We start from the raw sequence: 90,228 nt of genomic DNA, 5'->3' as shown, positions 1-90,228 counted from the left end.
CTTCACACTTCACACTTCACACTTCACACTTCACACTTCACACTTCACACTTCACACTTCACACTTCACACTTCACACTTCACACTTCACACTTCACACTTCACACTTCACACTTCACACTTCACACTTCACACTCCGCCTTGGCGGCCCGGCTGGCCAGCTCGTCGGCGCGTTCGTTCTCCGGGTGCCCGCTGTGGCCCTTGACCCAGTCCCACTGAACTTCATGGCGCTGGCGCGCGCTGTCCAGTCGCTGCCACAGCTCGGCATTTTTCACCGGCTTTCTGGCTGCCGTCTTCCAGCCGTTCTTCTTCCAGTTGGTCATCCACTCGGTTATTCCCTTGCGCACGTACTGGGAATCGGTGGTCAACACGACCGTGCACGGTCGCTTGAGCGACTCCAGCGCCTGGATGGCCGCCATCAGCTCCATGCGATTGTTGGTGGTGGCCGGCTCGCCGCCGGACAGTTCACGTTCGTGGCCATTCCAACGCAGCAGCGCACCCCAGCCGCCGGGGCCGGGGTTGCCCAGGCAGGCGCCATCGGTCCAGATATGCACGGGTCGGCTCATGCGGCGCGACACTGGCTGGGCACGGCCGAACCGCCGCTCATCTGCGCACGGCTGAAACGCAGCGGCTCGATGTGGGCCGGCTCGGCGGGTTTGCGCGCCACCACCACCAGCACCGGCACCAGGCCCGGCACCAGGCCGCGCAGCTGGAGGCTTGCCGAAATCGATAGCTGCAGATCGCAACGGACGTGCATCCACTGAAACTGCGGCCAGCTCGGCAGCTTGAGCGCCGTTCGCCCCAGCTCCCGCCAGGCCAGGCGGTGCCAGGGGTTGGCGGAAACCGAAACCAGCGCGCCGCCGGGCCTGAGTACTCTCGCGGCCTCTTCCAGCAGATCGCCGCAGATGGCCGGCTGCCAGACGTGGCGCAGCAGCACCGCCGGCACACTGTCGTCTTCCAGCGGCCAGCAGTCCAGCCGGGCACGAAACGGCCAGCAACAGGTATGCGCGTCCACCAGCACGCGACGACGACGCAGGCCGGTGCGCGGTGAGGCGCTCGCCGTCGGTGCGACCTCCAGAATCCAGTTCGGGCGCGGCTGCGCGAAACCGGCTTCGACCAGGCGGGTCTCCAGGGCTTGCAGGGCGGCGAACCCGGCCGGCATGGCGCCCACGTTAGAATGCTTCTTGGACACTGTTCAAGGATACCAGACGGAGCCGAAGATGCCGCTGTCGATCGAAGCCATACCTGCCCTGGAAAGCAACTACATCTGGGCCCTGCATGATGGCCGCCACGCCCTTCTCGTCGACCCCGGCGAAGCCGCGGGGCCGCTGCGCTGGCTGGGCGACAAGAACCTGGACTTGACTGCGCTGCTGATCACCCACCACCACTGGGACCACACCGACGGCATTGACGGCATTCTCGGCGAACACGCGGTGCCGGTCTACGGTCCGGAAGACCAGCGTATTCCCCAGGTCGATCACCCGCTCGCGGAGGGCGACCGCGTTGACCTCGACGCGCCCGGGGCGCAGTTCGAGGTGCTGAGCGTGCCCGGGCACACCAGTATCCACCTGGCCTATTTCGGCCATCGCATGGTGTTGTGCGGCGACGCTTTGTTCTCGGCCGGCTGCGGCCGGCTGTTCGAGGGCACGCCCGAGCAGATGCTGGCCTCGCTCGACAAACTGGCAGCGCTGCCAGCCGACACGCGCGTTCTTTGCGCCCACGAATACACCCTGGCCAACTGCCGCTTTGCGCTGGCCGTCGAACCCGACAATGAAGATTTGCAGGCACGCGCCCGCGAAGTGGCCGCGCTGCGCGAGAGCGGCGACATCACGCTGCCCTCGAGAATCGGCGCAGAGCGTCGCTTCAATCCGTTTCTGCGCACGCGCGAACCGACCGTGGTCAAGACGGTTCAGCGACATCAGCCCGGCTGCAGCAGTGACCCAGTCGCGGTCTTTGCCGCCCTGCGGCGCTGGAAGGACAACTTCTGATCATGGTCGACCTGACACCCGTGCCGCAGGTCGATCATGTCGATGCCACCACCTTCCAGCGCGGATACAAGAAACCGGCGCGGCCGCTGATCGTCAAACGGCTGACCGAATCCTGGCCGGCGCGCCGCAAGTGGACCGCCGCGCACATGAAAGAACGCGCCGGCAAGGTGGTGGTGCCGCTCTACGACAGCCGACCATCGCGCGGCCACAAACACCAGCACGCGCCGGCTGCGCGGATGCCGCTGGCCGAATACGTGGAGCTGCTGGAAAGCGGAGAGAACGACCTGCGGCTGTTCTTCTTCAACTTCTTCAACACCATTCCCGACCTGACCGAAGACTTCGAGTATCCGCAGCTGGGGCTGAGGTTCTTCAAAAAGCTGCCGGTGCTGTTCATGGGCGGGAAGGGAGCGCGGGTACAGCTCCACTTCGATATCGATATGGCCGATATCCTGCTGTGCCACTTCGGCGGCCCCAAGCGGGTGTTGCTGTTCTCGCCCGAACAGACACCCTGCCTCTATCGCGTGCCGTTTTCCTTCAGCGCCCTGTTCGACGCCCGCGTCGACCGGCCCGACTACGACAGATATCCGGCGCTGCAACAGGTCGCGGGTCAGGTCGCCGAGCTCGAACACGGTGACGCGCTCTACATTCCGCCGGGCTGGTGGCACTTTGTGGAATACCGCGATATCGGCTTTTCGATGTCGCTGCGAGCCTTTCCGCGAACACCCGGCAACCTCGCGCGCATGCTCTACAACCTGCTGGTGCTGCGCAGCATCGACGGACTGATGCGCAAGACGGTCGGCCAGGCCTGGAACGACCGCAACGAACGCCGTGCCGTGGAGCGAACGCACCGGAGACTGGGGCTAATCGCGTAACCGGCGCAGCCGGATAGCGGGGGCCGATGGCTTTGGCTATCTGGCTCTTGGCTTCAAGACCGGGAAACCACGGAAGACACGGAGAGAAAATTCTTTCGAAGGATCTTCGAGATCCTTTTTCCGTGTATTTCCGTGTTTCCCGTGGTTACAAGGTTCTGGCTTTACTGATTCAGCCCCAGCGCTGCAAGCTCCACGCGAGCAGCTGCGCCGTAGAGCCGGCTGGCCTCACCATCGACGGTCTCGCCCGGGGCCAGCTTTGGCCACAGGTCGGCAAGATCGGCGATGATGGCCTCGACTCGCTCGATTACTTCGGGATCGTGGCGGCGCTGATCGTCCGGCAGCTCATCCAGGCGCGCCTTCGCAACCTGCGTGAATCCCCAGGCGTCCTGGTATTCGTGAACGTTGACCAGGCGACCGTCCTCGACGCCCATGGCGTATTCCTCGCCGGCGGTGCGCAGCAGGCTCATGACGCTGTAGAGCGCTTCGGCCAGCGTCGTGTCGGCGGCGCCTTCGGCCTGGCCGATGGCCTTGACCAGGGCCTGGTAGGCGCTTTCCACCTCGGCCTCGTCGGCATCGTTCTCTACGGCCGTGGCCAGGGCGGTCAACTGTTGGTCGAATGGCTGGCCGCCGCGCGCCTCGATGGCGGGCACGAGCCCGGCATAGAGTTCGTCGCGCGGATGCTTCATGTGCGTGCGGGCCATGTCGGCCCGGCCCTGCGAGTACAGCGCGAAGCCGGCGGCCAGGTGGCCGCGGATCAGACCCAGCCGCGTCAGGTAGGCGGGGTCGTCGGTCTTGATATCGACGGGCGCGGCGCCCTCGCCTTCGCCTTCACCCTCGCCTTCTCCGGCGTAGAGTTGACCGCCCTCGCCTTCGCCGGCACCCTGCGCGCTGGCTTGAGCCACCATGCCGGGGGTCATGTCAGGGTCAGGCACCGGCGCCTGATCGGTGGCCATGGCCGAGGTACCGAACAGAGCGACGCTCATGCCGATCCAGAGTTTTCTGCGCTCGTTCATTGGACTTGCTCCGGGCTGGTTCGGGAAAGACCTCGGAGACTCGCACAGATGCGATTGATTTTCAATACCAATTATTTCAGAATCATCGCCTTCCCCCGACCACCCGAGAGAACATGATCCTTCAGATCGCCGACGCCCTCACCGCAACCGACCGCGAGGCGGCGCTCGAAACCGTCGCCCGAGCCAGGTTCGTTTCCGGCGCCACTACCGCCGGACGCGTGGCCCGGACCGTCAAACACAACCTGCAGGCCGAGGATTCGACCGCCGTTCGCGGCCTGCTGGCATTCATCGAGCGCCGGCTGCGCGCCCACCCGCTCATCCAGTCGGCGGCCCGACCGAAAACCTTCGTCAAGCTGCTGCTCAGCCGCTATGAGCCCGGCATGGCCTACGGCAGCCACGTCGACAACGCCTTGATGCAGGGCGGGCGCTCTGACCTGAGTTTCACCCTGTTTCTGAACGAGCCGGGCAGCTACGAAGGCGGCGAGCTGATCATGGAAGACAGCAGCGGCGAACGCGCCTGGAAGCCGCCCGCCGGCAGCCTGCTGCTGTATCCCGCCAGCACCCTGCACCGCGTCAGCGAAGTCACTCGCGGCGAGCGCCTGGCCGTCGTCGGCTGGATCGAAAGCCGCGTACGCTCGGCCGCGGAGCGGGAAATCCTGTTCGATCTCGAGCGCGCGATGAGCGCTGAGTACGACCAGCGCGGCAAAACCGATCAGTACGATCGCCTCAGCAAATGCTTCAACAACCTGCTGCGGCGGTGGCTGGGCTGACCTTCCCGGGTTCGCACGGCTGAACCGGCGGGGGTGTACAGGGTGTTCTGCCCGGCCCATGCAGTCCGCCCCGGACTCGAATCGGCTTGAATCCAGCGCAGTATCCGGATAGCCTAGATATATCTTTCAATCGCGATACAAGGATATAGTCATCGATCTGGACCGTGTCGGAAGGCACTGTAGCCTGCTGGGAGACGCTACCCGGCTGCGGCTGCTGGCGCTACTCGAGACTCAGGAACTGACGGTTGCCGAGCTGGCGCAGACCGCGCGCCTGGCCCAGCCGCGCGTGTCAACGCACCTGGCGCGCCTGCGCGAGGCGGGCCTGGTGGTTGATCGGCGCGACGGCGTCTCGGTCTACTACCGCCTGAGCAATACTGATGACAACCCGGAGCTGCATCGCCTCTGGGCCCTGTTTCGCGACCAGCTCGATGACGCCGTGGTAGCGGCCGATGCCGAGCGAGTACCGGCGGTCATGGCCGAGCGCGCGACCGGGCGCAGCTGGCCCGACTGGGCCGCCGGCGACATGGAACGACACTATTCACCGGGGCGCACCTGGGAAGCCACGACCCATGCCCTGGTTCAGCTGCTGTCGCTCGGCCGGGTGCTCGATATCGCTTCCGGCGACGGCGTGCTGGGCGAGCTGCTGGCCGGGCATGCCAAGACGATCGACTGCATCGATGTTTCCGAAAAGGTCGTCGTGGCCGGGCGCGAACGGGTCAAGCCTTTTCCCAATGTAAACATCCATCTCGGCGACATGCACAACCTGCCGTTCGATGACAGAACCTTCGACACGGCCTTGCTCATGCATGCCCTGACCTACAGCGAGCAGCCGGGCGCGGCGCTGGCGGAAGCCGCGCGCACCATGCAGCCTGGCGGACGCCTGGTCGGGGCAACGCTGAACAAGCATCGCCACAGCGCCCACGTCAAGAGCTTTGGGCATGTCAACAACGGCTTTACCACCAGCGAGCTGTCCGGCCTGCTCGACGCGGCGGGATTGCGCTGCACGTTTTGCGAGGTCACCTCGATCGAACGCAAAACCCCGAACTTTGAAATCATCACTTTTCTGGCGGAGAAACCATGACTCAACTCAAATGGCACGATCCCGATCGCGTCAGCACGCTCAACGACACGGTCGCAGAGCGCATTCTGCTTCTGGACGGCGCGATGGGCACCATGATCCAGAACGAAAAACTCGACGAGGCGGCATTTCGCGGCGAGCGCTTTGCCGACCACGCCGACGACCTCAAGGGCAACAATGACCTGCTGGTTCTGACCCGGCCCGATCTCATCAGCCGGATCCACCAGGACTTTCTCGAGGTTGGCTGTGACCTGATCAGCACCAACACGTTCAACGCCAACCGCATCAGCCAGGCTGACTATGCGCTGACGGACTTCTCCGAGGAGATCAACCGTGAAGCCGCAAAGCTGGCTCGCGCTGCCTGCGACGCATCGGCCGAAAAGACCGGCCAGCCGCGCTTTGTCGTCGGCGTCATCGGGCCCACGACGCGCACTGCCTCGATTTCGCCGGACGTCAGCGACCCGGGTTTTCGCAACGTCGATTTTGCCACCCTGGCCGAAGCCTACCGCGAATCAGCCCGTGGTCTGCTCGACGGCGGCGCCGATCTGCTGCTGATCGAGACCATCTTCGACACCCTCAACGCCAAGGCGGCCATCTACGGCGTCTACGAAGAGTTCGAGCACCGCGGTGAGCGCTGGCCGCTGATGATCTCCGGCACCATCACCGACGCTTCGGGCCGCACCCTGTCGGGGCAGACACCCGAAGCCTTCTACTACTCCATCGAGCACGGTGAGCCGTTCTCGGTGGGCTTCAATTGCGCGCTCGGGGCCGAGCAGCTCAAACCGCACATGCGGTCGCTCGCGCGCGTGGCCGACCATCTGGTCTCGGCTCACCCCAACGCCGGGCTGCCCAACGAATTCGGCGAATACGATCAATCACCGGAGGTGATGGCCGAAACCATCGAAGCGTTCGCCAGCGAAGGGCTGGTCAACATCATCGGCGGCTGCTGCGGCACCACGCCCGAGCACCTGGCCGCAATTCGCCAGGCGATCGAAGGCCACTCTCCCCGTTCCATTCAGACCAAGAAGGCGGCATGAGCAACACTGAATCCAACAAGCGTTACACGCGACTGAGCGGTCTCGAACCGCTGGTCATCACACCTGAACTGAACTTCATCAACATCGGCGAGCGCACCAACGTCACCGGCTCGGCGCGCTTCAAGCGCCTGATTGCCGAAGACCGCTACGAAGAGGCGGTCGAAGTGGCCCTGCAGCAGGTCGAAAACGGCGCTCAGATCATTGACGTCAACATGGATGAGGGCCTGCTCGATTCCGAGGAGGCGATGACCCACTTCCTCAACATGATTGCCGGCGAGCCGGATATCTCCCGCGTGCCGGTGATGATCGACTCCTCCAAATGGAGCGTGATCGAAGCCGGCCTGCGCTGCCTGCAGGGCAAGGGCATCGTCAACTCGATCAGCCTCAGTGAGGGCGAAGAAGCTTTCCTGGAAGAAGCGCGCAAGATTCGCCGCTACGGCGCAGCGGTCGTCGTCATGGCCTTCAACGAAGAAGGCCAGGCCGATAACGCCGAAGACATGGTCGCCTATCTGTCCCGCGCCCACCGCCTGCTGGTCGAGGAAGCCGGCTTTCCACCGGAAGACATCATCTTCGACCCCAACGTGTTTCCGGTAGCCACCGGTATTCCCGAACATGACAACTATTCGGTCGAGTTCATCGAGGCGGCCAAAGAGCTCAAGAAACGATTCCCCGACTGCCACATTTCCGGCGGCGTATCGAACATGTCGTTCTCCTTCCGCGGCAACAACCCGGTCAGAGAGGCGATGCACTCGGTATTTCTCTACCACGCCACCCGGGCGGGCATGGACATGGGGATTGTCAATGCCGGTCAGCTGGCCGTGTATGACGACATCGACCCGGAGCTGCGCGAGCTGGTCGAAGACGTCGTTCTCAACCGTCGCTCCGACGCCACCGAGCGCCTGCTCGACGCAGCAGAAGAGTACAAGGGCGAAGGCAAGAAGGAAGAGCAGGACGAAGCCTGGCGCGACAAGCCGGTGGCCGAGCGCCTGAGCTACAGCCTGGTCAAGGGAATCGACAAATATGTCGTCGAGGACACCGAAGAAGCGCGCCAGCAGTTCGACAAGGCGCTGGAGGTCATCGAAGGACCACTGATGGACGGCATGAACTACGTCGGCGACCTGTTTGGCGCCGGCAAGATGTTTCTGCCGCAGGTGGTCAAGTCCGCGCGCGTGATGAAAAAGGCGGTGGCTTATCTGGTGCCGTATCTCGAGGCAGAGAAGACCAGCCGCGAGAAGAAGGGCAAGGTGCTGCTCGCCACCGTCAAGGGCGACGTGCACGACATCGGCAAGAACATCGTCGGCGTGGTGCTCGGCTGCAACGGCTTCGACGTGCATGACCTGGGCGTGATGGTACCGGCCGAAAAGATTCTCGAGGAGGCGCGCAAGGAGGAGGTCGACATGATCGGTGTCTCCGGCCTGATCACGCCCTCGCTCGACGAAATGGTCGGCGTTGCCGAAGCCATGAATGAAGCGAAGTTCGAGATGCCGCTGCTGATCGGTGGCGCCACGACCTCACGCGCACACACCGCGCTCAAGATCGATCCGGCCTATCCGGGCCCGGTGTGCTGGGTCAAGGACGCGTCACGCTCGGTGGATGTCGTGCGCAAGCTTGCCAGCAATCAACACCGCGACGGCTACGCCGCCGAGATTCTGGCCGACTACGAGGAATACCGCGAGCGCAGCGCCAAGAAGCGCCGGCGCAAGCCGCTGATCTCCATCGAGGCGGCGCGCGAGAACGCCTTCCGCCCGGACTGGAGTGAACATCGACCCGAAAAGCCGAAACAGCCGGGCGTGCATGTTTACGAGGACTGGCCCATTGCCGACCTGGTCGAATACATCGACTGGACCCCCTTCTTCCAGACCTGGGAAATCAAGGGCCGCTACCCCGATATCCTCGAGGACGAGGATGCCGGCGAGGCCGCGCGCAGCCTGTTTCGCGACGGCAAGGACATGCTTCAGCGCATCATCGACAACAACTGGCTCACGGCGCGCGCCATTTGCCAACTGTGGCCGGCCGCGCGTGATGGTGACGACGTGCTGTTCTATACCGACGAGTCACGCAGCGAGATCGCCGAGCGCATGGTCATGCTGCGCCAGCAGGCCGACAAACCTTCGGCCAACCTGTGTCTGTCGGACTTCGTGGCCGACGCCGACAGCGGTATCGAGGACTGGGTCGGCCTGTTTGCAGTCACCACGGGCATCGGCCTGGAGGAAGCCCTCGAGCAGTTCCCGGAAACCGACGACTACAGTCGGATTCTTCTGCAGTCAATGGCAGATCGCCTCGCCGAAGCGCTGGCCGAGGCGCTGCACGTCAAGGTGCGCCGCGAAATCTGGGGTTACGCCGCCGACGAGGCGCTGGACAACGAGGAGCTGATCCGCGAGAAATACCGCGGCATCCGACCAGCTCCCGGTTACCCGGCCTGCCCCGACCACAGCGAAAAACAGAAGCTGTTCGAGATGCTGGATGTGACCAACAAGATCGGCATGGAGCTGACCGACGGCTTTGCCATGAAACCGATGGCCGCCGTCAGCGGCTATTACTTCGGGCACCCCGAAAGCAAATACTTCGTGGTGGGCAATCTCGGCAAGGATCAGGTGGAAGACTACGCCCGGCGCAACGACCTCAGCGTGGCCGAGGCGGAGAAGTACCTGCGACCAAACCTGGATTACTGATCACGCCGGGCCGGGCCGGGCGCCAATGGTACCGGCCGCGCGCAGGTTTCGCGCAGCGCCACCAGAGGCGTAGCGCCGCAGACTTGATCGGGCCGCATCAGCGGCCCGATCCTTCCTGCCTTCTCCGTATGCTGGTCGCGCTGCGTGCTGCCCTTCGCGATACCGGCATCCACCGGGTGCCGGACACTACCAGATCAGATCATCCGGCACGGGCGGATAGTGGCTGCCGTCATCCTCGGGCTCGTCGCGGCCTTCCAGGTCGGGCACCAGATCCGGGGCAACCTCGCGGTACTTTTCTAGGGTATCGAGCGCGACCAGCAGATAGGATCCGCGCAGGTTGACCACCCCGATGTCGCCGCGGTTGAGCTGCTCGCGCTGCTCGGGCGTGCACAGCACGCGCCGGATGCGGCCGATGTGCTCGAAATAACGCGGCACCTCCGCATCCTTGCGATTGAGGGTGTTGCCCTTGATGATGGAATCCAGCTGGAGGTTGCGGCGACGGCGCGCTTCCTGCTCGGCAACGCGACGCTGCCTGGCGGCCTCTTTTTCCTGTGCCTCGGCCTTGCGACGGGCGTCGTAGGCCCGCGCCAGGTCAGAGCGCCCGGCATCTTTCCTGCCCGCGGTACGCTTTTTCTTTTTCCTGCCGGAACCGCCGCGGCCGCGGGTCTTGCCCGCCCCGGCCTCGGCGGCACCGGGCTTGCCCCGGCGCCGGCGGCTCTTCTCGACCTGTTTTTCGTCAGCCAGCCCTGCCTTGAGCAGGGCGTCCTGCAATGTCCCCATGGCGATTCTCGAGGCTGCCGGTCAGTTTCCGGACTCGCTGTCGGCCACTTCCAGCAGCTCGACTTCGAAGATCAGGGTGGAGTTGGGGCCGATCGGGCCGGGTCGCCCCTGATCGCCATAGGCCAGATCCGAGGGGATGAAGAATTCGTAGGTGGCACCCTCGGACATCAGCTGAAGCCCTTCGGTCCAGCCGGGAATCACCTGATTGAGAGCAAAGGTGGCAGGCTCGCCCCGATCGCGGGAGCTGTCGAACTTGGTGCCGTCGATCAGTGTTCCGGTGTAGTGGACGGTCACGCGATCCTCGGCTGCCGGGCTGGTACCCTCGCCTTCTTCGATCACGCGGTACTGCAGACCCGAGTCGGTCACCATGACCTCATCGCGCTGGGCATTTTCCGCGAGAAAGGCCTCGCCTTCTTCACGGTTGCTGGCAGCCTCTTCCTCGCGCTGCGCTTCCATCTGCTGCTGACGGCGCTGCATGAACGCCTCGCGCTCGGCCAGGGCTTCTTCGCTGGTCATGCGGGTTTCTTCACCGCTGTAGCTGGCCCGCAGGGCTTCAACGAGCAGGTCCAGATCAAGATCCATGTCCTGTTCGGCCAGGGATCCGCCGATATCCATGCCAATGGTGTAGCTGAGGCGTTCTTCAGGCGTCTCGAGTGAGCCGTCTTCGGCCACAGCCGCGGTCGAAATACTCGCGGCCAGCACGGAGCCGGCCAGAATTCGGGCGATTTTCATGGGTTGGAACTCCTTGGATAGGGGAATGGAAATCCTGAATGAGCTTGTGACCCGCGCGAGGCGGACCAGTTCCGTCGCGAAGTCTATCAGATCGGTCAGGCGGGCTCGGTGCCGCTTGCCCCGATTAAAAGGCCTTGACTCCGTAATGGTGTTTTACTAGACTAATACACCAACACGACGGCCATAAGGAGCTGACCATGTTGCCGATTGCAAAACGCCACCGACTCGTCATACCCCACCGCCTGGCGCTGACCGCCGCGGCAGTATGCCTGATCCTGTCCTTTACTGCCGACCGCTCCGATCCCGATGGGCAACTGCAGGCCGAGCACGGCAGCCACATGGAACGAATCGAAACCATCGACAGCAGCGCGGAGGCAATTCGCCAGCACGAGGCCGGCAGCAGCACAAGGCGCAGCGGGCGGCTGCGCCTGCTGCCCTGGTTCTCCGGTTTGATGCGCTGGTGATGGCCCCCAGCTGGGACGACAACCAGCCCATCTACTGGCAGCTGCGGGAAAAAACCGTGGCCGCCATCATCGACGGCACCCTGCCTGAGGGCGAACCGCTGCCGTCGGTACGCCAGGTGGCAGTGGACTTCCAGATCAACCCGCTGACGGTTTCGAAAGCCTATCAATCGCTGGTCGACGACGAGCTGGTCGACAAGCGTCGCGGGGTGGGCCTGTTCGTGCGCGAGGGCGCGCGCAGCCAACTGCTCGAGAGCGAGCGCAACCGCTTTCTCAACGAAGAGTGGCCGCGCCTGGCCCGTCGCATCGAAACCCTGGGGCTGTCGATTGAAGATCTGCTGGCCGCCCGCCAAACCAAGGAGAGCGACTCATGACCCTTAGCATTCACGCGCGCAATCTCAAACGCCACTACGGCAGCAACCGGGCGGTTGACGGTATTGACCTGGCCATTCCCGCCGGCCGGATCGTTGGCCTGATCGGGCCCAACGGCGCCGGCAAGACCACGGCATTGAAAGCCATCCTCGGACTGACGCGCTTCGAGGGCGACCTGCAGGTTCTGGGCCGCCGACCCGACAAGGACCGTGCCCGCTTGATGGAAGAGGTCTGCTTTATCGCCGACGTGGCCGTGCTGCCACGCTGGGCGCGCGTGTGGCAGGTCATCGAAATGAGCGAGCGCCTGCATCCGCGGTTCTCCCGCGAGCGTTGCATGCACTATCTCAACAACACCCGGGTCAGGCTCGACAGCAAGGTCAAGGCCTTGTCAAAAGGCATGGTGGTACAGCTGCACCTGGCGCTGGTCATGGCCATCGACGCCAAGCTGCTGGTACTCGACGAGCCCACCCTGGGCCTGGATATCCTGTTCCGCAAGCGCTTCTATTCCAACCTGCTCAACGAGTACTTCAACGAGCAGCGAACCATTCTGATCACGACGCACCAGGTCGAGGAGGTCGAACACATCCTGACCGACCTGTTGTTCATCAAGGACGGCAAGCTGGTGGTCAACGCCACCATGGACGCGGTGCACGAACGCTATTGCGAAGTCATGGCCAAGCCGGAGCATGTCGAGGCAGCTCGCGCCATGAGCCCGATTCACGAGCGCGTGCTGTTCGGGCGACACATCTTTCTCTTTGACGGCGCCGATCCCGAGCGTCTGAGTGCGATCGGAGAACTGCACCGCCCCAGCATTGCCGACCTGTTCGTGGCTCTGATGGGCGAGGAGTACAACCACGGCCACAGCGCGGGAGAAGCAGCATGAGCACACGGCAAATTTCCACCCTGTGGGCGCTGATGCGGCGCGAGCTCTGGGAAAGCCCGGGCGCGTTCAAATGGGCGCCGATCTCGATCCTGGGCCTGACCCTGTTCTTCATTGTCTTCGGGCTCATCCTCGGTTCGCGTTTCGACAACGAAATGGCTTTCACGCTGGACGCCATCCGGCAGTTTGCCGGCGTGCCGGCCGAGCAGCGGCAGCTGTTTGTCACCGGCGCCCTGTTCACGGTCTCGGCGCTGTTCTTCCAGGTGCTGCTGCTGGTGCTGCTGTTCTACCTTTCCAGCTGCCTCTACGATGAGCGCAAGGATCGCTCGATCCTGTTCTGGAAATCGCTGCCCGTCTCCGACACGATGACGGTGGCCTCGAAAGTGCTGACCGCCTGCCTGCTCGCGCCGGCGATCTACCTGATCGTGGTCATCATCACCCAGCTCATCGTGCTGCTGATTGCCACCGGCTTCGGCCTGATGGCCGGCATCAACCCGTTGACCACTTTCTGGCTGCCGGCCAGCCTGCCGAAGCTGTGGCTCGTGATGGCGCTTGGCCTTCTGATTCAGGGGTTGTGGCTTCTGCCGATTTACGCCTGGCTGGCATTCTGCTCGTCCTGGGCTCCGCGGGTGCCGATTCTCGTGGCCGTGGCCGTACCCGCCGTGCTCGCACTGCTGCAACACGCCTGGAGCCTGCTGTCGAGCTTCAGCCTGCCCGGGATCAATGTCGGCCTGATCCTCCTCAAGCGCCTGGGCAGTGGCATTCTGCCAACCAACATCAGCTGGCGCGTGGAGTCCGGCGGCGACACTGCTGACCTGGCGGATGTCGAGTTCAGCGAAGACTTGTTCATGAGCTTTTCCAACAGCCTGGATTACCTGCTGCGCCCGGACATGTGGATCGGCATCGGCATTGCGCTGGCGCTGCTGGCCGGGGCCGTCTGGTTCCGCCGCCGTGCGACCGACAGTTGAACCGCTGGGCTGTCGTGGTGGCCATTCCGACGTCGATCGCCACGCCGATCCTGGCCGCGCTGCTGGCCGGCGCATTCGTGCCCGCCTGGTCGGACGGCAGCTGGACTGCCACGGCCGGCGCCGCCCTGGCAGCCGCGGCACCCCTGGTTTTTCTGCTCGCCTTCCGCCGGCGGCGGGGGAGCCTCAACGGGCACCCGCTGATCGTGTCCGTCCTCAGCGGCCTGGGCTGTGTTGTGGTGATGGTTGCTGAAACCCGCGCCGGCCCGGCGCCGGGCGGGCCTCTGTTCCTCTCGCTTTTCGCGCTGGCGGTCTGGATGCTCTGGCAGCGTGGACAACGATCGCGGTCCGAACAACGCTGAGCGCAATCATCGGCCGTTGGCTGGCCCGAGCGGCGCAGTCACCGCGTTGCATTCCGTGGCACGATTGGCCGACGATCTGCGTTATCAACAGTTCTGAGGAACACGCCCAACTGACCGGACCGCGGGATACTGCTCATGCAACTCGACTCTCCTTTCATTCGCCTGCCCTATCGCTTCGATGCGGCAACCGTCCGCGCGGAGATCGACGCCGTGGCGCCTACCGACGCCTGGCAGGCCCATCCGCGCGGGCTTGCCGGTCATCACGTGCTTCCGCTCGTCACCGCCGACGGCGGCGACGACGCCGGTCGCCTGGAGGGCAGCATGCAGTCCACCGCCTGGCTCGAAAAGCTGCCGTCACTGAAGACCATGCTCGGGGCGCTGGACACCATCGTGGGGCGTGCGCTCCTGGTTCGGGTGGAGCCATCGCAATCGGCCGAGCGAACGGTTGATGCCGGCGCCTACTGGCACCGCCGCTGTCGCGTGTTCATGGTCATTTCCGGAGGCGACGGCGCCGAATGGCGCTGCGGCAACAGTTCGGCGACCATCCCGAACGGCCAGGCCTGGTTGATGGATGGCTGGCGAGGCTACGACTACACCGCCGCTGAAGATGCCGGGCTGATCTATCTGGCGGTCGATACCGTCGGCTCGGGTACCTTCCGGTCAACGATGAAGTCTGCCGATCGCCCGCTGGATGCCGCCCGGGAAGCAGGCATGAGTCCGCGTCAGATCAACCTCAAATCCACGACCGTGGCGCTCGATACCGAGACCGTGCGCGTCAACCGCGTGATGTCGCCGTGGGAAATGGAAAGCCTGATCGAAGACATCATGGCCGAGCTCAGACCGCTTGTTCCGCCGAATGCAGCCCATCTGCCCAAGCTGGAGGCGGCCCTGGAGCAGTACCTGAACCAGTGGCAGGGCATCCACGCGCGCCACGGCGACGACGACGCCGGCGATCCGGCTTACCGACAGGCGATGGAGCAGCTCGTTGCTCAAGCAGGCATGTTCGCCGGTAACTGGCGCCTGCCCAACGGCCTGGACGTGGCCCAGGCGCTGTATCAGACGGTGGTGGTCGGGGCACTGCGTGACGCCGAGGGCAAGCCGGTCGTTGTCGTTCCGCCCGGAATGAAGGCCGGGAAACCAGACGAGGCGACAGCACCACTGCCCCCGGCACCGCCAGCCGACCTGCAGCAGCCTGAAAACGATCCGCTGGCAGGCGCGCAAGACGTCCCCGGCGCTGCGCACCCGCAACCGGAGCCCGCCATCGGCGCGCCCAGCCGTACGCCACAGCCACCGGCACGAGCCGCTCAATCGCCCGCGCCCGGAACGGCCCACGCCGGTGCCGACCACCCGGCCGGCGCCAACGTCAACGACCCGGAGCACTCGCCCCTGCGCAGCGTGCACACGGCCAGCCTGCCGAAACTGCTGCAGCAGGCTGCAAGCTCATTGCTCGTGAGCACCTATCAGGCCGGCAAATTGGTGATCGTGCGCGAGAACGAAGGCAAGCTCAACACCCACTTTCGCGTCTACAACCGCCCGATGGGCCTGGCCCACGACGGCGGACGCATGGCGCTGGGCACGGCGTTGTCGGTGGAGTACTACCGGAACATGCCGGAGGTGGCCCGCAAACTCGAGCCGCAGGGACGCCACGATGCCGCCTTTCTGCCCCGGCACGGCCACATCACCGGCAATATCGACATCCACGAGATGGCCTGGGCCGGCGACGAGCTGTGGCTGGTCAACACCCGCTTTTCCTGCCTGTGCACGCTCGACAACGAGCACAGCTTCGTGCCGCGGTGGCGGCCGAAATTCATCTCCGGCTACGCCCCGGAGGACCGCTGCCATCTCAACGGCCTGGAGGTTGTCGACGGCCGGCCGAAGTATGTCACCGCCCTGGGCACCTCCGACATCGCCGGCGGATGGCGCGAAAACAAGGCCGGCGGCGGCGTGCTGATCGATATCGAATCCGACGAGATCATCTGCCGCGGCCTGTCGATGCCGCACTCGCCGCGCTGGTATCAGGACAAGCTCTGGGTACTCGAGTCAGGCAACGGCACCCTGGCTACGGTCGACCCGGCCAACGGCCAGCTCGAAACCGTGGCCGAGCTGCCGGGCTTCACCCGCGGGCTCGACTTTCTCGGACCCTATGCCTTCGTCGGTCTGTCACAGGTGCGCGAATCGGCCGTGTTTTCCGGCATTGCACTCACTGAGCGACTCAGCGAACGCAACTGCGGCGTGTGGGTCGTCGATATCCGCTCGGGGCAGACGGTCGGCCTTCTGAAGTTCGAGGATGCGGTGCAGGAAGTCTTCGCGGTCTCGGTTCTCGGCGGCATGCGCTTCCCCGAGGTGCTCGGCGGCAACGACAAGCATCTGGCCCTGAGCTATGCCCTGCCGGACGAAGCGCTCAAGGAAGTTGTGCAAGCACAACCCACCGCGCCCTGAAGCGGCTGAATGCAACCTGCTTTGATGCCGGGTTAGTAACCCGTCGCCTTCTCTTCGGGGTCTTTCAGCTTCGCGCGCCGGAACCAGTGGACGCGACATTCCAGACCGCGCGGGCTGCGCCCGATATAGACGAACTCGATCCGTGGCCACACCGGCATCCGGCCGGTCTCGCCGAAGCGCTTGTTTTCCAGCTCCAGCAACACGCCGATGCAGGGCCAGTCGTGCCTGCGGGCATCCTCCTCCAACAAGCGTACGCTCTTGCGAAGCAGGTTGTAGACGAGTCGGGTATGTCGCCACTGCGGCGCAACGTAGCTTCGATAGTAATAAACCGGCTGCCCCAGTTGATCGGGCCACTGCGGTACGGCCGTGCCCACCGCCGCGATCCTGCCCTCGCCATCGCGCGCGAACATCACCACCTGACTGACGCGCCGGCGCGGGTCCTGGCCACCGGGAAGCGCCTTCTCCCGGCGCCAGAACGCGACGATCTCAGCGGCATCCGAGTTGGTCAGATTCGCCCAACCCTGATGATAGGTGAGCCCGTTCAATCCGCCTCCGATGGCCTGATTCATGGCCCTGCGCTCTTTTTTGACAACAGTAATGCTTTAACGAGATTTCAGCTCCGACTCCGCCAGCCGCCAGGCGGAAACAAACGCGGTTGCTTATGCAAATCATTTTCATTTAGAATTGCGCCGCGCTACTCAAATCCACCCTGAAACCTCGACCAAGAAAGGAGCAACTTCGTGATCAGACCCCTTCTGCTCACCGGCCTGGCCCTGAGCATTGCCGCCCCCGGGTACGCCCGGGATCCCAACGAGACCCCCCAATCACAGGCTCAAGTGCGCCCGGCCGATGAAAGCGCGCCGCTCGCACTCATGCTGCCCGACCGGGTACGCGTGGTCGGCAGCCGCGAAGACGCCCGCCAGACGGCCGGAACCAGCGCCGTCATCGATCCACAGCAGCTGCAAATCGAAGCGCAGACCGACGTCAATCAGCTGCTCAAGACGGTGCCAGGCGTCTATATTCGCGAGGAAGACGGACAGGGCCTGCGGCCCAATATCGGCATTCGTGCCGCCGCCGGCGGCCGCTCGAGCAAGCTCACGCTACTCGAAGACGGGGTACTGATCGCACCGGCGCCCTACTCGAACCCGGCGGCCTATTATTTCCCCCAGGCCTTCCAGATGCACGCCGTCGAAGTGCTCAAGGGCGCACCGCTGCTCAGATACGGCCCGCAGACGACCGGTGGGGTGATCAACCTGGTCAGCACACCGATTCCCACCGACACCAGCGGTCGCATTCTGACCACTCTGGGAGAGAACAGCGAGCACAACACGCACGCCTGGCTGGGCGGGCGCGAAGGCGGTTTTGGCTGGCTGGTCGATACCGTCTATCGCAGCAGCGAGGGCTTCAAGGACATTGATCGCAGCAGCCGCGACACCGGTTTCGACATCCAGAGCTACATGCTCAAGTTCGGCTGGACCGGCGGGCGCCACAGCCTGCTCGCCAAGGCCCAATACTCCGAGGAGACCTCGAACGAAACCTATACCGGCCTGACCGACGCCGATTTCGAACGTAACCCCAACCGGCGCTACGGCCTGTCGGAGCCGGATCAGATGAATAATGACCACCAGGGCTTTTCGCTGACCTGGGACTTCGACCTGAGCGATCAGCTGACGTTGTCGGCACTCGCCTACCACAACGAATTCGCGCGCGACTGGTTCAAGGGCAGCTTCGGCGCTCTCGTCGATGCCGCCAATGCCGGCGACGACCACGCTCTGGGCGTACTTCATGGTGAAATCGATGCCCAGGATCTGACCTACAAGCACAACAGCCGCGAGTACGAGTCTTACGGACTGGAGCTGGAAGTCGACGCCCGGCTGGCCGATCATCGCCTGCTCATCGGCGCACGTGACCACAGCGACCGCATGGACCGTTTCCAGCCCGCAGAAGTATACGACCAGATCAACGGTCAGCTGGTTCTACAGGATCGAATCTCCCCCACCGGCGGCAACAACCGTCTTGAAGGCGCCGACGCCCAGGCCTTCTGGGCGCTCGATCAGTGGCAGCTCACACCCGACTTCCGGCTTGATCTGGCGCTGCGATACGAAGATGCGGAAACCTATCGACGACAATTCGACACGCCGGATCGCTCCGACCTGCCGGCACGACGTCAAAGCAGCGCCCGCGAGTGGCTGCCGGGTGCCTCGCTGACCTGGGACTTCAGCGAGCAGAATCAGCTGCTTGCCGGTGTACACCGTGGCTTTGCACCGCTGGGCGGCGGCGCCAAAGAAACCGACGAGCCGGAAACCAGTCTCAACTACGAGCTCGGCTGGCGCCACTTCCGCAACAACCTGTTTGTGGAGCTGGTCGGCTTTTACAGCGACTTCGAAAACCAGGCAGAGGTCTGCTCCAACGCCAGCCCCTGCAGCAATGGTGCCACCAGCGGCAGCTTTGTGACCGGCGAGGCCGTGGTCAAGGGCGTCGAGTTCCAGCTTGGCAACGAATGGCGCAGCGGTGGCCTGACCATCCCGCTGAGCTTCAACTACACCTACAGCAGCGCAAAGATCAGCGCCGACAACGCGGTCTCCGGCGTCTCCGATGGCGACAAGCTGGCCGATATTCCCGAAAACATCTTCAGCCTGCGCCTTGGCTTCGAGCATGCCTCCGGATGGGACAACCACTTTGTCGCCAAGTACATGGACGAGACCTGCGTCCAGGTCGGCTGCAATCGAACCGGTGACCCCTTCGATCGCACCGAGTCCCTGCTCGTGGTCGACTGGATCTCGCGCTACGCCATCAATGAAAGCGTGACCGCCTTCGTCAAGGTCGACAACGTGCTCGATGAACAGGTCATCATCTCGCGCCTGCCCCACGGTGCTCGCCCCAACAAGCCGCGCACCGGCATGGTCGGCATCGACTATCGCTTCTGACCGCTCGGGCAGCCGTTCTGCGGCGAAGCCCGGCCCGCCGCGCGGCGGGCCGGGCTTCGCCGCTGACCGGGTTGACGCTTGCACTGCAGTGCACCTATCGTGATGCTCCCATGACCCTCCCCGACACAGAAGGCCTTCCAGAATGAAACATGCACTGCTTGTCTGCGGCTCGGTTCTGATGCTGACCTTTGGCTGCAGCTGGGTGGAGCTTGACCCGGGCGCCGATAGCGTGCGCCTGGTTGAAAGCTCCAGAGCCAGCAACTGCGAACGCCTGGGCGTGACCACCACTTCCGTGCGCAGCCGGGTGGCCGGCGTCGAACGCAGCGCGGACAAAGTGGCTGGGGAACTGGCAGACCTGGCGCGCAACAGCGCCCGGGAACTCAATGGCGACACCATCGTCGCCGATGGCCCGCTGCGCGACGGTGAACAGCGGTTCATCATCTACCGCTGCCGCAAGCGCTAGGAAACTGCCGGAGAGCTGCTGCACGAGTGTCTGACGGCGTCCTGCGGTACTCGAAATGCTCATGTATCGATCTGTACACTCCGGCTTCTGCGTTCCGGCGAACACCGTCAGACACTCGCTCGCTACGCTCTCCGTCAGTTTCCTTAGTCCAGGGCGGAGAGGATCGCCTTGCAGAAGGCCGGCAGGTCATCGGGGACGCGGCTGCTGATCAGATTGCCATCGACGACGACTTCTTCGTCGACCCAGTCAGCGCCGGCGTTGACCATATCGTCGCGAATCGAGGCAAACGAAGTAGCCCGTTTGCCGCGGATGATGTCGGCCGAAACAGCCATCCAGCCGCCGTGGCAGATCCAGGCCACCGGCTTGCCGGCCGCGTTCGCGGCGCGTACCAGATCGACCATGCTGCGATGCCGGCGCATTCGATCCGGCGCCATGCCGCCGGGAATTACCACGGCATCAAAATCATCGGCCTTGACCCTTGATGCGTCGGCATCGACCCTGACCGGATAGCCCTTGCCGCTGTGGTATTCATCCTTGCCGGCACCGAGCACCGAAACCTTCGCGCCGGCCTCGATCAGCCGTAGCCGCGGATAATGCAGCTCCAGTTCCTGATAGTCGTCTTCGGCGAGAATCGCGATGTGCTTGTTGCTGATGGTCATTCATGCCTCCTGTCGAGAGTGCTGTATGACAGTAATGCATGCGCATCGGTGAAGAATCAAGGGCGCGAGCAAACGAGATCGCTGCCGGCCCGGGAAATCAAAGCTGGCAGTTCAGCATGGCGTTCAGGGTCTGCTCCTCCTCGCTGAGCGCATCGGCATCGAAGAGCCGGCCTGCGTAGGCGTACTGGCGCCCGAACATCGCCGTCAGCTCGTAGATCTCGCGCGGTTCGAGCTGCGCTTCCAGTTCGTCGTGCCGGAAGCCCATGAGAGCCCCGTCTTCCGCAAAATACATGCTGGCGACAAAGCGCTTGCGGCCCTCGGTCGAAAGCATCGTAAGCGGCGAGCCGGCGCCGGCCGCTAGTTCTGTCAGGTGACGATCAAGGTCTTCGCGCGTGTTGATGGTGGCGTTCGCCCGGATGCGCTCGCGCGCCTCGTCACGCTCGGGGCAGCCGCGTATGTAAGAAGGCTTGTCGGTGTAAGCGAAGACGTCATCGGGCAACTGTGAAGCGTCGAGCAGGCCAAGCTGATCGAATCCCTCGGCGATCGCGTTGAACCCCTCGGGTCCACCCTGCCACCCGACCAGCGTGTGGACGATCTCGCCGTCGCGCACGAAATGAAACTGGGGCGTCGAGCCGAATTCGGCAACCGGCCAGCCGGCCGGATCGTCAGCCAGCACGGTGGGCACATTCGGATAGTGGTCATTCCAGTGCGCGAGGGAATGAAAAGTACCATTCATGGATGGACCTGCCACCCAGACGGAGCGCGAGCGAATCAAAGCGCCCAGCGTCTCGTCGGCCGGCAGCTCCTGAGCCGCCGCCCGAGAAAAGCTGCAGCCGGGGCTTGTGACGACCAGGAGCTTCGGTTCTTCAAGCGTCAGCCACTCGCCGCGCAGCCGGTTGGCCTCGTTCTCCACCCGCCAGATCTTCAGCCCGCTATCGGGGCGCTTTTCGGACGGGGCGACCCGTTCGGGCACGTCCGGCAGCTCGACATCCGGATACTGCGCTCTGATTTCACGCGCCGCCTCGTAGCGACCCGCCGCCTGATAAGCCCTGAGCAGCCGAGCCAATTCCCCGGCATCGGCCAGCTCACGCGAATAGGCCTCATCCACGGCCGCTCGAAGTCGCTCGAGTATCCAGTCTGGACGAGCATAGAATGACGCGTTCCGGACGGCCCGCAGCCGAATCGAGACTTCGCCGTCGCTCGCCTGCGTCAGGTCTGAACCGTAGGCCTTGTCGCACCACAGCGCGCGGAAGCCAGCGGCCAGCTGTTCGGCGAGACCGCCGGTCTCGCCTTCGGAATAATCGTACGCACTGGAGATGGCCATCAGCTCGGTCAGGCGCTCGTCGTCGCTGCGCGTATCGCTCTCGCAAGCCGGCTCACCCGCAAGAACCAAATACGGCGCAAGCAACAGTACAAAAAACCAAAAAACACGCAAAGCCACTACTCTGCCTCCACTGTGAATCAATACCCCTACTTATAGAATGCAGCACACGCCTGGTCGATTTCAAACGCGCTCTGGAACCGCCGGTACTGTGCTTTAGCCGGTCAGCCCGTGCCCGATCATGCCCATCAGAAAGCCGGCCACGGCGCCCAGCGGCGGCGCCCAGTGGCGCTCGAGCCGCGCCTGGGGCGCGATGTCCTGGAAGATCAGGTAGAGGATGCCGCCGGAGGCGAACAACATGATCGCCGCGACGATCGCCTGCTGATCGGCGAGCAGAAAGAACCCGGCCAGCGCGGCGGCCGGGCCGAGCAGCGCGATGGCCGAGAAGGTGACCAGCACGGCTGCCTGCGAGGTGGCCGTGCTGTCGCGAATCTCGCGGTAGGCGTTGAACGCTTCGGGCACGTTCTGGAGCGCGATCAGCACCGCCAGCAAGGGTGCGGTGCTGCGGTCGATGGCGAACACGGCGCCCAGCGCCAGGGCCTCGGGCAGAAAGTCGGCGAGCATGGCCACGAACTGGCTCGCCGAGGTGCGGCGCCGCGCGAGCCCGCGGTCGAGCAGCAGAAAGGCCGCTCCGCCGAGCGAGAACCAGAGCGCGGCGCTGATCAGCGACAGCTCCTCCATGCCGTCGGGCACCAGCACCAGCGCAACCGCCGCCAGCAGGGCGCCGCCGCCGAAGGCGACGATGGAGTGACGCAGCTCCTCCTCGAGCCAGTTGGGCCGGAAGTTCTCGACGGCCGCCAGCGAAGCGCCGGCCGGCACGCTCAGGCCGGCGCCGGTGGCGATCAGGAGCACGATGATCCAGTCAGGCATTGCGCGGCACCTCCGCGTCAGATTCTTGCGCCAGGGGCATCAGGTCGCTACCTTGAAGCCCTGATCGCGCATTCGGTGGATGCGGTCGCGAATCTCGGCCGCCTTCTCGAATTCCAGGTTCTCGGCCGCCTTGAACATGTCTTTTTCGAGCCGGGCAATCTCGCGCGCGGCATCCTCGGGCGAGACCGGCTCGATCGCGTACTCGGAGGCGCGTTCCTCGGCCACCTGGCGCGCCGGCTTCTTCTTGCCCGGCATCTGCTGGGCGTCGGCCATGATGTCGGCGATGTTCTTGCGGATGGTCTGCGGCGTGATGCCGTGTTTTTCGTTATGGGCAATCTGCCGGGCGCGTCGACGCTCGGTTTCTTCGAGCGCGCGCTTCATCGAGTTGGTGGTCTTGTCGGCATAGAGAATCGCCTTGCCGCGCTCGTTGCGAGCCGCGCGGCCAATGGTCTGGATCAGCGAGCCTTCCGAACGCAGGAAACCTTCCTTGTCGGCATCGAGGATGGCGACCAGCGAGACTTCGGGCATGTCCAGGCCTTCGCGCAACAGGTTGATGCCGACGAGCACGTCGAAGGTGCCCAGGCGCAGGTCGCGGATGATCTCGACGCGCTCGACGGTGTCGATGTCGGAGTGGAGATAGCGCACCCGCACGTCGTGCTCGGCCAGGTATTCGGTCAGGTTTTCGGCCATGCGCTTGGTCAGCGTGGTCACCAGCACGCGATCGCCCTGGCTGACGCGATCTCCGATTTCCGACAGCAGATCGTCGACCTGGCTGGCCACCGGCCGCACCTCGACCTCGGGATCGACCAGCCCGGTCGGGCGTACGACCTGCTCGGCCACCGTGGTCGAGTGATCGAATTCCCACTGCCTGGGCGTGGCCGACACCAGCATCATCTGCGGGGCCCGCTCCTCGAACTCCTCGAAGGTCAGCGGCCGATTGTCGATCGCCGAAGGCAGCCGGAAACCGTAATCGACCAGCGTCTCCTTGCGGGCGCGGTCGCCGCGAAACATCCCGCCGACCTGCGGGATGGTCACGTGCGACTCATCGACGATCAGGATCGAGTCCCTGGGCAGATAATCGAACAGGGTCGGCGGCGGATCACCGGGCTGGCGGCCGGTGAGGTGGCGCGAGTAGTTCTCGATGCCCTGGCAATATCCGAGCTCGAGCATCATCTCGATATCGAACTGGGTGCGCTGACCCAGGCGCTGGGCCTCGAGCAGCTTGCCGGCCTTTTCCAGGTGTTCCAGGCGCTCCCTGAGTTCGATCTTGATTGCGTCGACGGCGTCGAGCACGACCTGGCGCGGGGTGACGTAGTGGGTCTTGGGAAAGATCGTCAGCGCGTCGGTTTTCTCGCGCACTTCGCCGGTGAGCGGGTCGAAGAAGCTGATGCGCTCGATCTCGTCGTCGAACAGCTCGACGCGCACCGCCTCCATTTCCGAATCGCCCGGGAACATGTCGATGACGTCGCCCCGCACCCGATAGGTGCCGCGCCTGAGCTCGAAATCGTTGCGCGAGTACTGCATCTCGGCAAGCCGGCGCAGGATCTCGCGCTGGCTCAGCGGCTCGCCCACCTTCAGCGGCAGCGTCATCTTCAGAAACGAACCGGGATCGCCCAGACCGTAGATGCACGACACCGTGGCAACGATCAGCGAATCCGGCCGCTCCAGCAGCGCCTTGGTCGCCGACAGACGCATCTGCTCGATATGCTCGTTGATCGAAGCGTCCTTCTCGATGAAGGTGTCTGATGACGGCACGTAGGCCTCGGGCTGGTAATAGTCGTAGTAGCTGACGAAATACTCGACGGCATTGTCCGGGAAAAAGGCCTTGAATTCGCCGTAGAGCTGCGCGGCCAGGGTCTTGTTGGGTGCCATCACCAGGGCAGGACGCTGAGCGCGTTCGATCACGTTGGCCATCGTGAACGTCTTGCCCGAGCCGGTCACCCCCAGCAGGGTCTGGTGTGACTCGCCCGCTTCCAGCCCCTTGACCAGCGCATCGATCGCGGTCGGCTGGTCGCCGGCCGGCTGATAGCTCGACGCCATGCGAAAACGCCTGCTCATTGGTCCGGCTCACTCGTCAACATCGTCAGGGGCATTATAATGGCAACCATCATCGTGTCCTCGTGGGTGGCCATCATCGGTCGCCGAACAACAGAAATCAGTAGGGAGTTCTATCGTGACTTTTCGATTCGCAGCACGCGTCAGCCAGGTCAAACCTTCCGCCACCCTTGCCATGGCGGCCAAGGCCGGTGAACTCAAGGCCGCCGGCAAGGACGTGATCTCGCTGAGCACGGGCGAGCCCGACTTCGACACCCCGGCCCACATTCGCAAGGCCGCGGCCGAAGCCATCGAGGCCGGCCAGACCCGCTATACGCCGGTTGACGGTACGCCGGAATTGAAGCAGGCGATCATCTCGAAGCTGCAGCGCGACAACGAGCTCAGCTACGAGCCCAACCAGATACTGGCCTCGACCGGCGCCAAGCAGAGCCTGTACAACTTGATGCAGGCACTGGTCGATGAAGGCGATGAAGTCCTGATTCCCGCGCCCTACTGGGTCTCCTACCCGGACATGGCACGACTGGCTGGCGGTGCGCCGGTGATACTCAACACCGACGCCAGGAATGGCTATCTGATCACGCCGTCGCAGCTGGCGGCCTCCATCACCGACCAGACCCGACTGCTGGTGCTCAACTCACCAAGCAACCCCAGCGGTCGCGCCTATACCCGCGAACAGCTTGCAGCCATCGGCGAAGTGTTGCTGGACAACCCGAGAATCGTCATCTGCACCGACGATATCTATGAACACATCTGGTGGGCTGATGAACCTTTTTCGACGCTCGCCCAGGTCGTGCCCGCGCTGCGCGATCGCACGCTGGTGGTCAACGGCGTTTCCAAGGCCTACGCGATGACCGGCTGGCGCATCGGCTATACCGCGGGGCCGGAGCCGATCATCAGAGAGATGAAAAAGATCCAGGGTCAGAGCACCTCCAACCCCAGCTCGATCAGCCAGGCCGCCGCGGTGGCGGCCCTCAACGGTGACCAGAGCTGCGTCGGCGAAATGTGCGCGGCCTTCAAGCAGCGCCACGACTGGCTGATTCCGGCGTTGAATGCGCTCCCGGGAGTGCACTGCGAGCCCGGCGAAGGCGCGTTTTATGCCTTTGCCGACTTCAGCGGCGCAATCGAGAAGCTGGGGCTCAACGATGACATCGAGCTGGCCGAACACTTGCTCGACAAGGCCCTGGTCGCCACCGTGCCCGGCACGGCCTTTGGCACCGCCGGCCACCTTCGCTTGTCGTTCGCCTGCGGTCTCGACACGCTCAAGACCGCGATCGAACGCATCGGCCAGGCGCTTTAGAACCCGCCGCCGGCAACCACAAAAAGGGCAGCTCATGGACGACGAATCGACCGCTCATCATCATGGCGAAACCGAAGAACCGCAAGGCCTTCGCCTCAGCGCCGTTGAGGCACGCGTGCTGGGCTGCCTGGTGGAAAAGGAAGCGACCACCCCGGATGCCTATCCGCTGACGCTCAACGCCACCACCACAGCCTGTAACCAGAAGTCCAGCCGTGACCCGGTGATGAAGCTCGAGCCGGGTCGCGTCGGCCAGGCCCTGCGCGAGCTCGAGCGCAAGGGCCTGGTGCGACATCAGTTTTCCTCGCGCGCCGAACGCTACCGGCACACCGCCGAAAAGGGGCTGGAGCTGACGCGGGGCCAGCTGGCCGTACTGACCCTGCTGATGCTGCGCGGACCCCAGACGATCAACGAGCTGCTTACCCGCAGCGAGCGCATCCATCGCTTTGATGACGCCGACGACGTTGCCTTCACACTCGAGCGGCTGTCGCAGAAGGAGCCGGCCATGGCCACTCGCCTGCCGCGCCGCTCCGGCCAGCGCGAAGACCGCTACATGCACCTGCTGTGCGGTCCGGTGGATATCGCGGCACAAATGCCCCCGGAACCCGCCATGGCGGCCGACGATGACAGGGACCTGGCCGCACGCCTCGAAGCGCTCGAACAACGGGTGGCCGACCTCGAAGCCCGCCTGGCCAGCGACTGATCTCGCGCCAGCGGCCAGCCGGGCCCGCTGAGCACCACGCCGACGGCGCGGCGCGGCGATTTCCTACACCCGCGACCGGCACCGCACCGATGACCACGCCTGCGGCCCCGGGTGATGCTCAAAGCCTCCAATCATGCGATGTCGAGGAGGTTTGTCATGCACCGGCCCGATCACTCCGGATTCACGGTCATCGAAATGATGATCACTTTATCCGTCCTCGCGATTGTTCTGACCCTGGTGGTGTCGGCCTTCGGTCGCCTCGTCATGCAGCAACGCGTGACCGCGACCACGAACCACGTCGTCGCCCAGCTGCAGTTCGCGCGCAGCGAAGCCATCCGCCGCAATGCCCCGGTAGCGGCCTGCCCGAGCAGTGACGGCCTGAGCTGCACCGGCGGCAATCGCTGGGAGGCAGGCTGGATCGTCTATCTCGACGGGGACAAGAGCGGACAACCAACGCAGACCGACGACGTGCTGCGGGTGATCCAGGCGGTTCCGGAGCAGACCATGCACTCCGGCGGCCGCAAGCGCGCCCGCTTCAAGGGCAGCGGTGCCGCCTACGGCAGCAATCTGACCATCCGCGTCTGCGCAAGGGATAATCCACAGGCCGCCCGCGCGGTGATCGTCTCCAACCCGGGCCGAGTGCGCGCAACGCGCGAGGTCGACCCGGCCGAGTGCGAAAGCCGTTGAGCATTTTGTTATTGGCGCCTCTGCGTCTTTGGCGTTATCAGATGGGCTCCTTTCCGGGGTTTCGCGCTCGCCCGCTTGCATGATGTGTCTGTACGGCGTAGCATTAAAACGTTCGTTTTAATCGAGCGTTTCATGCCCGTTTCGACCCGCGATCGCATTCTCGACGCCGCCGAGCGCCTGTTCGCCGAACAGGGGTTTCATCTGACCACGCTCAGGCAGATCACGCAGGCCGCCGGGGCCAATCTGGCCGCGGTCAACTACTACTTCGGCTCCAAGCAGGCGCTGATCCGGGCGATCTTCCGCCGCCGGCTCGACGCCCTCAACGCCGCCCGGCTCGAGCGGCTCGATGCCGTCGAAAGCGGACACGGTCGGCCCGATCTGGAAGCCGTGCTCGACGCCTTCGTGGAACCGGCCCTGGAGTTCACGCAGGGCGGCGATGCCGAAGGACAGCGCTTCATGCAGCTACTGCTGCGGGCCTTCGCCGATCGCGACACGGCGCTGCACGAGGCCATGCGCCAGGAATACGCCCACGTCATGCGGCGCTTTGCCGAGGCCGTGGCCGCAGCTCTGCCCGAGGCTGACCACACGCGCCTTCGCCACCAGCTCGATTTCATCGTCGGCGCATTGACGCTGACCATGGCCGAATCGGCCCTGAAGGACACCCGCACCATCGCCGCGGAGCTGGCGCAGTTCGCTGCCGCCGGCCTGCGCGGAAGTATTGAAAGCCCCGACCCTGAACGGGTTCGACGCACCCTGGAGACAACGTCATGACCTGGTTGTTGATCATCGCGCTCATCATCGGCCTGCTCGCGCTGGCCTGGTTCCGCTCGCCGGCGTGGCTGGCCGCGCTGCTCGCGGCCGCCGCCCTGGCCGGCACGATCTGGCTGCCGGCCGCCTGGCCGGTGATCACACTCTATGCGCTGACCTTTATCGCCCTGGCCGTGGCCGCCATCCGGCCGCTGCGCCGGGTGCTGGTCTCCGACCGCCTGTTCGGCTGGTTCAAGTCCGTGCTGCCCGCGATCTCCGACACCGAGCGCGAGGCGCTGGACGCCGGCACGGTGTGGTGGGATGCCGAACTGTTCTCCGGCCGTCCGCGCTGGAAGAAGCTGTTCGCGGTCGACAAACCGGCCCTTTCGAGCGAGGAACAGGCTTTCGTGGACAGCGAAGTCGAGCAGCTGTGCACCATGCTCGACGAGTGGCAGATCAACGCCGAGCTCAAGGATCTGCCCCTGGAAGCCTGGCAGTTCATCCGCGAGAAGGGCTTTTTGAGCATGATCATCCCGAAGGAATACGGTGGCCTGGGCTTCTCGTCGCAGGGCAACGCCGCGGTGGTGACCAAGATCGCCACGCGCAGCCTCTCGGCCGCGGTGTCGGTGATGGTGCCCAACTCGCTCGGCCCCGGCGAGCTGTTGATGCACTTCGGCACCGACGAGCAGAAGAAGCACTACCTGCCGCGCCTGGCAAAAGGCGAGGACATCCCCTGCTTTGCCCTGACCTCACCGCTGGCCGGCTCCGACGCCGCCGCCATGCCCGACGAAGGCATCGTCTGCAAGGGTCAGCACAACGGCAAAGAAGTGCTCGGTCTGCGCGTGAGCTGGGACAAGCGCTACATCACCCTGGCGCCGGTGGCCACCGTGCTCGGCCTGGCCTTCAAGGCGAAGGATCCCGACGGCCTGCTGGGCGACCGCGAGAGCCTGGGCATTACCTGCGCGCTGATCCCCACCGATACGCCGGGCGTGCAGGTCGGCGATCGCCACCGGCCCGGCGGCAGCATCTTCCTCAACGGCCCCACGCGCGGCGAAGACGTGTTCATACCGCTCGACTGGATCATCGGCGGTGCCGAACGCATAGGCCAGGGCTGGCGCATGCTGATGCACTGCCTGGCCGCCGGTCGGGCCATCTCCCTGCCCGCCCAGAGCGTGGCCAACGGCAAGCTGGCCAGCATGGTCACCGGCGCCTATGCCCGGGTGCGCTACCAGTTCAAGCAGCCCATCGGCCACTTCGAGGGCATCGAAGAGCCGCTGGCGCGAATCGCCGGCGAAACCTACCGCATGGAGGCGACGCACAAGCTGACCTTGAGCGCGCTCGATCAGGGCGAAAAGCCGGTCGTGCTGTCGGCCATCCTCAAGGCCTATCTCACCGAAGCCAATCGCCGCGTGCTCAACGATGCCATGGATGTACACGGCGGCAAGGCCGTGGTCGAGGGGCCCAACAACTACCTGTCGATTCCCTGGCAGTCGATTCCGGTGGCGATCACCGTCGAGGGCGCCAACATCCTGACGCGCTCGATGATCGTCTTCGGCCAGGGCGCGATCCGCTGCCACCCCTGGCTGCTCAAGGAAATGATGTCGGCCGCCGACGACGATCCGAAGGCCTTCGACAGCGCGCTGTTCGGGCACATGGGTTTTGTCATTTCCAACTTCGTGCGCGCCCCGCTGCTGGCTCTGACCGGGGGGCTGTTGAGCCGCTCGCCGGTGTCGGGCTCCACCGCCGGTATGTACCGCAAGCTCAACCGCTTCAGCGCCGCGTTCACGCTCGCCGGCGATCTGTGCCTGCTCATCCTCGGCGGCAAGTTCAAGTTCAAGGAAAAGCTTTCGGGCAGGCTGGCCGACGCGCTGGCCCACCTCTACATGGCCTCGGCCTCACTGCGCCGCTTCGAGGATGACGGTCGGCCCGAGGAGGATCTGCCGCTGCTGCAGTGGGCGGTGGCCGACAGCCTTCAGCAGGTCGAGAACGCGCTCCATGCCGTACTCCAGAATTTCCCGATCGCAGCGCTCGGCGGCCCGCTGCGCGTGCTGCTGTTCCCCTGGGGCCGCAGACAGCGACCGGTCGACGACCGTATAACCCATCGCATCGCCCGGCTGACCATGGAGGCCTCGGCCAGCAGAGAGCGGCTGATCGCCGGCGCCTATCAGTCGCAGGCCGATGACGCCACCGGATTGCTGGCGCAAGCCTTCGAGGCGGCACTTGCCGCTGCGCCCGCCGAGATGGCGGTGCGCAACGCGCTCAAGACGGTGCCGACGCCGGTCAACGTCGACCGAGTCGTCGAAAAGGCCGTCGCGGCAGGCGTGATCACCGAAGAACAGGCCGCGGATCTCCAACGCGCACAGGAGCTGACCGCGAAGGTGATCGCCGTCGACGAGTTCACGCCCGAGCAAATCGGCGGCAAGCAGGCCATGCAGCCGCCGGTGGCCAAGGCGAGCTAAAACCCGAGAAACCACGGAGAGCACGAAACACACGGAATCTTGAGCTTGAAAACCTCCGTGACTTCCGTGCCCTCCGTGGCTCCAGATTTTCATTGAACCCAATTCGGAACATGAAGGAACACAGATGACGAATCACAAGCTTCAGGTACGTCGCGCCGCGGTACTCGGTGCCGGGGTGATGGGTGCGCAGATTGCCGCGCATCTGACCGCCGCCGGCATTCCGGTCGATCTCTACGACCTGCCCAGCGAAGACGGGCCGCGCAACCGGCTGGCCGAAGAAGGCATCAAGCGCCTGGACAAGCTCAAGCCGGCGCCGCTTGCCAGCAAGGACCTGGCCGAGTTCATCCGGCCGCTGAACTTCGCCGACAATCTCGAGCAGCTCGGCGACTGCGACTTCATCATCGAGGCCGTGGCCGAGCGCATGGACATCAAACGCGACCTCTACGGCAAGATTGCCGAGCATATCGCCGACGACGCGATCTTCGCTTCCAACACCTCGGGGCTGTCGATCACCGAGCTGTCCAACGAGCTCCCCGAGCCCCTGCGCGAGCGCTTCTGCGGCGTGCATTTCTTCAACCCGCCGCGCTACATGCACTTAGTCGAGCTGATTCCACACGCCGCCACCGACGCCAGGGTGCCGGATCTGCTCGAGGACTTCCTGACGCGCAATCTGGGCAAGGGCGTGGTTCGCACCCGCGATACCGCCAACTTCATCGCCAACCGCGTGGGCATGTTCACCATGCTCTCGACCATGCATCACGCCGAGCGCCTGGGCCTGGGCTTCGACACCGTCGACGCGCTGACCGGCCCGGCCATCGGCCGCCCCAAGAGCGCGACCTTCCGGCTTGCCGACGTGGTCGGGCTGGACACCATCGGCAACGTCATCAACACGATGGACGACCAGCTCACCAAAGATCCCTGGCACGCTTGGTTCAAGCAGCCGGCCTGGCTGAAGCAGCTCATCGAGGCCGGCGCCGTGGGTCAGAAAGCCGGTGCGGGCGTCTTCCGCAAGGAAGGCAAGACCATCCGCGTGCTGGATCCTGCATCGGGCGACTATCGCGACGCCGACTACGCGCTGCCCGACGAGGTTCAGAAGGTACTTTCGATCCGCGACCCGGGCGAGAAACTGGCCGCGCTGGCCCGCTGCGAGAACCCGCACACCGAACTGCTGTGGTCGATCCATCGCGATCTGTTCCACTACTGCGCCTTCCACCTGGCCGAGATTGCCGACAGCGCGCGCGAAGTCGACCTGGCCATTCGCTGGGGCTATGGCTGGAAGGTCGGACCGTTCGAGATCTGGCAGTCGGCCGGCTGGCGGGCCATGGCCGAGCTGGTCGAAAAGGATATTGCCAAGGGCCGCACCGGCGTCGAGGCAGATTTGCCCGACTGGGTCGGCAAGATCGAGGCCGCGCACACCGCCGAAGGCTCCTGGGCCGCCGATCAGGCGCGCTACCTGCCGCGCCCGGATCTGCCGGTATTCCAGCGCCAGTACCAGCCGGTGCGCCTGCTGGGCGAGAAAACCGAATCCGGCACTACCGTTGACGAGACCGACTCGATCCGGCTGTGGACCCTGTACGACGATGTTCTCATCGCCAGCCTCAAGGGCAAGATGGCGGTGATCGATGACGGCGTGGTCGACGGCCTCAACGCCGCCATCGAGCAGGCCGAATCCGACTTCGAGGGCCTGGTGATCTGGCAGCCCGCCGGCCCCTTCTCGGCCGGCGCCAACCTCAAGGCCGCCGCCGAAGCGATCCAGCAAGGCGACTTCGACAGCGTGCGCGAACTGATTGCCGGCTTCCAGGCGGTCAACCTGCGGCTGCGCTACGCATCCGTGCCTTCGGTCGCGGCGGTTCGCGGCCTGGCCCTGGGCGGCGGCCTGGAACTTGCCATGCACGCGGCCATGCGCGTTGCCCACCTGGAAAGCTACATGGGCCTGGTCGAGGCCGGCGTCGGGCTGGTGCCGGCCGGCGGCGGCCTGGCCACCCTGGCCATGCAGATCGTCGACGACACCAAGGCCGGCGACAGCTACCCCCTGCTGGAGAAGCGCTACAAGCAGATCGCCATGGGCCAGGTCAGCGGCTCGGCGATGGAAGCGCGCGAGATGGGCTATCTGCGCGCGCACGATCGCATCGTGCTGCACGAACACGAGCTGCTGCACGCCGCCCACCACGGCGTGCGCGCGATGGCCGCCGCCGGCTACCGTCCGCCGATGGCCGGGCGCCGCTTCCCGGCCGCCGGCGATATCGGCATCGCCACGCTCAGGACGCTGCTGGTCAACATGCTCGAGGGGCACTTCATCTCCGAGCACGACGAGGAGATCGGCCGGCGCATCGCCACGGCCATCTGCGGCGGCGAGATCGACCGCGACTCGAAGGTCGACGAGGCGTGGATCCATGACCTTGAACGCGAGCATTTCATGGAGCTGTGCGCGATGGAAAAGACCCAGGAGCGCATTGCCCACATGCTCAAGACCGGCAAGCCGCTGCGCAATTGATGCGAACCATCAAACACGAGAAACCACGGAAATCACGGAATGCACGGAAAATCGGTTCAAGACAGTCCGTGAATTCCGTGATCTCCATGGTTCCATGTTGTAAGGAATCAGGCAAAGGAATCGAATCATGAGTGACGCATACGTAGTCTCCGCCGTCAGAACGCCCGTGGCGCGGGCGTTCAAGGGCGCTTTTCGCAACTATCGTCCGGACGACATGCTGGCGCATGTCATTCGCGAATCGCTGGCCGAAGTACCCGATCTCGACCCCGCGCGCGTCGAGGACGTGATCGTCGGCTGCGCCATGCCCGAAGCCGAGCAGGGCATGAACGTCGCCCGCATCGGCGCCCTGCTGGCCGGCCTGCCCGATTCGGTGCCCGGCGTGACCGTCAACCGCTTCTGCTCGTCGGGCCTGCAGACGATTGCCATGGCCGCCGACCGCATTCGCCTCGGCGAGGCCGACGTGATGATCGCCGGCGGCACCGAGTCGATGACCATGGTGCCGATGATGGGCCACAAGGTGGCGATGAACCCGAAGGTCTTTACCGACGACAACCTGGCCATCGCCTACGGCATGGGCATCACCGCCGAGAAAGTGGCGAAGAAGTGGGGCGTCTCGCGCGAGGATCAGGACGAATTCGGCTACCAGTCGCACCAGAAGGCGATCAAGGCGATTGACGCCGGCGAGTTCACCGAAATCCGCCCGGTCACCGTGACCAACCGGATCCCCGGCGCCGACGGCACGGTCCGCGAGATCGAAACGGTTGTCGACACCGACGAGGGCCCACGCCGCGACACCACACCCGAAGTGCTGGGCAAGCTCAGGACGGTGTTCGACGCCAAGGGCACGGTCACCGCCGCGACCAGCTCGCAGATGTCGGATGGTGCCGGCGCTCTGGTGCTGGTCTCTGAACGGGTGATCAAGGAGCTGGGCCTCAAGCCGCTGGCAGTGTTCCGTGGCTTCTCGGTGGCCGGCGTGCCGCCCGAAGTGATGGGCATCGGCCCGATCGAGGCCATCCCGAAAGTACTGAAACAGACAGGTATCGGCAAGGACGAGCTGGACTGGATCGAACTCAACGAGGCCTTCGCCGCTCAGGCTCTGGCGGTGATCCGAAACACCGGGCTCGATCCTGACAAGGTCAACCCGCTCGGCGGCGCCATCGCGCTGGGCCACCCCCTGGGCGCAACCGGCGCGGTTCTGGCCGCCAAGGCCATTCACGGCCTGCAGCGCCGCCAGCAGCGCTACGCAATGATCACGATGTGCATCGGCACCGGCATGGGCGCCGCCGGGATTTTCGAGAAACTCTAGGAGAAGGAAAGCCGCTGGATAACGTAGCTAGCGGGTGTCTGACGGTGGCCGCCGGAGCGCAGAAACCGCAGCGCAGGCGAAAGCACGGTGCGGTTTGCGCGCAGCGCAAAAAGCGCCGGGCTGCAGCCGTGGCGCGTGTATGTGCTGATACGTGAAGATTACGAGCACCGCCGGACGCCGTCAGACGCACGCGCAGTAGTTTTGCAGCGGTTTCGAAAAAAAAGGCGGCGCAGGGGAAATTGCGCCGCCTCAACCCCCAGCGAACCCCGGTCGGGGCTCTCCTGGGTGCGCCCGTACCAGCAACGGGCTGACCTGCCAAGGCCGTTGAAGTACAGTTTCTCAAGATCCCGGCCGTGCCGACAGCGGCAATCCACCCGGCGCAAGGTAGGAAATCCACTCGTCCGCATGTAGGAAATTTCTTACACACCTCTTTCCCCCTGCGCCGCTGGCCGCCTACCCACTCGTAGGCCGCTCGCACCACAAGTGATAACATGAAACGGATCAATTACCAGGAGGTACTCATGGGCAAGCCAACCAAGTACGAGGCCAAGGTTCCGGACGAAAACGGCATCATCCCGTACACGGACGCAGAACATGACGTGTGGCGCGAACTGTATGAACGCCAGATCAAGGTGGTGCAGGGCCGGGTCTGCCAGGAGTTCCTCGACGGCCTGGAGGTTCTGAACCTTCCGGCCGATCGCATTCCCCAGCCGAAGGAAATCTCCGCCATACTGCGCGAGCGCACCGGCTGGGAAGTGGCGCCGGTACCGGCACTGATCAACTTCGACCGCTTTTTCAAGCTGCTTGCCGACAAGAAGTTTCCGGCCGCCTCCTTCATTCGCACGCGCGAATCGATGGATTATCTGCAGGAGCCGGACATCTTCCACGAGATCTTCGGCCACACCACCATGCTGACGCATCAGGCCTTTGCCGACTTCACGCACGCCTACGGCCTGGCCGGCGTAAAAGCCAGCAAGCAGGAACGCGTCTTCCTGGCACGCTTGTATTGGTTCACGGTGGAGTTCGGCCTGATCCAGAACGGCAGTCAGCTGAGCATTTACGGCGGCGGCATCGCCTCATCGCCGGGCGAAACCGTCTACTCGCTCGAAAGCGACGAGCCGATACGTCGGCCGTTCGATCCCATCGACGCGCTTCGCACACCCTATCGAATCGACATCTACCAGACGGTCTATTACGTGCTCGAGCGCATGGACGACCTGTTCGATCTGGCCAATGCCGATCTGCTTGCGCTGATCCGCAAGGCGCGCGCGCTGGGCGAGTTCGAACCCACCTATCCACCCAAGAACAAGGAGGCAGCCTGATCATGTCCGACCCCATGACCGATTCCCTGACCGAGAAGAAGTGTGTTCCCTGTGAAGGCGGCACCGATCCGCTCGAGCGCGATCGTATCGACGAACTGCTGCCGCAGATTCCCGGCTGGCAGGTCGATGCCGACGGCAAGAGAATCTACCGCCGCTTCGAGTTCAAGGGCTTCTACAAGACGATGGCCTTCATCAACGCGATGGCCTGGGTGGCCAATCAGGAAGGCCACCACCCCGACTTCGAGGCCGGCTACAACTTCTGCCTGATCCACTTCACCACCCACGCCATCGAGGGCTTGAGCGAAAACGACTTCATCTGCGCCGCCAAGGTCAACGCACTGCTGGATGAGTAGCCAATCAACCGCCCGATCGACGGTCCCCCTGGCGGAAGATCTGGCCCGGGCACGAGCCACCGTCAACGAGATCATCGTCGACAAGAGCGAGGTCATCGACCTCGCCTTCTCGGCGCTGCTTGCCGGCGGCCACCTGCTGATCGAGGACCTGCCCGGCGTTGGCAAGACCACGCTGGCCCAGGCTCTGTCGCTGGCAGTTGGAGGCAACTGGCAGCGCATCCAGTTCACCAGCGATATGCTGCCGGCCGATATCCTCGGGGTGTCGGTGTTCCGGCGCGAAGGCGAGCGCTTCGAATTCCGACCGGGGCCGATCTTTGCCAATGTCGTGCTTGCCGACGAAATCAATCGGGCCACGCCGCGCACGCAATCAGCGCTGCTCGAAGCCATGGCCGAAGGCCAGGTCACGGTGGACGGCCAGACGCGTGAACTTCCACGTCCGTTCTACGTGATTGCCACGCAGAACCCGCTTGACCTGACCGGAACCTATCCGCTGCCCGATTCCCAGCTGGATCGCTTCTTGCTGCGCACCCGCGTCGGTTACCCCTCGGCAGCCGAAGAAAGGCGACTATTGATCGAACCCGATCGCCGCGACCTGCTCATGGGCGTGCAGCCGGTCCTCGATCCCGGGCGGGTGGTGCAACTGATCGAGCTTGCCGGCGCTGTGCACGTTTCCGAGCCGGTGCTGGACTACATCCAGGCGCTGGTTGCGGCCACGCGCTCCCACCCGGCAGTCAAAGCGGGTCTGTCCCCGCGCGCAGCCCTGGCCCTGATCCAGACGGCACGAGCTCACGCGCTGGTCATGCAACAGGATTTCTGCCTGCCCGACAACGTCCGCGCCATTTTCCCGGCGCTGGCGGCACATCGCCTTCAGCCGGTGGCCGAATCGAACATGAGCGGCGATGCCGTGGCGGCGGAAATCCTGGAGTCGACGCCCGTCCCCTGATGAGCCAGACCAGCGGTGCACGGGCTGGCGCACGGCCCGCGAATCCTGTTGCTCGCTGGTTCAGGCGACGCACACGGCCGAATCTGCCCCTGCGCCTGGCTTATCGGCAGATCTTCATCCTGCCGACCCGGTTCGGCTGGATGCTGGGAATCCTCATGGCCGCGATGCTGATCGGCAGCCTGAACTTCAACAACAACCTCGGTCTGCTGACCACCTTTCTCGTCGCTTCAGCGGCGACCAACTCGATGCTGCTGGCGTATCGCAACTTGCGCGGCCTGAAACTGCTTCAGGGCCTGGCACAACCGGTCCATGTCGGCGACCCTGCCCGCTGGCATCTGGCGGTCATCGAGCCCGGCACGGCTGCACGTGAAGGCCTGGTGTTGAGCGCGTCGAATGCTCGTGCTCAGTTCAGCGTGCCGGCTGGCGGCTCGAGCAAGGTCGTCATCGAACTGCCCACCTCCCGGCGCGGATGGCAGCACGCCGGCAGGCTCCGCATTGCCACCACCCAGCCGCTGGGGCTGTTTCGCGCCTGGTCCTGGTTCGAGCCGACCACCGCTTTTCTGGTGTGGCCCCGGCCGGCCGTCGACGCACCCCCGCTGCCGGAAACAGGCAGTGCGCAGCACGGGCAGCACCGGCCCGCCCGAGAAGAGGGCGATGAATTTCACAGCCTGCGGCGCTGGCGTGAGGGTGACCCGCTGCATCGGATCGCCTGGAAGGCCAGCCAGAGGCACGGGACGCTGCTGTCACGGGAGTTCCGGCAGGAGCGTGCTCGCGACCTCGCCTTCAGCCTGGCAACAACGCCCGGGCGCGACGCTGAGGAACGCATCAGCATCCTCACCGCCTGGATCCTGCGGGCGGAGGGCGACGGTCGCCGCTGGTCGCTCGACACCGGAACCGATCAGCTCGGGCCGGGCCGCGGCGAGAAACACAAGCACGCCGGCCTGCGGGCCCTGGCCGAACTGTGAAGCCAACCCCCATGGCCCTGCCGGCTTTGCCGCTGGCGTGGACGGCAGCGGCTTTTCTGCTGGCCGCCCTGCCCCACCTGCTGTCGATGCCGCCGCTGCTCGGCGTGCTGGCCCTGGCGCTGAGCGGCTGGCGCGTTGTTGCAGCGCTGCGGCACTGGCGGCTGCCGCCGACCTGGCTGCGGCTGCTGTTGACCCTGGGCCTCATCGCCGTGCTGATCATCAGCCTCGGCGGGCTGTGGGGCCGGCGCGGAGCAACCGCGCTGCTGTGCTTGATGCTGGCCGCCAAGATGCTGGAACTCAAACGCCTGCGCGACATGCGAATGGTCGCGTCGGTGTCGCTGTTTCTCATCGCCAGTCAGTTTCTTTTCAGCGAGCGGTTCGTTTACATTGCCTACCTGTTTGGCGGCGTCCTGCTGGTGTTCTGTGCCCTGCTGCAGATCCAGCGCCTCGAGCTCGGTCATGCCGCCAAGCCTTTGCCGCCCCGACCGCTGGCCAAACAGGCAGCGGCCATGATTCTGGCCGCCTTGCCGATGGCGCTCGTCCTGTTTGTCGCCTTCCCCCGGCTGGCCGAGCCGCTCTGGGGCCTGCCCGACCGCGTGATGGACGGCAAGACCGGCCTGTCCGACAGCATGTCGCCCGGCGCCATCGCCAGTCTGTATATCGATGACTCTCCGGCGTTCCGGGCGGAGTTCAACGGTGCGCCGCCAGCACCTCAGCAGCGCTACTGGCGCGGCCCCGTACTCTGGCGCTTCGACGGCGACACCTGGGAGCGCTCGTACCTGCCCACACGCACGCCCGCCAGGGAGGTGGCGCCGGGCGGTGACGACTATCGGTATACGGTCCAGCTCGAGCCACACGAGCGACGCTGGTTGTTTGCCCTCGACTATCCCGTCATTCAGCCGGAAAATGCCAGCATATCGATGGACTTCCAGATCGTCCGCCGCCACCCGGTCACGACGCTGACCGAATACTCGATGCGCAGCAATCCGGATTTCACCGACATGCCGCAGCTGCCTGAAACCATTCGCCGTCTGGCCCTGCAGCTTCCGGAGGGGCGCAACCCACGTACCCGCCGGATGTCCGCTGAGCTGCGCCAGCAGTTCGACAGCGACCGTGCGCTCATCGAGCACGTACTCGCCTGGCTGCGGGAAGAGCCCTTCTTCTACAGCCTGGACACCGCGCCACTCGGCCGCCATGGCGCCGATGAATTTCTTTTCGACTTGCGCGAAGGTTACTGCGAATACTATGCCTCGGCGTTTGCGGTCATGATGCGCGCGGCCAATATTCCGACGCGTGTGGTAACCGGCTACCAGGGCGGCTACTGGCAGGAGGGCGGCGAGTATCTGCTGGTGAGACAGTCCGACGCTCATGCCTGGGTCGAAGTCTGGCTGGCCGGCAGCGGCTGGACTCGCGTTGACCCCACCGCCGCGGTGTCTCCGGACCGCATAGAAAGCGGGGCCGGCAGCGTCGCCGGAGGCAGCGGCAACCGCGACTGGCTTCTGATGCTGCGCAACCGCTACGATCGCCTGCAACACCTGTGGAACTCCTGGGTGCTCGGCTTTGACGCCGCGCGCCAGCAGCGCCTGATGGGGTTCATGGGCCTGCCCGATCTCTCGCGCACGGGGCTGGCGCTGTTCATGGTCGTCGTCATCGGCCTGCTCGTCGGCGGGATCGCCTGGTTCTGGCTGCGCGCGGCCGCGGGTTCAACGGATCCGGTGGTTCGCGCCTGGCAGCGGCTGGGGCAACGCCTGCGCCGGCGCGGGCTGGGGCCACTTACCGGTGAAACACCCCTGGACTGGGCCGGACGCGTGGCCCCCGAGCTGAAATCGGGTGGGCGCCTGCGCGAGCTGGCCAGGCTCTATTGCCTGCTGCATTACGGCGAGCTCAACGACCCCGAGCGCCGCGCGCACTTCATCAGGGCAGTGCGCCGCCTGCCTCTGACAGCAGCGCTTGAACCGTGAGGCGGTCTCGGCGTCTAATACGATCAAAGACGCTCTGAAAATGCCGGAGGAGATCCCCATGAACAAGTTGGTTGCCGGTCTGGCCCTGACCGTTCTGCTCGCCAGCGGGTGCGCAAGCATTCCCCGTCCACTCGAAGGCGAAGTCATCGCTGTCGCCCCCGAGGAATCAAGCGACCACGATGTCGGGCAGACGGTTCGCTGGGGTGGATACATCGTCGACACCCGACCAGGCAAAGCAGAGACCTGCATCGAAGTGCTGTCGCAGCCGCTGGACAAACGTGCCCGACCGCTGGCCGGTGACGGCCACCAAGGGCGCTTTCTGGCCTGCCGCGATGGCTTCGAAGACCCGGCGATTTTCGAGACCGGTCGCGATCTGACGATCATGGGCGAGCTCACCGGCTTTGTCGAAGGCCATATCGGGGAGTTTCAATACATTTATCCACGCGTCGAGGCGCGCGCTCTGTACCTCTGGCCCGAGGAGGTCGTAATCCATCACGACACCGGCCCATGGCTTTACTACGACCCGTGGTGGCCCTACGCCCGCTATCCGATGACCCGTTCACGCTGGCAGATTTCAGGGAGCGTCATTCTGACTGACTGAAACCGCAACAAGCTGTTTTTTGATACAGTCAAGCGATGCAATTGACGCCGCGCCAGCAGCAGATCCTGGAGTTCATCGAACAGCGCACGCAGTTCGAGGGCCTGCCACCCACGCGGGCGGAAATCGTCGAGCATTTCGGCTTTGCCTCACCCAACGCCGCGCAGTGCCACCTTCGAGCCCTGGCACAGCGCGGCGCCATCGAGCTGCGGCCCGGCCGTGCACGGGGTATCGTGCTTGTTGGTCGGCAGCCGCGGTCGACAACGTCGGGCAGCGTGCCCATCATCGGGCGAGTGGCCGCGGGCTCGCCGTTACTGGCCGTCGAGAACCTCGAAGACGAGCTGGCAGTGGATGCCAGACACTTCCACCCAGCGCCCGACTACGCCCTGCGCGTGCACGGAGAAAGCATGATCGGGGCCGGCATCAACGACGGCGACCTGTTGCTGGTTCACCGCACACCGGAAGCCGCAGATGGGCAGATCATCGTTGCGCGCATCAATGACGAAGTCACCGTCAAGCGCCTGCAACGACGCCGCAACAGCATCCTCCTGCAGGCCGAAAATCCGGCCAATATGCCGATTCGTGTCCGCGCCTCTGACGACTTTTCGATCGAAGGACTGGGCGTTGGCGTAATCCGGCGGCGCATTTCATAGCGGGTCGGCACCTATGACCAGATCAACAGCATAAAGGGCGTCCAGTGGACGCCCTTTTCAGCTTTGCAAGCTCCGAGCGATCTAGCTGCTGGCCCTTGGGAAATCATCGAACCCGCATTCCTTGCGGAGAAAGTCGCTGATCAACGACAACGTTTCCTCGTGATGTCGGTAATACCACGGCATCTGATGCGGCATGTCCTGGATGATCTCCAGCCGAGCCGGGACCCTGTCCTTGACCGCGCGATAGAATTCCCGGGCGTGACGCTCCGGGGTGCGCACGTCACGGCTACCCACATAGATCAGGACCGGGATGTGCGCCTTGTCGGTATTCTGCATCGGATCCATGCCGCGTACGGTAACCCCCTGCAGCAGACGCTGCGTGCGATTCTGGCTCCAGCGAGTGCCAATACGGGTCAGGTTGGTCACCGGAGCGCCGGAAATGGCACAGCGGAATGGGGTGTCCGGCCGCACGGTCGCTGCTGCAGCGGCAAACCCGCCATATGAATAGCCAAAGATCACCAGCGCATCGGGATCGGCAATGCCCTGCTCCACCGCCCACTTGGCACCATCGTCCTTGTCGTCCTGCATTTTCTGCCCCCATTCGGCGTCGCCGGCGACCCAGAGTTTACGGCCCAGGCCCTGACTGCCGCGATACTGCGGGCGCAGCACGGCAAATCCGCGGGAGGTCAGAAACGGTACCCAGCCGGAAGCATCCCAACCGCCGAAGTCCCGGCTCCAGGGCCCACCGTGCGGATTGACCACGAGCGGCAGCGGTCCATCCTCCTCCTTGTTCCAGCCTGCCGGCAAATCCAGCAGGGCGGGAATCTTCATTCCATCCCGCGCCGCATAGGTGATCCAGCGCTGCTCGCCCAGATCCTCAGAGTCGATCCAGGGCCGCTCGCTGCCAAGCGTCTGAATTCTCTTGCCGTCAAACAGAAGATGGTAACTGGTCGGATGCCGATTGCTGGAGGTCTGGAAAAGCACCCGTGAGAGGCCCTCGTTGTAAGCCGTTATGGATACCGTCTGGTCGGGATACTGCTTTTTGAGACCATCGTGCAGAGCCCGCATTTCGGCATTGACATAAGTAGTCTCATGAACCGGACCAGCCACGGTGAACGAAACGACTTCGTTGAAGTTATCGGGCTGAGTTCCGAAGCCAAGGCGCGCGATGGAAAAGCGGGGATGGGCCAGCAGTGGTTTGTCGCTGAAAGACCGGGCCTTGGGATCATACTCCCAGGCTTGCACCAGATCCGAGAACTTGTCTGTCAGTACATAGTACTTGCCGCTGTCCTCATCAATGCCGACCATTCGCATCTGCACGCGGTCGGCGAGCATGGTCTTCAGTTCATCATGCTTTTCGAATTCTCCGGTTTCAGGGTTGCGTATTTCAATGCTCTGCTCGTAACGATTACCCGACTTTGCGGTCATGGCGTTGCGCGTGAGCAGTTGCCCGTTGCGCGGGTGAAACAGGCCAGGTGAGGCCTCGGGACTGCCCCTGAAACGCAAGTTGATCCGGCCGCTGGTCAAGTCGTATTCGTAATAGTTGCTGGTGAGCTTCAGCATGTTGGTTCTACGGACAATTACCTTTTCAGGGTCCAGCGGCAGCAGGCTGACCAGGCCTGCGGTGCCGGTCAGTTCAGCGCAGCGCTTGGTCGCCTCGCTGGCGCCCAGCATGCGCTTGCCCGACTCAAAGGCCTCCTCGAAATCCTTGTGCTGGGCATCTGTCAGATAGCTTTTGAAAATGAAGGTGGTCTCTGCGCCGAAGTCCCTGCCTTCGCCACACCCGCCCAGGGCTGCAGTCATTTCCTGCCGACCCGTCACGAGCACTTTCCCCGCTTTGAGCGCTGCCGCGTGGATGAACTTCATCTTGTCGCCGCTGGGGGTAATCACCGGCCCCTGATCGAGATTGTCCAGATCCCAGGTCGCCAGCGCGGTATCTCGATGGTCGCTGCCCGGCGCGCTGATGATGGCTGCCAGGTGCTTGCCGTCAGTGCTCATCGATACCGAGCTGATCGCGGGCTGACGCGCGATGGACTCGATAGAGATGGGTGCTGCATGAACTGCGCTCCCAAAAATCATGAGTGCTGCAATACTGAGTGTCCGAAAGGCCTTGAACATGATGCGTATCCCGCTGTGCTGACTGTTTACTGCGCTGCTGTAGCGCAAGAGCAATTCTGTGGAAAGTGATCTTTGGCTCGCTAGTTTAAAAAAAATGGCGCCCCGGTGGGGCGCCATCTGCGAAATAACCTTGAAAGGTTTTTCAGGGTCTCCAGTCGATCAGAAGCGGTAGTTGATACGGCTGAAGATCCGCCGTCCCAGCAGGCTCGCCTGAGTACCGTTGATCGGGAAGTTGCCGTGCGTATAGACCGCGCCAGCAGCGCCGGCCGACACCAGGTCGGGCTTCTCATCGAAGATGTTATTGACCCCGATAAGGAAGTCCCAACGGTCCTGCTGATACAGGAACGACAGGTTGTGCTGCCACCAGGCTTCGAACTTGATATCGCGGTACGCGTTGTCTTCACCGTAGTAGCTGATCTCGGCATTGGCGAAGCGAGATGCGTCCGTGGACGAAGCGTACTGCATGTAATAGGTGGCCGACCAGTCGCCTCTGCGGGCGGTGGCACGGAGATTGCTGACGATCTTGGGCGTACCGATATCTCCCACCACGTCGAGATCGTCATATCCGTCGACTTCACCCGGGGCAAAGAGCTGCAGCACGTTCTTGCGCTGCCGTGTCGTCTGCGACTCCAGGTTGAGGCTACCCCAGTTGAAGTTCTGCTTCCAGGTGAGGTTCAGATCCAGACCCTCGACTTCCTGGGTGTTGATATTGACGTAGCTGTCGTTGATGACGTCGATGTTGTAGGCACCGATCGGTGCATCACCCGGGTTACGAGTCAGCAGTTCGCAGAACTGGTTCGGGAAGTTGTCACCAGTGTAGCAACCGGCCGCAATGGCGCTCGCACCCAGCTGGGCGATCTGATCCTTGACCTCGATCTGGTACCAGTCCAGCGCCACGTTGAGGTTGGTGAATTCGGGCGTCCAGACGATACCGAAGTTGTACGCGTCGGAAGTCTCGGATTCGAGATTGTCGACGCCACCGCCGGAGATGACCGTGATCGAAGAGCCCACGCCCGCGTAATCACCCGGGATACCTTCAGCGGCACAGTTGGTACGGATGTTTTCGTTGGTGCTGTCCTCCCACTCGATGCAGGGGTCGAGCGTCTGACCGACAAACCCGCTCTGGTCACCGAGGAACTGCTCGAACAGTGCCGGTGCGCGGTAGGACGTTCCGGCCGTGGAGCGGAGACGTACGGTGGGTACGATCTGCCAGTTCAGGCCAGCCTTCCACACGGCATCGCTGCCGCCGCTGTCGTAGTCGAAGTAGCGGGCGGAACCGTTGAAGGTCAGCGATTCAAACGCGGGAATACCTGCCAGAAGCGGCACTTCGACCTCGCCAAAGACCTCGGCGACGTTGTTGCTGCCCTTGGTCACGGTTGCTGAAGAAAGGCCCCAGGAATCGCCTGCCTGTGACAGCGGATCGGGCTGGTCGTCGATACGGAAATCGCGGTATTCCACCCCAAGCGCCGTGCCGACGGTGCCGGCCGGAAGCTCGAACAGGTCGCCAGTAATGAGACCGGTAACCTGCCACTGCTCATAAAGGGTGTTACCGAGCGTGTCGGCACCGACAATGCTGACCAACTCGTCCATCTTGTTGCCGTTCAGATAACCCGGATCAAACGGATCATAGCTTGGCGGGTTGAGGTCGTAATCAACGTCACCCGTGCGACTGCCGTCGATGGCGTTCTGCCGGTAGTCGCCGTCCGAGCGTGAGTAGCTGCCATGCACCTGCCAGCTCCAGTAATTCTTGGTCGGCAAGCGGCCGGTGAGGCCGGTCGAGGCATAGTAGTAGTCAACGTCGATGTTCGAGTTGAGCGGGTACGGGTAGATAGGCTGGGTCAACTGCCCTTCCACCGGTGAAACCGCCGGGTCAAGCGGATTCCAGGTCGGATCATTAGCGTAGGCAAGGCTGCCATCACCGGTCAGCGCAGCGGCCTGAGCGCCGCCAACAAACGGGAAGAACTGGCGCCAGCCCTCACGCGTGGTTTCACGATTGCTGTAGAGAAAATCGGCGTCCCACTCGACATCGCCGAAGGTGAAGTCGGCCGTCGCATAGAAGTTCATGCGCTCGCGTTCGTTGATGACCGTTTCCGACTCCATGAACTTGCCGTTGCGTACGGTTTCGTACCAGGCCTGCCCATACGGCTCTTCGTCGTAGCGATTGTCACGGAGATCACGGCGACCGGGGAAGGGGCCGGTAAACTCGCCATCGGGAGAAGTGATCCAGCGATCACCCGTCAGCGCATCAATGATCGAGTCGTACCACATGCCGTAACAACCACCGGTCGAAGTACCGGCATTAACGGAGCGGTCTTCCCGATCGATGCGATGGCCATCGGCATTCCAGACCCGATCCTTTTCGCATCTGAGAAAATCGCGATCCCCAGCGCGCAGGGCCTTCTGCTTCTCGTACTGCGCCGAGAAGGTCAGACTGCCATTGTCGAAGTTGGCGCCGGTAATGGCACCAAAACGATAGAACTCGCCGCCGCTGTCAAGCGGAGCGTCGACAGCGACATTGAGCTCTGTCCGATCGACCGATCGACGGGTGATGATATTGGCCACACCAGCCACGGCGTCGGAACCATAAATGGAAGAGCTGCCGTCAAGCACGATTTCAAAACGGCTGACTGCAATGTCGGGAATCATGCTCAGGTCCACGGCCTGCACTTCGCCACGCGTTCCCGAGCCGCCGGGGCGACGCCCGTTGAGCAGCGTCAGAGTGCGCGAAGTACCAAGGCCGCGCAGATCCAGGGTCTGCACGCCGGTGCCGCCCTGAACGACATAACCACCGAACTGGTTATTCATCTGCGTGGTACCGGAAGCTACTGAGGAGCTCTGCAGAATATCCGCGGCCGACAACTGACCCGCCTGGAACTGAGTCTCGGCATCGATCACCTGCATCGGCGCCGCCGAGGAGAAATCCTCTCGCTGCAGCAGCGAGCCAGTCACCTCGATACGATCAAGCGTTGATTCCTCCTGGCGGTCCTCATCCTGAGCCTCGGTCGTGTCGACCTGGGACTCGTCGTCCTGCGCCCACACCGGGGTAGCGCTCGTTGCCACGAGCCCCAACCCGGCGACCAGCGCCGTGTATAGCAATTTCTTTCTTGCGTTGCGCACTGTTAACAACCTCCATATGAACTGCAAACTTGGACCCTGATCATCATCCGGCACCCTCATTCTGCCCGGCCGACCCCTTTTTCGGTCGCATGAGCCAAAGTGACCGATCGCTGTTATAGCCAGCGGACATCCTTGATGCTCTCCAGGCGACGATTAACCGATCACAGGCCTGTCGTTACCCACAAAATTAATATTTCGTTATGGTCAAGCGAAACAGACTTTACAATTGCTGGCGCCCGGATGCAAGTCCCAATCAGCCACAACGCCGAGCGGGCAGCTCATTGGCATTCGCCGGCAACCTCCACACAAAGCTGCAGCAACTCTTCTTCCGCTGCCAGAATCAGATTGGCCGCATCACCCAGCGGAATATAACAATCGGCGCCGGTGAGCCTGCGCACCGGGCGATCGGCGACGCCGGCTTCGACCAGAGCGGTGACCACGGCCTCGCCAACACCGCCATCAGGTCGACCTTCATCGAAGACGACCACGCCGGCGCACTCGGACGCGTGTCGAGCAATGGCCTCCACGTCCAGCGGCTTGAGCCAGCGCAGGTCGAGCACGCGAACACGAACGCCCTTCTGCTCTGACATGGCACGCGCACAACGCAGCGCCATGGGCACACCGTTGCCGAAAGTCACCACCAGCAGATCACTTGCAGACTCGTCATAGACGCGAGACGCGAACATCGGCATGGAATCGCCCGGAGCGGGATAGTCGAAGCTCCACTCGCCGTCGTCCCGGGCGTACAGGTCCTTGGTCATGTACAGGGCAATCGGCTCGAGGAAGGCCGAAACCCGGCCGTCGACCCGGGCCAGCGCCATCATGCTGCGCAGCATCGTCACGGCATCATCACCGCGAGACGGACAACCGATGACCAGGCCGGGAATATCGCGCAGGGCGGCGATTGAATTGTCGTTGTGGAAATGTCCGCCGAAACCCTTCTGGTAACCCAGGCTGGCGATCCGCATGACCATCGGGTTGCGGTAGCGGTTGTTGGAGAAGTACTGCAGCGAACACGCTTCACCGCGGATCTGGTCGCAGGCATTGTGAAAATAGGCCAGGTACTGGATTTCGGGTATCGGCAGGTAACCCATGGCGCCGTAGCCCTGTGCCAGCCCCAGAATGGTGGTCTCATCGAGCAGGGTGTTGAATACGCGACGCGGGCCGAAGCGCCAGGCAAGCCCCTTGGTCACCGTGTAGACGCCACCCTTGCGGCCAACGTCTTCGCCAAAGGCCAGCGCCTGCGGATACTTGACCAGCAGGTCGGTCAACGCCCGATTGATTTGCACGGCCATGTGCTTGCCCGGTTGATTTTCCGGCAGCAGACGCTCGTTGCCGAATACGCGTATGCGCTCCGCGCGCGCGGGCATGCGCGCCGCCTCTTTCGCCACGGCGTCGGGGGTGAACGGCGCCAGCGGCGCCATCGCCTCGGCGCGTGTAGTGATCCGCCCTGCCCCGTCGGCGCGGTCGGCCTCGGCCAGGCAGCGCTCAGCCAGGGTCTTGTAGCGTTCGCGAATCTGGGCCGGCGTCATCAGGCCGCGACCGACAACGGCCTCGGCGCTGGTCCGCAGCGGGTCAAGGGCTTCGGCCGCCTCGAGCTCGGCACCGGAGCGGTATTCAATTTCGAAGTCGGTGCCGGCATGCCCCATCAAACGCGTGGTCTTGAGGTGGAGAAACACCGGCCGCCGGCGCGTGCGGCATTCATCAACGGCCCGCTGAACCGCATCATAGCCCGCGACCAGATCCAGTCCATTGGCATAGTGGTAACTGATGCCGTGGCGAGTACGCATGCTGTCGGCCACCCAGTTGCTGGGGGTGGGCACGGAAATGCCGATATCGTTGTCTTCGCAGACCATCAGCACCGGCACCGGCAGGCTCTGATGACGCGACCAGGCGCAGGTGTTGATCGCGCTCTGGGCAGCGGCGTGATTGAGGCTGGCGTCGCCGAAGCTGCACACCACGATGGAGTCGTCGGGCACCGGCAATGGATGCCGGCCACCGCCGCCGTGCGAAATGGCCAGCGCCGTGCCAACCGCCTTGGGCAGGTGACTGGCGATGGTCGACGTCTGCGGCAACACCCACAGGTCGGGATGACCCCAGACCTTGTGGCGACCGCCGGAGGCAACATCCGCCCGCGCGGCGGCGAAGCTCAGACAGGTATCGTGAATGAAGTTCAGGCCGTCGCGCTTGCGATAGCGCTCGGCCATGAAACCGCCGGAACGATAGTGCAGGAAGGCCGGATCGGTCGCGCGAGTCAGCCGTCCCACCATCGCATTGCCCTCGTGCCCCGAAGAACCGATGGTGTAAAAGACCTTGTTTTCCAGGCGCTTGATGCGTGCCATCAGATCGAGCTGACGCGACACCATCTGGCTGTCAAAAAGCTCGAGCAGGTCGGGGTTGGGCAAGCCGGGCCGGTCGAATACCGCTACCCGACCGTCCTCGATTGCGGTCAGGTGGTCAAGAAAGTTCTCATCGACGACTTCGGCGCGGTTGATTTGACGGGATTGAGAAGGTTTGGTCATGAGTCTGATCGGTAAAGATGTCGCGATCGCCTGGGTGCGATCGAATGCTGCGAATTCAAAACAAACCTGAATGTTCGAAAAACCAATGCGTCAGACAGGCCGGCGCCAGGAGTTACGGCCAGGCCAGGAACCGCTCGTCCGACGGAGTTTCGGTCACTGCGGTTCTGGCCGTTAGGTCTGGTTTCGAATCTGGTGCTTCGGGCCTGGAATTTCGCGCTCGCCAGAACACGTTCAAAAGGCATTGTGCCCGGTCAATTGTCGGCCGATCACCAGCTGGTGCACGGTCTCGGTGCCTTCGTAGGTAATCACCGACTCCAGGTTGAGCGCATGACGAATGGCCGAGTATTCCAGCGTGATCCCCGATCCGCCGAGCAGGTCGCGACATTCGCGGGCAATATCGAGCGCCATGCGCACGTTGTTCCACTTCGCCAGCGAAACCTGGCTTGGGTGTAGCCGATCTTCGTCTTTCAAACGCCCCAGCCGCCAGGACATGAGCTGGGCGCCGGTAATGCGCCGCGCCATGTCGGCCAGCTTGATCTGCGCGCTCTGCGTAGCCGCAACGGGGCGCCCGAACAGCTCACGCTCCGCGCAGTAGTCCAGCGTTTCTTCGAGGCAGGCGATGGCCGCGCCGATCGGCCCCCAGGTGATGCCGTAGCGCGCCTGATTCAGGCACGACAGCGGCCCTCTGAGCCCCTTGACTCCGGGCAGGCGGTTGGCATCGGGCACGCGCACGTTGTCGAAATACAGCTCGGAGGTGATCGAGGCGCGGAGCGACATCTTGGCGTGAATATCGCGCGCTTCGTAGCCAGCAAACTCCTTCTCTACAATGAAGCCCTGCACACCGTCGTCGGTCTGCGCCCAGACAATGGCGATATCGGCAATACTGCCGCTGGTTATCCACATCTTGGCGCCGTTGAGAATCCATTCGTCGCCGTCCTTCCGCGCCCGCGTTTTCATGTTGGAGGGGTCGGAGCCGCCGTGGGGCTCGGTCAAGCCGAAACAGCCGAGCACCCGGCCAGCGGCCATTTCCGGCAGCCAGCGCTGCTTCTGCTCTTCGGAGCCGAAGGCATGAATGGGGTACATGCACAGCGAGGACTGCACCGAGGCAAAGCTGCGCAGACCTGAATCACCGCGCTCGAGCTCCTGACAGATCAGGCCATAGCTGGTCGCGTTCAAGCCGGCACAGCCGTAGCCTTCGAGGCTGGCGCCGAGCAGCCCCAACTCGGCCATCTCGGGAATCAGCTCCTCGGGAAAGCGGGCTTCGTCGAAGCACTTCGGAATCAGCGGCAGGGCCTTTTCGTCGACAAAGCGGGCCACCGATTCGCGGATCATCCGCTCTTCGTCGGTCAGCAGATCGTCGACATCGTACAAATCGAATGTATCGAGTGAGCGCATGGGCGGTAGACAATGGGTTTGGGCCAGCCTGTGCATTGTACTGGATCGGGCACTCAAGAAGGCGCTGGCAACCGAGAAAGGCTCGATTTGACCACCTTTCGTCACCATGTTAAACAATGAAGACACCGGCTCGGAGCCCGTGTGGCCCGCTGGCCTGAACTGGCCACGCGACCTGCGCCGCTCCAGCCGCGGTACACACTGGAGATGAACGCATGAGATACGCAACCGCCCTCCTCGCCGGCGTGATGCTCGCGGCACTCGGCTCACTGGCCATCGCTGCCAACGGCGAACCGGCCAAGGCACGCGTCATCAGCGGCCCGCCCAAGCTCGCGCAATACGTTTACGAGGTCGAACTCACGGCAGTCAACGGCGAATACATCGGCCCCCGGAAAATGCTCACGCTCGAACCGGGCAACTACACGCTGACCGCGCGGGTGCCGGCACGCTTCACCAAGGCGGCCATCGGCCAGCGCCTGCGGCGCGGGGATGAGAACGTGGACTTCGACATCACGCTCGAGCCGGGCCACGACTACAGCGTGCAGGTCCAGTGGCACCGGAACAACTCGGAAACGCCTTACGAGCTGATCGTCCGGAAAACCCACTGAAATGATGCCACGGCTTTCGGGGAAGGCGCCGCTGCCACCTCGCGTCGCCAACAAGCCATCGCAGCCCTTCCAATGCGCTGCGCTGTGTCAAGAAGCCGAGGTGTTTCCTACGCGCCGATCGGCTGGGTATAATGGCGGCTTGATCATTTTCCACTGGCGAACTCTATGCTGAATCGAATTCTTGTCGTTGCATTCCTCGCGATGATCAGCCAAGGCGCGATGGCACAGGATCAGGGCGAGAACGAAGGCGACGTCGAACGCGGCCGTGTTATTGCCTACACCTGTTTTGGCTGCCACGGTAAACCCGAGCAGAGAAACGTCTACCCGACTTATCCGGTACCCAGAATTGGTGGCCAGACCTCCGGCTACATCGTCTCTGCCCTCAAAGCCTACCGCGCTGGCGATCGCCAGCACCCCACGATGCGGGCACAGGCCAGCACCCTGAGCGATCAGGACATGCGCGACATCGCCGCCTACTTCGTCAGCGCCCACGGAGGAGACGACTCATGAAACCGCTCGCCCTGACCTTCGCCGCCGCCCTTCTCGTGCTGGCCGGTAACGACGCCCTGGCCGCCGGCAACGCCAGCCGTGGCCTCGAGAAATCCCAGACCTGCCAGGCCTGCCACGGCAAGGACGGCAATCTGGCGGTGACGCCGGACACGCCCAAGCTGGGCGGACAACACGCCGGCTACCTCGTTTACGCGCTCAAGCAGTATCGCTCGGGCGAGCGCAAGGACGCGCAGATGAACAGCTTTGCCAGCAGCCTCAGCGACCAGGATATTGCGGACCTGGCCGCCTGGTACGCCAGTCAGAAAGGACTGAAAACGCCGCGACTCGGCCGCCGCTAGCCTGTCCCGAGCAGGCTTTGTCGGCTCGGGATCGCAGCACGGCAAGACAAGGCGGCCGAGGCAGGGCCGCCGCTGTCGAAGTCGCGATCCCAGTCCGGCAGGTCGCTACTTGAGTTTCTATAAACTACGCATGTCTGCAGTAGCGGCAGTCGACCTTGCACCCTGGATCACGGCAATCAAGCCTGGCAGAAGGCCACATTCTGCATCTACCGGAAAGCAAGACCCGATGAGACCAGCCAGCCTGTGAGATGCACCTCCCGAATCGATTCAACCGAACCGCCGGAGTCTGATTTCACCCCGCCACTCGTTCCGTAACTCTCAGCGAGACAAGCGCACCGCCCCGCCTTTCAAGGCGATAGAATGCGTGGCGGGAGACACTGGATCAGTAGTAGGGGTTTTCTCCAGTAGCATGGTCGGTGGCGTCCACCACCTCGCGCAGCTCGGCTATTTCCTGGCGCAGCGTTTTTTCGATTCCCTGCTTGAGGGTTACATCGACCATCCCGCAGCCGTGGCAGCCACCGCCGAACTCCAGCACCACATCGTTGTCGCGGGTGACCTCAACCAGTTCGACGTGGCCACCATGCGAAGCCACCATGGGATTGATTCGGCTTTCGAGCACCCAGGCGACGCGCTCCTCCACGGGGGCGTCGTCGGGCGGGGCATTGCCCTTGAGGCCCGGCGCGCGAATGGACAGCTCACCGCCCATGCGGCTGGTCTCGAAATCGATCATCGCACCACTCAGGGTGTCTGCAGAGACCTTTTCAACAAACAGCCTGAAGGCCTGGCAGTCGACCGACGCATCACTTTCGGCCTCATCGCCGGGGCCGCAATAGGTCAGCTCCACATCGGCCGAAGGCGTGCCCGGGTTGGTCACACGCAGGCGCAGGTTGGTGCCATCGGGCTGCTGCTCGAGCAAATCGGAAAAATAGTCGCGAGCGGCGGGAGTGACAGTCAGCATGATTCAGATCACCTCGTCTGTATGTCTTTCAAATGTGCCGTCGAATCAGTCCGCTTTCAAGCGCGCGGCCAGCCAGGGCAGCGAGTGATCGTAGCGCCAATCGATACCCGAGTGGGTGCCGTCGAACTCCTCGAAATGATGCGCAATGCCCTGCGCTTCCAGCTGCTGATGCATTTGCCGGGTGCCGTATTGAATGAAGTACTGATCACGGCTGCCGACATCGATCCACAGGCCCGCCAGCTCGGCCAGGCGCTCCGCCTCGGCAGCTACACGTCGAGCAGGGTCGAATGCCAGCCAACGCGCCCATGTGGACTCATCGAGCTGGCAGGTGTGGAGATCGAAGGGCAGACGCAGGCCCAGCTGGCAGGCCTCATCGGGCGAATAGCTGGCCGCCATGCACAGCGTCATCAAGGTATGAAACTGAGCGCCGCCGGGCCGCTTGTCGCCCCAGAAGGTGCGTACGAAATGTTCGAGGTCGCCGTCATGACGCGCCAGCACGCCGGCGGCAAGCGGAAAGTCGCCGCGATAGACACGGTCGAATCCGGCATCACCGGCATGGCTGGCCGCCGCCGCCCAGTGCCCGGGATGCGACAGGCTCAGATGCAGCGCACCGAAACCGCCCGACGACTTGCCGAATACGGCCCGGGCTGCGGCCTCGGGGATGGTGCGAAAGGCGGCATCGACGGCCGGAATCAGCTCGTCGATCAGATAATCGGCGTAGGCGCCCATCGCCGGGGTGTTCACGTACTGATTGCCACCCAGGCTGGTGTAACAGTCGGGAAACACGACAATGACCGGCGGCATGGCACCCGACTCGATCAACCGATCGAGCCGTGCCGGCAGGTTCTCGCCGTGGTTGCGCCAGCTCACCTGCCCTGGCCCGGCGTTGGTGTAAGCTGCCAGGCACCACAGAACCGGGTAGTGGCGATCAACGTCATCGTCATAACCCGCCGGCAGATAGACCGGGTGACTTCGGTGCGCAGGATCGCCCAGCGCGTTACCTTTCAGGATTTGTGAACCGTGCTCGAAGCCGACTACCCGTCCGCGGCGAGCGGCGGGATCGGGACGAAGTTTCGACATCAATATCTCCGCAAATCTGGTCTGAACAAGGACAACGTGGATCAGATCAAACCGCCCCGGGGCAACGCTCAACCGGCCAGAGGGATGACCTTGCGCTCACGCCGGGGCACCTTGCCGAGCTCGGGCACCAGTTCGAGCAGGATGGATCGCAGCGCGTCATTGTCGTAGCGCATCACGGCCGCCTCTGCGCGCCGCAACTTGTCATCAATGCCGTCGAGCGCCTGGCATGGACCCTGAGAAAGAAAGATCTTTTCATGTGCCGTCGTGGCGTAGGACTCGTTCTCGTGGAAAAGCTCTTCGAAGAGCTTTTCTCCGGGCCGCAGGCCAGTATAGACAATCTCGACGTCGCGCCCGGGCTCCTTTCCGGCCAGGCGTATGAGCTGCTCGGCCAGAAAGCCGATGCGCACCGGTTCGCCCATATCGAGCACGAACACCTCGCCACCGCGCCCCAGCACGCCGGCCTGCAGAATGAGCTGCCCGGCCTCGGCAATGGTCATGAAATAGCGGGTGATCTCCGGGTGCGTCACGGTAATCGGACCGCCCCGGCGAATCTGCTCATTGAACAACGGCACCACCGAACCGGTGGAGTTGAGGACGTTGCCGAAGCGAACGGTGATCAGCTTGGTGTCTGCCGACTGATTGAGCTGCTGAATATAGAGCTCGGCAATGCGCTTGGTCGCTCCCATGACATTGCAGGGATTGACCGCCTTGTCCGTCGAAATCAGAACGAAAGTGCCCACGCCGTAGCGCACGGCGGCGTCAGCGACCCGCCGGGTACCGACGACGTTGTTGCGAAAGGCCTCGCGTACCTGATTCTGCAGCATTGGAAGATGCTTGTAGGCGGCAGCGTGGAACACCACCTCCGGGCGCGAGCGCTGCATCAGGGTCTCGACCGTGGCCGGGTCGCAGACGTCGCCAAGCACGGTCTCGACCATCAGATCGGGAAACTCGGATTTGAGCCGATAGTCAATGCGGTAGAGATTGAACTCGCTGTTGTCGACCACCAGCAGGCCAGCCGGATCAAGGCGCGCAATCTGGCGACAGAGCTCGGCGCCAATGGAGCCCCCGCCGCCGGTCACCATCACGCGCTTGCCGGTCAGGCCGGAGCGAATGGATTCCCAGTCGAGCGAAACCGGTTCCCGCCCCAGCAAATCGTCGATCGCCACCGGCTTGAGATCGTCAAAACGCGTCAGGGACGCGCCCAGCTCCTTGAGGGTAGGCACCGTTCGGAACTCGACTCCGGCACGCTCACAGACCTCCACCACTCGCTGCATTTGCGCATTGGTTGCAGATGGAATGGCAATGGCCGCCATGTCGAGATCGGCTTCCCTGGCAATGCGCGGCAGGCTGGCAATGTCGCCGAGCACCGGCACCCCGTCGATTTCGGTGTGCTGCAGCCCGCGCGCGTCGTCAAGAAAGCCGACCACATCGAAGTTACCGCGGCGACGCAGCTCCGGCAGCAGCAAGCGGCCGGAACGCCCGGCGCCCAGAATGACGGTACGGCGGGTCTGGCGGCGGCGATATACCTCCAGGCGCATGTCCTTGAACACGCGATAGGTCAGCCGCGGCACGCCGAGATTCAACAGCAGCAGCAGCGGGAACAGCCAGACCATCAACACCATGAGCTCGAGCGGCGCTTCGAGCAGCAGCAGGACGGTGGCACCGGACACGGCGGCCAACATGGTCGCGCGCATCAGATTGCCCAGATCCGGCAGGCTGGCAAACCGCCACACCCCGCGATAGAGGCCGGTTCGCCAGTGCAGAAACCCCTGCAGCACGACAATCAGATTGACTTCGAGAACAAAGCGCTGCCATTCCAGCAACGGCGCGCCCAGCAGCCATTGCGAAGCGACGCGCGCCAGCAGCCAGGCGGCAGCCACCATGATCAGATCATGGGCCACGACCAGCGAGCGCAAATTCAGGAACGCCCCTCGCTTTTCCGGCTGTTCGGTCACAATTCTGCCTTGTCGTTGTTCGCTGTCGCAGCCGGCTGAACGACTCGCCACCCCACAACAAGAGCCACGGCGAGGCCAAGTGCCAGAACGCTGTCCAGCTTTGGCCAGTGCAAGGCCGCTGCGATCACCGGCAGCACAATCAGCACATTGATCAGCTGATACAACCCCATCACTTTGGCGTGGCTCAAGCCCAAGTCAAGCAGACGCTGATAGGCGTGTTGCCGATGCGGAGTATACCACCGCTGCCCGCGCAAGGCTCTCGCCAGAAGGGTCGCGGTGGTATCGACCACGAAAACCGAAGACACCATGAAGCTCAGCCAGATGCTGATGGCGCCGGTAACCGCACCGGCGATGGCCGCGGCGGCGACAAAGGCGCCCAGAGCCAGTGAGCCGACGTCGCCCATGAAAATGCCCGCCGGCGGTCTGTTCCAGAACAGAAACCCGCCCCAGGCGCCCGCCGCTGCCATGGCGAGCATTGCCAGCTCAGGGTGGCCGGCCCGCTCGAACAATACGGCCACTGCCAGCCCGACCCAGACGCCCTGGGCCGCGGCCATGCCGTCCGAGCCGTCCATGAAGTTATACAGATTGATCAGCCAGATGACGGCAATGACGGCCAGCAGATTCCACAGCCACACCGATTCGATCATGATGCCGAAGATGGCGGCCTGCCCGATGCCACCGGCCAGTCCGACCAGCGCCACCGCCCCTGTCAACTGCAGGCAGAAGCGCCACGGCGCAGCCAGTTGATGACGATCCTCGATCCAGCCGACCGCGGCCATGAAAACGATTGCCGCCATGGGCTGCCACCAGGCTGCTAGCGCCCCCGGCCATGCCACCCAGGCAATGACCAGCGCGGCAACAATTGCCAAGCCACCGCCACGCGGCGTCGGCCGGGCATGACTGCGCCGCTGCCCGGGCTGGTCCACCTGGCCCCGCCGCAACAGCCACAGCCGCAGCGGCGCCGTCAGCGCGGCAGAGGCAATTGCCGCCAGGACCGCCAGCAGCCAGAACGCCGCGTCGGGCATCATTCTCCCAGCACGCCGGTAATGGCACGGGTGGTATGCCAGCGACGACAGCTCGGGCACAACCAGTGCCAGGCACTGCCGCTGAAGCCGCAGTGCTCGCAGCGATAGCGCGGCTGACCGTCGAGCAAACGCTTGAGAATATCCTGGATCAGTTCGGGGCCGACCTCGTCCAGGCTGGCACCCTGACGGTAAACCAGCTCGATCAGATAGTCGAGACCGCGCACGGTGGGCCGCCGCGACAGGTGAGCAAGCAGGAAGCTGACTGCAGCCCCGGGATCGTGCGTTGCCTTCTGTCGGGCCAGCGCCAGAATGGCCGTGGTCATCGGGCTGCGCTCGATCAGCGACTCCAGCCAGGACTCGAACTCGGACATGCGCTCCGCGCGCCGGTGTGCATCGAGCATGGCCTCAAAGGCGAAGCTCAGGCAGTCCGGATCGAGCTCGCAGGCGCGGCGATAAAGCGCCGCCGCATCCTCCCAGGCCTGATCCCCGGCGGCCAGTTCGGCCTGAATCAGATGGGCTCGGGGGTTGGCCGGATCATAGCGTCGCGCCTGCCGCAGAGATCGCCGCGCCGCCTCGATATCGCCGGCGTCAAGCGCCTGCCGCGCCAGCTGACAGTGGAAACTGGCGATCAGCCCGGCAGAATTCTCGCCGTCGACGCGACTGAGGCGACGCGCCTGAGTGATGGCTTTCTCCCAATCCCTTTCCTGCTGGTAGATATCGAGCAACTGTCGCACCGGGCGGATATGCGAGTCATCGTGGTCCAGCAGATCGGCGAACAGATATTCCGCCCGGTCGAGCAGGCCGGCCTGCATGTAGTCCTCGCCCAGCTCCATCAGCGCCTGGGCGCGCTGCTCATCGTCCAGGCCGGGGCGAGTGATGATGTGCTTGTGGAAACGAATGGCCTTGTCGATCTCCCCACGCCGGCGGAACAGGCTGCCCAGCGCCAGGTGCGTTTCCACCGTGTCCGGGTTGACCTCGACCAGCTTCAGAAAGATTTCGATCGCCTTGTCGGGCTGCTCGTTGAGCAGATAGTTGAGCCCGCGAAAGTAGTTGCTGGAGAAGGTTTTCGTTCGCCGGCGATCATGGCGCGCATTCTGTCGCCGGGCCAGGTACCAGCCGCTGGCAGCTGCCAGCGGGAGCAGGAGAAACAGAACCAGCAGTTCAGCCATTGGCGTGGCTGGTCAGATCATTCCCCTTGTCGTTCGACCGTGAGCGGCTGGAGCGCCGGATGCGACCGGGCAAAAAAAACAGCAGCCATGCCAGCACCAGCCCTGCAATCAGGCCGGAACTGAAGGCCAGAAGGACCAGCCCCCCAAGGGGCAGGTCGAGCTTGAAAGCCAGAAAGTCCAGACTGACGGGATCGACATTGAGCGCGCCGATCACCAGCCCGGCAGCCGCGGCAGCGATGAGCAGGAAAATCAGAAGCCAGCGAAACATGCGGCGATCAATCTGACGACGCCCCGGCGTTGACCCGCTCTCGCAGCGCCTTCCCGGGTTTGAAGTGCGGCACATACTTGCCCGGCAGTGCCACCGATTCTCCGGTGCGCGGGTTGCGGCCCATGCGCGCCGGACGATAGTTGAGCGAAAAGCTGCCAAACCCCCGCACCTCGATACGCTCCCCCTCTGACAGCGCACGACTCATCTGCTCGAGAATGCAGCGCACTGCCAGCTCGACGTCGGCATGACTGAGATGAGTCTGCTCACCGGCCATGCGTTCAATCAGTTCGGATTTGGTCATTGCTGCTCCCCGGAAAGATCCGGGCGTTCACGTTTGCAGGTGCACACGCGAACGCCCGGTGATTTGCTGTGTCAGTCGTCCTTGTTCTCGAGCTGCTCCTTCAGCAGGTCACCCAGGGTGGTGCTGCCGCCGCTGCCGGAGCGATGGTATTGATCAACGGCTTCGGCGAGCTCGTCGTCATCCTTGGCCCGGATCGACAGGGTGAGGTTACGGGTCCTGCGATCGAGCGCCACGAACTTGGCCTCGACTGTATCTCCCTCGGAAAGCACCTTGGTGGCGTCGTCCACGCGCTCCTTGGCCAGATCGGAGGCCTTGATATAGCCGTCCACGCCATCGGCAAGCTCGACAACCGCGCCCTTGGGGTCAACGGACTTGACCGTGCCGTTGACGATGGAACCACGCGGATGCGCTGCCATGTAGGTGGCAAAGGGATCCTGCTCGAGCTGCTTGATGCCAAGCGAAATGCGCTCGCGCTCGGGATCGACAGCCAGCACGGTCGCCTCCACTTCCTCGCCTTTGCGGAAGTTGCGGATGGCTTCCTCTCCCGGCGTCATCCAGGAAATGTCGGACAGGTGCACCAGGCCATCGATACCGCCTTCCAGACCGATGAAGATGCCGAAATCGGTGATCGACTTGATCGCACCGGCGACCTTGTCGCCCTTGTTGTGAGTGGCTGCGAAAGCTTCCCAGGGGTTCGGGGTGCACTGCTTCATGCCCAGCGAGATGCGGCGACGCTCCTCGTCGACATCCAGCACCATGACCTCGACCTCGTCGCCGACATGCACGACCTTGGCCGGGTTGACGTTCTTGTTGGTCCAGTCCATTTCGGAGACGTGAACCAGGCCTTCGACGCCGTCCTCGATCTCGACGAAGCAGCCGTAGTCGGTGATATTGGTGACCTTGCCGAACAGTCGGGTGGTTGGCGGATAACGCCGATCGATGTTTTCCCAGGGATCATCGCCCAGCTGCTTGAGGCCCAGCGAAACGCGCATGCGCTCGCGGTCGAAGCGCAGCACGCGAACCTCCAGCTCCTCGCCGACTTCCACCACTTCGGACGGGTGGCGAACGCGCTTCCAGGCCATGTCGGTGATATGCAGCAGGCCATCGATGCCGCCAAGATCCAGGAAGGCACCATAATCGGTGAGGTTCTTGACCACACCCTTGACCACCGCACCCTCGGTCAGGCGCTCGATCAGGTCTTCGCGCTCGGCGGCGTATTCGTGTTCGACCACCGCGCGACGGCTGACCACCAGGTTGTTGCGGCGGCTGTCGAGCTTGATGATCTTGAACTCGAGGTCCTTGCCCTCGAGGTAGGCGGGGTCACGCACGGGACGAACATCCACCAGCGATCCCGGCAGGAAAGCGCGGATGCTGTCGATATTGACCGTGAAGCCACCCTTGACCTTGCCGGAAATCTGACCGATCACGTTGTCTTCGTTTTCGTAAGACTGTTCCAGCTTGGTCCAGACCCGGGCCCGCTTGGCCTTTTCGCGCGACAGGCGAGTTTCGCCAAAACCGTCTTCGACGGTATCCAGCGCCACTTCCACCTCGTCGCCGACGGCCACTTCCAGCTCACCATCCGGCAGGCGGAACTGGTGAATGGGAACGATACCCTCGGACTTCAGCCCGGCGTTGACGATGACTACGTCTTCCCGGATATCGACAATCTTGCCGTTGACGATCGCGCCGGGGCGAAGGTCTTTTTCGGCAATGCTCTGTTCAAATAACTCTGCAAAGGATTCGGTCATTACGCTTGTTTCTTCCTGCAAGATCTGCGCGGCCCTGGCGTTCAAAGTCCGCTTGTCTCTACGGTGTCTGCGCTCGCGAGGAACGCTCGTGAAAAAACCCGACCACCACCTGTGCGGGGCCGGAACCTGACTTCAACCTCTTTTTCGCAATCAGACAGCGCCCGCTACCAGATCAAGAACCTGCTCGACTACCTGCGCCAGCGTCAATTCAGTCGAATCGATCACGGTTGCGCCCGACGCCGGAACCGTCGGCGAGACGGCTCGTTCACGATCCCTGCGGTCGCGCTCGGCAAGATCGCGAAAAAGACGGGAGAATTTAACACTTTCTCCTTTCTCTTTCAACTGTTTATGCCGGCGACGCGCTCGTTCTTCGACGCTGGCGTCGAGAAAAACCTTGACCGGGGCCTCCGGAAAGACCACGGTGCCCATATCCCTGCCGTCCGCCACCAGGCCGGGCGCGCGCCGAAACTGGCGCTGCAGATCCATCAGCGCCCGGCGGACCGCCGGCCGTGAAGCGACCTGAGAGGCCATGACCGACACGGCCTCGCTGCGCAGTCGTTCGTCGACTGCACGGCCGTCGAGCAGCACCTTCACGCCGTCGCTGCCGGAGCAGAACCGCAGATCCAGCTGATCACACAGGGCCACCAGCGCTGCGTCGTCATCGGCCTCCACGCCGCGGTCGATCGCGGCCAGCGCCACAGCCCGATAGACCGCACCGGAATCGAGCAGCCGCCACCCCAGGCGCGCGGCAACCCGCGCCGAAACTGCGCCCTTGCCGGCACCGGAAGGGCCGTCGATGGTCAATACGGGTATCGTTGTTGTCTCTTTGCGGGCAGTCTCAGTCATCATCGCCAGCCAGGCTGCGTGTAAAGTGTGAAGTCTAAAGTGCACAGAACCAAACGCCAGCCCCTCACACTTCACACTTCACACTCGAACCTTCCCACTCCATCTCCGCCCCCAGCCCCGTCATATCGTCTACAAACGCCGGGTAACTCGTCTCGATCCACTCGGCATCATTGATCGTGACCGGAGCTTCGGCCGCCAGGGCCAGCACCGCCAGGCTCATGGCCACGCGATGATCGCCGTGACTGTCAACCTCGCCTCCGCGCACCGGTCCGCCGGTGATGATGGCGCCGTCATCGAGCTCTTCCACGCTCACCCCCAGACGGGCGAGCTGACGGCACATCACGGCAATGCGGTCGCACTCCTTGACCCGCAGCTCGCTGGCACCGCGGATCCGCGTGCGGCCGCTGGCGGCGGCAGCCAAGGCCATGATCAACGGAAACTCGTCAATGGCCAGAGGCACCAGCTCCCGGGCCACATCGGCGCCCGAGAGCCGACCCGCGCGAGCTGTAATCCGGCCCAGCGGTTCGCCACCATCGGTCTGGTCGCCCTCGATGGTCATCGTCGCGCCCATGGCTCGCAGAATATCGATCACGCCGCTGCGGGTGGGATTCAGCCCGACGCGCTCGAGCTCGATCACCGAGCCGTCGACGAGCAGCCCCGCCGCGAGCACAAACACCGCCGAAGACAGGTCACCAGGCACTTCCACACGCGTGCCCGACAGCGCCTGACCGCCGCGCACGGCCACACCCGGCCGGCCATCGTGGAGCAAGGCGCCGAACGCCGGCAGCATGCGCTCGCTGTGATCGCGGCTCACACCCGGCTCGACAACCACGGTTTCTCCCTCGGCAAACAGCCCGGCCAACAGAATGGCCGACTTGACTTGCGCACTGGTGACGTTGAGCGCGTGACGCTGCCCGCGCAAGCGGGTGGGGTGGACCTTGAGCGGAGCGCAGCCTTCCCGACTGTCGATGACTGCGCCCATGCGCGCCAGCGGCTCGATGATGCGCGCCATCGGCCGGCTCGAGAGCGACTGATCGCCGACCAGCTCGATCGGCGCATCCCGCAGTGCCGGATGCCCGGCCAGGGCGCCGGCAAGCAGGCGGATACCGGTGCCTGAATTCCCCAGGTCCAGCGCCCCGGACGGCGGCCGCAGGTCGCCGCCGCGCATCCGGATCACGCCATCAGTTTCCTCAACGCCGGCTCCCAGCTGTCGCATCGCCGCCAGCGTTGCCCGGGTATCGGTACTCTCGAGGAAACCATGAATCTCGGTCTCGCCGCTGGCAATCCCGCCCAGGATCGCGGCGCGATGGGAAACGGACTTGTCGCCCGGGGGGCGATAGCGGCCGCTCAAAGCGCGCGCAGCTGGCTGAACGATCAGGCGCATCGCTTAGATCACCTCCGACAACACCGCCAGCAGGCGCTCATTCTGTTCGCGCGTGCCGATGGTGATGCGCAGGTAATCATCCAGGCCATAGTTAGCCACCGGCCGCACGATCACGCCGCGCTTGAGCAGGGCTTCGTTGAGCTCGGCACCGGAACGATCAAAGCCGGTCAGCAGGAAATTGGCCGCCGAGGGAATGATCGTCAGCCCCAGCTTTTCGAAGCCCTTCTGAAGCTGGCGCAGGCCTTCGCTGTTGCAGCGACGGGTTGCGGCAATGAACTCTTCATCACCCAGCGCGGCCTGCGCCGCTGCCAGGGCGGGCGCGTTGACGTTGAAGGCGGGCCGAACACGGTTGAGCAGGTCGGCAATCCCGGGGTTCGACAGCGCATAGCCCACGCGCAGACCGGCCAGACCGTAAGCCTTGGAGAAGGTGCGAGTCACGACCAGGTTCGGAAACTCCTCCAGCCAGGTCGAGGCGTCACCGAGAGTGTCGGACTCGGCGTACTCGGTATAGGCCTCGTCGACCACGCAGATGACCTGGGGCGGCAGCGAGCCGATGAAATCCTTCAGTCGATCACCGTCCAGCCAGGTGCCGGTCGGGTTGTTCGGGTTGGCAATGAAAACCAGCCGCGTGTCATCACCAACGCGTTCGAACAAGCCGCGCAGATCATGGCCCAACGGCATGCCCGGATGGTCGAGCGGCAGCGCCGGGGCGACCTGCGCCTGTGCGCCCATCATCTGAGTCGCGATGGGATAGACCGCAAAGGCATATTGCGAAAACACAGCCTCCAGACCGGGCCGCAGAAACGTCTGTGCGAGCAGCACCAGCACGTCGTTGGAACCGTTGCCCAGGGTGATGGCCTCTGGCGGCAGCGCATGCCTTTCGGCCAGCGCCCGCTTGAGATGAAAGCCGTTGGCATCAGGGTACAGCCAGGCATCATCGAGCGCGGCACGGGCGGCGGCAATCGCTTTCGGGCTCGCGCCCAGAGGATTCTCGTTGGAGGCCAGCTTGATCGAATCACTGACCCCGTATTCGCGCTCGAGCTCGTCGATCGGCTTGCCCGGCGTGTAAGGAGTCAGATCGCGCACACCTGGTGCGGCCAGAGCGGAATAGTCTCGTAGCTTCATTAAGATCCCTTGTTCAACTTCAAAATATCCAAAACCCCGGCACCTTTTTGCCCACGGATGGACACAGATGGAAAACAACACCACCCTGCTGGATTGGCGAGCGATCGAATGCCAGAGCCAGGCTCCGGTTTTTCATCACTGCTTTCCATTAGAGTTCCTCTTTAGAGTTCTTCTTTGCTTTTATCCGTGTTCATCCGTGGGCAAAAAGCCCTTGATCCTGATTGTCTGGTTTCATTCCTGAGCAATTATCTTCTGACTTCACGCCTCAGGCGCCGCTCTCGCCCGGCAGGCGACCGACGACGGCGCGGGGATAACAGCCGAGGATGCGCACCTGTGCCGAGCGGCCTTCGACCTCGGCCAGGGCGTTCTTGAAGCCGGGATCTTCGACATGGCCGTCGACGTCGATGAAAAACACGTAATCCCAGCGCCCTTCCCGGGAGGGCCGCGACTCGATCCGGGTCATGTTGACGCCGTGTCTGGACAGTGGCTCGATCAGGCTGAACAATGCGCCGGGGCCATCGCCCCCCGGGCCAGCCACCATCAGGGTCGTCTTGTCGTCGCCCGAGGGCGGCAACAGCTCGCGGCCGAGCACGAGAAAACGCGTCGTGTTGTCGGCATGATCCTCGATATTGGCGAACAATACCGGAATGCCGTAGATTTCGGCGGCGCTGCGCCCGGCAATCGCGGCGGCATCCGGCGCGTGGCGCACGCGACGGGCAGCTTCGGCGTTGCTCGAGACCGCGATCAGCTCGACGCCCTCGAGATGTCTTTCCAGCCACATCCGACACTGTGCCAGCGATTGCTGATGCGCGTAGACGCGCTCGACGCCGTCGAGCGAACGCGCCGCGGTCAACAGGTGCTGATGAATCCTCAGCTCCACCTCGGCGGCGATGCGCACGTCCGAATGCATGAACATGTCGAGCGTGTGCGTGACCACGCCCTGCGACGAATTTTCGACCGGCACCACGCCGAAGTCGACCTCACCGCCCTGCACGCGCCGGAACACCTCGTCGATACCGGTCTCGGAGCTGGCGCTGACCGAATGCCCGAACTGCAGAAAAACCGCCTGCTGGGTAAAGGTGCCCTCCGGCCCCAGAAAGGCCACGCGCAGCGGCTCCTGCTGGGCCAGGCAAGCCGACATGATCTCGCGAAACAGGCGCAGCATGACCGTATCGGTCAGCGGGCCATCGTTGCGCTCGATCACGCGCCGCAGCACCTGAGCCTCACGGTCGGGTCGATAGTAGTCGGCAGGCGTGGCCATCGCGCCCTTGGCAGAGCGTACCGCCTGCGCCAGGCCCGCGCGCTCGGCGATGAGAGCCTGAATACGCTCGTCAAGCGCATCGATTTGCTGGCGCACCTGACCGAGATCGATCTTATCCATGGCGTCGTTCGAATTCCTGCATGAAGTCAACCAGTGCCTCCACAGCGTCAAGAGTCTGGGCATTGTACAGACTGGCTCGCAGGCCACCGAGCGCGCGGTGGCCCTTGAGCCCATGCAGGCCGGCCGCCTCGGCCTGCTCGACGAAAGGCTGCACCAGTGATGGATCGGTCGGCCAGAAGGGCACGTTCATCACTGAACGTGCGGCCCTGGTCACCGGGTTGTGCCAGAAATCCGACCGATCGATGGCGCGGTAGAGGGTTTCCGCCTTGCGCTGATTGCGGTCAGCGATCGCTTCGAGGCCGCCCTGGCGCTCGATCCAGCGCAACACTTCCAGAGCGGCGAACCAGGCCAGGCTGGCCGGGGTGTTGTAGAGGCTGTCACTCTCCGCCCAGCTGCGATAGTCAAAAAAGCGCGGCAGCGTATCGGGCACGCGCGCGAGCAGATCACGTCGAATGAAGGCCACGGTCAGTCCGGCGATGCCCAGATTCTTCTGCGCACCGGCGTAGGCAAAGCCAAGATCACGGTAGGGATACGGCCGCGACAGGAATTCCGAAGACAAGTCCGCAGCCAGCGGTATTGCAGCTCGCGGCGGCTGCGCATACTGCAGCCCGTGAATCGTCTCGTTGCCGGTAAAGTGCAGGTAGGCGCAACTTTCGGGCAGGCGTCCGATTTCGGGCAGGTCGATGAAGCCGCCCTCCTCGCTACTGCCGACCACCTGTGTCGAGGCAACGCGCCCGGCTTCAGCCAAAGCCTTTTTACCCCAGTGCCCGGAAATCAGAAAGGCCGCCGTACCGTCGGCGGCCAGGTTCAGCGGCAGCTGGGCAAACTGAGCATTCGCGCCGCCGTGCAGCAGCAGCACGGCGTGCTCGTCGCCGATGCCGGCCAGATCGCGAAGCCGCTGTTGCAGTTCCTCGGCCACCGCCATGAAACGCGGCCCACGATGCGACACCTCGGCAATGGAGGGCAAGCCGCCGGCCGCCGGCGCCAGCGCTTCGCTCAAGCGCTCGCGCACCTCGACCGGCAGCATGGCGGGCCCGGCGGAGAAGTTGTGCACTTTCATGGCGTGCCTCCGGCGCCCGTGGGCAACACGATCATTCGGCCACTGACAGTGACTCCCGGCCGCCCATATATCGCCGCAAGGCCTCGGGCACGCTGACCGAGCCGTCACGCTGCTGGTAGTTTTCCAGCACCGCGATCAGGGCGCGGCCGACGGCCAGCCCCGAACCATTGAGGCTGTGGACCAGCTCGGGCCGGCCGGTTTCGGGGTTGCGCCAGCGCGCCTGCATGCGGCGGGCCTGGAAGTCGCCGAAATTCGAACACGATGAGATCTCGCGATAGGCGCTCTGGCCGGGCAGCCAGACCTCGAGGTCGTAGGTCTTGCGCGCGGAAAAGCCCATGTCGCCGGCGCACAGCGTCATCACGCGATACGGCAGCTTGAGCACCTGCAGCACTTTCTCGGCATGCCCGGTCAAGGCCTCCAGGGCCTGTTCGGACTCGTCGGGACGCACGATCTGGACCAGCTCCACCTTGTCGAACTGGTGCTGACGGATCATGCCCCGGGTATCCTTGCCATAGGCGCCCGCCTCGCGCCGGAAACAGGGCGTGTGGGCCACGAATTTCAGCGGCAGATGCGCTGAGTCAAGAATTTCGGCGGCCACCAGGTTGGTCAGCGGCACCTCGGCGGTCGGGATCAGATAGCGGGGCGGGTCGTCGTCGATGGCGAAGGCATCGTCTTCGAACTTCGGCAGCTGTCCGGTTCCCTGCATGGCCTCGGCGTTGACCATGTAGGGCACGTACATCTCGCGGTAGCCGTGCTCGCCGATATGCATGTCGAGCATGAACTGCGCCAGCGCCCGGTGGAGCTGCGCGACCTGTCCGCCCAGCACGGCAAAGCGGCTGCCGGCGAGCTTGGCTGCAAGCTCGAAGTCGATACCGTCGAGCATCTCGCCAATCTCGACGTGATCGCGGGGCTCGAAATCAAGCGCGGTGGGTTCGCCAACGCTGCGGGCCAGCGCGTTATCGGCCTCGTCATCGCCCTCGGGCACGGACGCGTCCGGCAGATTGGGCATGTCAAGCTGAACGCGCTCGAGCTCGTGGCGAAGCTGCTCGAGTTCATCGCTTGCGGCCTTGAGATCATCGCCAAGCCGGCCGACTTCGGTCACCAACGGCGCGATGTCCTCACCGGCGGCCTTCGCCTGCCCGATCGATTTCGAGCGGCGATTGCGCTCGGCCTGCAGCTCTTCGGTCTTTGTCTGCAGCTTCTTGCGCCGCGCCTCGAGCGCGGCGTAGTTCTCGATATCGAGGTGATAGCCGCGACGCGCCAGACGCGCTGCCACGGACTCAAGATCGTTTCTCAGCAAATGTGGGTCAAGCATGACAGTTCTTCTTCAGTCGTTGAGTGCGCGAAACCAAAAGCACCAATCCCGGAATGAATCCTGGATCCTGGATCCTGAATCACGAAACCCGAACAGAAACCGCGACCTCGATACGTCGTGCTGAAATGGCTCTCTACACCGCCCTGTTCACGAGCGCGTTTCGAATTTCGTGTTTCGGGTTTGTTTCGTATTCGAGATTTCGCATTTCGAATCCTGGCCCCTCGGCGCTTCAATCAGCTTCGAAGGGATGCCTGAGAATGACATTGGCATCGCGTTCGGGCCCGGTCGAGAGCATGTGCACCGGCGCCTCGATCAGCTCTTCCAGGCGATCAAGATAGGCGCGCGCTTCCGGCGGCAGCTTGTCGGGATCGGTCAGTCCCTGGGTCGAGCCGTCCCAGCCGGGCAGGTCTTCGTAGACCGGCGCGGCGCGCTCCCATTCTTCAGCGCCGACCGGGAATCCATCGACGCCGTCATAGTCAACGCAGATACGTACGCGATCAAAAGTGTCGAGCACATCGAGCTTGGTGATGCAAAGGCCGGTCACGCCGTTGGTGCGCACCATACGCTTGAGCGCGACGGCATCGAGCCAGCCGCAGCGGCGCGCGCGGCCGGTGGTGGCGCCGAACTCGACGCCACGCTCGGCCATCAGGCGGCCGTCGTCGTCATGCAGCTCGGTCGGAAACGGCCCCGAACCCACGCGCGTGGCGTAGGCCTTGGTCACGCCAAGCACGTAGTCGATGTCGCCGGGGCCCACGCCGGTGCCGGTCATCACGCCGCCAACGGTGGTGTTCGACGAGGTCACGAACGGATAGGTGCCATGATCGATATCGAGCAGGCTGCCCTGGGCGCCCTCGAACAAAATCGACCGGTGCTGACGCCGCAGCTCATGGAGCTCGCCGGTGACATCGGTAAACATCGGCTTGAGCTCTTCGCCCATGGCGGCGGCCTGGTCGGCAATCCGGTGGCCATCCACCGGATCGGCATCGTAGTAGCGGGTCAGCAGGAAGTTGTAGTAGTCGATCACACTGCCAAGCTTTTCCTCCAGCCGCGCCGGATCGGCCAGATCGGCCAGGCGCAGCCCCAGGCGTGAGGCCTTGTCTTCGTAGGCCGGCCCGATGCCGCGGCCGGTGGTGCCGATGGCGTTCTTGCCGCGCGATTTCTCGCGCGCGCGGTCGAGGGCTTCGTGGCAGCCAAGAATGGCGGGACAGGCCGGCGAAATGCCCAAGCGCGAACGCACGTCGATGCCCTTGTCTTCCAGCCCGCGGATTTCGGCCACCAGGGCATGCGGCGCAACCACCACGCCGTTGCCGATCAGGCAACGGGCGCGCTCGGTGAGCACGCCGGAAGGAATGACGTGCAGGACGGTCTTTTCGCCTCCGACCACCAGCGTATGGCCGGCGTTGTGGCCGCCCTGGAAACGCACCACGGCGTCGGCTTCATGTGCGAGCAGATCGACGATCTTGCCCTTGCCCTCGTCGCCCCACTGGGTACCGAGAATCACGACGGATCGAGACATTGCTTATCCCCGAAATATGAGAGTCAGCCGGCGAGGTGAAAAATCACCGCGCCAAGCAGGATCAGCACCACGCCGCCCGAACGCAGGCTGCGATCGGGCAGCCGGGCGGCCTGGCCAACCAGGTTGCGCCAGCCCGACGGGCTGATGGCCGGCCCCAGCCCTTCGATAATCAGCACCAGGCCGCCGGCCATCAACAGCTCTGTAAACATGGTTATTGCTGCTGTTTATCCAGGTAGCGGAAGAAGTCCGACTGGGTATCGAGCAGCATCATGTCATTTTCCGTGCCGATGCTCTGCTCGTAGGCCTCGAGACTGCGCCAGAAGGAGTAGAACTTCTCATTCTGAGTGAACGCTTCGGCATAAATGGCGGTTGCCTCGGCATCGCCTTCACCGCGCAGTCGCTGTGCATCACGCTCGGCCTCGGCCAACAACACGCGCACCTGGCGATCGGCATCGGCGCGAATGCGCTCTGCCTGCTCCCGCCCCAGCGAGCGCAGCTCGTTGGCGTACTCGGTCCGCTGCGTGTCCATGCGGTCAAACACCGAGGCGAGCACCTCTTCGGTCAGCTCGATGCGCTTGATGCGAACGTCGATGACATCGATCCCGTAGTCCTCGAAACGTCGATCGGCCCGCACCACGAGCTTCTCCATCATCTCGCGGCGTTCTTCGGAAACCACTTCGCTGAGCGTGCGCTGGGCAAACTCGTCGCGCAGATCATTGCGGATGAGCTCGGACAAGCGGGCGCGCGTGAAGACCTGATCACCGCGTGTCGCCACGTAATAGTCGCGCGGGTTCATGATGCGCCACTTCACGTAGTAGTCGACTTCAACGAACTTCTGCTCGGCGGTATTCATCTGTTCGGGCCGCATGTCCATGGTCATCAGGCGGTTATCGAACTTGCGAATATTGTTGATGAACGGAAGCTTCCAGTGCAGCCCAGGCTCATAGTCATCGGTCACCACTTCACCGAGGCGGAACCGAATCGCGAACTCGGTTTCCTTGACGATGAACAGGCTGTTGATGCCAACGAACAGCAGGGCGATCAAAACAACAGGAATCAGAATTCTCATCTCAGCGACCCTCCCTGCCGGTACGGCTGCGCGGATCGGTCGTTCGACTCGCGCCCTGCCCCGAATTCTGCCCTGAACGCTGCTGTGGCGAGAGCATCGGCGGCGCCTTGAGCGCCGGGTTGCCGTCGCGAATGCGATCCAGCGGCAGGTAGAACATGTTGTTGCTCGACTCGGTGTCCATCAGCACCTTGGCGGAGCGACCGAAGACCTTCTCCAGAGTCTCGATGTACAGGCGTTCGCGAGTCACATCCGGCGCCTGCTCGTACTCGGCCAGCAAGGCGGAGAAACGATCGGCCTCACCGGTGGCCTGGGCCACCTTGGCCTCGCGGTAAGCCTGCGACTCCTGGGTGATGCGAGCCGCCTGACCACGGGCCTCCGGCACCACCTGATTGGCGTAGGCCTGGGCCTCGTTGGCGAAGCGGATCTGGTCCTCACGTGCCCGCACGACATCATCGAAAGCCTCGCGGACCTGCGACGGCGGTCGCACCTCCTGCAAGTTGAAGGACGTGATCTCGATACCGGGCTGATAACGCGCCAGGATCTCCTCGAGCAGGGCCTGGGTGTCGAGCGCAATCTGCCCGCGGCCGATCTCGAGGATGAAATCCATGTTGTTGGTGCCGACGATCTCGCGGATGGCGCTGTCAGCGGCATGGGCGAGCGAGGCCTCGGGCTGGGCAACGTTGAAGAGGAAGTCTTCCGGATCCAGCGCCCGATACTGAACGGCGTACGCCAGATCGATGAGGTTTTCATCGCCGGTCAGCATGCGGGTGGAGTTCTCCAGCGAACGCATCCGACTGACGTTGACCGTCTGCACGGTCTCGATCGGCTGCGGCAAGGTGAACTTGAGGCCGGGGTTGATCGTTCGGTTGTACTCGCCGAAGCGCAGAACAACGCCGCGCTCGGATTCATCGATGATGTGCACCGAGCTCCACGCAGCCCAGATCACCAGCAGCAGCACCACCAGGCCGATGATCGGCGCGAAGGAACCACCACTCGGGCTGCCCTTGCGACCGCCGTCGTTGCCGCCACCGCCCATGATCTTCTTCAGGCGTCGCTGCACATTGGCAAACACTTCATCCAGATCGGGCGGCTGCTGGCCGTTGCCCCCTTTCCAGGGATCGCGACCACCGCCGCCGCCACCGCCGCGTCCGGGTTCATTCCAGGGCATTGATCTCTCCGTGAGTTCGTTCTTGCATCGGGTTATCGGCAGGCGGCCTGCGCACTGCGTGCAGCCACCACGGAAAACCGCGCAGCGCCCGACGCTCGCAATCGTTTAGTTTAACAGGAGTTGCTCGGCCAGTTGTCCGTCACTTCCCTTCAAGCGGGCCAGTTTTCGGGCGTCGCGCTGGTCCAGATCAACCTCAAGGCGGCTGGATCCATCGTCCTCGACGTGCTCATCAACCACGGCGCCCAGATCAAACAGGCGCGAGCGCAGGCGCTGCCCCTCGACCGGCACGTGGATGCAGCGCCGGATCCGTCCCTCGGCCAGGCGCTCGGCGAGCGCCACGGCCAGGTCATCGAGGCCGTGATCGTGCTCGGCAGATACCCAGACGGACGTGACTCGTCCATCAGCGTCACGCTCCAGGCCGGCTTCACGATCGGTCAGATCGACCTTGTTGAAGACCTTCAGCACGGGCAGGTCGCCGGCGCCGATGTCGTTGAGCACCTCTTCCACCACCGACTGCTGCTGGAGCCGATCGGGGTCGGCGGCATCAATGACGTGTACCACCAGGCTGGCCGAGAGCGTCTCTTCCAGCGTGGAGCGGAAAGCGGCAATCAGCTCGTGCGGCAGATCACGGATGAAGCCGACGGTGTCGGACATCAGTACGTCCGAACCGGCCAGGCCCTCGATACGTCGCACCGTGGGGTCAAGCGTGGCAAACAGCTGATCGCGGGCCATGACCTCGCCCGAGGTCAGGTGATTGAAAAGCGTCGACTTGCCGGCGTTGGTGTAGCCGACCAGCGCTACCAGCGGCACCTCGCTGCGATGCCGCGCGCGCCGCCCCTGCTCGCGACGCTGCTGCACCTTCTCCAGCCGCACGCTGAGCTGACGAATGCGATTCCCCAGCAGGCGACGGTCGGTTTCGAGCTGCGTTTCGCCGGGGCCACGCATGCCGATTCCCCCGCGCTGACGCTCCAGGTGGGTCCAGCCGCGAACCAGGCGGGTGGAGAGGTGGCGCAGCTGAGCCAGCTCGACCTGCAGCTTGCCCTCATGCGAGCGCGCTCGCTGGGCAAAGATATCGAGAATCAGCGTGGTGCGGTCGAGGACGTTGCACTTGAGGCTGCGGGCCAGGTTGCGCTCCTGCACGGGACTGAGCCGGGCATTGACCAGCACCACCCCGGCTTCGCCGGCGGCCACCGTCTGGCGCACCTCCTCGACCTTGCCGCTGCCAACCAGGTAGCGGGGATCGGGCGCATCGCGCGGGGCGAGCACCTCGTCAACCACCTCGAGGCCGGCCGAGCGCGCCAGCAAGCGGAACTCGCTGCGCGACTCGTCACCCTGGCCGGGCCCGAGGACCGGGTGCAGCAGCACGGCCCTGGAAGCGCCGCCGGCGAGGGCTGGGGCAAAATCCTCTATCAGGGCTTTTCTTCCTCCGCCGCATCACCCAGGTGCACGTTGCGTGCGGGCACGATGGTGGAAATGGCGTGCTTGTAGATCATCTGACTGACCGAGTTCCTGAGAAGAATCACGAAGTTATCAAAAGACTCGATCTGCCCCTGGAGCTTGATGCCGTTGACGAGAAAAACCGAAACCGGGACACGCTCGCGCCGAAGCGCATTGAGGAACGGGTCCTGCAACGACTGACCTTTGGACATTGTGACTCTCCTTTGATGTTCTTATTTGGCCCGGCTGATGCTTGCGGGCATGACACTTGCGGGATCGACACCAGGCCGCGTATCCGACCGCAGCGCGGTCAAGCGAAGGTCTGATCGGCGCGGGGCTGTGCAAAAAAGTCACCTGCCTGCCTGACAATCAAGTCAATGGTACGTTCTTGCAGCGAATCGTGCCAGAGGGCGCCCGGCATTCTTCGCAGGGCCGTCAGCTGCCGCTTGGCCAGCTGCCGGGTTGCCGCCACGGCCGCATGACGGCAATCGTCCAGGCGACCGGCCCCATCGAGAAACGACCAGACCTGACGATAACCCACGCTCTTCATGGAGGCGTGAGCCGCGCTCAATTCCGGCCGCTCCCGCAAACGCTCGACTTCTGCCACCAGGCCCTGGGCGAGCATCTGCTGAAAGCGTTTTTCGATGCGCTGATGAAGAATATGGCGATCACGGGGCGCAAGAACAAGGCGCAGCGCCCGCATTCGGGGCAGGCGGTTGTGCCCGTGGTACGCGCTGGGGCCCTTGCCGGTCAGGCGCAGAATCTCGGTGGCCCGCTGAATACGCTGGCTGTCGGCAGGCCGAATCGCGGCCGCGGCGGCCGGGTCGTGCTGCGCCAGTTCCGCGTGCAGCGCCGGCCAGCCGCGCTCGCGCGCTTCGGCGGCGATCGTGTGGCGCAACGCCGGGTCGGCCGCCGGCATGGGGTCAAGGCCATAGAGCAGCGCCCGGTAGTAGAGCATGGTGCCGCCCACAAGTACCGGCCAGTGGCCGGCGGCATGAATACGATGAATCTCGGCGGCCGCATCGGCGGCAAAGTCGGCCGCCGAGTAGGCTTCTTCCGGCTCGCGAATATCAATCAGGGCATGCGGGTAGCGCGCCAGCGTGGCGTCGTCGGGCTTGGCGGAACCAATATCCAGGCCGCGATAGACCTGCGCCGAGTCAACGCTGATAAGCTCGACCGGCAAGCGATCCCGGAGCGCGAAGGCGGCGGCCGTCTTGCCCGCAGCCGTTGGCCCCATCAGGAAGATCGCCGGCGGCAGCGCGGGCAAAGAAAACGCGTTATTGCCCACGCAGAAAGAGCCGATCGAGCGCCTGCATGTCCAGCTGCACCCAGGTCGGACGACCATGATTGCACTGATCCGAGCGTTCGGTGCGCTCCATGTCGCGCAGCAGAGCGTTCATCTCGTCGATATTCAGGCGCCGATTGGCCCGGACCGAGCCGTGGCAGGCAATGGTTGACAGCAGCTCGTCGAGCATGGTGTCGATCCGCTGACTCTGCCCCAGCGCCACCAGATCGGCCAGCACGTCACGCACCAGCCCTTGTCCATCGGCACGGGCAAGCAGGGCCGGCACGGCGCGAATCATGACCGCCTCGGGGCCGGCCAGACCGAGCTCGAAGCCAAGCCGCGCAAGATCATCGATGTGGCTCTCCAGCGCCTGCGCCTCGCGCTCGGACACGGCGATTCTTTCAGGCACCAGCAGCTGCTGGGAGCGCACGCGCTCTTCGCGCCAGGCCTGCTTGAGCTGTTCGTAAACGATGCGCTCGTGGGCGGCATGCATGTCGACCACCACCAGACCGTCGGCATTCTCGGCAAGAATGAATACGCCGTGAATCTGAGCAACAGCAAAGCCCATGGGCGGAATCTCGCTCTGCCCGCCCTGATCTCGCGGCCGCGGCGCGCGGGCCAGCTCGGCGTAGCGCGAAACGCTTTCAGCCACGGCCAGACCCAGCCCGGCCTGGCCACCTCCTTGCTGCAGCCCTGGCGGCTCGGGACTGGCCACCTGCGCCCGCGAAGCAGCCGCCGTCTGCGCCGACTCGCTGCCCGGGTGCGTACCCGACAGCGCGTGGTGAATGGTCTTGAACAGAAAATCGTGGACCAGGCGACCATCGCGAAAGCGCACCTCGTGCTTTTGCGGGTGGACGTTGACATCAACGCGCTGCGGATCGAGCTCGAGCATCAGCGCAAAGGCCGGATGGCGGCCGCTGAAGAGCACGTCGCGATAGGCCTGACGCACGGCGTGCGCCACCAGCCGATCACGCACCAGGCGCCCGTTGACGAAAAAGAACTGCAGATCGGCCTGACTGCGCGAAAAGCCCGGCCGGGCAATCCAGCCGCTCAGCTGCAGCCCGGCATGCGCCTGTTCGAGCGCGATCGCCTGCGCCATGAAACCATCGCCGCAGACGGCCGCCACCCGGCGGCTGCGCGCGGCCTCGTCGACGGCCGGGCCCAGGCTGCGCACCACCCGGCCGTTGTGCGCAAGGTCCAGCGCCACGTCCATGCGCGCCAGCGCCAGGCGCTTGAGCAAATCGTCGATATGACCGAATTCGGTGCGTTCGGTGCGCATGAACTTACGCCGCGCGGGCGTGTTGTAGAACAGATCGCGAACCTCGACCACCGTGCCCTCGGGCATGCCCGCCGGCCGCAGCTCCGAAAGCGTCCCGCCCTCGGCCTCGACCTCGTAGCCGCTGTCAGCGCCCATGACCCTGGAGGCCAGCCGCAGGCGTGAGACCGACGCAATGGAAGGCAGCGCTTCACCGCGGAACCCCAGCGTGCCCACGCCCTCGAGATCCTCGAGCGACTCGATCTTGCTGGTCGCGTGGGCGCTCAGCGCCAGCGCCAGGTCCTGGCGGGGAATGCCGCGGCCATCGTCGCTGACGCGAATGCGGCGGGCACCACCGCGTTCGATCTCGACGCGGATACGCCGGGCGCCGGCATCGAGGCTGTTCTCAACCAGCTCCTTGACGATGGACGCAGGCCGCTCGATGACCTCACCGGCGGCGATCTGGTTGACAAGATGGACAGGCAGCTTACGAACCGGCATGGCGCTCAGTTTACCGATTGTGGCCGCCAGGATGGCGCGCCTTCACTCGGAAAAGGCAAAACAATGGCAGAATTCGAACCCGCCTGCCCGTCTCGAGGGCCGAGGCAAGTTTTTCGCGCAGTTCCGCGTGTTACGTGGCTCCAGTTTCTCTTGGGGGTTTCCCGAAAGTTTTCTCGGAGACTTCTCTGAAAATGGAATCAGGAGCCGGCCGGGATCACCAGCACTGCTCCCGGATGGATCACATCGCCGTTGATGTTGTTGGCCTGCCGAATGCGCGAGATACTGGTGCGGTATTTCTGCGCAATCACACCGAGCGTATCGCCACGCTCGACAATGTGGCGACTGCCCTCGCGGTTGGCGGCAATCCAGGTGCCCTGCGGCGCGGTCTCGAAAAAGTGCTGGCGAACGCCGTTGACAATCGCCCCGGCCAGCTTGCGCTGCTGGGCGCCGTTTTTCAGGTTGGCCTCGTCGTGCGGATTGGAAATGAAGCCGACCTCTACCAGAACACTGGGCACGTCCGGGGAGCGCAGCACAACGAAATTGGCGCTCTCCACCTGCTTGCGATGCTGCTTGCCCACCCGCGCCAGCTCACCCAGAATCACCTCGGCTGCTTCCGTGCTGTATTCGATCGCCACGTTCTGCGACAGGTCGAGAAGCACCGAAGACAGCATGTCGTCGCCGCGATCGAGCTTGACGCCGCCGATCAGGTCAGCACGGTTCTCGCTTCTGGCCAGCAGGCGGGCGGCCTCGCTGGACGCGCCGCTGCGCGAAAGCACGTAAACCGAGCTGCCGCGCACGCGGCGATCGCGAAAGGCATCGGCATGAATTGACAAGAACAGGTCGGCGCTGGCCTTGCGCGCGCGTGCAAAGCGCTCCTTGAGGGGAACGTAATAGTCGCCGGTGCGAATCAGCACAGCCTGCATGCCCGGCTCGTCGTCGATCTGCTCCTTGAGCTCGCGCGCCAGTGCCAGGGTGACGTCTTTTTCATACGTGCCCGACGGGCCGATGGCGCCCGGGTCTTCACCGCCGTGGCCGGCGTCGATGGCAACGATCATGTCGCGCTCACCGTCCAGGGCGGTCTGAGTGGCTTCACGAACCCGCTCGGCGGCGGACTGGGCATTTTCCGGATACAGATCAACGACCAGGCGGTGCCCGTACTCGCTGGCCGGTGCCAGCAGAAAGCTCTGCGGCCTGATCTTGTCATCGAGATCGAGCACGACGCGCAGATCACGCTCGTTACGCACGCCGTAGCGCACCCGCCGGATGACGCCGCTGTGCTCCTCGTCGAGTTCCAGGGCATCCTCGAGAGCGACATTTTCAATGTCGATGACCACACGCGAGGGGTTGTCGAGCGTGAACAGGCGATAGTCAACGCGCTGGTCCAGATCGAGGACAGCGCGGGTATTGTCAGGCCCCGCCCAGACACGCAGATTGCGCACCTCGCCGGCCGCCGCAGCGAGCGAGCTGGTCAGCAGCACCATCGCGATCAGAACTGTCAGCTTGCGCATCGGTTTTGCCGTTGGCCCATAAAGTCAAGGCAATCATGCACTGAAAGAAATTTTTTTTCAAGCTAAATCCGGCGCTTGTAGAGCCTTCCAAGAACCTACTTTGACGCCGGGTCAGCAAATCACCTCAAGCCGGATATCGAGCAGGCGCGCCAGTTCACGGCGATGCGGGGGCGTGAGGATATCGGCCAGCGAGTACTGATCGAGCACGCCGAGGAAGGCCGCCTGCGCCTGCTCGAGCATGCCGGCCAAGGAGCAGGCCGGAGCAATCACGCAACGATTGTCGGCGCGCATGCACTCGACCAGCTCGAAGTCGGACTCCATGGCGCGCACGATGCGACCGATATTGAGGCTGTCGGGGCGGCCGGCCAGGCTCAGGCCGCCACCCACTCCGCGCACCGAGTGAACAAAGCCCTCGGCGGCCAGGTGCTGAACCACTTTCATCAGGTGGTTGCGCGAAATGTCGTAGGCTTCGGAAATCTCGCGGATCGTGCAGCGGTGCTCGGCACCATCGGTCGCGTGCAGACCCAGATAAATCAGCACCCGCAGCGCATAGTCAGTGTATTGGGTCAGTCTCATCCGGTGATTCTACCCCGCGGGCCCACGGCTTTTGTATAGTGAACTCCACGGCGCGCGCACGCATGAGGACAGCATGTCGCACGATCCAGCCAAACACCGACCGGCCCGCTTTGTCACCCACGAAGTCTTCAACCAGCCCGAACCGCTGGGCGAATACGACCCCTTCGCGCGCCATCCGGCGTTGCGCGAGGCGCTGGCGCGTGAAGGCGGCAGCGCCTTTGAACACCGGGTGCAGGAGTTCGGAAAGCTGGCTGCCACCCGAATCGGCCCGCTGGGGTTCGACGCCAACGAATTCACCCCGCGGCTGCGCACCCACGACCGCTTCGGCCACCGTATCGATCAGGTCGATTACCACCCCGCCTACCACGACATCATGGCGCTTGGGCTCAGGCATGGCCTGGCGAGCCTGACCTGGACAGGCCAGCCGGGGGCCCGTATCGCGCGCTCGGCCATGATGTTTCTGCACAACCAGTTCGAGGCCGGCACGATGTGCCCCATCACCATGACGCACGCCGTCATACCGGCGCTGCGAACCCAGCCGGAAATGGCAGCCGAATGGGAGCCGCGCGTGCTTGCCGCCGACTATGACCCGCGCTTTCTGCCCGCAGCCCGAAAACGTGGCGTGACCCTGGGCATGGCCATGACCGAAAAACAGGGCGGCTCGGACGTGCGCGCCAACACCACGCGCGCCCGGGCGCTGGGCACGCCGGGGCCGGGGCAAGAGTACGAGCTGATCGGCCACAAATGGTTCTGCTCGGCGCCGATGTCGGACGCCTTCCTCACCCTCGCCCATTGCGATGACGGGCTGAGCTGTTTTCTGGTGCCGCGCTTTGCCGCCGACGGCAGCATCAATCCCTTTCACATCATGCGTCTGAAAGACAAGCCCGGCAACCGCTCGAACGCCTCCGCCGAGATCGAATACCCCGGCACCCGGGCGCGCATGGTCGGCGAACCCGGTCGCGGCGTTCCCACCATCATTCGCATGGTGGCCGAAACCCGGCTCGACTGCGTGATCGGCTCGGCTGCGCTGATCCACAAGGCCGTGGTCGAGGCCATCGAGCACGCGCGCGGCCGCCAGGTCTTCGGCAAGCAGCTCATCGATCAGCCGCTGATGAGCAACGTACTGGCCGACCTGTCGCTGGAGTCGGAAGCCGCGCTGAGCCTGGCGATGTTCCTGGCCGGGCAGTTCGAACGCGCCTCCAGGGGTGACGAACAAGCCGAAAAACTGGCGCGCATCGCCACCCCGGTGGCCAAGTACTGGGTGTGCAAGCGCGCCGTTGGCGCCATCAATGAAGCCCAGGAGTGCCTGGGTGGCGCGGGTTATGTGGAAGAAAGCATCCTGCCGCGGCTCTACCGCGAAGCGCCGGTCAACGCCATCTGGGAAGGCTCCGGCAACGTTCAGTGCCTGGACGTGCTGCGCGCCACGCAGCGAGACCCGGGCTCGATGGAGGCCCTGCTGCGCCATCTCGAGCGCCGACGCGGCGCCCATGCCGGCATTGCGTGGCGAATTGACGATGCAAAGCAGCTGCTGAGCCGCCCCGAAGAGGCGCCACAACAGGCGCGGAGGCTTACCGAAGATCTGGCGTTGGCACTGCAGGCGGCCACCCTGATCGATGCCGAAAGCCCGCTGGCCGAAGCATTTTGTCAAGCGCGCCTGGCGCAACAAGACACCGGCATGTACGGCGGCCTGCCTGCAGACATCGATTCGGCGGCCATCGTCGAGCGCACATTTCCGCTATGACTGCCGGCAGACACGACCGGTTGAAAGCGGCGAACCCCTGCTCCATGTTAATTTGTTCACTGATTTAAGCAAGCAGGTTCAACATGCAAATCGCCAACAATACCGTTGTCAGCATTGACTACACCCTGACCGGAGACGATGGCCAGGTCATCGACAGCTCCGAAGAGCGCGAGCCGCTGCAATATCTGCACGGCCACCAGAACATCATCCCCGGCCTGGAAAAGGCGATCGAGGGCAAGAGCGAAGGTGAGGAACTGGAAGTGGCAGTCCAGCCCGAAGAAGGCTACGGCCCGTACCGCGACGAGCTGGTTCAGGACGTTCCCAAAGAGGCCTTTGACGGCGTTGACACCGTCGAGCCAGGCATGACCTTCCGCGCCGAATCCAATGCTGGCCCGATGACGGTCACCGTCAAGGAAGTGGGCGATGAAACGGTTACGGTCGACGGCAACCACATGCTCGCCGGCCAGGTGCTCAACTTCAAGGTGGCCATCAAGGGCGTGCGCGAGGCCACCGAAGAAGAGGTCTCCCAGGGTACCGTCGCGGCCTGATCGCCACCGACTCGATACAAAACCAGATATGGGCCTCCCTCGCGAGGCCCTTTTTCATGGCCGCCAGGGTGAGCGGGCATCCACGGGATCACCAGGCGTCAACGGCGACGTGAATGGCTCACCCGCGGTACCAGCAGCGCCGGTATGACCAGGACCCAGGCCATCACGACCACGCCCATCATGCGCTGGCTGATCCCGGCCTCGAAAGCCAGGCCGAGCACGATCGGCCCGATCGCGGTCGAGACCACCATCAACGCCGCATAGACGCCGCGAATCATCCCCAGGCGCGCGGAACCGAACAGCTCGACCCAGACGGCCCCACAGACCACGCCGTTGACCCCGGCCGTCAGACCGAGACCGGCAAACATGATCCACATCGCCGTGGCCGGCGGCAGAATTCCCAGCGCCAGCACCCCGATGCCCAGGGGCAGAAGATAGAAACGCAGCAGCGCCCGCGCGCTGAAGCGATCGACCAGACGTCCGCCGGCGAAAGCCGCCAGGCCCTGCATGGCGGCAAACAGCACGAAACCCGACGCGACCGAGCTCAGCGACCAGCCAAGCCGTTCCGCCAGGGTTCCCTGGTGCAGGAACAGCGCCGTGACCACCAGCGGCGAGACCAGAGCGACGCTGAGCACCCGCAGGAATCGGCCGTTGACCAGCAGGCTCCGGCGCGACTGCACCGAATGGTCGATGGCGTCGGTGGCGGCGCTCTCGGCGGCCCCTTCGCCGATCAGCGGGCGCGCCAGCCCTGCCAGTGCCGGCAGCGCCAGCAGGGCAATTCCGGCCGCCGCAACGCCCCAGATCTCGCGCCAGCCGAGCCAGCCCATGGCTGCGGCCACGCCCGGCGGCAGCAGCGCCTCGCCCAGAATGAACCCGTAGGTAGCCATGGCCACGGCGCGCCCGCGCCGCGCGACTGCATAGCGACCGGCCGCAACGACGGCCAGGTGCCCGGCCAGGCCCTGCCCGGTCAGACGCAGCAGGAACAGGCCGATGAACAGGCCGGCCACGCCCGGGGTCAACCCGACCAGGGCAGCGCCCGCGGCCAGGCCGGCCATGGTCAGAGCGATCGCATGGCGCATTGCCAGCCGATCGGCAATGGTGCCCAGCCAGAACATGCTCAAGCCGCTGATCAACGTCGCGGTACCGTAGAGCGTTCCCAGAAGCGACTCGCTCAAGCCGAACTCGGCGCGGAAGTCTGCGCCGAACAAGCCGATATAGAAGGTCTGGCCGAAAGAAGAACACAGGGCCGCCAGAAGGGCGAAGCGACCGGCTGGCGGCATGCCGCGGTGGCGCTTATCAGACATGCGAGAGCCTTTCAGCCCGGCTTCGCGATGGCGCGAGGGCATTCACTCGCCGCGGTTGAACCTGCGCAGCTGACGCCGCTCGCGCTTGTCGGGCCGGCGCGCGGGCGAGATACCCGCGGCAGCATTCAATCGGCGCTCCTCGGCCAGGCGCTCACGCGCCTGCCGGCTGGCGTCGGTTTCGCTGTACATGGCCCGGGCCAACGGCGCGGACACGCGCTTTTCGCCCAGCTGTTCCACCACGACCTCGAAGCGCACCTCGCCCTTGGTCACGCGCAGACGATCGCCGTGGCGCACCAGGCGCGAAGCCTTCGGCGAGGCACCGTTGATCTCGACCTTGCCGCCCTTGATCGCCTGCTGAGCAACGCCACGCGTCTTGAAAAAACGCGACGCCCACAGCCATTTATCGAGCCGAACGGCCTCACTCATCGGACAACAGCCGCGCTCCGCCTTTTGCGGGCTTTGATGACACCACCAGGGCCACGAAGATCAGGAACTCATCCGACGACAATACAACGCAAACCTACGACTTCGAGCCACCGTCAGCGCCACTGAGGGCACTGACCAACAGGGCGTTGACCCGACTGACATAAGCAGCCGGGTCGGCCAGCTCACCGCCTTCAGCCAGCAGGGCCTGGTCGAACAACAACTGCGAGAGCTCGCTGAAGCGCGCCTCGCCGCTTTCGGCGGCCATGGCTTGCAACAGCGGATGATCGGCGTTGATTTCCAGATCAGGCTTGCTCTCGGGCACTTCCTGGCCGGCCTGACGCAGCATTTTCTGCATCTGCAGACTCATCGCGTCATCGTCACCCACGATGCAGCCCGGAGAATCCGTCAGACGGCTGCCGGCGCGCACGTTGCCGACCTGCTCGCCGAGCGCCTTCTTGATGCGCCCGGCCAGCGCCTGCGCCGACTCGTCGGGCTCGGCCTGATCGTCGCCCAGATCAAGCTGCCCGCTGGCCGCGGACTTGAGCTGCCTGCCCTTGTACTCGTGCAGGTGCGCCACCAGCCACTCGTCGATGCGATCGGTCAGCAGCAGAACCTCGATTCCGCGCTTGCGGAAGGCTTCCAGATGCGGCGAGCTTCTCGCCACCTTCAGGCTGTCGGCGGTCAGAAACCAGATCGTGCCCTGACTGCCATCACCACCGCTGTCGTCATCGCCGCTGCGGTCGCTGTCATCGTCCGCGGCCATGCGCTCGATATAGGTGTCGAGCCCCACTGATTCGTCGTCGCTCTTGCTCGAGGCAAAACGCAGCAACGAGGCGATGCGCTCGCGCTGCTCGAAATCTTCGATCACCCCCTCCTTGAGCACGCTGCCGAAGGCGTGCCAGAACTTCTCCCAGGCTTCGCCGCCTTCTTTCGCCAGCTTTTCGATCAGGTCGAGCGAGCGCTTGACGACCGTCGCCCGAATCTTCCGTATCAGCGGATCGTCCTGCAGGATCTCTCGCGAGATGTTGAGCGGCAGATCGGCCGAGTCGATCACTCCACGCATGAAACGCAGATAACGCGGCACGACCTGCTCGGCCGCGTCCATGATGAAGACTCGCTGAATGTAGAGTTTGACGCCCTCTCTTTCATCGCGATTGACCAGCATGTCGAACGGCGCCTGCGACGGCAGATACAGCAGCATGCTGTAGCGCTGGCTGCCCTCGACGTGGTGATGGGCCCAGCTCAGGGGCTTTTCCTCGTCGCCGGTCAGGCTGGTATAGAACTCCTGATAGTCTTCATCCGAAAGCTCTGCCCGGCTGCGCGCCCACAACGCCTTGGAGTCGTTGACGGTGGCGGGCACCTGTTCGTCCTCCCCGGCGGCGCTCAGCCGGATCGGAAAGGCGATGTGGTTGGAATAATGACGGATGATGCGCTTGAGCTGCCACTCGGACAGCAGGTCCTTGTGCTCATCGCGCAGGGTCAGGGTGATCGTGGTGCCCTGTGCGTCTCGCTCGATCGACTCGAGCTGGTATTCGCCGTCGCCCGTCGAGGTCCAGCGCACGCCATGGTCGGCCGGTTCGTCGGCGCGCCGGCTCTCGACGGTGACCTCCGAGGCGACGATGAAAGCCGAGTAGAAGCCGACGCCGAACTGACCGATCAGCGCCGCATCCTGCTGCTTGTCGCCCGAAAGCGACTCCAGGAACTGTTTGGTTCCGGAGCGGGCAATGGTGCCGAGGTTGGCGATGACTTCCTCGCGGTTCATGCCGATGCCGCGGTCGGCAACCGTCAGCGTGCCCGCAGCCTCATCGAAGCGCACATCGATGGCCAGATCCTGATCCAGGCCCTTGAGGGCTTCGCTGGTCAGCGCCTCGAAGCGCAGCTTGTCGCTGGCATCGGAAGCGTTGGAAATCAGCTCCCGGAGAAAGATCTCGCGGTTGGAATACAGCGCGTTGATCATCAGCTTGAGCAGCTGATGCACCTCGGTGTCGAAACGACGGGTTTCAGGGGCGTTTACTTCAGTCATGACCTTTTCGGGACAGTTGTTCAACTGCCTTTCGAAGTGGGCACGAACACGACCGGTTTCAAGTCCGCCAGATTGCTGCCGAGGCCTCCTTGGCGGCAATCGTCACGGCGCATCCAGGCCCAGCACGTCCTTGCCCTGCCTGAAGACCACGTCCACGGGAATGCCCGCCTCATCAATGCGATCCAGATCGGACTGCAGTTCGGCGCCAATCACGCCCAGCTCATCGAGCATGTCGCCGGCCTTGGCGTAATTGCCGTCACCCTGCATGACCAGAATCTCTCGCGAGAGGGCGTCGATGGCCTCGCTGAAGCGCTCGGCCACCACGCGATAATGGCCGCTGTCGTCGCGCTCGAAAGCGCCGAAATCAGCAAAGTAGTTGAACCGCATCATGTTGGCGCGACCATGGGCGCTGGAGGCACCGAAACGAACCGAGCGGAAGATCGAAGCCAGAAAAGTGACGTAATAATCCATGATTTCACCGTCAATTTCCCCGGCCTCGTGGAGCTCGCGCACCATGTAGAGCCCGAGGACATCGGCTTTGCCCTCCTCGTGCGGACTGGCGTGCTCCCGGAGCGCCGAACGCACGGCACCTTCGCCCTCGACCAGGTTCTTGATGCCGAGACCGTGGGCTACCTCGTGGAACATGGTGTTGCCGAAAAACGCGTCGAAGGTGACATGCTGGCGCTGCTCAGCGGCAATGACCACCTCGGCAATCGGCCGCAGGATGCGGTCATACTTGGCACGCATGGCGTTCTTCAGCTGCAGGCGGCGCGTGCCCCGGGCCAGCTGCACCTCCTCGTCGTTGGGCAGGTTGACGGCGATGGTCTTGGAGCCGGCGTTCGAGTCACCAGCGTAGTAGACCACGTCGTAGGCATTGAGCTCGGCCTCACTGCCGGGCTGCTCGGCCTTGTAAGCGGCGGGCACGGGCAGCTGGCGCTGCAGCTCGGGCAGAAACCCGGCGAAGCGGGCCAGGCGCTCACTCCACGCCAGGTCCTTGATCAGCACATACGCCTCGAAGGCGGCCTTGTAGCCATAGCGCTGATCCTCGTAGGTTTCGATCGGGCCGTAGATCAAATCGATCCGGTTGTCGGCAACCTCCATCCAGGCCAGGTCGGAGGGCCGGTAGCGATTGGTGCGCAGGGCATCGGCGCGCAGCTCCAGGTAACGCTTGAAGCTGTCGTTTTCGGCCAGCTCTGCGGCCCGTTCGAGCAGTGTCGCGGCGTCATCCAGGCGCTCGGCATAGGCCTCGTTATAGGGTTTGACGACCAGCGCGCCGGCATCGTCGCGCCGGATCAGGCTGTAGAGATCATCCTTGCGGCGATCATTGAGCGCGTCGAACTCGGTGTCGGTCATGTCGGTCGGGTAGAAGTTGGCTCCCGGGGGCTTGGGCCCGTAACCCGGAATGAACGGCCGGTTACCGGCCAGACGGTCCCAGGGACCGTAGTTGATACGAGCAAACTCCCGCGCGGCCCTGCCTTCGACCTGCTCGAACAGGGCGTTGCGGTTGCCGAAGGCCTGGCGCCAGAAAAGCTCGTCCATGATCCGGCTGGCATCGATCAGCACCGCCACCATTGCCCGCTGATCAGCGCTGAGGTGACTCAGGTCGGCCGTGAGGGTGAATTCGGAATAGATTTCCGGCCGCGGTTCGGCGACGGCCCCGGGGGGTCCCGATGCTTCGGACTTTTCGGATATTCCGGATTTCTCGGGGGCGGTAACACCCGAGGGGGCCTGAGCGGCCCGCTCGTCACCGGTGCCGTCTGACGGGCCGGCGCCGGGTTCCTCGGCGCCACCGCAGGCAATCAGAAAAAGGCACGACAGCAGCACCAAAATCAGCTTGTTCATGACCCGGACTCCCTTGACACGATGTTGGCAGACAGCTCGAATTGTAACGGTCGGGCCAGTCGCGCGTTTGCAACCGTCGCCCGGGACTCGCATAATTGGCGCCCCGAACTCCGGCCGGTCCCGCCCGCAGATCCACGCGGGCCACCAACAACAACACGATTTCAATCCTGCAAATGCGGCAACGCTACCACGTCACCATTACCGACTATCGCGGCTCGCGCCACTTCACTTTCGACCAGCTGGTACGGCGGGTGATTGCCGGCGCCGCCGTCAGCCTGGCGGTGGTCATGGTCGCCGGCGCCGCCGGCCTTGTGTTGCTGTCGAGCCGAGTCGGCGCGCTCAACAGCGAGGTCTCCGAGCTGGCTGCCGAAAAAGCGGCCGTTCGCGCCGACAAGCAGCAGCTGGCCAGGCAGCGACGCAGCCTCGAACACGAAGTCCATCAGCGCCGCAGCGAACTGGCGGCCCTGGGCAGCGAAGTGCAACGTATCGAAACCCTGATCGGCCTCGAGCCCGCCGCTGAACGCCCGCTGGCGCAGCGCCTCGACAGCGCCGCGCAGACGGCCCTGGAAAAGCGCCTGATGCTGCGCTCGATACCCAGCGGCTACCCGGTGACATCGGAACTTGTAACCAGCAATTACGGCATGCGCCACCATCCCATCCGCGGCAGCAAAGCCCTGCATGGCGGCGTCGATCTGCGCGCCAGACGCGGTACGCCGGTGTATGCCACCGCCGACGGTGTGGTCGAATGGGCCGCCATGCACCCCGACTCCGGCCTGGGCAAGATGGTCAAACTCATTCACAACTACGGCTTTTCGACCATCTATGGCCATCTTGACGCCATCGAGATCGATTCGGGAAGCTACGTCAAGCGCGGGGACCTGCTGGGTTATTCGGGCAATACCGGGCAATCGGCCGCACCACATCTGCATTACGAGGTGCGTTATCTGCAGCGCCGCCTCGACCCCTCGCCCTTCCTGCGCTGGTCGCTGGAGGAGTACGACATACTGTTCAGCGAAGAGGATCGCGTTCAATGGGAATCATTAAGCGAGGTCGTGCGAACGGCAGCAGCCAACACGCCGAATCGACCCTCATTGCCGCCGGTTCAAAATTTGTCGGCGACCTTGCCCTGAGCGACAACCTTCACGTTGACGGTCGAATCGAGGGCACGATTTGTTCCGAGGCGGAAGTCGCCATCGGGCAAACGGGCAGCATCGAGGGAGAACTGCAGGCGCGACACGTCGTGATCTGCGGCGGCTTCGAGGGCAACATCAGCGCCAAACGCCTTGAAATCGTGGCCGGCGGCCGGGTCACTGGCGACCTCACCGTCGCCGAACTGGTCATCGAGCCCGGCGCCCGCTTCAACGGCAACAGCCGCATCATCCGCGAAGACGACCTCCACGGGGGCGAGGCGCCCGGCCAGCCTGCAGACAGGGACGATCAACCGCCGGCGGCTGCCGGCAAGCGCAGCGACAAGGAAAGAGACGGCAAGGTCAGGGCCGGCACGGGCTGACAGCCGATACGCATCGCCTGCCGCCTTTGAACGCACAGCAAAAGGGCCGACACAATGGTCGGCCCTTTGGTTGCTCGAGGTTCTGGCCGGATTCAGGCGCTGGCGCGGTTGCGCGCGGCCCCCGAGAGCTTTTCCTTGATTCTGGCGGCCTTGCCTTCCAGCTCACGCAGATAGAACAGCTTGGCGCGACGCACCTTGCCCTTGCGCTTGACCTGAATCGACTCGATCAGCGGGCTGTAGGTCTGGAACACCCGCTCGACACCAGTGCCGTAGGACACCTTGCGAACGGTAAAGGCCGAGTTGACGCCGCGGTTGCGCTTGGCAATGCACACGCCCTCGAAAGCCTGCAGGCGCTGCCGCTCGCCCTCACGAACCCACAGATTCACCACCAGCGTGTCGCCAGCGGCAAAAGGCGGCAGTTCGCGTTCAGTCTGTTCTTTGTTGATTTCGTCGATGATATTGCTCATGACTGCTGATTCCCGATTGGCGCGTTGACTAAGAGCGCATTTCTTTTGCCCCGCACCGGGGCAGACAAGCCGAGTATTCTAACCGGTTTTTCAGCGCTTGTCTCGCTCGAGCGCGGAAAATTCTTCCAACACCGCCCGATCGGTGTCGTCGAGCTCGGCCGCCTCCAGCAGATCCGGCCGCCGCTGCCGGGTGCGTTCGATGGCTCGCGCCCGTCGCCAGCGCTCGATCCGGGCGTGATCGCCGCTGAGCAGCACCGACGGCACGTCCAGTCCGCGCCAGGACTCCGGGCGGGTGTAGTGCGGACAATCGAGCAGCCCATCTGAAAACGAGTCCTGCTCGGCCGACAGTTCATGGCCCAGCACGCCCGGCAGCAAACGCACGACGGCATCGATCATGACGGCCGCTGCCGGCTCGCCGCCGGAGAGAACAAAATCGCCGACCGACCATTCCTCATCGACCAGCCTCTGCATCACCCGCTCGTCGATTCCCTCATAGCGGCCACACACCAGAATCAGGCGCTCGCGGCCGGCCAGCTCGCGCGCCGCCTGCTGGTCGAGGCGCCGCCCCTGCGGCGTGAGACAGCCGACGCGCGCAGGCGCCCCCTCAGCCTGCGCCGCCTCGATGGCCTGCGCCAGCGGCTCGGGGCGCATCACCATGCCGGGACCACCGCCATAGGGACGATCGTCGACGCTCTTGTGCACGCCGAGGGCATAGTCGCGCGGGTTCCAGCAGTGCAGGTCGATGCGGCCGTCGGCCAGCGCCCGCCCGGTCAGGCCAAGCTGGCGCAGGCTGTGGATCCAGTCAGGGAAAAGCGTGATGACGTCGACGCGCGAAAGCATGGCATCAAACCGGCTCGGCCCACTCCAGCGGCCAGTCGACCGTGATCCGGCCGGCGGTCAGGTCCACCGAGCGCACGAACTGGTCGACCACGAAGGGAATCAGGACGGTGTCGCCCTGACTGCTGATCTCGAGCACGTCGTGTGCGCCGGTTTCCCGCATCGCTGCCACCCGGCCATAGCGGTGCCCCTGAAGGTTGACCACTTCAAGGCCAATCAGGTCATGCCAGTAATATTCGCCGGGCGCCGGCTCGGGCAGCGCAGTGCGCGCCACCCGAATGACCTGTCGCCCAAGCGCTGCTGCCTGTTGCGGGGTATCGATGCCGTGCAGCTTGACCACCAGGCGGGGGCCCGACTGCTGCCAGCGATCAATCCGGAGGGAGTCGCCGTGCTCGCCGCAGCGCCACGGCTGATAGTCGAAAATGGCGGTTGGCGGCCGAGTGTCGGACCATACCTTGACCCAGCCACGAACCCCCCAGGGGCCGTTGAATCGGCCGACGACGACCGATTCGTCCACCATCCGACTCAGGCCGCCGACTGGGCCCGACGCGCTTCGTTGGCCAGGTCGCGAACCCGTTCGGAGATCTGGGCGCCGTGGCCCAGCCAGTAGTCGACGCGCTCCAGATCAACGCGCAGGCGCTCGTCCTGACCGCGTGCAACCGGATTGAAGAACCCGAGGCGTTCGATATTGCGACCGTCACGCGCCTTGCGGCTGTCGGTGACGACAATGTGGTAAAAGGGCTGCTTCTTGGCACCGCCCCGGCTCATGCGAATCTTGACCATCTTCTCTCCTGGGTGTCGCCGGGCCCGCTTCCGGACCCGACGCTTGCAATTGCTGAATTCGGCAAACCCACAATTCTAGCGGATTACACCGGCTATGGGAAGAGCTGGTGTGCCGCAAAAACCCGACGCGCCCGCGGACTCGGGCTGCGCCCGAGGCCGGCTCGCTGGCGCCGGCCGGCCGCAATCAGAACGGCCGACCACCCCCGCCGGGCATGCCGCCGGGCAGGCGCTTCATCATTTTTGCCATTGCGCCCTTGCTGCCGACCTTGCGCATCATCTTCTGCATCTGCTTGTGCTGCTTGAGCACGCGATTGACATCTTGTATCTGCTGCCCCGAGCCCGCGGCGATACGGCGCTTGTGCGACCCGCGAATGGTATCGGGGTAACGCCGTTCCCTGGGCGTCATCGAATTGACGATGGCAATCATGCGCCGGGTCTGGCGATCGTCGACCTGCGACTTGACTGCTTCGGGCAGGTTGCCCATGCCCGGCAACTTGTCCATCAGCGCGCCCATGCCGCCGAGCTTGTCCATCTGCAACAACTGGTCGCGGAAGTCGTCGAGCCCGAAACGGCGGCTGCCCTTGCCGACCTTGCCGGCCAGTTTTCGGGCCTGTTTCTGATCGACCTTGCGCTCGACTTCCTCGACCAGGCTGAGCACGTCGCCCATGCCGAGGATGCGCGAAGCCAGGCGGTCCGGGTGAAAGGGCTCGAGGCCGTCGACCTTCTCGCCGGTGCCGAGAAACTTGATCGGCGCGCCGGTGATGTGGCGCACCGAGAGCGCTGCACCGCCGCGCGCATCACCATCGGTCTTGGTCAACACCACGCCACTGAGCGGCAGGGCTTCGTGGAAGGCCCTGGCAGTATTGGCGGCGTCCTGACCGGTCATGGCGTCGACCACGAACAGCACCTCGGCCGGATCGACGGCGGCGTGCAGCCGCCGAATCTCGTCCAT

At 64.0% G+C, this 90,228-nt stretch carries 80 protein-coding genes and 1 pseudogene (1 of these 81 running past the window's edge); 34 read left to right on the top strand and 47 right to left on the bottom strand.

The features are described from left to right. Positions 1-121 precede the first annotated feature (121 nt). A complete protein-coding gene (rnhA, locus tag ACEWQ0_RS11210; RefSeq protein ID WP_476483637.1) occupies positions 122-565 on the bottom strand; it encodes a ribonuclease HI in 444 nt (147 codons plus the stop codon). Beyond that, complete coding sequence (locus ACEWQ0_RS11205; RefSeq protein WP_476483636.1) at positions 562-1,170, bottom strand: class I SAM-dependent methyltransferase; 609 nt, start codon at positions 1,168-1,170, stop codon at positions 562-564. Before ACEWQ0_RS11205 ends, rnhA begins: the two co-directional genes overlap by 4 nt. A gap of 49 nt (positions 1,171-1,219) precedes the next feature. Here ACEWQ0_RS11205 and gloB point away from each other — a divergent pair, with 49 nt between their 5' ends. Continuing rightward, the gene (gene gloB, locus ACEWQ0_RS11200; RefSeq protein ID WP_476485372.1) at positions 1,220-1,987 is read left to right on the top strand and encodes a hydroxyacylglutathione hydrolase; all 768 of its coding nucleotides are present in this window, start codon (positions 1,220-1,222) and stop codon (positions 1,985-1,987) included. Between the two features lie 2 nt (positions 1,988-1,989). Then, a complete protein-coding gene (locus tag ACEWQ0_RS11195) occupies positions 1,990-2,859 on the top strand; it encodes a cupin-like domain-containing protein (RefSeq protein ID WP_476483634.1) in 870 nt (289 codons plus the stop codon). 161 nt (positions 2,860-3,020) lie between these two features. On the opposite strand, the gene ACEWQ0_RS11190 is transcribed toward ACEWQ0_RS11195, so the two are convergent. Then, the gene (locus tag ACEWQ0_RS11190) at positions 3,021-3,872 is read right to left on the bottom strand and encodes a hypothetical protein (protein WP_476483633.1); all 852 of its coding nucleotides are present in this window, start codon (positions 3,870-3,872) and stop codon (positions 3,021-3,023) included. Between the two features lie 113 nt (positions 3,873-3,985). On the opposite strand from ACEWQ0_RS11190, the gene ACEWQ0_RS11185 reads away from it, so the two are divergent. The 3 genes and pseudogenes from ACEWQ0_RS11185 to metH all read left to right on the top strand — a co-directional run bounded on the left by ACEWQ0_RS11185 (position 3,986) and on the right by metH (position 9,429). Beyond that, positions 3,986-4,642 (top strand): Fe2+-dependent dioxygenase, encoded by a 657-nt coding sequence (locus ACEWQ0_RS11185; RefSeq protein ID WP_476485371.1) that lies wholly within the window; start codon positions 3,986-3,988, stop codon positions 4,640-4,642. A gap of 121 nt (positions 4,643-4,763) precedes the next feature. Then, positions 4,764-5,723 (top strand): ArsR/SmtB family transcription factor, encoded by a 960-nt coding sequence (locus ACEWQ0_RS11180; RefSeq protein WP_476485373.1) that lies wholly within the window; start codon positions 4,764-4,766, stop codon positions 5,721-5,723. Then, positions 5,720-9,429, top strand: a pseudogene (metH, locus tag ACEWQ0_RS11175) (methionine synthase). Before ACEWQ0_RS11180 ends, metH begins: the two are co-directional and overlap by 4 nt. 186 nt (positions 9,430-9,615) lie before the next feature. Here metH and ACEWQ0_RS11170 read toward each other — a convergent pair. Then, positions 9,616-10,209: a DUF2058 domain-containing protein gene (locus tag ACEWQ0_RS11170; RefSeq protein WP_476483631.1), complete on the bottom strand. Its 594-nt coding sequence runs from the start codon at positions 10,207-10,209 to the stop codon at positions 9,616-9,618. 21 nt (positions 10,210-10,230) lie between these two features. After that, entirely contained in the window at positions 10,231-10,941 is a 711-nt protein-coding gene (locus ACEWQ0_RS11165; RefSeq protein WP_476485370.1) for an FKBP-type peptidyl-prolyl cis-trans isomerase, read from the bottom strand. A gap of 197 nt (positions 10,942-11,138) precedes the next feature. On the opposite strand from ACEWQ0_RS11165, the gene ACEWQ0_RS11160 reads away from it, so the two are divergent. The 6 genes from ACEWQ0_RS11160 to ACEWQ0_RS11135 all read left to right on the top strand — a co-directional run bounded on the left by ACEWQ0_RS11160 (position 11,139) and on the right by ACEWQ0_RS11135 (position 16,420). After that, positions 11,139-11,405 (top strand): hypothetical protein, encoded by a 267-nt coding sequence (locus ACEWQ0_RS11160; RefSeq protein WP_476483629.1) that lies wholly within the window; start codon positions 11,139-11,141, stop codon positions 11,403-11,405. Beyond that, positions 11,405-11,776: a GntR family transcriptional regulator gene (locus tag ACEWQ0_RS11155; RefSeq protein ID WP_476483628.1), complete on the top strand. Its 372-nt coding sequence runs from the start codon at positions 11,405-11,407 to the stop codon at positions 11,774-11,776. The genes ACEWQ0_RS11160 and ACEWQ0_RS11155 overlap by 1 nt, the downstream gene beginning before the upstream one ends. Then, positions 11,773-12,657 (top strand): ABC transporter ATP-binding protein, encoded by an 885-nt coding sequence (locus tag ACEWQ0_RS11150; protein ID WP_476483627.1) that lies wholly within the window; start codon positions 11,773-11,775, stop codon positions 12,655-12,657. The genes ACEWQ0_RS11155 and ACEWQ0_RS11150 overlap by 4 nt, the downstream gene beginning before the upstream one ends. Then, the gene (locus tag ACEWQ0_RS11145; protein ID WP_476483626.1) at positions 12,654-13,622 is read left to right on the top strand and encodes a hypothetical protein; all 969 of its coding nucleotides are present in this window, start codon (positions 12,654-12,656) and stop codon (positions 13,620-13,622) included. The genes ACEWQ0_RS11150 and ACEWQ0_RS11145 overlap by 4 nt, the downstream gene beginning before the upstream one ends. Next, a complete protein-coding gene (locus tag ACEWQ0_RS11140) occupies positions 13,619-13,981 on the top strand; it encodes a hypothetical protein (protein ID WP_476483625.1) in 363 nt (120 codons plus the stop codon). Before ACEWQ0_RS11145 ends, ACEWQ0_RS11140 begins: the two co-directional genes overlap by 4 nt. A 135-nt stretch (positions 13,982-14,116) precedes the next feature. After that, positions 14,117-16,420 carry a TIGR03032 family protein gene (locus tag ACEWQ0_RS11135; RefSeq protein WP_476483624.1) on the top strand — a complete coding sequence of 768 codons (2,304 nt, stop codon included), beginning with the start codon at positions 14,117-14,119 and terminating at the stop codon, positions 16,418-16,420. 32 nt (positions 16,421-16,452) lie between these two features. Here the strand turns inward: ACEWQ0_RS11135 and ACEWQ0_RS11130 are convergent, their stop codons facing one another. Beyond that, positions 16,453-16,989: a hypothetical protein gene (locus ACEWQ0_RS11130; RefSeq protein ID WP_476483623.1), complete on the bottom strand. Its 537-nt coding sequence runs from the start codon at positions 16,987-16,989 to the stop codon at positions 16,453-16,455. Positions 16,990-17,160: 171 nt separating this feature from the next. Between ACEWQ0_RS11130 and ACEWQ0_RS11125 the strand changes: the two genes are divergently transcribed. Together ACEWQ0_RS11125 and ACEWQ0_RS11120 are read left to right on the top strand one after the other, a co-directional pair. Then, positions 17,161-19,347, top strand: coding sequence for a TonB-dependent receptor family protein (locus ACEWQ0_RS11125; RefSeq protein ID WP_476485369.1), 2,187 nt, complete (start codon positions 17,161-17,163; stop codon positions 19,345-19,347). A gap of 142 nt (positions 19,348-19,489) precedes the next feature. Next, the gene (locus tag ACEWQ0_RS11120) at positions 19,490-19,810 is read left to right on the top strand and encodes a DUF4156 domain-containing protein (RefSeq protein WP_476483621.1); all 321 of its coding nucleotides are present in this window, start codon (positions 19,490-19,492) and stop codon (positions 19,808-19,810) included. A gap of 143 nt (positions 19,811-19,953) precedes the next feature. Here the strand turns inward: ACEWQ0_RS11120 and ACEWQ0_RS11115 are convergent, their stop codons facing one another. The 4 genes from ACEWQ0_RS11115 to uvrB form a co-directional block, all read right to left on the bottom strand. Further along, positions 19,954-20,469: a type 1 glutamine amidotransferase domain-containing protein gene (locus tag ACEWQ0_RS11115; RefSeq protein ID WP_476483620.1), complete on the bottom strand. Its 516-nt coding sequence runs from the start codon at positions 20,467-20,469 to the stop codon at positions 19,954-19,956. 97 nt (positions 20,470-20,566) lie between these two features. Further along, positions 20,567-21,910, bottom strand: a complete 1,344-nt coding sequence (locus ACEWQ0_RS11110) for a hypothetical protein (protein ID WP_476485368.1) — start codon at positions 21,908-21,910, stop codon at positions 20,567-20,569. A 96-nt stretch (positions 21,911-22,006) separates the two neighbouring features. Beyond that, positions 22,007-22,720: a ZIP family metal transporter gene (locus ACEWQ0_RS11105; RefSeq protein ID WP_476483618.1), complete on the bottom strand. Its 714-nt coding sequence runs from the start codon at positions 22,718-22,720 to the stop codon at positions 22,007-22,009. A gap of 39 nt (positions 22,721-22,759) precedes the next feature. Further along, positions 22,760-24,778 carry an excinuclease ABC subunit UvrB gene (gene uvrB / locus ACEWQ0_RS11100; protein ID WP_476485367.1) on the bottom strand — a complete coding sequence of 673 codons (2,019 nt, stop codon included), beginning with the start codon at positions 24,776-24,778 and terminating at the stop codon, positions 22,760-22,762. 115 nt (positions 24,779-24,893) lie between these two features. On the opposite strand from uvrB, the gene ACEWQ0_RS11095 reads away from it, so the two are divergent. The 14 genes from ACEWQ0_RS11095 (at position 24,894) to lexA (ending at position 41,260) form a co-directional block, all read left to right on the top strand. Continuing rightward, the gene (locus tag ACEWQ0_RS11095) at positions 24,894-26,072 is read left to right on the top strand and encodes a pyridoxal phosphate-dependent aminotransferase (protein ID WP_476483616.1); all 1,179 of its coding nucleotides are present in this window, start codon (positions 24,894-24,896) and stop codon (positions 26,070-26,072) included. A gap of 34 nt (positions 26,073-26,106) precedes the next feature. Beyond that, positions 26,107-26,772: a YceH family protein gene (locus tag ACEWQ0_RS11090; RefSeq protein WP_476485366.1), complete on the top strand. Its 666-nt coding sequence runs from the start codon at positions 26,107-26,109 to the stop codon at positions 26,770-26,772. A gap of 156 nt (positions 26,773-26,928) precedes the next feature. Beyond that, positions 26,929-27,459 carry a GspH/FimT family pseudopilin gene (locus tag ACEWQ0_RS11085; protein ID WP_476485365.1) on the top strand — a complete coding sequence of 177 codons (531 nt, stop codon included), beginning with the start codon at positions 26,929-26,931 and terminating at the stop codon, positions 27,457-27,459. 132 nt (positions 27,460-27,591) lie between these two features. Then, entirely contained in the window at positions 27,592-28,230 is a 639-nt protein-coding gene (locus ACEWQ0_RS11080) for a TetR/AcrR family transcriptional regulator (RefSeq protein WP_476485364.1), read from the top strand. Further along, positions 28,227-30,665 (top strand): acyl-CoA dehydrogenase, encoded by a 2,439-nt coding sequence (locus ACEWQ0_RS11075; protein WP_476485363.1) that lies wholly within the window; start codon positions 28,227-28,229, stop codon positions 30,663-30,665. Before ACEWQ0_RS11080 ends, ACEWQ0_RS11075 begins: the two co-directional genes overlap by 4 nt. A gap of 124 nt (positions 30,666-30,789) precedes the next feature. Then, positions 30,790-33,159 carry a 3-hydroxyacyl-CoA dehydrogenase/enoyl-CoA hydratase family protein gene (locus ACEWQ0_RS11070; protein WP_476485362.1) on the top strand — a complete coding sequence of 790 codons (2,370 nt, stop codon included), beginning with the start codon at positions 30,790-30,792 and terminating at the stop codon, positions 33,157-33,159. A gap of 127 nt (positions 33,160-33,286) precedes the next feature. Next, complete coding sequence (locus tag ACEWQ0_RS11065) at positions 33,287-34,465, top strand: acetyl-CoA C-acyltransferase (RefSeq protein WP_476485361.1); 1,179 nt, start codon at positions 33,287-33,289, stop codon at positions 34,463-34,465. Positions 34,466-34,956: 491 nt separating this feature from the next. Then, complete coding sequence (gene phhA / locus ACEWQ0_RS11060; RefSeq protein ID WP_476483609.1) at positions 34,957-35,787, top strand: phenylalanine 4-monooxygenase; 831 nt, start codon at positions 34,957-34,959, stop codon at positions 35,785-35,787. A gap of 14 nt (positions 35,788-35,801) precedes the next feature. Continuing rightward, entirely contained in the window at positions 35,802-36,140 is a 339-nt protein-coding gene (locus ACEWQ0_RS11055) for a 4a-hydroxytetrahydrobiopterin dehydratase (RefSeq protein WP_476483659.1), read from the top strand. Beyond that, positions 36,133-37,083 carry an AAA family ATPase gene (locus tag ACEWQ0_RS11050; RefSeq protein ID WP_476485360.1) on the top strand — a complete coding sequence of 317 codons (951 nt, stop codon included), beginning with the start codon at positions 36,133-36,135 and terminating at the stop codon, positions 37,081-37,083. The genes ACEWQ0_RS11055 and ACEWQ0_RS11050 overlap by 8 nt, the downstream gene beginning before the upstream one ends. A gap of 155 nt (positions 37,084-37,238) precedes the next feature. Then, positions 37,239-38,048, top strand: a complete 810-nt coding sequence (locus tag ACEWQ0_RS11045; RefSeq protein WP_476483607.1) for a DUF58 domain-containing protein — start codon at positions 37,239-37,241, stop codon at positions 38,046-38,048. Between the two features lie 11 nt (positions 38,049-38,059). Next, complete coding sequence (locus tag ACEWQ0_RS11040; protein WP_476485359.1) at positions 38,060-40,009, top strand: transglutaminase TgpA family protein; 1,950 nt, start codon at positions 38,060-38,062, stop codon at positions 40,007-40,009. A gap of 58 nt (positions 40,010-40,067) precedes the next feature. Beyond that, entirely contained in the window at positions 40,068-40,610 is a 543-nt protein-coding gene (locus ACEWQ0_RS11035; protein ID WP_476485358.1) for a Slp family lipoprotein, read from the top strand. A 35-nt stretch (positions 40,611-40,645) separates the two neighbouring features. Then, positions 40,646-41,260 (top strand): transcriptional repressor LexA, encoded by a 615-nt coding sequence (lexA, locus tag ACEWQ0_RS11030; protein ID WP_476483604.1) that lies wholly within the window; start codon positions 40,646-40,648, stop codon positions 41,258-41,260. A gap of 81 nt (positions 41,261-41,341) precedes the next feature. On the opposite strand, the gene ACEWQ0_RS11025 is transcribed toward lexA, so the two are convergent. The 4 genes from ACEWQ0_RS11025 to ACEWQ0_RS11010 form a co-directional block, all read right to left on the bottom strand. Further along, the gene (locus ACEWQ0_RS11025; protein WP_476485357.1) at positions 41,342-43,495 is read right to left on the bottom strand and encodes an alpha/beta hydrolase family protein; all 2,154 of its coding nucleotides are present in this window, start codon (positions 43,493-43,495) and stop codon (positions 41,342-41,344) included. A 42-nt stretch (positions 43,496-43,537) separates the two neighbouring features. Further along, positions 43,538-46,495 (bottom strand): TonB-dependent receptor plug domain-containing protein, encoded by a 2,958-nt coding sequence (locus ACEWQ0_RS11020; RefSeq protein WP_476485356.1) that lies wholly within the window; start codon positions 46,493-46,495, stop codon positions 43,538-43,540. Between the two features lie 278 nt (positions 46,496-46,773). Further along, positions 46,774-49,017, bottom strand: a complete 2,244-nt coding sequence (locus ACEWQ0_RS11015; protein WP_476485355.1) for a transketolase C-terminal domain-containing protein — start codon at positions 49,015-49,017, stop codon at positions 46,774-46,776. A 231-nt stretch (positions 49,018-49,248) separates the two neighbouring features. Continuing rightward, positions 49,249-50,412, bottom strand: a complete 1,164-nt coding sequence (locus ACEWQ0_RS11010; protein WP_476483601.1) for an acyl-CoA dehydrogenase family protein — start codon at positions 50,410-50,412, stop codon at positions 49,249-49,251. 212 nt (positions 50,413-50,624) lie between these two features. Between ACEWQ0_RS11010 and ACEWQ0_RS11005 the strand changes: the two genes are divergently transcribed. The 3 genes from ACEWQ0_RS11005 (at position 50,625) to ACEWQ0_RS10995 (ending at position 51,865) form a co-directional block, all read left to right on the top strand. Further along, positions 50,625-51,017 carry a hypothetical protein gene (locus tag ACEWQ0_RS11005; protein WP_476485354.1) on the top strand — a complete coding sequence of 131 codons (393 nt, stop codon included), beginning with the start codon at positions 50,625-50,627 and terminating at the stop codon, positions 51,015-51,017. 165 nt (positions 51,018-51,182) lie between these two features. Further along, entirely contained in the window at positions 51,183-51,527 is a 345-nt protein-coding gene (locus ACEWQ0_RS11000) for a c-type cytochrome (protein ID WP_476483599.1), read from the top strand. Further along, complete coding sequence (locus ACEWQ0_RS10995; RefSeq protein ID WP_476483598.1) at positions 51,524-51,865, top strand: c-type cytochrome; 342 nt, start codon at positions 51,524-51,526, stop codon at positions 51,863-51,865. The genes ACEWQ0_RS11000 and ACEWQ0_RS10995 overlap by 4 nt, the downstream gene beginning before the upstream one ends. A gap of 382 nt (positions 51,866-52,247) precedes the next feature. On the opposite strand, the gene ACEWQ0_RS10990 is transcribed toward ACEWQ0_RS10995, so the two are convergent. From ACEWQ0_RS10990 to ACEWQ0_RS10875, 24 genes are all read right to left on the bottom strand, one after another. Continuing rightward, positions 52,248-52,823: a NifU family protein gene (locus tag ACEWQ0_RS10990; protein ID WP_476485353.1), complete on the bottom strand. Its 576-nt coding sequence runs from the start codon at positions 52,821-52,823 to the stop codon at positions 52,248-52,250. 45 nt (positions 52,824-52,868) lie between these two features. Next, complete coding sequence (locus tag ACEWQ0_RS10985) at positions 52,869-53,903, bottom strand: alpha/beta hydrolase (protein ID WP_476485352.1); 1,035 nt, start codon at positions 53,901-53,903, stop codon at positions 52,869-52,871. Between the two features lie 68 nt (positions 53,904-53,971). Then, the gene (locus ACEWQ0_RS10980) at positions 53,972-55,858 is read right to left on the bottom strand and encodes a polysaccharide biosynthesis protein (RefSeq protein ID WP_476483594.1); all 1,887 of its coding nucleotides are present in this window, start codon (positions 55,856-55,858) and stop codon (positions 53,972-53,974) included. Then, positions 55,855-56,886 carry an MraY family glycosyltransferase gene (locus ACEWQ0_RS10975; protein ID WP_476485351.1) on the bottom strand — a complete coding sequence of 344 codons (1,032 nt, stop codon included), beginning with the start codon at positions 56,884-56,886 and terminating at the stop codon, positions 55,855-55,857. Before ACEWQ0_RS10975 ends, ACEWQ0_RS10980 begins: the two co-directional genes overlap by 4 nt. After that, on the bottom strand, positions 56,883-58,052 hold the full coding sequence (gene lapB, locus ACEWQ0_RS10970; RefSeq protein WP_476485350.1) for a lipopolysaccharide assembly protein LapB: 1,170 nt from the start codon (positions 58,050-58,052) through the stop codon (positions 56,883-56,885). The genes ACEWQ0_RS10975 and lapB overlap by 4 nt, the downstream gene beginning before the upstream one ends. Further along, complete coding sequence (locus ACEWQ0_RS10965; protein ID WP_476483591.1) at positions 58,045-58,320, bottom strand: LapA family protein; 276 nt, start codon at positions 58,318-58,320, stop codon at positions 58,045-58,047. The genes lapB and ACEWQ0_RS10965 overlap by 8 nt, the downstream gene beginning before the upstream one ends. A 7-nt stretch (positions 58,321-58,327) precedes the next feature. Then, on the bottom strand, positions 58,328-58,621 hold the full coding sequence (locus ACEWQ0_RS10960; RefSeq protein WP_476483590.1) for an integration host factor subunit beta: 294 nt from the start codon (positions 58,619-58,621) through the stop codon (positions 58,328-58,330). A gap of 71 nt (positions 58,622-58,692) precedes the next feature. Next, complete coding sequence (rpsA, locus tag ACEWQ0_RS10955) at positions 58,693-60,414, bottom strand: 30S ribosomal protein S1 (protein ID WP_476485349.1); 1,722 nt, start codon at positions 60,412-60,414, stop codon at positions 58,693-58,695. Positions 60,415-60,519: 105 nt separating this feature from the next. Continuing rightward, positions 60,520-61,218, bottom strand: coding sequence for a (d)CMP kinase (gene cmk / locus ACEWQ0_RS10950; protein WP_476483588.1), 699 nt, complete (start codon positions 61,216-61,218; stop codon positions 60,520-60,522). A 61-nt stretch (positions 61,219-61,279) separates the two neighbouring features. Continuing rightward, positions 61,280-62,599, bottom strand: a complete 1,320-nt coding sequence (aroA, locus tag ACEWQ0_RS10945; RefSeq protein ID WP_476483587.1) for a 3-phosphoshikimate 1-carboxyvinyltransferase — start codon at positions 62,597-62,599, stop codon at positions 61,280-61,282. A gap of 3 nt (positions 62,600-62,602) precedes the next feature. Next, complete coding sequence (gene hisC, locus ACEWQ0_RS10940; protein WP_476483586.1) at positions 62,603-63,724, bottom strand: histidinol-phosphate transaminase; 1,122 nt, start codon at positions 63,722-63,724, stop codon at positions 62,603-62,605. A gap of 265 nt (positions 63,725-63,989) precedes the next feature. After that, positions 63,990-65,105: a prephenate dehydratase gene (gene pheA, locus ACEWQ0_RS10935; protein WP_476483585.1), complete on the bottom strand. Its 1,116-nt coding sequence runs from the start codon at positions 65,103-65,105 to the stop codon at positions 63,990-63,992. Continuing rightward, positions 65,098-66,165 carry a 3-phosphoserine/phosphohydroxythreonine transaminase gene (gene serC / locus ACEWQ0_RS10930; protein ID WP_476485348.1) on the bottom strand — a complete coding sequence of 356 codons (1,068 nt, stop codon included), beginning with the start codon at positions 66,163-66,165 and terminating at the stop codon, positions 65,098-65,100. Before serC ends, pheA begins: the two co-directional genes overlap by 8 nt. A gap of 31 nt (positions 66,166-66,196) precedes the next feature. Further along, positions 66,197-67,480, bottom strand: coding sequence for a serine--tRNA ligase (gene serS, locus ACEWQ0_RS10925; protein WP_476483583.1), 1,284 nt, complete (start codon positions 67,478-67,480; stop codon positions 66,197-66,199). Positions 67,481-67,709: 229 nt separating this feature from the next. Next, positions 67,710-68,996, bottom strand: a complete 1,287-nt coding sequence (locus ACEWQ0_RS10920) for an adenylosuccinate synthase (RefSeq protein WP_476483582.1) — start codon at positions 68,994-68,996, stop codon at positions 67,710-67,712. A 23-nt stretch (positions 68,997-69,019) separates the two neighbouring features. After that, positions 69,020-69,205, bottom strand: a complete 186-nt coding sequence (locus tag ACEWQ0_RS10915; protein WP_476483581.1) for a DUF2065 domain-containing protein — start codon at positions 69,203-69,205, stop codon at positions 69,020-69,022. A 2-nt stretch (positions 69,206-69,207) separates the two neighbouring features. Next, on the bottom strand, positions 69,208-70,065 hold the full coding sequence (gene hflC, locus ACEWQ0_RS10910) for a protease modulator HflC (protein WP_476483580.1): 858 nt from the start codon (positions 70,063-70,065) through the stop codon (positions 69,208-69,210). 1 nt (position 70,066) lies between these two features. Further along, a complete protein-coding gene (hflK, locus tag ACEWQ0_RS10905) occupies positions 70,067-71,233 on the bottom strand; it encodes an FtsH protease activity modulator HflK (RefSeq protein WP_476483579.1) in 1,167 nt (388 codons plus the stop codon). Between the two features lie 105 nt (positions 71,234-71,338). Further along, complete coding sequence (gene hflX / locus ACEWQ0_RS10900; protein ID WP_476483578.1) at positions 71,339-72,598, bottom strand: ribosome rescue GTPase HflX; 1,260 nt, start codon at positions 72,596-72,598, stop codon at positions 71,339-71,341. A 44-nt stretch (positions 72,599-72,642) separates the two neighbouring features. Next, entirely contained in the window at positions 72,643-72,882 is a 240-nt protein-coding gene (gene hfq, locus ACEWQ0_RS10895) for an RNA chaperone Hfq (RefSeq protein ID WP_476483577.1), read from the bottom strand. Between the two features lie 98 nt (positions 72,883-72,980). After that, complete coding sequence (gene miaA / locus ACEWQ0_RS10890; protein WP_476483657.1) at positions 72,981-73,907, bottom strand: tRNA (adenosine(37)-N6)-dimethylallyltransferase MiaA; 927 nt, start codon at positions 73,905-73,907, stop codon at positions 72,981-72,983. A gap of 40 nt (positions 73,908-73,947) precedes the next feature. After that, positions 73,948-75,711 carry a DNA mismatch repair endonuclease MutL gene (mutL, locus tag ACEWQ0_RS10885; RefSeq protein ID WP_476485347.1) on the bottom strand — a complete coding sequence of 588 codons (1,764 nt, stop codon included), beginning with the start codon at positions 75,709-75,711 and terminating at the stop codon, positions 73,948-73,950. A gap of 197 nt (positions 75,712-75,908) precedes the next feature. Continuing rightward, entirely contained in the window at positions 75,909-77,219 is a 1,311-nt protein-coding gene (locus ACEWQ0_RS10880; protein ID WP_476483575.1) for an N-acetylmuramoyl-L-alanine amidase, read from the bottom strand. A 111-nt stretch (positions 77,220-77,330) separates the two neighbouring features. Beyond that, entirely contained in the window at positions 77,331-77,795 is a 465-nt protein-coding gene (locus tag ACEWQ0_RS10875) for an RrF2 family transcriptional regulator (RefSeq protein ID WP_476485346.1), read from the bottom strand. A gap of 73 nt (positions 77,796-77,868) precedes the next feature. Here ACEWQ0_RS10875 and ACEWQ0_RS10870 point away from each other — a divergent pair, with 73 nt between their 5' ends. Continuing rightward, positions 77,869-79,536: an acyl-CoA dehydrogenase family protein gene (locus ACEWQ0_RS10870; protein WP_476483573.1), complete on the top strand. Its 1,668-nt coding sequence runs from the start codon at positions 77,869-77,871 to the stop codon at positions 79,534-79,536. Positions 79,537-79,619: 83 nt separating this feature from the next. Then, positions 79,620-80,084, top strand: a complete 465-nt coding sequence (locus ACEWQ0_RS10865) for an FKBP-type peptidyl-prolyl cis-trans isomerase (protein ID WP_476483572.1) — start codon at positions 79,620-79,622, stop codon at positions 80,082-80,084. Between the two features lie 98 nt (positions 80,085-80,182). On the opposite strand, the gene ACEWQ0_RS10860 is transcribed toward ACEWQ0_RS10865, so the two are convergent. The 4 genes from ACEWQ0_RS10860 to ACEWQ0_RS10845 all read right to left on the bottom strand — a co-directional run bounded on the left by ACEWQ0_RS10860 (position 80,183) and on the right by ACEWQ0_RS10845 (position 85,679). Further along, a complete protein-coding gene (locus tag ACEWQ0_RS10860) occupies positions 80,183-81,388 on the bottom strand; it encodes an MFS transporter (RefSeq protein WP_476485345.1) in 1,206 nt (401 codons plus the stop codon). 42 nt (positions 81,389-81,430) lie between these two features. Beyond that, entirely contained in the window at positions 81,431-81,814 is a 384-nt protein-coding gene (locus ACEWQ0_RS10855) for an RNA-binding S4 domain-containing protein (protein ID WP_476483570.1), read from the bottom strand. A gap of 94 nt (positions 81,815-81,908) precedes the next feature. Further along, entirely contained in the window at positions 81,909-83,837 is a 1,929-nt protein-coding gene (gene htpG / locus ACEWQ0_RS10850) for a molecular chaperone HtpG (RefSeq protein WP_476485344.1), read from the bottom strand. A gap of 102 nt (positions 83,838-83,939) precedes the next feature. After that, positions 83,940-85,679: a dipeptidyl-peptidase 3 family protein gene (locus ACEWQ0_RS10845; protein ID WP_476485343.1), complete on the bottom strand. Its 1,740-nt coding sequence runs from the start codon at positions 85,677-85,679 to the stop codon at positions 83,940-83,942. A gap of 173 nt (positions 85,680-85,852) precedes the next feature. On the opposite strand from ACEWQ0_RS10845, the gene ACEWQ0_RS10840 reads away from it, so the two are divergent. Next, entirely contained in the window at positions 85,853-86,809 is a 957-nt protein-coding gene (locus ACEWQ0_RS10840) for a peptidoglycan DD-metalloendopeptidase family protein (protein WP_476483567.1), read from the top strand. Beyond that, on the top strand, positions 86,710-87,189 hold the full coding sequence (locus ACEWQ0_RS10835; RefSeq protein WP_476483566.1) for a bactofilin family protein: 480 nt from the start codon (positions 86,710-86,712) through the stop codon (positions 87,187-87,189). The genes ACEWQ0_RS10840 and ACEWQ0_RS10835 overlap by 100 nt, the downstream gene beginning before the upstream one ends. Before the next feature lie 92 nt (positions 87,190-87,281). Here ACEWQ0_RS10835 and rplS read toward each other — a convergent pair whose 3' ends face one another. The 5 genes from rplS to ffh form a co-directional block, all read right to left on the bottom strand. After that, positions 87,282-87,656, bottom strand: a complete 375-nt coding sequence (gene rplS, locus ACEWQ0_RS10830) for a 50S ribosomal protein L19 (RefSeq protein ID WP_476483565.1) — start codon at positions 87,654-87,656, stop codon at positions 87,282-87,284. A 90-nt stretch (positions 87,657-87,746) separates the two neighbouring features. Further along, positions 87,747-88,496, bottom strand: a complete 750-nt coding sequence (gene trmD, locus ACEWQ0_RS10825; protein WP_476483564.1) for a tRNA (guanosine(37)-N1)-methyltransferase TrmD — start codon at positions 88,494-88,496, stop codon at positions 87,747-87,749. Between the two features lie 4 nt (positions 88,497-88,500). Continuing rightward, positions 88,501-89,010 (bottom strand): ribosome maturation factor RimM, encoded by a 510-nt coding sequence (rimM, locus tag ACEWQ0_RS10820; RefSeq protein ID WP_476485342.1) that lies wholly within the window; start codon positions 89,008-89,010, stop codon positions 88,501-88,503. Between the two features lie 8 nt (positions 89,011-89,018). Continuing rightward, positions 89,019-89,276, bottom strand: a complete 258-nt coding sequence (gene rpsP, locus ACEWQ0_RS10815; protein ID WP_476483562.1) for a 30S ribosomal protein S16 — start codon at positions 89,274-89,276, stop codon at positions 89,019-89,021. 184 nt (positions 89,277-89,460) lie between these two features. Then, positions 89,461-90,228: the 3' portion of a signal recognition particle protein gene (ffh, locus tag ACEWQ0_RS10810; RefSeq protein ID WP_476483561.1), read on the bottom strand. It continues 603 nt past the right edge of the window; only the last 768 of its 1,371 coding nucleotides appear in the window; its start codon lies beyond the right edge, outside the window — the gene reads right to left on this strand; the stop codon is at positions 89,461-89,463.

It is taken from the genome of Wenzhouxiangella sp. YN9, from assembly GCF_056324165.1.
The sequence above is the reverse complement of the archived record's forward strand: the minus strand, read 5'-3'. Positions and strand labels throughout refer to the sequence as shown.

What these genes read in the sequence shown, in the direction of transcription:
- htpG (WP_476485344.1), bottom strand. Translation starts at nt 83,837, where the DNA reads ATGACTGAAGTAAACGCCCCTGAAACCCGTCGTTTCGACACCGAGGTG.
- lexA (WP_476483604.1), top strand. Translation starts at nt 40,646, where the DNA reads ATGCAATTGACGCCGCGCCAGCAGCAGATCCTGGAGTTCATCGAACAG.
- ACEWQ0_RS11165 (WP_476485370.1), bottom strand. Translation starts at nt 10,941, where the DNA reads ATGAAAATCGCCCGAATTCTGGCCGGCTCCGTGCTGGCCGCGAGTATT.
- ACEWQ0_RS10975 (WP_476485351.1), bottom strand. Translation starts at nt 56,886, where the DNA reads ATGATGCCCGACGCGGCGTTCTGGCTGCTGGCGGTCCTGGCGGCAATT.
- ACEWQ0_RS11035 (WP_476485358.1), top strand. Translation starts at nt 40,068, where the DNA reads ATGAACAAGTTGGTTGCCGGTCTGGCCCTGACCGTTCTGCTCGCCAGC.
- ACEWQ0_RS10960 (WP_476483590.1), bottom strand. Translation starts at nt 58,621, where the DNA reads ATGACCAAATCCGAACTGATTGAACGCATGGCCGGTGAGCAGACTCAT.
- ACEWQ0_RS11145 (WP_476483626.1), top strand. Translation starts at nt 12,654, where the DNA reads ATGAGCACACGGCAAATTTCCACCCTGTGGGCGCTGATGCGGCGCGAG.
- ACEWQ0_RS11050 (WP_476485360.1), top strand. Translation starts at nt 36,133, where the DNA reads ATGAGTAGCCAATCAACCGCCCGATCGACGGTCCCCCTGGCGGAAGAT.
- gloB (WP_476485372.1), top strand. Translation starts at nt 1,220, where the DNA reads ATGCCGCTGTCGATCGAAGCCATACCTGCCCTGGAAAGCAACTACATC.
- ACEWQ0_RS11155 (WP_476483628.1), top strand. Translation starts at nt 11,405, where the DNA reads ATGGCCCCCAGCTGGGACGACAACCAGCCCATCTACTGGCAGCTGCGG.
- ACEWQ0_RS10915 (WP_476483581.1), bottom strand. Translation starts at nt 69,205, where the DNA reads ATGTTTACAGAGCTGTTGATGGCCGGCGGCCTGGTGCTGATTATCGAA.
- ACEWQ0_RS11000 (WP_476483599.1), top strand. Translation starts at nt 51,183, where the DNA reads ATGCTGAATCGAATTCTTGTCGTTGCATTCCTCGCGATGATCAGCCAA.
- pheA (WP_476483585.1), bottom strand. Translation starts at nt 65,105, where the DNA reads ATGGATAAGATCGATCTCGGTCAGGTGCGCCAGCAAATCGATGCGCTT.
- phhA (WP_476483609.1), top strand. Translation starts at nt 34,957, where the DNA reads ATGAAACGGATCAATTACCAGGAGGTACTCATGGGCAAGCCAACCAAG.
- serC (WP_476485348.1), bottom strand. Translation starts at nt 66,165, where the DNA reads ATGAAAGTGCACAACTTCTCCGCCGGGCCCGCCATGCTGCCGGTCGAG.
- ACEWQ0_RS11120 (WP_476483621.1), top strand. Translation starts at nt 19,490, where the DNA reads ATGAAACATGCACTGCTTGTCTGCGGCTCGGTTCTGATGCTGACCTTT.
- ACEWQ0_RS11195 (WP_476483634.1), top strand. Translation starts at nt 1,990, where the DNA reads ATGGTCGACCTGACACCCGTGCCGCAGGTCGATCATGTCGATGCCACC.
- aroA (WP_476483587.1), bottom strand. Translation starts at nt 62,599, where the DNA reads ATGCGCCTGATCGTTCAGCCAGCTGCGCGCGCTTTGAGCGGCCGCTAT.
- ACEWQ0_RS11105 (WP_476483618.1), bottom strand. Translation starts at nt 22,720, where the DNA reads ATGCCTGACTGGATCATCGTGCTCCTGATCGCCACCGGCGCCGGCCTG.
- hfq (WP_476483577.1), bottom strand. Translation starts at nt 72,882, where the DNA reads ATGTCCAAAGGTCAGTCGTTGCAGGACCCGTTCCTCAATGCGCTTCGG.
- ACEWQ0_RS11025 (WP_476485357.1), bottom strand. Translation starts at nt 43,495, where the DNA reads ATGGCGCCCCACCGGGGCGCCATTTTTTTTAAACTAGCGAGCCAAAGA.
- ACEWQ0_RS10875 (WP_476485346.1), bottom strand. Translation starts at nt 77,795, where the DNA reads ATGAGACTGACCCAATACACTGACTATGCGCTGCGGGTGCTGATTTAT.
- ACEWQ0_RS10845 (WP_476485343.1), bottom strand. Translation starts at nt 85,679, where the DNA reads ATGAACAAGCTGATTTTGGTGCTGCTGTCGTGCCTTTTTCTGATTGCC.
- cmk (WP_476483588.1), bottom strand. Translation starts at nt 61,218, where the DNA reads ATGATGACTGAGACTGCCCGCAAAGAGACAACAACGATACCCGTATTG.
- ACEWQ0_RS11150 (WP_476483627.1), top strand. Translation starts at nt 11,773, where the DNA reads ATGACCCTTAGCATTCACGCGCGCAATCTCAAACGCCACTACGGCAGC.
- ACEWQ0_RS11080 (WP_476485364.1), top strand. Translation starts at nt 27,592, where the DNA reads ATGCCCGTTTCGACCCGCGATCGCATTCTCGACGCCGCCGAGCGCCTG.
- ACEWQ0_RS10965 (WP_476483591.1), bottom strand. Translation starts at nt 58,320, where the DNA reads ATGTTTCGCTGGCTTCTGATTTTCCTGCTCATCGCTGCCGCGGCTGCC.
- ACEWQ0_RS11015 (WP_476485355.1), bottom strand. Translation starts at nt 49,017, where the DNA reads ATGACCAAACCTTCTCAATCCCGTCAAATCAACCGCGCCGAAGTCGTC.
- ACEWQ0_RS11040 (WP_476485359.1), top strand. Translation starts at nt 38,060, where the DNA reads ATGGCCCTGCCGGCTTTGCCGCTGGCGTGGACGGCAGCGGCTTTTCTG.
- ACEWQ0_RS10835 (WP_476483566.1), top strand. Translation starts at nt 86,710, where the DNA reads ATGGGAATCATTAAGCGAGGTCGTGCGAACGGCAGCAGCCAACACGCC.
- ACEWQ0_RS11160 (WP_476483629.1), top strand. Translation starts at nt 11,139, where the DNA reads ATGTTGCCGATTGCAAAACGCCACCGACTCGTCATACCCCACCGCCTG.
- ACEWQ0_RS11170 (WP_476483631.1), bottom strand. Translation starts at nt 10,209, where the DNA reads ATGGGGACATTGCAGGACGCCCTGCTCAAGGCAGGGCTGGCTGACGAA.
- uvrB (WP_476485367.1), bottom strand. Translation starts at nt 24,778, where the DNA reads ATGAGCAGGCGTTTTCGCATGGCGTCGAGCTATCAGCCGGCCGGCGAC.
- ACEWQ0_RS10865 (WP_476483572.1), top strand. Translation starts at nt 79,620, where the DNA reads ATGCAAATCGCCAACAATACCGTTGTCAGCATTGACTACACCCTGACC.
- ACEWQ0_RS10920 (WP_476483582.1), bottom strand. Translation starts at nt 68,996, where the DNA reads ATGTCTCGATCCGTCGTGATTCTCGGTACCCAGTGGGGCGACGAGGGC.
- ACEWQ0_RS11115 (WP_476483620.1), bottom strand. Translation starts at nt 20,469, where the DNA reads ATGACCATCAGCAACAAGCACATCGCGATTCTCGCCGAAGACGACTAT.
- ACEWQ0_RS11045 (WP_476483607.1), top strand. Translation starts at nt 37,239, where the DNA reads ATGGCCGCGATGCTGATCGGCAGCCTGAACTTCAACAACAACCTCGGT.
- ACEWQ0_RS10860 (WP_476485345.1), bottom strand. Translation starts at nt 81,388, where the DNA reads ATGTCTGATAAGCGCCACCGCGGCATGCCGCCAGCCGGTCGCTTCGCC.
- trmD (WP_476483564.1), bottom strand. Translation starts at nt 88,496, where the DNA reads ATGCTTTCGCGCGTCGACGTCATCACGCTTTTCCCTGACTGGATCCAC.
- ACEWQ0_RS11085 (WP_476485365.1), top strand. Translation starts at nt 26,929, where the DNA reads ATGCACCGGCCCGATCACTCCGGATTCACGGTCATCGAAATGATGATC.
- miaA (WP_476483657.1), bottom strand. Translation starts at nt 73,907, where the DNA reads ATGGGGCCAACGGCTGCGGGCAAGACGGCCGCCGCCTTCGCGCTCCGG.
- ACEWQ0_RS11130 (WP_476483623.1), bottom strand. Translation starts at nt 16,989, where the DNA reads ATGAATCAGGCCATCGGAGGCGGATTGAACGGGCTCACCTATCATCAG.
- ACEWQ0_RS11135 (WP_476483624.1), top strand. Translation starts at nt 14,117, where the DNA reads ATGCAACTCGACTCTCCTTTCATTCGCCTGCCCTATCGCTTCGATGCG.
- mutL (WP_476485347.1), bottom strand. Translation starts at nt 75,711, where the DNA reads ATGCCGGTTCGTAAGCTGCCTGTCCATCTTGTCAACCAGATCGCCGCC.
- hflK (WP_476483579.1), bottom strand. Translation starts at nt 71,233, where the DNA reads ATGCCCTGGAATGAACCCGGACGCGGCGGTGGCGGCGGCGGTGGTCGC.
- ACEWQ0_RS11090 (WP_476485366.1), top strand. Translation starts at nt 26,107, where the DNA reads ATGGACGACGAATCGACCGCTCATCATCATGGCGAAACCGAAGAACCG.
- ACEWQ0_RS10855 (WP_476483570.1), bottom strand. Translation starts at nt 81,814, where the DNA reads ATGAGTGAGGCCGTTCGGCTCGATAAATGGCTGTGGGCGTCGCGTTTT.
- rplS (WP_476483565.1), bottom strand. Translation starts at nt 87,656, where the DNA reads ATGAGCAATATCATCGACGAAATCAACAAAGAACAGACTGAACGCGAA.
- ACEWQ0_RS11075 (WP_476485363.1), top strand. Translation starts at nt 28,227, where the DNA reads ATGACCTGGTTGTTGATCATCGCGCTCATCATCGGCCTGCTCGCGCTG.
- ACEWQ0_RS10870 (WP_476483573.1), top strand. Translation starts at nt 77,869, where the DNA reads ATGTCGCACGATCCAGCCAAACACCGACCGGCCCGCTTTGTCACCCAC.
- ACEWQ0_RS11190 (WP_476483633.1), bottom strand. Translation starts at nt 3,872, where the DNA reads ATGAACGAGCGCAGAAAACTCTGGATCGGCATGAGCGTCGCTCTGTTC.
- ACEWQ0_RS11010 (WP_476483601.1), bottom strand. Translation starts at nt 50,412, where the DNA reads ATGCGCTCACTCGATACATTCGATTTGTACGATGTCGACGATCTGCTG.
- hflC (WP_476483580.1), bottom strand. Translation starts at nt 70,065, where the DNA reads ATGAGAATTCTGATTCCTGTTGTTTTGATCGCCCTGCTGTTCGTTGGC.
- ACEWQ0_RS10880 (WP_476483575.1), bottom strand. Translation starts at nt 77,219, where the DNA reads ATGCGCAAGCTGACAGTTCTGATCGCGATGGTGCTGCTGACCAGCTCG.
- ACEWQ0_RS11055 (WP_476483659.1), top strand. Translation starts at nt 35,802, where the DNA reads ATGACCGATTCCCTGACCGAGAAGAAGTGTGTTCCCTGTGAAGGCGGC.
- ACEWQ0_RS10995 (WP_476483598.1), top strand. Translation starts at nt 51,524, where the DNA reads ATGAAACCGCTCGCCCTGACCTTCGCCGCCGCCCTTCTCGTGCTGGCC.
- ACEWQ0_RS11070 (WP_476485362.1), top strand. Translation starts at nt 30,790, where the DNA reads ATGACGAATCACAAGCTTCAGGTACGTCGCGCCGCGGTACTCGGTGCC.
- rnhA (WP_476483637.1), bottom strand. Translation starts at nt 565, where the DNA reads ATGAGCCGACCCGTGCATATCTGGACCGATGGCGCCTGCCTGGGCAAC.
- lapB (WP_476485350.1), bottom strand. Translation starts at nt 58,052, where the DNA reads ATGGCTGAACTGCTGGTTCTGTTTCTCCTGCTCCCGCTGGCAGCTGCC.
- rpsP (WP_476483562.1), bottom strand. Translation starts at nt 89,276, where the DNA reads ATGGTCAAGATTCGCATGAGCCGGGGCGGTGCCAAGAAGCAGCCCTTT.
- serS (WP_476483583.1), bottom strand. Translation starts at nt 67,480, where the DNA reads ATGCTTGACCCACATTTGCTGAGAAACGATCTTGAGTCCGTGGCAGCG.
- hisC (WP_476483586.1), bottom strand. Translation starts at nt 63,724, where the DNA reads ATGAAGCTACGAGACTATTCCGCTCTGGCCGCACCAGGTGTGCGCGAT.
- ACEWQ0_RS11005 (WP_476485354.1), top strand. Translation starts at nt 50,625, where the DNA reads ATGAGATACGCAACCGCCCTCCTCGCCGGCGTGATGCTCGCGGCACTC.
- ACEWQ0_RS10985 (WP_476485352.1), bottom strand. Translation starts at nt 53,903, where the DNA reads ATGTCGAAACTTCGTCCCGATCCCGCCGCTCGCCGCGGACGGGTAGTC.
- ACEWQ0_RS11065 (WP_476485361.1), top strand. Translation starts at nt 33,287, where the DNA reads ATGAGTGACGCATACGTAGTCTCCGCCGTCAGAACGCCCGTGGCGCGG.
- ACEWQ0_RS10840 (WP_476483567.1), top strand. Translation starts at nt 85,853, where the DNA reads ATGCGGCAACGCTACCACGTCACCATTACCGACTATCGCGGCTCGCGC.
- ACEWQ0_RS11185 (WP_476485371.1), top strand. Translation starts at nt 3,986, where the DNA reads ATGATCCTTCAGATCGCCGACGCCCTCACCGCAACCGACCGCGAGGCG.
- ACEWQ0_RS10990 (WP_476485353.1), bottom strand. Translation starts at nt 52,823, where the DNA reads ATGCTGACTGTCACTCCCGCCGCTCGCGACTATTTTTCCGATTTGCTC.